The following is an 84,380-nucleotide window of genomic DNA, read 5'->3' as shown; positions in this document are numbered from 1 at the left end:
CGGTGTAGATCACCGCACATTGGCGATAGATTGGAGGCAACGACTGCCACAGCGCACTTGCGGATGCACCACTGCGGTCTCCAATGTACAAGCCGACAATCTCACGAGTAGTTGCATCTAAGGCGATCCAGACCCATTGTGGATTGCCTTTGTCATCGACAAATGACCACAACTCATCCATCTGAACGCTCAGGCGCTTTTTTGGCTTGGCACTCACCTCCACCTGTTGCTTGACTTGATTGGCTTTGCGGTTCACGTAGCGTTGAATGCAGTCTTCTGAACGTTGGAGTACTCGAGCAATTCCAGCTAATGAGATTCGCTCTAGCAGCATTCGCTCAATCAATCCTTGTTGCTCTTCACTCAATGCCTGCCATTGCGGGTCAAGCACAAACTGCCGTCCACAGTCTCGACATTTATAGTTCTGCTTGCCATGTCGAGTATGACCATTGCGGCTGACCGCTTCTGACCCACAGCTTGGGCAAGGATGAAGTGCTTCCATGATTTTGGGTAGTCTGAGCATCTTTTTCATTTTAATTCTCATCCTTTCCTTCAGGGCACTACCGAGTTGCTCCACTAAAAACTCGCTTGGATCGCTTAGCTTGAGCAAGCGGGTTCCGCTTGTCAGACGGTGAATAGGAGTGGGCAGGAGATTGGAAGCGATCGAACTGTTCCTCGTTCTGCATATAAATCTTATTGCCAATCAATCGGCAACTCAAGCATAAGCAACCGTTTACTTATACAAGGCTAAATCGATATTTAGCATTATGGCAACTCAACGCTATCTCTTAAACAATGAGTGCTCACCACCAAACTTAGGCACTAAATTAGCCTTTGAAGCGAAATGGTATTAAATATTTCGCTGAAATAAAGAAGTAGTCCCGCTATTCATACTAATTGGGCACTTACTGTCATCTATCTTAGGCAGTAGTTAATCAAAGGGGGTTGAGATTTCTAGAGGCAAGTACCATTACTACTTGAGCACCATGAATCAATTACAATTACAGAGTTATAAGCTGAACTTAGAACATCGGAAAGTTCAGGTGTTTATCGATCCGATTCAGCAGACGGTTCACTGCCCGGTCTGTGATCAGGTTACTAATCGAGTGCATAACCATTACGAATGAACTAGGGTGACTGATTGATTCGTTATTGACATCGAGAGGTCTGCTTACGACGAGCGATCGCGGCAGTAATCTGTTCAAGTTGCTCCTCCAAAACTTGCAGCGTTTCATCTGGCAGCGCTTCGATCTGCTGAAGCCAATAGTCCAGATCAAGCTGAATAGGCATCGCTACCGAATCTTGCTCTTCGCCAAAAGCAGAACTTTGAGTCTGTGAATCTGATAGTAGATTGGGTGGGATAACAGCAACTTTCGTAGGAGGTCGCTGTGGAATGGGAAGAATTAAAGTTTCACCTGGAAGTTCTGTACGGACAAGTGGAAGGGGATCAGTATTGCTTTCGTGCCGATACTGATTACAACGCAGAGGCATTTCATGAATGCGATCGAAACTCAGTGTATCTCTATAAAATCCGCACCAGGCTCCATATTGATTACCTTCATGTTGAGAGTCGTGCCATCTACAATCTCGGCAAGTTGCTTTTTCGAGATTTAATTGAGTCAGTAACTCTGTGGAAGTTGCTGCGATCGTTCGAGGATTATTTGCAACCAGTCGCTCGGTTTTTGCTCTTCCTTCTTGATCCCACCACCGCATTAAGGAAGCTGGAGACGCGATCGTAAATTGCTTATTCACTCCAGGAATTTGACTATCAACCACAACTCGCTCTGGCCGTTTTCGGGCTGGCGCAAGCTTCACTGACCAATGTGGCTGGAGTAACTCGACCACTTGTTCAAATTGCGATTCAAGCCGATGAGCTTTCCATTCGGTGTATTGTTTATTGATATCACTATAGTTCCGAAACCAGTGCGCTACACCGTCCCGATCAACTAAGAAAAATGGATGTTCTTCCTCTGGATCTTCTAGCCGTTTTAACTCACCCCACGGCTCTATCAAATTCCGCTGAGCCATGAACTTTTCATCCGCTTCAACTGCGATCGCTCTTCGATGCTTGGAGATAATTTCACCAACCGCTTCTTGGGTGAGTTCTTCTCCATTCAGAATCCGCATGACAAATTCTTCGCGAGCAGATTTTGGCGCATTCGTAGAGGAGATTTGATTGAGGATACGGACATCGATCGATTCAAAGAAAATCTTTGAGTTCGTAGATTCAAATGGTTGAAAAGCTTTTGCAGTTGCCATTGCTGCATACAGCGTTGTGCGTTTCAGTCCTGTCTCATTCACTGCCCACTCAATACAGTCTTTCGTTTTCCCACGTCCGTTAAAAAACTCACGAGCCGCAATCAATTCTTTGCCTATCTCGTAAATATCGATTAGCATTCGCCCAACACGATGGCGAATTCTGACAGCAATTTCAGCAAGTTTATCCTGTTCAGGTGTTTCTGGAGTCTCAGGTGTAGGAGGCTTTAGGATTGTCGTGATTCCATCTGACATAGTTCTATGTTTGACTGCTTGAAGTTTGATCAGCAGCCGAATGACTTAATTGCAAGTCCGGGAAGTAACAGATTGAGCAGCACTATCTAAGAAGTCAGGTGACTTTTTAGTAATCATATCAAGTTGAAGAAATTTGACTCTATAAATTTGAAAAAATCTACGCTTTGTTCAGTATCGCCGCTAGAATGAAGGCTAGAACGACTTTTTATCAAACAATTTATAAAAAAATCCGACGGGTTGGACTTTTTTATAAATTGCTCTAAATAGAGTTTTTCTTATCGCTAGGTTCTTCTGCTTCAGCAAAAGTCTATGATTTGCTCAAGAGTAAGCAGGTTTATTGTGATGAGCTAGAGGCAAGCGATCGTAATGATGCGTCAGCAAGTCAGTATAGAACGATATACAGACCAAGAAATTCAGTTCCTGATCAATGCGCTAGAAGTCGTGCTAGACAGGAACTTTGAAGATGCTGAATTTGCTCTGACTAATGCACTATTACATGATTTTAGTCTGGGATATGAGGAGATTGCTCAAGCTCGTGGATATAGTAAAAACTATTTGCGCGGACAAGTTGGCCCTCGACTGTGGCAAGACTTATCCAACGCTTTTCAGAATGTCTTTAGTCAACCTATTAATAAATCCAGCTTTGAAAGGTTTATCAATTATCTTGCCGAACAATTTAACTTATCTGGAGATACTGATGCGAATCAGATTAGAGTGCAGCTTAAGCTTGAATCATCAGATACGATCGCAGTTCAGCACGCAGACACTCTCGCACAGATTTATGGACGCAATACCGAACTTGCAGAGTTATCAGATTTACTTTCAAATTACCAGTGTGTATCGCTAGTTGGAGCGATTGGAGTCGGAAAAACATCGCTCGCGTCCCATTGGGTGCAGTCGTTTGGACAAAATCAGTTTGATGCGGTGATTTGGCGATCGCTTATCCACGCACCAACTCCAGAGTTACTTGTAGATGATCTCATTCGTGCATTTCACCAAACTCCATCAAAACTATTCACATCATTTGCTGAAAAACTTAATTTCCTGATGACGCTACTTCAGCAACAGCGATGCTTAATTGTGCTAGATAGCGCTGAATCTATTATTCAAACGACCGCAATCTCAGCCCTCAATACTTACGGTGATTTGCAAGATTACAATCAATTCATCCGCTACATTGCCGAGCAACATCACCAGAGTTGTTTATTATTGCTCAGTCGGCAACGATTTAACCAGATTGTTCGACTCAGCCATTCTAAGCGCTCTGCACAGGAAATGATGCTCTCAGGGCTTGCATCTGAAGCGGCTGAAAAGATTTTAGCCAGTCACCAACTGAAAGATCAGTCAAGCTGGAATGCATTGATTGAAATGTATCAGGGTAATCCTGGACTATTAATGCAAATTAGTCGGTATATTCAGACTTGTTTTGGAGGCAAAGTCCGTCACTTCCTACGATGCGGCACGATCATTGTCCCAGATGAGGCATCTAGATTGTATTTGGAGCAAATTCACCAATTGAGCGAGAGCGATCGCATTGTGTTGCTTGATCTCGCGACTCAAAATGCGCCTGTTCAACTCTCTGAACTATATGGTGTTGTGAAATCACGATCAACCCTGATTAAGTCTCTAACTCGTCTTGTCGAACTTTGTTTAGTGGAGCGACGAGAGATTGAATCTGATAGTGAAACTGAGTTTGTTTTTAATTTAGCTCCAGTTGTCAGAAAGATTATCTTGGCGCATTCACCCTAAATCAGCTAGTATCACATAGTGCGATTTTATTGCCTTATTTTGTGTGTACTGTATCAACCCTGCTTGTCCGGAGCGCCAACAGTCTGGAGCGATCAGAGATTACTGTCCAGCTTGTGGAACATTATTAATTCTCGAATCAAAATATCAAGTTATTCAACGGATTACCCAAACACCTCAAACCGAGGTGTTCAAGGTCAATGTACTTGATCAAGATGAACAAAAAATTCTAAAAGTTCTTGAAACAACAGACGCAAAACAGCTAGAGCTTTTTGAACGAGAATACGCTGTTCTTTCTTGGCTAGATCATCCAAATATCCCTAAAGTGGATATCAATGATTACTTTGTTGTCAATACACCTGCTGGGCGATCGCTGCATTGCTTAGTACTAGAGAAGATAAAGGGTGAAACACTAGAGCAGTGGGTTGCCCAAAACGGAAGAACTTCTGAATCGATTGCACTAAAATGGATGCGGCAGTTATGCGCGCCTGAAAATTTACAAGACCTTCCAGGCGTTTTGACTTATTTACATTCTCACAATCTAATTCATCGTGATCTTAAGCTTTCAAACCTGATCCTACAACCTAATGGTGAGCTAGCTTTGATCGATTTTGGTGGAGTGCGAGAACTTGGGCAGACAGATGCGATCTCATCTAATCATCCGACGATCATCACTTCGCCAGGTTATTCACCTCCAGAGCAAGTGAATGGACAAGCAACGATGACTTCCGATTTCTATGCTTTGGGGCGAAGTTGGGTGAGTTTGCTTACTGGAAGAAATCCTATCGATCTGATCGATTCACAAACGAATCAATTGCGTTGGCGACATCATGCCCCTCAAGTTTCAAAACCTTTTGCTGATTGGTTAGATGCAATGATGTCAGCGTCACCTTACCAGCGACCGCAATCTACAACTGAAATCTATACTTACCTCACTGAGAAGTTACCTCAACAGATTCGAGTGAGTCGGAGGATTAATTCTTGGTGGTTTAAAGTGTCGATCGCCAGTATTTCTGCTTCGCTGGTGTTTGGAATTGGTTGGGGAGTCAGCCTCTGGATATCGAATGACTATCTCCGAAAAGGAGCCGAAAACCTCCGAACAGAACAGTATCAATCTGCTCGGACTGATTTTGAAATCGCGCTGAAATGGAACGATCGTTCAGCCATTGCCCATAATAATTTGGCGTTGTCTTGCTATTACTTGGGAGATGATGAGTGTGCGATCGCACATTACACTCGTGCGATCGCGCTTTCACCGGACTACTGGGAGGCTTACTACAATTTGGGATCAATTTACGATCGACAAGAACGCTACGATTTAGCATCAGCCCAATACATGAAAGCCGCAAACGGTTCACCAGAAACCAAAGCTCAGGCAATCAATAACCTCGCAAGATTAAAGAATCGACAGCAGCAATATATAGAAGCAGTTTCGCTCGTGCAATCTGTCATTCAACTGACCCAAGCAGAGCAGACTTTATCATCTCTGCACAAAAATCTAGGATGGGCATTATTTAGATTAAATCGTTTTGAAGAAGCACAGACGGCACTAGAGCGTGCTTTATCGCTGGATGGTTCACGAATTGATACTTATTGTTTACTGGCATTCGTGAAACAAGCTAGAAAGCTTGAGTCGGATGCTGAAGTCAAGACATGCCTGTTTTCAGCCACGAAATCCCCACTTCCGGAAGTTAAAGAGTGGCGAATTCAGCTTGCAAAACGAGGCTTCTAACTTCGTGCAGTAATAGTAATCTTTATTCCTTTCTACGCCTCAGAATCGAGAGTATTGATTACTATAGATTTAATCGTGTTCGTATTGCGGTACGGTTCTCGAAAGCATCTGCCACTACTCAGGTTGAAGTCGTTGAATGAAAGAATATCGTGATTCGTTTTGTCAATCTAAAGATTCTGCTGATAGGGTGCTTGGTCAGTAACGCGAGCGCTAGTTTCCTCTCTGCTGCATATTCTGCGCCTCGGCAATGTGTTCCGATCGCTTACGTTCTCACAAAGAGTGATCAACGCTTCAAGCCTGGGGATGTGCTTTGTGTTGGAGACAAAATCGAACTGCGAGAGGCACGATCGCTTCTCGTGCTCTGCTTTGCAACAGGGAAAGTTGTAGAGCTATGGAATGGGCAAATTGCGCCGACTGGATGTGGCATTTCTCAAGAAGACAAACCTCAAGCGTGTGGAAACAATCTAACATTCTGTGTTCGTCCGCGTGGGAGCATTACGGCTCGATTAAAAATCACAGAACCTGACAGCAATATTACTAATCTTCGTCCTGAATTTAGCTGGCAAGAAATTCCTAGCGCGACGAGTTATCAAGTTCGGATACTTGGAAATGTGGCATGGAGCAAGGCAACAACGCGGACCCAACTCAGCTATCCAACAAATCAGCCATCGCTTAAACCTGGAAGCGCCTATCGCGTCATTATCAGTGCATATCGAGGGAACCAGATGATTCTGAGCGGGGAGCAGACCTTGAACGTGCTTTCTCCTAATCAGGCTGCTCCAATTAGTACAAAAGCTGACCAAAAATAAGGATTTGAGTAGGCTGAAGTTTGACGGAGTTTCATCTGAGCTTGCTGAAGTGCGATTTCGGCGGTTTGTCCTGATTTCAGATTTTCATAGAAATGCCGAATGAATATAGCGGTTGCGGTATCATCGATTAGCCATAGGCTTGCCAGCGTTGTTTTTGCACCTGATTGGGCTGCAATTCCAGCCAATCCTAAAGGAGAGCGTTTATCCCCCTGCGCAGTTTGACAAGCACTGAGAACCAGAAGATCAAGACCTGCGTTCGGCTGAAACCTTGATTTGAGTAAACTACTAAACTGCGGTGCAGTAATTAACTGATCCCATCCGATCAGAAATGTTTCATCAGGGGATGAGCTAAACTGTCCGTGAGTTGCAATGTGAACGATGTTATAGGACGACTTGCTGAGATCGGACTGAAACTTTGCTAGAGTAAACCGCTCGTTTAATAGCTTTGTTACTGGCAAAATAGCTTGGATTGCTTGTACTTCGGATTCGACATTAGAGAGAGGAAGTTTTAGCGATCGCACTCGCGGATCTTGAAAGCTAGGGCTAGGTTGGCTGAGTGCTGCAACCAAGGCAGTTAACTTATTGTCTCTATGCGGTGTGGCTCGAAGATGAGAGCCGATCGACAAAGACATTGGATAATGGGCAATTAGATAATCTGTTCCATCATGCAGTAATCCGAGCGGAATTCCCTGAAAAGCAGTGTCCATGATAAAAACTAACGAAGACTTCTCATCGACCAATTTTGCTTGCTCAGCAGGTGCGATCAATTGCCGATATAGAGGCTCACTGTAGCTTCTGAGAACTGATTCACTTGGCAGTTTGAGTTCAGTATCTTGCACCGCATTTTGCAGATTGAAGATAAGCCCATCTACGCTGTTTCTAACAGTTTCCGCATTTGCAGTATAGTACTTCATCTGATTTTCGGTTTGAACAATCACACCAACGGTTTGATCGAGATCGAGAATATAGAACAACGTTGATTTTGATGTTGGAGATTTTTGAGAAAGAGGCATAAGTTCAAGTTTGCCACACTGTAAGAAATTCTCAAGTTCCGCTAACTTCAAGCGCTCATAGGTTTGAATGACACGCCGCAAGTTTGGATTGGGTTGGCTGACCAACAACGCCATGAAATCACGATAAATTGGTTCTACCTGATCCTGAAAGGAAAATTGCAGATCTGGAGTAATCGACAGTAAATTTCCCCGTACTTGATCTAGGCTGTCGATCGCAGCACCATAGTATTTCAGCGCAGATTGAATATTGTCTTGCTGCTTGGCAATGAGAGCCAACTCTTTCTGCCATTGATACGCTACATCCCAGGCTGAGATTGATTGTGCGATCGCCATTGCTTCTATCAGTTGAGTTTGTGCTGTACTAAAGTTCTTAGATTTAGCTGATATCCGTCCCAAAGCACCCAGACTAAAAGAGATTGCACGTTGATTTTGTAGGTATTGAGATGCCTGAAGGGCTGCGGTCGCTTCGCTCCATATAGCGTTCGCAAATGATTGTGCAGTTTTTTCCTCTGAAAATTCAAGCAAGCTATTGACTAAATTTAGTCGGGCATAGATTCGATCAATTTCTGAAAGCTCTGTAAAGTCAGATTGTAATACGATCGGCAAAAGTACCTTACGCCGTTCTGTAACTGTTTGAGCAAGTTTCTGCAATTCTGGTAAGTCATGGCTCTGTTGGGTTTGAAGCCATTTTGTTAAATTGGCAAGAAAGCTTAATTCGTTCAGTTGTGCAATCTCGCGAGTTACATCAGTACGAGCAGCCAATTGATAGTACTGAAGCGCTTTTTCTACTTGATTGCAAAGTTGAATCAAAATAGTGCCAAATTCATCAAAGGCAGCAGAGCGAGCTAATTTAGCGCGAAGTTGAAGAAAAGAAGCACATTCAAGATTCCCAAAGCTGAGATAGATTTCTTGAATCGATGGTTGCTTTGAAGTTTGTTTGAGTAAGGTTTCAAGCGCGACCTTTGCATTGGGAAAGTCACCAATGAGCCGGAGCATTTCACTCAGATGATAGAGGGCTAACTGACTGATTGGAGTGAACTGAAGTTGCGTAATTACGGTAGTAAATTCTTGTGCTGAGGTATTGGAGCGATAAAGCTGTTTGAAGCAAAGCGAATCAGACAATTTCAGCACATCTCTTGCGAGGACTTGACAGGCTTGTGGGAATTGACCGAGCGATCGCATTGCCAAACTTTGATTCACTAAGTTTCCAAGTTGCCCATCTTGAGAACCTTGCTGATGATATAGTTCAGCGGCTCTCTTCCAAGTCTTCAGGGCTGTAGCAGCATCTCCAGCATTGAAGTGAGCAAAGCCTTCATTTGTCAGCACAGACGGATCAATCGGTTGATTGACTTGAGCGCGGGCAAAATTACCGATCTGAGGCAACCATGAAAGCCCAACAACTAAGCATAGCCCCATGAAAAGAGAAATCAGAATACGATGAATCCGACTCACGGTGAAGAACTCCTAAATAAGCAGCGTTAAAAAGAGAAATTGTATTGAACTGAGAAGTCAAATTGATTCGCTTGGGGGCTTTGATTCTCCAGGGTCGTCAATGGAAAGGCGTAGTTTGCTCGAACTTGTAGATCGTTCTGAGTCCACTGCAACCCCAATCCTAGAGATGCAAGCGTGTTGGAATCATTTCCATTCCTGTTCCATGCTCTACCCATATCAACAAAAGGAATCAGGAGCAGGCTTGTCGAATCGTTGCGAAGTAATCCGATTCTAAATTCAGCTGATCCGAAAATTCCGTTATCATTTAGAGCCGCGTTCTGCGCATAACCCCGCACAGTAGATGAGCCACCTAAACTAAATTGCTCTGTGGGAACTAAAGCATGGTCACCACCTGGAGCGAAGCTAGCGCTAAATTGCAACTGCGATCGCAAGAAAATATCAAGCTGAGAATTAACCCGTTGTAACCACAAAAACTGCCCTCGCCAACTCAGAAATCGGCTATCTGGAGCATCGCGATTGATCGTTGAGTTCAAGGCATTGATTCCGAAACTGAAGTGCGATCGCGCAGCGAAAACAGAAGAATCGCTACGTTGTGTCCACTCTTGGAAAAGCCGAATCGCTGAGATCCGAGTTCGTCCCTGATCATCTGCACCTGGAGACAATGGAAAGGGAACACCTAAGATTGAGGAACGGCTTTCACTATGAGAAGCTGTAATGCCAAGCGCAAGTTCTTGGATTGATTCTTCTGTCGCTCGTTGAACAATTGGCTGACGGAAGGTTAGATCGTAAAATGTTGAACTTGAGCGGATATCTGCTTCATCAAAGGGTTCCTCAATAATTCGGCTATTTAGCCACGTTGCACTTAGCTGCACAGTTCCGTTTTGAACATTGACAGGAATCGTGTAGGTTGTGCCTATCGTATTGCTGCCATTAGTGTTGGCGTAGAAGAGACTGAGATCATCACCCAATCCTAGTAAGTTGACTTGTTTTAGATCAATTCGTCTTTCTAATCTTCCAACAAGTTGCGATCGTTGATTATTCAGTTCCACAGAGCCGCTAAACGTTGAATTCGTTGCGATTTGAACCTCTAAAATCCTTGTATTCGGTTCAGTGCCGGGATTGAGAACGGCTGAAATGGTTTGGATGCGCGGGTCAGCCTGTAGAAGTCGAAGCACTTCAATTAAACGCTGCTCCTGCAAAATTGGACGAGTTGCTCGTTCGAGGCGAGATTGAACATATTCGGCAAAACGATCGTCGCCAGTCACTTTGATTTGCTCAACCGTACCTTCGACAACTCGAATCGTGACGATAGCAGCCTGCGGATCAAGTGCCTCATTTCCTACCTCTGGAATGAATGCACCTGCAACAAGATAGCCACGATCCGTATAGAATTTTCGGATTGCTGCACTCGTTTGAAGTAGTTCAGCAATGCTGATGTCACGCCCAATAAAACTAGCAACAACTTCGCTCAGTTGTTGTTGCGTGAAAACCGTATTTCCCTGAAACCTAAACTCTTTGACTCGAATTGTCCGGGGGGAAGAAGTTTGCGACTCCGGCTGAGAACTAGGAGAATTGATAATCTCAGGAGGACTGACACGGGGCAAAAGCGGTGGTGGAGTCGCTGGAGTCGCTGGAGGTAGATTTAAGCTAGGAATTGGTTGTAGTGGAAGGGCTTGAGCTTGTAACGCAGTTAGCAACACAGTACTCTCAACAAGTAGAGGTGATCTTGAAGTGGTGATGCGCCATCTCTAGCTTAAGTTCGTAATTCAGAATATGCAAGTTAGCAAGGCGAAGTGCTTGTTGCGTATGGAGTGCCCCGTCCTGCAACGATGAGCCTCACTGTTTTTTGATCGGGGTTGAGTACCCAATCTTGAATTTCAGTTGAAGGATTTGATCGAAAGATTGGCTGCGATCGGGTTGTAGAAGCTGGAGCTTTTGGCAGCCATCCTTGACGGCTACTGAGTGAATCAGTTGGATTGCTTTGAATTCCGCCTGTTCCGTTATCGATCAGCGTACTAGCACGAGGATCGGCTTGTGAGGGGCAAATTGTCGCAATTTTAGAACCTTCGGGTGTGGGTAAAACTCTTAAGCTCGATCGCTGAAGTTGGGATTCAAGTGCATTAATTTGAACCGTTCCATCGAATTCAGGTCCACGATCGGAGGTTGCGCTAATTAAGCTACTGCGGTCATTAAACACGCCTTGAGCCGTGATTTGAACATTGCCACCTCGTCCGCGCTCCGCGTTGGCGCTAATGCGACTATTGTTTAATACAGCCAAGACACCCGAAGTTAATCCAATACTGCCTCCGTTTCCGCCTGCCCCTGCATTCGTCGTAATCTCACTTCTATCCCTTATCCATAGCTGATCTGCATTTACTACAACGTTTCCGCCGTTACCACTGAAGGTAGAAGCTGTGATTGCGCCTCCTCGATTGAGTTGAATTTGATTCGCATTCAGCGTCAGTTCACCAGCATCCCCGATTCCTGCATTTTGAACCGTGATTCGGGCATCCTTGACCTGAATTTTGGGACTATCAATCGTTACACTTCCAGCCCGACTCATTGAAGTCAGAGAGAAATTTGTAACTTGCTCAGTAAATAGATTTCTTAGTCCGCCGCCTGAGCCAATAATGCTGGAAACAGGACGATCGACCTTAACACTAGAGGGATCAATTTGAAATCGAAGCAGCCCCTGTCGCACTTCAGGTGTTAGTCGCGGATCTAAATCGAACTGAGTAGGGCGAGCCGTTCCTTCTACAGTCACAGATTCCGAAGCATTAATGGTTACCGTTCCTGCTTGACCAGAAACTAAGGATACTGTTCCAAATTGAGCGCCATTCGTTACTCTAAGCTGTTGAGTTTGAACAAAAATATTGCCGCTATTCGCTGAACTCACTGAATTCGAGCCTAAACTTGTGGGGAGAAATGTTAATGCAGCCGATGGAAACGTATTCGCGACAACAGCAATCCGTAGGTCGCCACCATCTAGCGATAAGCTTTGGGAGTTGATAGAAATATTACCTGCTTGACCCAGGTTATAGGTCGTTGTGTAAATCAATCCACTTCTGGAGACTTCAACCTGATTCGCATTGATATCAATGCTTCCGCCCCGTCCAATTCCGTAAGTTGAAGTTGTCATGCTACTTGCGATCGCTGCCGCTTCGGTCTCCGCAATTCCCTGAATATCAAGGCGATTCGCTTGAACTTGGATATTACCAGCATTGCCATTTCCTAATGTAAGCGCAGAAATATAAGCAGAGTCAGTTAAGCGGATATTAGGACTGCTCAGTAAAATATTTGCGCCAGTGCCAGAGGTTGTGAGGCTGGTAATCGATCTCGAAATCTTCTGGACGAGAGGCAGCTGATCTTGACGATTGAAGGAAGTTAGTCCAATGACATTGATTTGCTGGTCAGCTTGTAGCTCAATGTCGCCAACAGTCCCGATTCCGGTATTTTCAATGACGAGCAACGAAGCATCGTTGAGATTGATTGTGCTTCCCCGAAGTCGAATATTGCTAAATCGATCTCCTGTGGTGTCGATCGCGGATTGTTTCAACAAAGAAATACTTCCAAGTTGAGAGCTTTGAGTATAGTCAAACCTGAATCCAGATGCAGTGTTACTCAGTCCAACAATTCCAGTTTTCACACTTCCAATTTCAACTTGCCCCGCAGGTGCAGTCAGTAGACCGCCATTTAGCACGACATCTCCACCAATTAGCGCAAGAGTTTGATTAGGTTGAACTCTCAGACCAGATGTTGCTTGTCCTTGCCCAGTAAAGGCAAGACGACTCGCGAAGCCACCTTGTAAGGAAGTGACAAGCTGCTGATGTCCTACTCCATCGACTTGAATTAGAGCAGGGTTCGTAAAGGTTAATCCAACAGGAGCGCGGTTTGAAAAGAGAGGTGTCGGAGATTTGGCATTGAATTGAGTACGATTGTCAAACTGTACTGCGTCTGCTGTCGTTGCAAGAAAGGAGCCTCCGATATTCAACTGAGCATTTACCCCAAACTGAATCCCATTGGGATTGATCAAAAACAGATTGGCGATTCCATTTGCTCGCAGAATGCCATCAATGATTGAAGGCTGACTGCCAGTAACACGAGAGAAAATATTCTGAACATCTAGCCCATTATTAAACAGGACTTGTCCACCTGTTGGAATTGAAAATTCTTGAAAACTGTGAAATAGATTGCCACCTCGCTGAATTCCCCCATTGATAATACAGTTTGTACAACCTGGAGTCACTTCAGATGGGGTTGGAAGAGTTTTGTCCGGAGTCACTTGGCTGATTCCAGCATTTGCTGAGACTAGCCCCATTCCAAGGCTTAGAATGAAGGCAGAACTAAGATTCCGCAGCATAATTGTTGAAAGATTATTTGTTCAGGAATAAGGAGATGGTTGATGCCTGATTTACCGATCGGACCCGAAGTGCCTACCCTGTTTTGGCAGCTTCAAGGCATCCTCAATCCTCTATCGTTGCTTCGAGAAGCTCACGATCGCTATGGTGACGTGTTTCGGTTGCCTTACACAAAATTTACTGCAATTTGTGTAAGTAGTCCAACGGGATTGCAATCAATCTTTTCAGCATCTCCGGAAGTTTTGTCCTCTCATCAACGCGGCGGAATTTTCGATCTCATTCTGGGACAAAATGCTTTGGTATTCCTTGAAGGGCGTGAACATCAGCGTCATCGTCGTTTGATTGTGCCATCATTTCATGGTGAAGCACTGAATCAGTGGGGGCGAGACATCTGCTCAACAACAAAGTATGTATTCGATCAACCTCAGTATCAAACAGTGCTACCGCTTCGACAACCTTTGAAAGAAATCGCTCTGCGTGTGATTTTACAGGTATTGTTTGGCGGACTAAGAACTCCGTTACTTCGAGAGCTATATCATCTTCTGTATAGTTTCTTTCAGGATGTAGAATCGCCACTGAGTGCTGTTGGAATGTTATTTCCAGCACTTCGCGTTGATCTAGGAAGTTGGAGTCCTTGGGGACGATTTCTTCAACAAAAGCAGCAGATCAATCAATTAATTCAACAGCAGATCGATCGTCAAAGAACCTCGACTTTGCTAGAAGCACATCCAAGTGTGTTAGCAATGTTACTACAAGTCCGAGATGAATTTGATCAGCCGCTGAGTGATGATGAGATTCGAGATGAGCTACTGATGCTCGTTTTAGCAGGATATGAAACGACGACTTCTGCGATCGCTTGGGCGTTGTACTGGATACATCATGATTTAACGGTGCAAGAAAAGCTAAGGCAGGAACTAGAAGGAATTGATGATCCAATGGAAATTGCTCGATTGCCTTATTTGAGCGCGGTTTGTCATGAAGCTTTGAGAATCTATCCAGTGGCGATCGGGTGTTTTGCGCGTCAGGTATTGCAGCCTTTCTCGATCGATGGCTATGAATTACCAATTGGGACAGTGATTTCTCCCTCGATCTATCTTGCTCATCATCGTACAACAGTCTATCCAGATCCCGATACATTCCGCCCAGAACGCTTTCTGTCTCAACAGTTTTCGGCTTATGAGTACTTACCTTTTGGTGGAGGATCAAGACGATGTGTGGGTGGAGAATTTACCAAATTTGAGATCAAGTTGATCGTGGCAACCACGTTGAAGCAGATTCGACTTCAGGCATTTGATTCAAAACCTGTCCTTCCTATTCGATACGGCATTACAATGGCTCCCCCAGTCGATCTGAAACTTAAGGTTCTGCCCCGTTAACTTATTGAATCTGTGTGACAGAACATAGATGAAAAAATTTGATTGCAGAAGTACATTACTTTCGCTAGAATCCCGATTAAAGTCAGGTGACTTTGTTTCTCTACTAGGATTACTTTGACAAATCGGGCAAATCTACCTTCTACCTCAACGCGCAAAACCTGAGTTTTGGCGTGAGTGAGCAACTTACGTTTCACTGCAATCTGACGCAGTGAAATGATGGTATCGAGAACGCAACGACAAAGAACGACTTTTGTAAGATTTTCAATGATGATCAGTATTGTTGAGGCAAGCGATGGTGCGTTTGTCTATGTTCAGGCTGAGTTTACACATTTGTTTGGATTCTCACTAGAGGGAATCAATAAGCTAGGTGGATTTGAAGCACTGTTTTGTAACCAGACAGTTGCTGAAGAAATTCGATCGATTCTAATGAATGGCTATCCGTGGACGGGCATTGCAGATCTACAGGCAGCAGATGGCACCTCGATCGAGGCTTCATTGCAGATTACGCCGATCGCGGAAGAAGTGAGTGAACAAGTCGTTGGCTTTGTCCTGTTTCACACGCCTTTAATGGCAGCAAAGACCTTTAGTGTTCATCAAACCTTGTCGATCGAACATGAAATTACTCAAATACTGCAAGCGTCACAGATGAGCTTGTGGCGGCTGAATGTACAAGGTCAGGCGAGTTGGGCACTCAATCTTGACTCAGTGCTAGGCGAGACAGAGTTACCCTTGTATTCTGAATTTCTCAATGCTGTTCACCCAGAAGATCGCGCCCAATTCGAGGAGGTGCTGACGCGATCGCAGATCATGACTGCTTATGAGTTTGCATTCCGCTACTTTCGCCGCGATGGTCAACTTGTGTGGATTAAAAGTCGAGGCGAAGTTGCGTTTGATGAGGATGGGCAACCGCTTTACCTATCGGGAACTCTCACCGATATCACCTGGCGCAAACATGCTCAACACCTTCGACAACTCAATCATCGACGAACTAACACACTGTTGAAGTCGTTGCCTGAGCATGTCATTTGTGTGGGCAGAGATGGCATTTACCGCAGGATTATTTCGAGCAATCCTGATTTCGCGATCGTATTTCCCAAAGAGCAAGTTGGGGCAAGCATCTATGATGTTTTGCGGTTAGAAACTGCCGATCGACGCATGGTTTACCTTCAGCGATCGTTTGTCTTACACAAACCTCAAACCTATGAATATCAGACCGTGAGTGCGGATGGACAACGCTACTACCTCGAAGAAAGTGTGGTCGCCATTGACGCAAAGCCGAATGGAGCAGCGACAGCAGGAGATGAGGCGCTAATTCTGGTTCGGGACATTACTCGGCACAAGCAATTAGAGGTGGCGCTTTTAGCAAGTCAAATTGAGCTTCAAGAAAAATGGGTTGTCGATCGCTTACTCAAGAACATTGGTGCAGAGTCTCGATACGCAACCTTTCTCAAGCGAAGAGGCGGAGACTACGTGAGCTGCAATCAAGCATTTGCTCGGTTGGTGGGACGATCAATTCAAGAAATCTGCGGCAAATCCGACTTCGAGCTTTTTCCACCTAAAATTGCTGAAACACTAATGCAGCATGATTTAGCGGTTTTGAATTCGGGGAAGATGCTTGATTTTGATGAAATCTTTGAACGGGACGGTCTGCCTCGCTGGTGCTTAGTCGATCGCGCTCCTCTATATAACGAAGTAGGTCAACTGTTCGGAATTTGTGGAACGGCGGTTGAGATGAGATCGTTCTGATAATAAAGTTCAATTGCATTGCAAAAGCTAGTTAAGCGATGCAGCAATGCGTTGTAGTAGAGATAGGCATCCTCTCGCTCATTCTGAAGATGGGCATATAGGGTAAGTTCTGGCTCTACGGCTAGACGCTCTTTCGGAATATCTAAGCCCGCTTCGGCTAGGCGAGTTGCAGCGATCGCGACAAGCAATGAGCCAACAGTATTGGACTTCCCATTTTGCAGATCATCCAACCCAGATAAAATTAGCTCCGCGCCTGGTAACTCATTCAAACTGATCATTGTCCCTCCGTTGAATTTCCTTCAGACCGTTCGATAAAGTTATCAACTCTGCTTCTAAGCACATCAGGATTCAGAGCGGGGAATCGGATTAATTCGGGTGCAATTGCTTCAAAGCTAGCACGTAGTTCTTCTAGGGAAAATAATTTCTGTTCATACATGGCTTGAACATCGTTCAGGTCACGATCGAATCCTCTGGAGAGTTTGGAAAGTGCTTGGGCGGTGAAATCGTAGTGATAAAACGAGATTTGACCATGTTTGCCAATGAAGAGACTGCGATCGCGCCAACCTGGAAGCGGGGGTAAGAAGTCTTGCGGAGAAGCCAGTTCGATATTAATGTTCAGTTCTTGCTTGATTTTGGCGATCTCTTGAAAGATGCCTGGGGGTTCAGGATCGAGACGAATATCGATATCAACCGTGGAACTGCGCCAACCGATCAGTAATGCACTCGCACCACCTGTAAAATAAATGCAGCCTGAACCCTGAGCCTCTCTACCCAAGACTTGCATCAGTCGTTCTATCTTCTGAGGGTCAATGTTCGGACGCATACCTTGTACAACTGTTTAGACAGTAACGGACTTCTCCAAACTCTACATTAACCTGCCTCAAGTCTTCAAATTCCAGTTTGGTCGATCGCGCTCCTTTGTATGACGAAGCGGGGCAACTGTTTGGAATTTGTGGAACGGCGGTTGAGATGGGTGAGGTGCGATCGTCTTCACGACGACCAAAATAATTTTTGACGAGTAAGCCGGAACAAAGTGTAGAGCCTTTAAATTGCCGCTTAATCAATTTGTGAGCTAGGTTCGCTAAAATTTCTAAAATATGACCGTAGTGTTATAAATTTGCAGACCTGCTCCAGGATCAGCGAAGTAGAACATATAGGACTAAAGCTATGTAAAATCCGGCAAAAATGAGTGGAATGTATGTTTCAACGTGGGTGAATGGAGTATATTTAGAGCCATCTCCACGTTTAAGTGCTTCCCATTCAGCAGCAAATAATCTAGCAGGCATTTTCTCTTCAAGCAGATGAATTATCTTGAATTTCCCAGTGTTTAGTTGGCTGTATGAGCGAATTAGTCTCCACCAAGTAAGGCAGAAGATTACACCTGCTACCCCTGCCATAGCTATAGAAACGTTCTGAGTCTTGTCTTTGTAGAATAGAGTTATAAAGCCAGCTAGAGCCGTCACTAAAGTAGTGTTGACAGACAAGAAGAAAGCATTGGCTTGGTGGCGGCGCTCGCTAATCTTATCCATCATTCCCACATAGAGCTTGTATTGCTCCAAAAGCAACTCTGACTCACGCTCAGACATATCAGAGTAGTTTTTGTTGAAGAGCTTACTTTCTAAGTCATCTAGTTTATCCATAAACAAGTTAAAGGCTTAAAATTTTAATTAACTTTCTCGACTCGCCATACAGGGCGCTCAATCAAAGGTTTTGTATTGCCAACTGATGCTTTGCTCACCCAAATATAGCGAGAGTTATCTGGTGTAAGTCTATAAATCGAGCTACACATTGGGCAACTTATTTTTCCGCCTTGCTGTAAAAGCTGTTGAGATAAAGTATCCTCTACTAAGTTCTCTTCTGACAGTCCATGCAGTCCAGGAACATCTACTTTAAGAAATTTATCTATGTCAATGTGCTTAGGTGCATCTTTTGATTTGCAAGTTACACAAGGTAACAGTGGCTGAAACCAAAATTCCCGGCTCCAAACCTCGTCGTTGATGTACCTATTGATGAATGGGATTTTCTGAAAGAAGGATCTTTTAGCTGCATCAAAAGTAAAGAGAGCTTCTGGTGACATTGTAGATGGATCAGTTTGAGCGTATAAACGCTCCATTTTTCGCCACTGCGGTTTATTCATAACAGGCAGTAGGCTATTAGGAGCATCTACAACTGATTCATCAATCTTTCTTGGATTAAAAGTTTTTTTAGGATTTAAGAGGCGTACTTTAGGAACAGGCTTTCGCTGATAAAAGTTATACGCAATGGTAACTAACTCAGCTTGTGTCCACCAAGAATTCAAATAATCTTCCGTGTTATAAATCCAAAGTTCTTGGGCAGCTTTAACTCTTTCATCGATCAAAGTACTTAAAAGCCAATGCTGCATCTTTGTTAATAGCTCATTTTCATAAACTAGTTCTCCTGGAGGAAGCAGAAAAACCGTTTTTCCTTGCTTTCTAACTTGTTCGGCAATGTGCTGCACCGCGTTGAAATAACGGCTGCGGTAGCTAATAAAAATCTGTCCTTCCTCTCTAAATTTAGACCGCATAACTTCAAGTCCTCCATCACCAATGGAAAGAATCTTAGTAGCGCTCCGCAGTCCGCTCGTTGGTTGCTTTGCGACCCAATTAGGAGAAGACAACGTTTCTTTTATCTGATTAAAAAGCCATTCAATAATAGATTGATTTGATTTGATTTCAAAGTATTTAGGTACTCCACCTTGACGAACACCAAAATAATTTATAGGTAAAGGAGTTCGACTAACTATCAGTAGATTGTCTTGATATACAAGTGGAGTTGCGATTGCATAATTGTTTTCTTCCTCAATACTGCTGTCAACAATTATAAAATCGCTAGATGTTAAAGCATTCCAAAAATCAGATGGAGAAGCGTCTTTTGAAAGAAAGGGTTTCACTTCAAGATTAAGTCTACTTGCCACGTCTTGATCAAACAGCCGTTTCAATTCTCTCCCATACCCATTATCAAGTTGGAAAAAGGAGACAACTGGTTTATTCATTATGAACTCCCAAATTTGATGAAATTATTAGACGAACCATCAATAAAGTTGAATTCCAGAACTATCTCGAAATACTACTTCGCCATGAGTGAATACAAGGCGCGTTCGGTTGAACAGCGATGAACTCGACCGCTAGATGCAGAGACTTTACTTACTACTAGGCTATTATGCGGTTGGATTACTAGATTTAAGCCTTACTCTGACCTCCAAAAAAAAGCTCTGAAACTGGCAAAACGCTAGCAGCATTCATGCCTATCCTGCAAAAATTCTGCCATGCACTTTCATTCGCATCCCATGCAAGTGGCTCCTGCATTTGTTTCAGAATGTGGCTCTGCTCCTTAACAATCATGCTGATTTCCTGAACATAATTATTTTGAAAATTTTGAGCAGACTGAATGCTAGAAAGTTGACTCAATACTAGTTCATTCGATTTCGCCAGATCTTGTCTTATTTGCTTTAGTTGATTTTCTATATTTTCTATCTCTTTAGACAATTCAGCATCTCTCAATAAGCTAAATTTTGTGTTTGAGCTATTAAACAGACTGCATTTTAGGATCGTATTATAATCTTCTGAAAATGAAACATTATCTCCCTTGTCTTTATTAGAGATTGCTTCTTCATAGATACGCCGACCTATCTTGTCTACTGTGAACTCTCGGAAAACTTCTACGGTGAAATCTCGAAGAGTTTCATCATTCTGCTTTTGGCTGATAGATTTTTGATACTCTTGACTCAATTCCTGACACTTCAACGAAACAGCATTATTAAGCGCTGTTTCTCTTAAATCATTTGGGGCAGCCGTGAAGGTTGATAAAAACGTTGTGTACGCGGGGAGTGTATTTTTCTTCTCTGCAATCTTGTAAACGACTTCATAGAGCCGATGATTTGCCTCTTTTGCTTGAGGAGCATTGGGATATCGCTTTAGAAAGTACTGGTAGCCTTCTATTAAATCAGCTTTCCTAGTTAGATCATAGATATAGCTGACTGCTTTAGTTTTAAAATCGGGAAGACTATATCCATTCTGTAAAAACAATTCATAAGCATTTATACTGTTGTACTGCTTCGCCATGCTATACAACTGTTCAGATTGTTTTCTTAAAGCTTCTTCTTTTGCAGCAATTTTTTGTTCCAGGTCAGTTTTTTGGCTTCTAAGGTAGTAAATCTGAGATTGAAGATCACTTATATCCTCGCTGTCACAAGACGCGCACCCAATCGCCAGAACAATCAATAGGCAAATGGACAACACTTTCTTCAAAATCGGGTTATTCCAGAAGAATCTACAGCTATTTAGCTGTAATCGTTGATGTCCGTAGAAAATTTTAGTTATTTGTCTAAGCATCTTCTTCTCCAAGATCTACTTGTGTATAAGTTCAACCAAATAACTGTCATTAAAACCTTGTAGTCATTTCAGGAGTTAAAGTTACTCCTATAAATCCATCTGATGTGAGTTTTCCAAGTTCCACTCGGTAGTTGTAACTGCCTACAGTTGAAACAAAGCCAGTAGCACAACCTCCCAAAGTAAACAACGCGACTGTTCGTTTCTCACACTTACTAAAATCTGTCTTCCCATTAGTTAAAAGCTCCACCCCTCCACAAGTTGCTGCTCCAATAGCTGCTCCTAACCCACAGCCTAATGCTGAATAAGCAAAGGTTTCCAATGGTTTAGGATTAAGAGTTGCTGGAATGGAATGTTCGGCAATCTTTGCTACTGATGACGGATCTGCTCTGAAGACCTCTTGTAAACGAAGTGGAAAATCAAAGTAGTTATCATAACTAGTAGCAACATTAAAAGATTTTCCATCTTTCAATGCTGAACTCAATTTCTTGTAAAACTCATCACTATCTGAAAAAAGGAGGTTCTGCCCACTGTAGTCAGGATCGCCAGTAATATCTAAAGGCATAGAATTTAATGAGGAAGCTAGAACTGGCTTCCCCGCAATGCTTACAGTCAATAGAAAAGCAATTATCAAGAACAATGCAATCAACCGATTGAGCATAAATGGAGACATCTGGTAAACTCCAGGCACATTTTATGCTGTCAGGATTTTTTAGTCTAAATTCTTTAGAATCTTTTAGTGAAGTCCTAAGACGCGGCTGACTAAGAGTATCAAATAGAACATAAAAGCTCAAGACTTTCAGCTAACCGCTCTAGCATCTTGCTTTGTCTATGTCAACCTCAAGAGCCAGATGGAGATAGGAAATTTTTGTTCGTTATTAGAACATAACTGAAACCTTATGGACTTAGCGATCGCACTCTCTCAAGCTAATCACCCTCAGAAATATTTTGCTTGTAGTGCTGAATTGTCTTGTCAAGTTGCAGGAGTTGAGCAGATGTTAATTTTGGAACATTGCTAAGCATAACGGCAAATTCCCGATCGCTGATCCCCACTTCCTCAATCTCAGCCGCGACCGTAACCACTTCTTCCCTCTTCTCAATCCCTTGAAAACTCACCTTTCCATTCCCTAACTGAAGCGTGTGCCGAAACGGATAAGCATCGATATCAGCCGAATGCCACTTCCGGCACTGCTCCGGCATGACATCCGCTTTATCTCGCCCCACCGTATCCCGGTAATACCCGCACCAAAGCTCATGCGGCTGCAACCCATAATAATTTGGGTCGTTCCATCCACAAGTCAGGCAACTTATCGCTCCAATAGATTCAGTGCTGGCAGTGTCTTGAACAATCTCCGCAGGCAGTCCCAACGAATCCTGACGATCGATCCCCGCTGCCTGCCGCTCCAAAAATCGTTGGGTTGCGGCTTGTCCCTGCTTGTTCCACCAGTCATGCGCCGATCGCGGATTCTTCGCCGTTAACAACTGATGCGTATTCGGGATCAAGCACTCTAGCTCCAGGCGATACGGCTCTTGTCGGCTCGGACGATGTCGCACCTTCCAATGCGGAGCCATCAAAGTTTTGACCTCATTCAGCGAAGCCTCAAACGCTTCAGTCTGCCAAGTCTTAAACGATTTTTTTAGATCCCGGTAATTCTGAAAAGTATAGCTCCTTCCCGCCTGGTCAATCAACTGAAGCGGTGTGTCCTTGGCTGGCGGCAGGAGCGTTCCCCAAGCCTGCACCAACGCTTGATGCTCCTGAAAGCGATCGGGCTGATATTTCTCAATTAATTCTTTCCCTAAGGTATAGCTGATCGATTTTCCTTGCCGAATCAGCGCGATCGCTTCGGTTCGAGCCGCTTCTGGCACACTGGATGCCGCCAGCAAAATCAACGCACTCGAATCGATCTGTACCGATTGCGAACAGGCTTTCAGCACCTCGCCAAACACCTTAAACGCATTCAAATATCCATAGACTGCCGATTTTTCCAGTCCCGTTTCTTGCTTCGCCCACTCCAAAAACGCTTGATTTTGCCCGCGTGGAAACATCTCCTTCGCTTCCATCAGACAAGTCCCAATCCGATAAATGTCCTCAGCAAATTTGTGCAGTCGTCGTCGAATCTCGATCGCAAGCTCACTCAATCGCGATCTGTCCGCAGGTTCCAGCGGCAAGTTCAAAGGTTCTAATGCAACCTCATTAGAGGATGAATTCGGTAGAGGCAGTTTTTCAGTCACCTTTGATGACACGGGGGCAACTCCAGAACATTTGCAAAAGGCGTGTAAAATCGGGGAGACAGAAAATCGTCTAACGAAAGGGTTATTCCAAATCGCGAGTTCTGTAAGGAAGCCTTGCAAGTTAACTTACAAAGTCCGGTTTCAATCGTACCATAATGGGCGCATCGTTTAGAGTGGAAAGGAGATTTCGTGATACCTTGTAGAAAGGCTTGCTGGGGGCTAGGACAGTATGATCGAGTCAAAATCGGTAATTATTGATGCGCCTACCAAACGCGGCTGTTTAGTGCTGGGCAACTTACTGAAGCGCGATCGTGAGGCGCTGAACTGGTCGCAGGACGAGGTTGTGCTACAGATTTTTGCGACGGTGCGAGTGCGCGGTGAAGACGGGCAACTGTGTCCGTACCGAGTGACTCGTGCCACCATTTCTGACCTAGAACGTGGTCGAAACTTAGAACCGAAGACGACACTATTGGAAGCGATCGCGGCAGTCGGCTACGTCATGCACCCAAGCGGACGTGCTTTCACCGGACAAGAACTTCGTGCCATCACTCAAGAACGTCTTGATCCCCTCACTGGAACGCGAATCGAATCGTTTGATAATCTGTCTCATAGCTCAAAATTAAGTGTCGAGTGGGCAGAAGCAGCGACCTCAGCCGCGTAGAGACTGTTGCCAAATTTCCGGATATCGAACGCTAGACGGTTCCAATTCAACCCACGCAGTTTCTGGAAGCAATGGCTGGAGCGTCACCTGAAAGACATTTCCGGTCTGAAGCCGACGTAACGTTTTTAGAACGCTGATCGATCGATGACACAGCATCCCGATCGTTTTTCCATCAACCTTGGCGTACCAAAGCAGCTTGGACTTATTCTGCTCCGACGGTTGAGCCACAATCTCTAGCGAAATTAAAGATTCAGATTCTAGAAATTGTGCAGTCTGGGAGCGAATTCGTAAGGGAATTCCGTCGCTCGTCGTCGCGGCTGTGATCGAATTCGGTAAGAGATCAATTGTTGCGATCGCAGTTGTGCCCAGTGGCAACCGTGGCGATTGAGCCGTCAACCGTCCCAGCATTTCACCTTCTACTAGAACAACAGATTTCCCATAATCTGGGCTGTTCACGATACTGTTTTGGCTGATCGTAATTGGAACCGATTGCGATCTCCAGTCTCGCCCCAAATGCTTGTTCGTGAAATACTGTAGTCCAGTCACCTTTAACCGCTTGAATTGCAACGCTTTCAGCCGGCCTAGAATAGACTGCGGAAAGCGCAAGAAAATCAGTTTCGCCAATTCCAACTCTTCGGTCTGGAGTTGCATTGCTACATCAGAGCCTTTTCGACGATGAAACCATTGCCAAAACTGCGTGGCTATGATTAATGGCTCCGGAACAGCCCAGCATTGAGAGAGCATTTCTACCGCATTGTTTAACTCAGCCTGATACATCTTAGTTGCAGGAGTTGTCAGCAAAGTAGCACGAAGACCATACAAAGCTTTCGCCACTTCTATACAGTCAGAAAAATGTTTTGCCACCTCAGAAATCTCCGTAGGAGCCGACGGAAATAATTGACTAAATTGAACTAATGGACGTATTTGCAAAGGTGGAGCCGTTGCCCAAATCTGATTGGTTTGCTGAATCACAGTATCGATAGTTCCGCTACAAGAGTAAGTATTCTCACTTGGCATCGGACGATCCAAATAGATACCAGTTGGCAAATCATCCAACCAAGCAACAGGCCTATAACGACTCAAAGCACAACAGACTTCAATTTCAGCCTGATTCAAAGCAGCGTGTCCATTGATTGCAAACCGCAAGACCGAAGAGAGATAGCCAATCACAACTCTTAGAATCTGTTTCAACTGATCAAAAAACGGTTGTAGCAAAGCTGGCTGCGCGGTTACATCAAGAGAACTGAAGTCGATACAGAACGATCGTACCTGAGTTTGAAGGCGAACAATGGTAGGACTAAGTTGATCATCCCAATTTATCTGCTGAAAGGAATTGCAAGCCTCTTGAAAGTAAGCAAATCTCTGTTCTGGTGTTAGTCGCTGCATTTCCGTTAGCAGTGCGATCGCATGTTTTACCTGTCGGCGTAGCTGAACCATTAGCGTTGGCTGATAGCTTGAAATGAATTGCTCAAAAGTTGGCACAGATTCACTCTGCTCGATTGTAGGGTAACGGTTGTGAGGATATTGAAGATCAGTAACTTCAGCCGAAAAAGTCGGATAATCGACTGCTGAAAGGAAAGCTAACCGATCTCCTCCAAAATTGATTTGAAGGTCAGCAGCCGTATCTGGATGGAGATAGATACAGTTTTCTACACGATTTGGCAAATGATGATTTCGCAGTACCCAGGCATCATTCGAGTTGATAAATGGAAGCTTTAGAACAATCGTTTCTGCACCGTCCGGTAGTTCTGGAACTGAGACTTGATCGGGTTGAAGAGTTAGATCGGCTTGCGCGATCGCGCTTCGAGCCGTCAGCGTCTCACCTGTTGCGATCGCGCTCCACCAAGACTGTCCAAATTCAACCAATCGAGCCGCGATATACGGATGCTCCAGCATCTGAAGATAATGATCGAGGTCGGTTTGAAGAAAAAGATCGAACAATCCAGCTTCTTCAGGCGTAAGAGAAGGTAAGCACCAATCAGAATCCATTTGACGCTGGTTCAAATACTGCCGAGCCAGACGACGAGGATCATGCTGAAGTTGAGCAAGATTTTCTGCTTGTGCGCGAAGCTGTGGCAAGAATTCAGTTTCAAGGGTGTGGGGATAGTTCACTAGAACGGCTGTGCCGAGTGAAACCTCTTTCACTGTAGCAAATTCAAAAATCCCAAAGCCGATCGTCAAGCAGTAATCGCCGACTGCCAATGCCTCACCTCGGAAGCAGGAACGCGGCAACATCAGATCATAGGGAGCAATACTGGAAGTTGATGTCACTGTTGCAATCGCGAATTGCCCTTCCGCCTGATTATTTTGGGGCCTAATACCAAAACCAACCTGAAAAACAGGAGGAGCTAACCCTGCAAGATTTTGTGCTAGAGAATCACTAATTTTACCGTGACCTAATCCAATAAAAATATTATCACCAATCACAGTGCCATCTTCCACGACCTTCAATCGAACAGTCAGTTCTTGTACTGGAGTTCGACAAGAGCGGAATAGATGACTAGCAGCTAAAAAATCTGATGCTGTATTCAAGCGGAGTCGCTGCCGAATTGGCTCATTTGAATAGTAACCACGATCGCAATCAACGCATTGTAAATGCATAGACTGGAAAGGCGAGAGATCATACTCCACAGAGGAATCGAACCAACCGATCGCAAAATGCGCCTCTGGGAAAAGATATTCAGCAAGAGTGTTTTCAAGAGAAAAACAGTAAGGCAAAGGCTGTTTCAAGGCAACAACAAACTGCTCCAAAAGCAGAGTCATGGTTAAACGCGAGAAGAATTTAGATTGGCGAAAATCGAGGTTGTGACTTTCACCAAAGTTATAGCCAATTCCAAAAATATCTTCAACTTATGGTGAAAAGTAATTCTGTATATTTCACCAAAAATTAGAAAACTGCTTGAAAAATCCAATCAGTCACGATAGAACATAAACATTGAGCCAAATCTAATAATTAGGGTTCAGATCCTCCTTTAGGAAGGATGTTCGCCCTTCTAAGTTGAATAAGCTAAGAAGCAATCAGTTGTATTTCACTCTTGCACCCACTTTCACCCCTATACGCTAGGTTAAAAACCATTGGTTGACGACTCAGCGGTGCTCTGCGTCGGATACCCTAGCTCGATTGCAGTTTCTTTATCGAATTCAGCATCATTTTACCGTTAGAGTATTATTGAGGAACACATTAGGATGAGCGCTTCAGAACATTCAATCGATCGAAATTCTCATCACAGTAACGAGTCTGGTGCAGTAATTAATGGCACTGTATCATCGAATCATACAAGTAATAGATCGCAAGGAACTTCCATCGAGAGTGATCGTGTGGAAGCATCACTTAGTCAAGCAGTATCAACAGATTCCAATACATCTCGCTCACACAGGACCTCCAGCCCTCAAACCTCAGAGAGTGAGATATTCAATCACATTTCTCCCGACCAGTTAAAGGACACGAAAGCCGTTAATTCAAGTCGCATTCAAACAGAGGCGAACTTGAGCGATCGACTTGGAACCAATGGTGATTTGCTCGCTCCGGGTGGCGGAACGAATACCATCATCTCAAGCCAAGGCAATGACATCATTCTGGGCAACGCAGGCGGCTTCAACACCATTACCACAGGCGAAGGGAGCGATTTGCTCGTGCTAGGTCGAGAAACAACAAACCGAGTCTTCGATTTCAATCCTGAGCAAGACCAATTTGGAATTAATGATAGTTTGAGCAAAGACATTGTGATTGGACAAGGACAAAACCCAACTAAAGGCGGAATCGACCAACCTTTAGATAGCGAAAACAATACGGTCATTATTGATCGCTCAACTGATCACATTTTGGCATCGCTTACCTTTACAAACACTGGTGACATTAGCGATCGCAACTTTGTCCGTGTTGAGAACAGGGATCTGCAATCCCTACAGAACAGATCTACTACCAGCAAAGAAGCTTGACCGCAAAATTATTACCCTACTCAGGAGCAAAACTTATTATGGCAACTGGCTCAACCCACTCATTTGATCACCATTCGCAGCAAGAATCTGTCGGAGCCGCAATCTCAGTAACATCTGCCTCAAATGCTTCCTCAAATTTAGGCTCAACAGGCTCATCAATTCAAAACGACGATGTAAACCAAGCTCTGATTCAAGTCACTAGCACGGACTACGATCATAATCACGCCAAGCCTGCTGGCACAATCGACTTACAGCAAACTGACCATGAGGAGTTTCGGCAGCAGAACGGAACGGATCAGAGCGATCGCATTACAGGCAGCGACGGAAATGACTTCTTGATGGCGGGAAGCCAGTTGATTCAAGGAACCGCAAGCGGTAACGGACCCGGTGAATTTCCATTCGCAAATGACAGTCCAGCAACCACCTCTGTGAATTTTGAACTAAAAGATGGTCAGCTTAAAATTGACGGGGTTGCCAATAATCTGGATGGCGCTCCCCTGTTTTCTCAAGACGAAACCGTGATCGACCGAGCAGCAAAAATTCTGAATGGGTCAGACCCAGAGACATTAATCGAGGGATTTCTCAAAGTCCCGCAAGATAGTGAAGGCAATACTTTAACTGGAACTCATCTTCACTTCAGCCCAACCGAGGATTCACGCGGCAATTTTGCGGATGCAACAGTTATTCGGTACGTCGAGAATACGTCAACAGGTAATCGGTCTGCTCAATTAACAGGAGAATTTGACCTCAACCCAGAAGAGCAGGCTGCTTTTGCAGCTGGAAATCTCTATCTCAATCTGCACACGAATGTAGATGTTGATCAAGACGGTCGAGCCGGATTTCCAACTGGAGAAAATCGCGTCAATTTTAATCAAACCGTTGTCAAAGCCTAAACCTTAAAGCTTGAGCAATCTGAATCGTGCTGCCTTCTACCTACCATGATTGGCAAACTTTTAATTGGACGTTACTTGGTGCTTGAGCAGATCGGTGCTGGAAGTTTTAGCAAAACCTTTCTCACTCTCGATAAATATCTACCACAGTCACCGCTCTGTGTGGTCAAATCGCTCAATATTGATCCTGAGCAAGATTTGTCGATCGAGCAAATCCGTCCCTTATTTGAGCGAGAAGCCCAAATCCTGCAAAACCTTGGACAAAAAAGCGATCGCGTTCCACGTCTGTTAGCCTACGTCGAAGAAGACTCACAGCTATACCTCGTTGAAGAGTACATTAATGGAACTGCGATCGATCAAACATTGGTACAGAAACAAATTCTAACATCGAACGAAGTGGCTGCCATCATACATGAGGGTCTGGAAATTCTTCAGGTCATTCATGCACAAGGACTAATCTATCAAGATCTTAAACTGAATCATTTGATTCGCCGTCATCGGGATGGAAAACTAGTTCTAATTGATTTTGGAGCAGCGATTCATGTTGAAGATCTCGATCGCGAAAACATTACGTTTGGTACGCTCGAATACAGCCCGATCGAGCAGCAGAACGGCTATCCAACTTTTAGCAGTGACCTGTACGCTTTGGGCGTTTGCGCCATTCAACTTCTAACTGGAGTACCACCGGATCAGCTACAACTTCATCCTAAATTTGGAGCGTTGTCGTGGAAACCCGCTCTTAATGCCAACTCAGTTGATCCGAGTCTTGTCGCAATCCTCGATCGATTAGTAGCTCCAAGGGTTAGCGATCGCTACTCCAACACGCGCGAAGTTCTAGCCGCTTTGCAGTCGCTTCCTCTGACACCCAAACCAGCTTGGAGCGATCAAAATAGGATTTCGTGGGAAGCTCTCAAAAACAACATTCGCTATTCACAATTGTTGGATAAATGGCACAGGGCTGCACACCCTTCTTGGGGAGCTACTGCACTGCTAGCGATTGGAGCAATTGTTTTGGCAAAGCCGTGGCTCTCTACGCCGTCGATGAGCAGTGCGATGGCGGCTCAAATTGCCACGATTCGATCCAATACTCAGCCACTAACACTTCTATCAGAGCAAAACATGTCTGCACCAGCACAATATTTAGCGATGACGGCTAATCAAACAATTTTAGAGAGAGACAGCAATGAGTTGCTTCAACTGCGGGATATTCGCTCTGGAAAAAGTCTTCATTCTTTTCAACTTCCTAGCACAGTGACAACATTGATTTCAGATTCAAAAGGTCAGTGGTTGGTTGGGAAAGCTGATCAAAATCAGGTGTGGGTCTGGAATACTACAACTGGAAAATTAGTTCATCGCTTACAGTCTCGCCAGCCCATTTCAAATCTCATTCTGAGTTCAGATGAGCGAACTTTGATAGCTACCAGTCCTAATCAGATTCAGATGTGGAACCTTGCGATTGGGAAATTAACTCATGCGATCACCACTACCGACACAGAAGAAATCAGAACGCCCCTATTGCACACACCCGTAAATGAACTGGTTTGCGTGAATAGCCAGCAACATCTACAGGTGATTGATTCTCAAACGGGCGAAACGAAAAGAGTTCTAGCAGGACATACAGACACAATCCGCCAGGTATTGCTAAGCCCAGATCAGCGATTCTTGTATAGCGTGGGTCGAGATCGCATACTGATGTGGAACCTCACCACTGGAGAATTGATAAAAGCCTTTCCTTCTCAATCTGCCCAAGTTGAGATCGCTGCCGTTCACGAAAATCGTATGGTGACCCTCCACACCAACGGCGCATTGAGAATCTGGAATCGAGAGACAGGAACACTTCAGCGCACAATTAGTTCTCTCGACGGGCAAACGCTCCTGAGTCCCGACGGTCGATATGTATTAAATTACGCAAAGGATCAGCATCTAAGAGTTTTACAAATCGCTTTTGATTAATCATGTTTAGCCGCCTTTCAGAAAAAACGTTTCATCGTATCCGATGGGTGTTGACGATCGGATGGTTCCTATTGATCGCATCCTTAATCTACGATCCAATTACGGTGCAATGGACACAGCCTCAAGCGAATTCTTCAGGTCTTCCAAGTCCGTTTCGACTTGATCCAAACATTTACTTGAACCCCCAGAATTGCGTCAAAATTCGATCTAACTGCATCTCAGAACAACCGTTTGCGCTTGGGACGTTGATCTGGTGGTCGATGATTGTCCCCAGTGCTATTTTTATTTTGCTGGTTTTCGGGCACGAGTTCTGGCGGCGCATTTGTCCATTATCATTTATGTCCCAATTGCCGCGTGCTTTGGGGATTCAGCGAAAGCGTACAGTCATTGATCCAGTTACAGGTCATCCTCGTCAAGAGGTTGCCACGATCGAACAGAACTCATGGTTAGGGCGAAATCATCTCTACGTGCAGTTTGGATTGTTTGTTTTGGGATTAGCAGCTCGTTTGCTATGGGTGAATGGTGATCGCATTCTACTCGCAGGTTTCCTAATCGCCACGATCGCTTGCGCGATTTTCGTTGGCTATCTCTATAACGGTAAAAGTTGGTGTCATTACTTCTGCCCGATGAGTCCTGTCCAACTTGTCTACACAGGTCCACGATCGCTGCTCGGTTCTCAGGCACATCGCTTGCATCCTGGTACATTGACTCAGTCGATGTGCAGAACAGCCAATCCACAAACACAACAGGAGCAGGGCGCTTGCGTTGCGTGTAAGACCGCCTGTTTCGATATTGATGCCGAAAACGCCTACTGGCAAGAACTGAAAAAACCAGGGCGGCGGTTGGTGCAGTACGGGTATTTGGGCATGGTCATTGCTTTTTATCTGTATTTCTTTCTCTACAGCGGGAATTGGGACTATTACTTTACAGGGTCTTGGGCACACGAAGAGGACGTTCGGGGCAAAATTGCTGATGTAGGCTTTTACATCCTCGGTTCCGCAATTCCAATCCCTAAATGGATAGCAATATTTCTGACGTTTGCAGTTTTGATTGCTGCTTTTGTTGTCTTGGGATGTTGGCTAGAGAAGCAGTATCGTTCATATCAAGTGCGACGAGGACAGAAAGTTTCAGCAGAACAGGCACAGCATATTGTCTTCACTGCCTTTACGATAGTGTCATTTTGGGCATTCTTCTCGTGGGGAGCGCGTCCAACTTTAAATCGGCTTCCATCCATGCTTCTCCTTGGAATCAATGCTCTGATTGTTCTGGTCGGGACACTTTGGGCAGTTCGTACCTTTGGGCGATCTCAATCTCAGTACAAGCGCGAAAAAGTGTGTCTCAGCCTGCGTCAGCAATTAGAGCACGTCGAAATTCCAAATGAGATTTTGGCTGGACGATCGCTAGATGAACTGAGCGTTGACGAGATCTATACACTTGCCAAAACACTGCCAAACTGGTCACATGAATCCCGACTTAGAGCTTACGCAGACATTCTGGCTGATGTCATTACTCATCATAAAATCAATATCGCCGATAGCTTCAGCTTCCTAGATTCGCTGAGGCAAACCATGCAGCTATCTGATTCAGACCATTTCATTGCAATTCAATTTCTCGCTGAAAAGCGCTCTGGATTATTTACCTCTCATACTCAGAGTTTCGCCCAAGCAGGTGATCAAAACAGCATCCCGACCGTTTCCTTCTCACGACAAACGGCTAAAACAATTCCCTACCGACCAAAACCTCGTTAACTCCAGCAATCGCGTCTCATGATTAAGTTCCAATCGATCACCCTCAACCAGCAAGAACACGGGCAACATACGTTAGCTCAAAATGATCCCGACCAAACAGAATGGCTGATCGGCAGAGCAACCCTATGTGATTTAGTTCTTGTTAGTCCAGGAATTAGCCGTGTCCATGCCAAGATTAAATTTATAGATGGAGTTTACTATCTTGTGGATGCAGGCAGCTTAGACGGTTCGTTTGTAAATGGCAAAACGATATCTCAACCGCATCCGCTACAAGTTGGAGATCGCATTCAAATTGGTGAAACGTTCCTGTATGTTGAGGAAATGCTTTCCCAAACAACGATCGCACAGGCAAGCACTAAAGAAAATGCTGCAAGGTATTGGACGAATGAAGATATTACAGTCTTTTGTTTCCGAATTGTTGACGAAACACCTGATACCAAAACCTTTTGGTTTACGAGTAATCCTGCCGAACCAACGATACTGTTCTACTATCAGCCAGGACAGTTTGTAATGATAGCAGTTGAGATCGGCGGAAAACCTGTTTCTCGCCCCTACTCAATTTCTTCTAGTCCATCGCGCCCTTACGCGATAGCGCTCACGGTAAAGCGAGTTCCAGCCCAATCGCCCGATACGCCTCCAGGAACCGTTTCAAATTGGCTGCATGATCATTTGCGTGTCAGTGACTCGATCAAACTGCTTGGAGGGGCATCTGGGCAGTTTACGTTTCTTCCAAATCTGCCACCCAAACTCCTGCTAATTTCCGCAGGCAGTGGGATCACCCCCATGATGTCAATGGCTCGATGGCTCTACGACACTGCCTCGGATACAGATGTCGTGTTTTTGCATGCCGCTCGCACTTCCACAGACATTATTTTTCGCGATGAACTCGCATGGATAACAGCACAACTGCCAAATTTTCATTTGAGAGTAACAGTAACTCAGCAACCTCTCAAAAGTGCGTGGATGGGACTAGCTGGAAGGATTTCGCGATCGATGCTGGAACTTCCTGATTTATGCGATCGCACCGTCTTTGTCTGCGGCTCTGATGGATTTAGACAAAGCATTCGTGCTTTACTTGAGGAATTACAGTTTCCAATGCAGCAGTACCACGAAGAAAGCTTTGGGCAGCGAACGCCTGTTCAAGAGGTAATCGTTCCTGCACTAGAATCCGCTTCCTTGATGAATGGTAAACAGCCGTCATGCTCGGTTCAATTTACGCGATCGCAGCAAGAAGTAACAGCATCTCCCAATACATCAATTTTGGAAGTTGCTGAACAGGCAGGAGTGGCAACCATTCGGTATGCCTGCCGAGCAGGTGTATGCGGCGCGTGTAAGGTCAAAGTGCCAGCAGGGGAAGTGAAATATCAACACGCTCCGACCGCTCTCACCAGCGAGGAGCAAACGGCTGGATATGCGTTAGCTTGCATTGCTCATCCTGTGGGTCAAGTTACCGTCGAAGCCTAAACCGATTGAGCTTCAAATCGCGTCGGTTCATCTGGGTAGAGAAGTTGCACGACGCTAAAAACGTTGATATCGAGAATTAGATTCTCCATGGCTAAGGAATAGCAGCGATCGCGTGAGTCATATTCGCCGATCGCTTTAAGCTGCCGATGGGTCGTGTATCCCCAAAGCTGAAGCCACGAATCATCCGGTTCGACTTGCATTGCAAAATAATAATCTCCAGCGTGGTCTGTATCATCTACCCAAAATTGCGGTACTCGAATTTCGCTTCTATCAATGCTGAGATCAGGGATCAGAACAAGGCTCTTTTGACCTAGCTGAACTGAACTACCGTTAATGCGTGCCCAATCTTCAAATAGCAGTGCTGCTTGAGAATTGATTTCTGATCGAAGCCACGGAAGCACAGTTTGTAAGCTGATCTGATTTATGTAACTGTTCCACTGTGCCCACTGGGAGGAATGAGTTCGGTTACTCATCCAAGCTTGCTCTTGAAGATGAGATGAGATCGCAAATGAAGGCTGTTGAATTGAAAAGTTTGGAAGCATTTTTCGTTAGACCTATGGCGAAGCAACATAAATGAGCGAAAGTCACAGACGCGAACCTTTGATCATTCAAAGAAATGGACTGGTTAAATTTCCATGCCTACGTTACAAAATCATTAGCTGATAGTTGTGAATTATCAATTAGTGCTGCGAACTGATTCCCATTACCAAATCCAGCCTCCGCTCCATTTGAGTTATAATTTTCTCAACGTACCGATCTCATCGCATCAAATGCCTTAAGAATTGGTTCAGCGACGTAGCTAATTGGAGTGCGGGATTGGGTTTTCATGTTTGCTGTTAATGTCATTCCAGGCGCGATGGTAAAACGTCTCCCTTGGCGCTCTAGAAAGGGCTGATCGAGCCGAATTTCAACTGGGAAAACAGTTTGCCCATTACGCTGATTTGGATCAGCAGGGACAGCTTCGCTGCTAATTTTAGTGACGATTCCAGAGATTGAGCCGTGTTCAGTAAATGGATAAGCATCAAGCCGAACTTCAACAGGAATCTCGTTGCTTAAGCTTCCTACATCAGCATTAGCAACCTGTATCCGTGCGATCAATGCTTCGTTCGGAGTGACCTTCACTAGCGCCTGACCTGGCTGCGCGAAAAGTCCAGGGATTCTTGTTGCTAGATCAAACACAACACCGCTTGTTGGAGCTTTGACTTCTTGCGCTTGCAAATCAAGTTTGGCTTGTTTGAGTTGGGCATCAAGTTGGGTTAATTGGCTTTGATTAGTTTGCAGCGTGTTATCAATTTGGGCATCAAGTTGGCTTAGTTCAGCTTGAGTTGCCCGCGACTGATCCGCGATCGTTTTCTGCCCATCGATCTGAGTTTGCAGGCGATTTACATCGAGTAAGCGCCGCTGAACTTGATTCTGATTAAATTGATTCTGCAAGGCGTTTACCTCAGTTACTCGGCGCAGATACTCAGTTCGCGAAATTCCTCCAGATTGCCTTAGTGCCGTCAAATTAGAGAGTTGCTGTCGCTCTGCGCGTAGTCTTGCTTGATTCTCCACAAGCTGGGCATCTGCTCCGGTTGTCTGAGTTTCTAGCGCACTCACTTGAAGTTGACTTAGCGATCGGAGATCATTCAATCCCTGCACAAATAAAGTGTACTGCTGTAATTGTTCAGGAGTAAGATTTTGAGGCTTTCCGGTCAACTTCGCAATCAAGAGATTTCGGCGTTGCACCTGACTCAACAGCTCTTGTGGAATCTTTAGTTTAGGATCTGTCAGATTCACACTGCGTCCTTGTCGAGCTAGCCTGAGCAGAGAAACTTGTTTTGAAATCGGCTCGCGCTGCCGCATCAACGCTTCAAAACGGTTGAGAAGCTCAGTTTTATCAAGCTGCATCAAGGTCTGTCCCTGCTCTACAGTCTGTCCATTCTGCACTAACACTGCTGTTACGACTCCACCAGCGCGGGATTGAACGGACTGAGATGAGGACAACGGTTCAAGCTTGCCACGGGCGGTCACAACCACATCAATCCGAGCGAGAATCGACCAACCTAAAAGCCCTGCGCCTAACCCTAAAATAAGCAGCTGCGATCGCCGTACCCACACTTCAGCACGAGGCAAATCAAATTCGGGGCGATCAAGCTGCACATCCACTTGCTCTGCTGCCGCTTGTATCCGTTGACGCAGGGCGTGAGCAACTCGAAAGAATAAGCGAGGTTTTTGCGAAGTCATAGTTTCAACTAGATTCTTGAACTTGTCTTGTGTATAGGCAGTAATACAACTGGCGTTTTGCCATGAGTTCGACATGAGTGCCCTGCTCCATCAACACACCAGATTGAAGGTACAAGATTAAATCCGCGTGGCGTAAATTTGCGAGGCGATGCGTGATGAAGAAGACAGTTGTATTCCGAAATCGATTCATCAAATTCTCGACGACGCGCCGCTCTGTTTCATAATCGAGGGCGCTGGTTGCCTCGTCGAGAATAACCAGACGGGGATTGCTCAGAACCATTCGAGCGATCGTAATTCGCTGCCGTTGTCCACCTGATAAAGATGCGCCACGCTCCTCAACTCGCGCGCTGTAACCATCCGGCAGTTCCATAATAAAATCATGCGCTTCTGCCACCTTTGCAGCTTCAACAACAGCTCGATCGTCCGCATCCGAAAATAGAGTAATGTTGTCACGAATGGTTCCTTCAAATAAACCGGGTTCTTGCGGGACAGTTCCAATCTGCCGACGTAGCGAGGCAAGACTGATTTTACTAATGTCGATTCCATCAATGTAAATCAAGCCTTGAGTCGGAGAATACAGACGTGTCAAGAGCTTAACCAAAGTACTTTTACCTGAGCCACTCTGACCAACAATGCCGACAAACGCCCCTGGCGCAACATCAAAGTTAATATTGACTAATTGCTGTTGCTGACTATTAAATCCAAACCCTATCGTTTGATACTGCACCCGTCCAATGATCTCAGGAAGTGCAACTCTTTCAGCATCTTCAGGCGAAAATTCCGCCGCTGTATTTTTGATATCTGACAGTAGCTCGATCGATAAATTTGCTTCTTGCACTCGCTGTCCCAAATGCGACAGTCGAATGAGGGGACTCGTCACATATCCACTGATAATCCGAAAAGCAATCAGCCCACCTAACGTCAATTCACCATTCAAAACCAGGCTACCGCCAATCCACAAGACCACTAAACTACTAAGATTATTGATGAACGCACTCATCGCTTGAAATACAGATCCTGCGATCGTCGTCCGAAGACTGCTGCCCAAATATTGCAGATAGCGATCGCGCCAATGTGCTTGCGCTAAAGACTCGATATACTGTGCTTTCACGGTAAAAATACTATTTAGCACCTCAATCAAATAAGACTGCATTCGAGCGTGCTGATCTGATCTCTTCCGAATCAACCTATCGAGAATCGGAGATGCAAATAATGTAAGTAGCGCAATCAACGGCACAAACCCCAACACACAGAGCGTGAGAAAAGGGCTATAGAGCCACATCACTCCCACATACAGTAGCGAAAAGATAACATCCAAGGCAACGGTAATCGAAGTGCCTGTAAGAAACTGCCGAATCGTTTCCAGTTCTGAAATTCTCACTGCCAGTTCTCCCACAGGACGCTTCTGAAAGAAGGGGAGCGGCAAATTGAGCAGATGTCGGACAATTTCAGTTCCGACAACCAAATCAACTCGGTTGGTGGTGCTATTGAGTAAGTACGTCCGCAAAACAGTCAAGACGGATTCTGCTGCTGTCACCACCACTAGCAACCCACCGAAGACAGGTAATGCTCTGGGATTAGAATTAATGATGACTTTATCGATAATCTGCTGAGTCATCAGAGGATTCGCAAGTCCCAAAAGCTGCACTACCATTGAGGCAAATAAAACTTGCAGCAGAATGCCTTGGTGCGGCTTGAAGTATGGCAAAAACCAGCGCCACCCGAACTGCTGCATTGGGCTATCTGCATGACGACGAGCAATCAGCGCATAACTGAGTTGAATACCAGAGCTATTTTCTGCGATCGCAAGTTGCTCAGTCACCTGCTCCGGCTCTAAATGCAGTAAGCCGTCAATAGGAGAAGCGATCGTAACCGATGTAGAAGTCGCCTCATACAGAACGCACGGAATTCCATTCAGAACAAGTAACGCTGGCATTTGCAGCCGGAGTAGCCCCTTAGCAGTTGGAGAGAATCGAGTGACCTGAGCTTGCAGTCCAAATGCTTCTGCTATCCGAACATAGCGCAGCATCCGCTGATCACTGAGCTTTTCTAGCCGAGTATACCAACACCTGAGAATGTCTGGACGGTAAGGAATTTGCAGAGATTCGCACAAATTCCAGAACGTCATAACCCAATATTCGGAAAGCTTTGAGGACTGCGATCGATGAGCAGGATAAGATTTACGCTCTAACAGGAGTGGTGTCGGTAACGATTGAGAAGGAGTTAGAAGCCGCTCTAGTCGGTCAATGACGGTTGAAGTAGATGTGTGACTTAGGGGATCTGCCTCTAATATCGAGTTGAGAAAAGCACGATCGATGCCAATCAAGCGAGTAGGAGACAGATTCGTGTAGATCGCTGAGAAATCTTCAGTTGTTTGAATTAAAGTACCAATCGGCTGCAAATTACCACTACTCACGAACCATACATAGCCCGATGACAGGGTTTCAAGCATTTGAGGTTGATAGGTAATTGCAAAATTCTGCTCAATGATTGTCTGAATAACGCGGCTCAAGTCAGGTCGATTGACTTGAACTGGCAACGCTGCAAAGAAACGAGATAGAACATCATAAAGCTCGATCGCACTAACACACTCGTTCACTACGGGCATTAATTCCGCGCTCAGTAATTGCTCAAATTCATCCGCAGAAAGCGATAGGGTTAGCGTTTCATCCAGCCCTGCCGATCGCACTGATCCAACCCTGACGCGCCGCAAGAGTCCTTCCCATCCAAACGTTTGCCCAGTTTCTAATCGAGCGATCGTAACTTGCTGTGGCTGAGTTGAACTAACGATACGAATTTGCCCTTGGACAACGCAATGAACTGCGATCGGAAGCTCACCTTCGGCAAAAATGACCTGTCCTGGCTGAAAGTCATTGAGCGTAAGTTTTGAGGCGATGTGCCGACAAGCTTCAGGAGAGAGTCGATTAAATGGAAAGGAACTGAAAAAGATGGGTAGGAACGATCGCACTTCTAGATTAGTCATACGATCGCCTCCGCAGGTGTTTGATTAGCGTTGAGCTGAAGTTGTCCAGGTTCAGCAATGCTAGAGTGGAGTGTAGAGCGCAGCCACCGATTGAATCGCTGATTGCGGAGGTCAACGCGAACCCATTCCGTCAATCGCGCCGCGAAAAACTGCTCAATCCGAATGATCCAAGCTTGATCCTCAAGTACGATAGGTCCATAAATTTGTCCAACTTGTCCTTGGTAAACGATTTGAGCAACAGGCATCGGCAAGTTAGACAGACGCACTAATCCAATCCATCCTTGCGAATCGCGTTCTGTCCCCTCTGAGTACTGGGTAGCAAGCGATTCAAACGATACCTGATCATCCCGAAGCTGAAATAGCAATTCTTCGGCAAGCTGGTGATTTGAGGTGCGAATCAGGGACAACACAACCTGATCAAACTCTGACTTCCGTTGCAGAAACTCGGCATTGATTTGGCGATCGAACTGTGTTTGCTTCAGCTTCTGAATTCGTAGCTGTCGAACTGCTTTTTCCAGATCTGCTTGCGTTAGCTGCCGTTGACTTGCCCAGTCTCTCAGAAACACCTGGAAATCGTCGGGCGCAATTGCACGATCGCGCCCTGTCAAATGCTCAAACACTTCGCCTTCGCTAATCGAAACTGAGGTGAGTATTGAGTCCAGCAAGATTTGCTCTAGAAGCGATTCTAGAAGTTGATGACGAATCAAAGCTGCTACCACTTGTTCGCCAGTCAGCTTTAAAGTTCCAAACGTTAAACAGACTGTCATTTTAGTTGAGTTGCAATAATCATTTCAAATCAAAGCTGGCTGAACTCGAACGATCGCGAATTCAACTCAGTTAGGGGTTTAGACTAGCTTCCGCACCGTTAGCAATACGCAATCGCGTATATCCTTCAGTAAGTGGAGTCAAAGATACGGTTTCGGTGTTGCGATTTGAATCAATCAGGCTAATGCAGCGATCGCTGCTTCGATTACATAAGGGTTATCACGCTCTGAAATACGATACCTATCCCCATAGAGAGATTTCAAAGCAACAGAATGAGCTGATGGAGACTCTATCGATCGGAAGAAGACATCGCAAATTGAGCGCGATAGTATTTCAGCGTTTGCATTTTAAACACACGAACATCTTTCTGCACAGGTTCGTCCACCAAGCTACACCTCCAGCAAGTACTAGACGTTGAAGTACTCGCTTTGTCAAAATTAAACGTTTTTAGGGGACTGACTGCTATGAGTCGTTGGGTCTTGGGCGGCGGACTATCTATGTCTGTCGTGTCACTTGCTTTGTATGCGATGACAGTAGGGATTCCAGTTCAGAAGAGTGGAATCCCAAACGAGATGGAAACTATCTATGCCAATATGTTGCAGCAGGCAGAATCTTTGGCGAGTCGAGATCGCTTTGCTCAAGCTCTCCAGAAGGTTCAAGGCATTCCTCGGAACAGCCGCCATTTTTTTCAAGCCCAGCAATTTCAGGAAAGCTGGTCGAAAGAAGTTTTACAACAAGCTTTAGAACAATACCGCCAAGGCAGCCTTGATCAAGCCTTAGTTTCGCTCAAACCTATTCCATCTAGCGCAAGCATCACTTCACAAGTCAAAGCATTTCGTACCGCTTGGACGCAGGAAGCCAGATTTTTGAATCAAGCTCTCTCTGCGGCTGCTAATCGGGACTGGTCAAATACACTGCGATCGCTCGAATCTCTGCGCGGAACTGGAACCTATACCACACCACGAGTCCAAACACTGCTCGAACAAGCGATCGCAAATGCTTTTGATCCCTCAGCGACAACTATTCGCCTCGCGACTACGCCAGTCATTCAATCTGTTCCATTTACGCTATCCATTCCCCCGCTGACGCAATTTACACCGCCCAAGTTAACGCCACTAGCAGTCAATACTGAAAAAGCAATCGCGCAATCTGAACCTCACACAGCAGCAACAACTGTTGCGACAAACTCATCTGCTGCACCCAATCGAACGGCTCCTGTTCCAGTTACTCCCCTTCTTCCTGTTCCTTCTCCTCCGCCAGCCCCTTCGACAGTTGCCCGTTCTGAAGCAACTCAAACGCCAGTAGCGATACCTCAAGCGATCACAACTTCGCCCCAAACTCAGTCATCCTCTACTGCATTAACGCCACCACCCACAGTGAGTGGAGAGCGTACCTCTGGAGAAATCGCTCAAAGCGAACTGCTACAGAGAGAGCAAACGGCAACACCTCAGGCACTTCAGCCATCACGCGAACTCACAGTTCCTTCTCAGTCGCCAGCACAGCCACAAGGAGAACCCTCTCAAGCGGAACGCAACGAAGTTCAATCTCCTCAGCAAACCCTCCAGACAGAAACAGCTTCTCCTCAGCCTCCATCTGTACCACGATCACCAATAGAGATCAAAAATCAAGCTCCTCAGATTGAAACGCCTCCTCCTGAACCTCTGAATGCAGATTTAGTTGCTGAATTCTCTTCAGCAGAGAGAATATTGATGCTCAAGCCTCTAGATACCCAAACGCTGCAAAAAGTAACGGATGTTGTGCAAGCTAATGCAGGCACACCTAAATCTTCTCAGCCAGTAGAGAGCAATGCTGCTGTTTCGACAAGATGATTTAATGCGATCGCGCTATCCACTGCAAGGATCGCACCATTCAGTTTCAATTCAAGAGTTAAACTTGTGAGCGAGTGCCTTCAATTCCGCTATATTCAGCTATTTCTGGTCGTTCTAGCTTGTTTTGGAGTGATCAACCGGGCAACTATCAGAGCAGAGGCTCGTCCGGACAGCAGGGCGAGGAACCAAGCCATTTCTTATCCCAATCCTGCTGTCCGCTCCAGGCCAACAGTTCAACCGATTCAATACGGCAGTGTGATTCCTGGAGTATTAGCACCAGGCGGATTTCAATTTCGAGGAAGATTCTTTGATGCCTACCGCTTTCGAGGGCTTCAAGGCGATTACATTCGCGTAAGTGTTGTTGGATCAACAGATTCTCGCTCCAGGAACTCACTCAAGCTCAAACCTGCTTTTGTACTGCTGGATATGAATAACAATGTGATTGGTGAAGGGAAGCAATATATAGAAGCCATTAATCTTCGGCTTCAAACTAAGCTGTCAGCGACTGGAATTTATACGATCGTGGTTACAAGCAGTCAGCCGGGAGACATTGGACGCTACAGTTTGGCACTTCAGCGAACCTACAAAACAATCTATCAAGCAGAACCGCATCAGTCGCGGCAAAATAAATTTTGGTGAAGCTTTTTTATACTCTTTTCACCAAAGTATACATCTATGGCTGAAGCCGTTATCCTATACTCTGGAAATGTTGGTGTTTGTGTTGATACCTAGCTCTTCCAATCACCAAACCCTCAGCCAGGGCTAATGTGCTGATTGGAGAATCGCATTATGAGCGCAAAAGACTTATTCCATGATGCGGTTAAGCAAGCTCTTATTCGCGATGGGTGGACAATTACAGACGATCCCTTAGTCGTGCGTTATGGTCTAACAAACCTCAAAGTGGATTTGGCGCAGAACGAATAATTGCAGCACAGCGAGACGCTGAGAAAATTGCAGTGGAAATTAAAAGCTTTCTTGATCCGAGTGCTGTCAATGATTTTCATGCGGCGGTCGGGCAGTATCTCCACTACCAACTTGCTTTCAACTACAATCGGTGGAACCGGAAGCTTTTTCTGGCTGTTCCGAAGGAACTTTACGATACTCAGTTTGAGAAACCCCTTTTCCAGGACAGTATTCGGACGTATGGAATTAGGATTTTAGTGTACAGCACCGAAAACCAAGAGATTGTCACATGGATCGAGTAGAGCAGTACCGAAACATTGTTAAACAAGTTCTTCAGCGCTATTACGATCTGTATCAGCGAATGCAAGATGCAGAGACAGCACTGTTATGTGATCCTGCAGCTGATCAATATCAGGTGATTCAGACTGGGTGGGATGCTCAACAGCGAAGAATTTACACAACACTGCACCTTTCGTTGAAAAACGGAAAAATTTACATTCATAGCGACCCAACGGAAGAGGGAATCGCAAACGTTCTGATTGAGGAAGGTATTCCTAAAGCGGATATCATCTTAGAGTACCAAGCTCCAACCCTGAGAAAGTATTCGGGGTTTGCTCAGGCTTAGGAGACAAAGCACGACGCTCATAAGAAATGCGATCGCAAAAAAAACTACCCGCTAGACATTCTCTCGTTTCTCAGGAAATCGAGTTCAGGTGGTTTTGAAACCAGTAGTAAGGCAAAAAGAGCCTTAATCTGGGTAGGAGAGGGAAGGTGTCGCCATATTTCTACCCATTTCGCGGGTTCGCTCCAACTTAGGAAGACTTCGTGAAGCGTCTCCAAAATTTGAATTGGCGTTTGGCTGTCAGCTAATGCCTGGTCTGCCACTGGAATCAGCATCTCTATCGGAGCGATTTCCTCTGAGGAAGCTTCATGATGAGTGCGATCGATCGGATCTAATAGCGTTTGTAATAATTTTCGGAATTGCCGACTGATGTAACCTTGGCTCACCCCAACTCTTTGAGCGATCGCGTCTTGAGTTGGTTTCTGATCAGTCAATTGCAGGTATTCAACCGCCTGCTTAATTGCCGCAGTCAGCCGTTCTGTTCTAGTTGCAGCTTCTAGCGTGACTTCTGAAGCTTTAAGGGGTTCAGCCGCTAAATCAATTGGAAAATCCGTGATCAGAATGACTTGCAACTGTTCGGTAGGTCGTCGCTGCGATCGCAGTCGTCCAATTTCCTGAATCAGTTCAGCTTGAATCGTTTGGTACAGCCAAGCCTGAAATTCGGGGGTCGCCTCGGTCGCAATGTCACCTATCGAAACCGAATACTCTGCCAGCATCTCTGTCAAATTAGGACAAGGTGCACCCACAATAATCAGAGTTTTAGTTTGCAAGAAAGTATTCACCCCACGGCTATCTCGCCAATGTGCGCCATCCGCATCGAATTTTTTGAAGTCAATGACTTTTGTAGTGGGATCAATCGATCGGTAGTGATCCACCAATGCAGCTAAACGCCGCTCCTGCTGTTTGCCGCGCTGCATTCCCATTCGCCCTAAATCTGTGATGTGAAATAATTTCAAATTATTGGAAACTTTAGTTTGCTCACGACACACAAAAATTTGATCTATCGAGCAGTTCAGCTTTTGAGCAAGTTCCTCTGGAGTTAGTGTGGCATCAAGAAACACCGTTGCTTTGGCAGCCGCCACGATCGAGCGATGGCGAGGATCAGGAAGGGTCATCGTGAGCGACTGACGATGGAAGGAAAGATAGCCGCCAGGAATTTTGCCTTGTAGAATCAGCACGAAGTCTGAAAACCACTGTTTTAGAACTTGCTGTTGAGCTTGTTCGGCTTTGGTGTAATCGCTCTCAAGAAACTGCTTGCGTAAGTTTCTGGGCAAATCTTGTAGGTCAGCACCATACTGAGCCGTTGTGTTGAGAAAACTTAGCGTAGGCTGAAGGGCTTGCTCCAGCAGCATCGGAGCGAGGGTTGGCAATTGTGGAAATTTGGAAATGACCTCATCATGCGTCAAACCGAATTTGCGATCGGATGCTCCAGAAAACAAATCTAGAAGCGCAATAAGAAGCGGAGATAAGACTTCCAAAAGTTGAGGACAATGTTTCAGCAAGTGTGCGAGTAGAGCTTCAACATCGCTAATTGTGACCTGAATTTTCTGTGAAACCTTAAAGTTATGTCCAGGTTCATCCCAGGCTAGTAAAACGGTAGTGTAGTCGTAGTCGATCGCAGGTGCAAGACTATCGGGGTGAGATCGCACTTTTGGCGAGGATAGAGCAATCCGGCGCTGGTTGAGAAATCCATAGCCATTGCCTTGAGCGTGAGTACAGCTTTCTTTTAATGGGCAAGTGCCGCAAATTAAAGCAGCTGTATCTGCACCATGAACATTCTTCGATCTCAGCACATTAATCAATTGATTACGGTTACAGTTAGGCGCGACTGTATAAGCTGCTCCGGCGGAAGCGCGTTGCAGCCTTTCACTTCCATCTGGCTGAGTTTTCGTCACAAGTCCGCCATGCCGCGCCTCTAAGTCAATCCAGCCATTCTGAAGCTGAAGTGTTTCGGTTGTGGGATTGCGGTGGTCATTTGATAAGTAGAAAAGCTGCCGTACTCCAAACTCTTCAGGAGAAAGTTGTCCAGTGGTGTAAGACTTCCCGCTTCCTGTTCCACTTTGATCCAGAATATACCGATACCCTTGATGAACTGCTTGCTGCCAAACTTGTTTGCGATCGCACGACTCATATTCCACGATCGCAGTCGCTTGCAGTGCAGGAGTGGGTTGAAACCCACGAGCAGGCTTTGGTTTCGGAGTGAGGCGACGAAGCAGATGTTTGAGTTCTTGAATTAGGAGATTTTCTTGTTCAGCCGCGATCGCTTCAAAGGCTTCAACACTGATCAATTGAGCCTTATTAAAGCCTACGGAGTCAAGTTCGTCAATATCACAAGCTGCTTTCGTGACTTGTCCCCACCAGCGAATTTGAACGGTATAGCCCCAACCCTGAAGGAGTTCCCAGGTTAAGCGATATTCACGCAGCACATCACGATTCTGAACCGCGCCTGCATCCGCGTTCAAAACAACTACTTGAGTATTAAGTTCAACCGCAGTTTGATCAAGAAACTGCTTGAATAACTGTGGACTTCTTGCCCACTGCCCCCCGGCGGCTCCAATAAATAACAAGCCAAACCGTTGTGCAGCAATTAAGGGTTTAAGAAAGCCTTCGGCTAAGTTAATTTCAGAACTTTGGACAGTTTCTTTCGATCGGTAAACTCCGATCGGTACTTCTCCATTGGGCAGGTTGATGCCTACACCCCCGATTTTCTCAGAACTGACCCAGAAATATTTGCCGTTGTCGGGTTTGATCTGTGCGCCGAGGATTCTGCCGTTGATATCAGGAATCGCGATCGCAATCCCTCGATATCGGCGCAAGTGCCCACAAGAAGTCACACCCGGTAACTCAGCAGTGATCCCAGGAATCTGAGCGTCAGCAGCCCAAGTCCATAAAAGTCCTTGCTGATGTACCCATTCAATTTGCTCCGGCGCTAAACCGCGCTTGCCCAAAGCTTGCTGATGCCGAGTTGATAAATATCCAGAACTTTGACAAATTCTGCGGAACTGTCGATCTCGCTCTTCAATGCTCAGGGTTTGCTTAAGTTGCGATCGCTCAACTCGTCGCGGTTCACGCTGGAACGTTGCAGAATTTTCCGAATCTTCGACCCACATCGAAAATCCGATCGCGTCTTCTCCAATAAATCGGAACCCCATCGGAGTCGCGTTGAGATCTCGACAGTGAATAATGTGCGTTGCTGTATTCTCACGACAGTCTTTGCGATCGCCCTGACAGATGGGGCAATCGCCTTTGAGAGAACGAAAAGATCGGCTCATAGCATCTGCCCTCCTGTGAGGATCCGAGACCAAAGCGCGATTGAGAGGACGGCGAGCGATTGAATGCGCGCTGCTTGGCAGATACCGCAAGGGTCGCTCACGCAAAACTCGCCCTGTCGATCGACAGGGATCAATAAATTAAATTGCATTATTTGCCTCTACTTCGTAGGCGCGAAGTAGGGAGCGTGGCAGTGGCAACTTGCCCGCAAACTTGATACGATGATCGTCAAATGGCGGAATTAGGCGTTCCGTCATCTAGTTCGGGGTAAGGGCTTCGGACACATTTAGATAGATCCAGCGACCAAACTTGAGCTATCTAGACGTGTTGCTCCTCTACTCCGGCGCAATGTACACACACGAACCCAAAACAAATTGAATGCCCCGTCACATGAGGCATTCAGTCGGCGTTTGCTTGACCATCTCTCTAAGAAACGCGCCATTGAGACTTCGGGAGTTTCGCTGTTGCTGGAGGAAATCAGGCTCTTCGACGGTCGGCGGTTTTGAAATGCGAAATTTTCGTACCCAGGCTTGGCACGACACAGTGTTCTGTGGCATAATTTTTCTCATGAAAAAGGGGCGCAATTCAAACATTGCGTTTTCTGAAAACCGTGTTGATAGCACGGATTCATTAAGTCGAGAACCATTTTTTGTGGGGTGATCCTTGGCAGAGGATTGCCCCTCTCGCTTTTTGAAGCGAATGGTTAAGCAGTTTTGAGAATGGGAAGGTTGGTTGAAATTAGGGGACTGGGGCGTTCCTCCTTTGGATGAAAGATCGATTGAATGGATTTCGCTTTACGACGACCGCGTACCGGAACCACTTTTAGGGTTAGTAAGAGATCGACAGTCGGTAAGCTAAGTGCCTGACAGATTTTCTCGATCGAACTGAGTTCAAATCGATTCATCGAGTCAAAGTCACTCACCCAGTTAGAAATGGTGTTCGCGTGCATCCGCGTATCCATTTCTAATCGATATTGACTTTTACCTTGCTGCTTCAGGATTTCTGACACATGACCGATGAGCAGAACCGAATCCGGTCGCATCTCAACGAATTCATTTGGAGTCTCTGGAGCAGTATCAAAATCAATCAGTTGTCCCACCCGTGTCAGACCAAATAAGCGGCAGCAATCGAGGAGTGCTTCCCGACCGAGCCGTTTCGTATGCCCGTAGTACAGCTTGATTAACTGATCTCGGTTCAACGAGGACTCCGGTAGATTCTGCTTAATAATGTCATAGAGCGTATCAGGATCTTTGATCCCGTAATGCTCCATCACTTTTGGCAGTTTACTAACCAGCATTTTGGTGTCCTTCGACAGATGGTTCGCCTTTAAAATTACACCTCGAACAAATTACTGTCAACGCCTAAACGCTCGAAAGATCTGCTATATCGACATTTTTGTAAAAAGTAGGTGGGGGTAATCTTCCGTTTAGCTAGGAAATACCTGCTTAGATAGGTATGGGTATAGCTGGAAAGAACCTGAAGTGACGAAATGATAGGCTATCTGTTGATCGATCGTTAGTTTGGAATTTTCCAAAGCTTGGAAAATCTGAAGATTGACCCTCTCTAAATTTTCCAAAGTTTGGAAAATCGGAGAATTGTAGCGAGTTGTAGAGGATTTACGCTGATCTTACTTCAGGTCGCGAGTTCTGGTGCATCTAACTCTCGAATTTTAAACTTATCAAATCAGCCGTGGCAGAATTAAGAAGCCATTGCTATTGGTGGGGAACGTAATCAGAATCATCAGCTAGAAGTCTGCGAAGGCATTAAAGATGCAGAACGCAACCTTGGATTCCATCCGATTATTTTAGAGGTAGAAATTTGTTGCGATCGTTTTCTTTCAAATCAAGTTGACTTTTCTATAAGTTAAAAGGAATATATGAGCGATCGTGATCCATCCTCAACAACCCTAGATACTCAAGAATTCGCCCGTCTCTCTCAACTCAGCCAGCTTAGGGCGATTTGGCAAGAACAACAAAGTTCTCGTGCAGAAGGTGGTTTACTTGCCATCAGTGGATTTGAGCACCAATTCCTTCTAGCGCTTCTGAAGGTTGTCCGTTGCTGGAAAGAGTTACCTGAAGCTGAACGACAAGATTTGCAACAATCTCAACGGGTTCTTACAGAAGCCTTATCAGACATTGTTGAGATAGGAGTGGTTGTTACGCTGACCCAAGTTAAGCGAACCCTATCAGAAACTATGCTACGTTCGGCACTTGAAGAACTCTGGGAGATTTTCAAGCTTGCTTCTGAGCATATACCTAATTTGCTAGACCATCTCAGATTTGTCATCTCAGGTAAATTTGAGGGTGAGCGGAGCGCTGAAGAAGTTATTCAAGGATGGGGGACAAAATCGCAGAATAAACAGAAACCAGAACTCACTAACTTCAAATCGAAGGTTTCTTGTGAATTGGTTACTGATCCGAGGGCTGAATTGAACAATGAGTTAGAAGAGCTGTGTCGTGATGAAGATGCAGGAACGACGATCGCACGCTGGCTTGGGTATCTTCTCCAGCTTGGTTCAGGATTTCCCCCAGAACGCATCAGCAGTTTTATTTGGCGCGAATTGGCTAATGATCAAGGACTAGCAGCATTTAGCGCAACACTTGCCAGATTACTGAGTCAATCGCAAAAGCGTCTTCATGCTCTGCGAGGTACATTGGGGCAGAGTATCGCTTTATCTAGAACTGAACTCTCCCAGCTACAGGAGTGTGTCTTTTCTCAACACATAACGCTTCTTTCTGGTCCATCTGGTTCAGGCAAGTCAGTGCTTTGCAAGCTGGCAATTCAACAGTGTTTTCAGAATTTTGATTGTTTATTTCTTAACCCAGCCGATATTGTTGCCTTTAGTGAAGCATCAGACGTTATTGCTGGTCGAGGGCTGAGACGGCTTGACGAACTTCTTGCAGCGAGGGTCATCGAAAATCCTATTTTAATCATCGATGATCTTAGCGATGTTGATGAGCAGAGCCTGAACACTGTTTTAGATCTTATTCACACAAGTCTAAACCTTCACACAAATAGTCATATCCGTTTTGTACTCGTTTCACATCCAAGTGGTGCAGATCGTATTCGTGAAAAACTTTCTGCCCAATTTGGCACAGATTTATCGCTTCCAGTCATAGAGTTACCACAACTTCCAATTCAAGTGCTCAAATTAACTGAGAATCTTCCAGTAGGACTTGCTGACTTAATTCAGCGGCACAATGAGTTTGGTCCTGCTCTGAATTTGAAGTTACTGGACTGGCTGATTCGGAGTGTGCAAGAAAAGCAGGTTGATGTCTCTAAGTTCAAGAGTGATCTAGATTTGTTGAACTGGTTTTGGCGTGATCATATTGGAGGCGATCGAAACTTTAACGAATCATGCCGTGCTTTGATAAAGGTAGCCGAAGAATTAGCAAACAGGTTTACACCCGACCTGCCGCTTTACTTTGATTCATCAATTGGGAGCGATGTTCTAAGCACTCTCACACGAAAAGATTGCCTTCGAGTTGTAGATGAAAGAGTCACCGTGTCTCATCGCTTCGTTGGAGACTGTGCAAGATTCCATTCTCTTAGAAGCAACCGTCGGGAGATTGAGACAAACAATCTGGTAGAAAAACTGATGAATCCGCTTTGGTCACAGCCTGTTAGATGGTTTGCTTTACAGGTTGTCCTAGAGTCAGAAAACCATGAAACGTGGCAAGAGACAGTATGTGAGGCACTAGAAGGAGAGTACTTGCAACTGCTAGACTCCTTCTTGGATGGCGCAATTCTGAGTACGCAGCCTGGCGTTGTTCTTGGAGAATGCCCTAGTGAACATCTACCACTGATTATTGAACGGTTTATTATTCGCCTTTTAGCGATCGCAACAACTCCTTTTCACTATGAAGCTGATGATTCTCAACCCACGTCGCTCCGGACAAAGCTTGCAGTACAAGACCAGGTAACAGGCACTCCAAAACCGCAGTTGTGGGAACCTGCTTGGCGTTGGCTTTTATCACAGAATCCAGACGATATTCTGGAAGAATCTTGCATTATTTTTAAGGCAGCACAGGCTTGGTTGAATTGGAGTACAGATGCGAGAAGGTTTCCGCTCCGAACAGAGGTAGCCGAGTTTATTCTTAATCTAGCACAAAGAGTGTTGTTACCTGATCCTGATCCAACAGCACGCACTATCAGTAGTGCAGAATTAGCTGAACTTATCAAGCTTCGACAACAAGGAGTATTACCTGCCCCTGAGCTAAGCAGAAGAAAGAATTACTATTTAGGCGACTTCAAATCAAATGCTTTTGCCTGCATCGTTTTTACTCTTCGGATTATTCCAGAGCGCTCAACCTGGCTTTTAAGAGCTTTAGCAGGTCGAGAAATTATTCCAGCAAATCGATTAGAGTCAACAGAGACTTCCTGCTTTCTGTCTAGGCCCGGTATTGGCGTACTTGAACCTTCACATCCAAAAGGTCCAGCAGGAGAGGTGAATCATGAATTCCGAGAATTTATGCTCAATCGGAATGGTTTTCACCTAACCACTGTGATTCTTGTGAATTCTCAACTTGGAGCAGAGTTACTGCTTGCATTAACTATTCAATCACCACGCTATCGCTATGAGAATGATTGGGATGATGATTGGCGTGACCATGGCCTTGGTACAGAAGGTTCGCATGATCTGGATGTTTGTACATTCGATTTTGCTCCCCTCCTTACTTTATTAGAGTTGTTGGGGAATAAGTTGTAGAGTTGTGAGATTCCTGCTTTTTGCCATCAGATTAAGCAGCCATCAAGTAAAAGTTCCAGAGCCCAGCAGCAGTCAGCATTAAACGGTCATCAAAATCTTTTATACGATTGCGATAGATTGCGCTCACCGCACCATAACGCTTGATGCCTGCAAACGCATTCTCACAGAGAACTCGCGATTGGCTCAAACTGCGATTTTCTTGTTTCTGCTCATCGCTTAACTCACCCCCTCTCGGTTTCTTGTGCGGAATGCGAATGTTCGTGTACTCGGACTGCAAGCCTTGAAACCCCAAATCGACTTCAATGGGAATCTCATCTGGGATATGAAACGCAATCTCTTCTTGGGCTTCAAAGCGCTTGTCGTGGAGCTTTCCTTCGCAGGCTTTGCTCAACACCAACACTCGTTTGGTTTGGTCTACTGCCGCTAGGTGCTTGCGGGTATGACGACGCTTTTTGCCGGAGTAGTTTTGCGTCTGCTGTTCTGCATCTTGAGGGCGTTGAATCGGACGCTCAGTTCCATCAATCATCACCCGTTCCACGCCTGGAAACATCTCCATGAAAGCGTCAATGCTGCGTAACTTGCGTTCGGGTAACACTAACTCATGCCCCAATGCAGTTTCGAGAATCGGTTGCAGTTCATGCATCCATTCATGCGTCTGAGAACGGTCAAGGTCAAACAAAATCCCGGCTAAATCAAAGGTCGGGTAGCATTTAAAGTAGAACAAAATGTAAAACAGCTTCGCTTCTGTGCTGTTCAACCTGGCTTTGCGCCCACCGCCCTTTGCTCGTTTTCGGACTGGCTTTGCCGCACTGCGGCTTGCCTCATACGCTTGCTCAAAACTCGGCAGCAGGGCATCAAAAGCTTTACGATTCAGTCCAGTCAAAGCTCGAAGCAAGCGATCTTGGTTTAGGGCGCGTTCAAGGTTCAACATCAGATGCAATTCACAGGATTTCTGTCTATTATCCTCTATTTCCCAACAACTCTATTGCAAATTGATGAGAAAGCTGCGATCGAGATAGTTGATACACTTTGCCAGGTTGCAACGCAGCGCAATCGTGAAGTCTGCGAAAGTCTTTACCAGCGGAGAGACCAATCAGAGGAGAATCTGGAAACAGAGCGATCACTGGCTCATCTTCAACCGGATACTTATGAACTGAGTTTAATCATTGGCAATACTAATAAACAGTTTCAAGGGGAGCGAAAATCGCTCTACTGGCATCGAAACTTGCCACTCTCTCCTAGAATTGTGAATTGTCTCTTGATGACTCTAGAAGCATGGCTTTACAGCCGCCCTACTAGAACTGACCTAGAGTATTCGATCGCGATTATCTTAGAGCGAAGCAGCACCGTTGCAATGCTTGGTGTATTGGTAACACTCGCTAAACGTGATCCTTCTCTTTTGACTGGCGCACTCCTTCCTCTCGTTTCATCCCTACAACTACTGATATGGCTGGAATTTGAGCTAATTGATAGAGGTCAGGATTATGGTTTTGATAGTGTTAATGCCCGCAGCTTTTCCCAAGCCGATATAGCAAAGCTGCTTGAGTTTCAGCGATTGCCATATCGTAAGATTGATCTTCAACGGTGGATACTCAGCTTATGGATTAATGGAGAGATCCCGTCTGAAGCACAGCTTCGGGTACTGGGAAATTGGGACTCATACCAACTCCCTCAAATTCCAGAAGTCAGTGCTAGTAGAGCTTTGAGGATTCGAGCTTGGTTTGAAAGAAGTAATTGGCAAGAAGGGGAAGACAGCGAAGGAAATCCGTGCCTACAATTTGTTGGGGAGATCCCAAGAGATTCAGAAGCAGATGATTCTCCGTTGTGGAATCTTCAACATCTTCAGGCAACAATAACCTGTCGAAAAATCATTGATGGAGAACAAGAGAAAACGCTAGAACTGCATAACTCATTAGTCAGCTTCTTGACAAACGAGGAGCGAATTAATTGTCTGAAGCAGAAACTTGAGCTTACAGCCTTCGGAAATACAATTTGGGCATCGATCGCGATTGTTCTAGAACCACCTCATCAGGAATTAACTCAAGAATTAGAGGCTGATTTAGAATTGCTAGCAGAGTCACTTGTAGATTTGCCTTTTGCTGTAGACAGTTTCAATCGTTATCAGCGGCATGGACTGGATGCCAATGCATTTATTGCTCATGCTGCTCCTGAAATCATCAAGAGACTTCAGACGAATCGAAAAATTCGCGTCGCTGCTTTTCGCTGTTTGATTGGAATTCGTAATGAAGATACCAGTGTATTTGTGAGATCGTGGCTCAAGGCCTATGGACTCAAACATACGCTCACACAATCGCTCATTAATGTTGCATCTCAAGTTGCTCGGCTTATCACGCTAACCCATATGCTGGCTTACGCTAGATATATCAGAAAAGCGACCAGACCTGATGGAACGCATATTGCTCCTCGTTCTCACGATATCGCTGCTGAAATTTGCCATTCTGAAGATCCTCAAACTGAGGAAGCCTGGCTCAATTTGCAAGATGACTTGGCAAATGAGACACTACAGTCGATATCTATTACTAATGCCTTTGAATGGATTCCGGAAACATTATCATCCGTTATTCAAGAAGTTCCTACTCGGCTACTCCGCCGTAGTGAAGAAGCTTTGGATTGGAAGTTTTTCGGGGCTGTACTGATTCCTGTGTTGACAGTAAAAGTAGAAGATGCTGAAGACGAGACGTTTCTTGACGCACTGGGCAAGCAAGTTATCTCTGCGCTGGTGCGTGATCGCGAAAAACTCTTTTTAGAACGTCAGAGCGACTCAGAAAATCATCGGCGCAGTGATAGGCAAGTTCATCTTTATGAATCTCAAAGTCACCTTCTAGATGCAGTAGTCGAGCCAAACAACCTGAATTTCCTAGCTCAGGTTAATCATCTTGTTTCCACACTCAGAGATTGGAATCTAGTCGATTGCATCATACTGTGTGATGTCATGGATGTTCTAATTTATCGTTTCACCAATGGATCTATTGTCGAAGAGCATGATAGTAAATTAATCAACGGGACAGCTGATATAATTGGAGCCTACCTCTCTGAATTTAGGAATCGGTCACTACCTGATTTACGAATTCTTGGTCGCATTAGCGATGCTTGGGAGAAGTTGGTTGAATTGCTATCACGAGATTCAAGACAAGTGAATGGTGTCGCGTGTGCAGATCAATCGCTTGTACGTTTCTTAAAACGTTTTCAAGAAGTTTTACTGTCTTATTATCAGGCTAGACAAAACCTCTATGATCTAGGCAGAATTAGTCAATACAAACAGCTTAGACGGATACTTCTCAAGATGCTAGTCCAGCGTTCGGATCTTATTCCTACGAGTAGGAACACAGAGAGTGAGCTTCTGGTTCAAATGCTTGCTGAACTTTGGGACTGTGATCGCAATTGGGTTATCGAGAAGCAGGCTCGACTTCAAGATTTAAGAACACTTCTTGGTCAACTACAACAGGCTGATGCATTAGGCTCTGGCGCTTTAGCAGATCAAATCGCCTATTTCCTGGCTCACCTCCATTGATGTGACACAAAACTCTACTAATCAAACAATTTGTCCACCTATAAATTTTCGGCTTATTCAGAGCAAATCATTCCAGATTTTCCAAAGTTTGGAAAATTCAACTGGTTCTTCTAAAAGGAGAGTGATTGAATAGAGTCTTCAGGACACTACTCCGATCGTAGTGATCGGCCCTCCGCATGGGAGCGATCGTCAAACTCAATTTTGCGTCGCTTGCTCGGCGTTCCCATCAAATAATTGAGCAGTTCGTCGGGTTTCTGATGCTTTGCACCTTGCAGTCGAACTTTCAAGCGAGTTGCCATCTGTTGCTGTTCGTCTGTCGCCGCAACGTGACGAAATGCTATTTTGACCAGCTTTTCGAGTAGCTGAAGAAATTCAATGCTGCTGTAAGAGGACTGCAACTGCTGAGTGGTTGGATCAAAGGTGATAATCGCTCGATTCTGCGAGTCAGACAAAAACACTTGAGTCGTGGTTTCGGTCAGTTGCATCGGAGCTTCGGTAAGCTGACTGAGCAAAGCTAGACCTCGCATTGTTGGAGTTGGATCAATGATTTTAGCAGACGATCGAGATGAAGCTGATGTATGAGTTGCGGGCTGCCGTTTTGGAGAGGTAGGAGACTTCGATTTTGAACTATGGTTAGCGCTCTGCGCGACTCCGTAAGAACTGCTTTCTTTTGACTTTTTGGAAGTGCTTCGAGAGAGCAGTTTCGAGGGGGTAGAATCAGAATGAGTCGTGCAATCGAGTGGAGTCAGTGCATCATCTTGATCCTTCAACGCTTGGTGTTCCAGTTGAATATATTCTGCTTTGATTGCTGAAAATTCAGATTCAGACAAAATCTCGATTTGCCAATCGTCTTCACGCAGTTCATTTTGCAAGCAGCCTGGATAGCTGAAGATAAAAGACTGTGAGGTGGGAAGAAGTTGCTTTAGGCGAAGCTCAATTCCCAGCTCTGGTACGTCCGAAGCATATTCTGGTAAAGGCTGTTTGTTCTTCCTCGCTTCGTTTCGCGATCGACGTTTTTGAGCTTCTTCCTGACGGAATTGCTTAATAGCAGGAACCAGTTCAAACAGAGAGCGATCGGTGTACAGCCCTTCACAGAGAACAATCCTACTTTTTCCAGTCGTGCGATGCTGGAGACGGATGATTTGATCTCGCTTAAACGGAATTGTCCCGATGTACTGCCGATGCAATTTCTCTCGATCCCACCAATAGAGCTTCACCGAATAATTGGGGCTATTGGCATAGGGAGAGGTGTACTCAAAACAATCATTGCGAAATCGACTTCCACCCTGCGGATTATCTTCAAACTCAGCCGCAAAATTATGCTCGGTGAATGCGCGAATGATTCGCTTACGCCCTTCTACACCAAGCCGCTCAGAGAGTTTGAGGATGCTTTTTACCAAGTCATCCAAGGATAATTGCCGACCGAGTTCCACGAACTGCCGCTCTTCTGACCCTAGGAGAGTAAGCAGATCATCAGGTGTAGAATTGCTCGATCGCTTCAACGCCATAGTTGTAATGGTGTGGGTTAAATTTCTGAACTGTTCAACAGTAGCGCGATCACTGAATCTGATTCATCGCTCTAAAGAGTTTTGGCGATCGCAAAAGTGACTGTGTTCAACAACACCCTATTCCACGTCCTCTTGCAATACTCAGAATTAGATTCGCGAGAAGCTTAGATTTTTTCATCCTATCAGAAGTTTCGATTTTTGAGATTTCCAAGATACGTCGGCTCTAAAAGCGTTTCCTTGGCACGACCTCCTTCTCGTTCTACTCGATAGGCTTTTGCCGTTGATCGAGAACTAACAATATTCACCAAAGCTCCGTTCACAAAGTGTAATCCAACTCCATCATCCGCAGCATATCCATCTGCTAATTCTCCTGCTGCAATCATTTGGTGATAGACAGGTCTACGATCTCGCTCCCCATCATAATGTGGACAATGGCTGCCCTTGAGAAAGCCAAGGCAGTGTAAAGGCTTGTACATCCCATTTCCGGTGTAATCACTCAAGCCTTCCTCAAACCAGCACATTGACCCTGCACTCAAACCGCAAAGAATGACTCCTTGCTCCCAACCCTCTCTCAAAATTTGATCAATGCCCCAATCTCGCCACAGCGCAACCAAATTCTTTGTATTACCTCCACCCACATAAATAATGTCTTGCTGGAGTAAAAAACCGCGAAGATCCAGTGTGGGTGGGTTGAACAGTGAAAGATGACAGGGCTGACAAGCAAACTTGAGAAACGCTGAATAGAATTTAACAATATAGCGATCGCTATCTCCACTAGCAGTCGGAAGAAAACAGACCTTGGGCTGAGATTTTGTGCTGAGTCCCAAAATGTACTGATCGAGTAAGGGATTTTCTGGCTCCATTGAGAAACCACCTCCCCCGATCGCGACAATATGTGTATCTAGACTAGAACGAATGGTCACTTTTACTAGCTAACTTATGAGTTGTGCTGACAGTTCACGATTTTACGGCGATTCAGTTCCCTACTCATTCGACAGATTGGCACGGAGTCGTTCTAATTCTGCGATCGACAACTCAGACACGCGCGTAATCACCTCGATCGGAACACCCTCACGCAGTAACTTAAGCGCCATCTCTTGTCTAGCTTCCTGTTTTCCTGCTTGTTTTGAGTCTTCGATTCGCTTCAAATAAGCCTCAGACAACTTCATAATCAGTTCCTCCTCTTCAGGTGTAAGATTGCCACGAGTCTCCAAAATCGTGCGATAGTCTGCCAATAAATCTCCAATGCTATTATAAAGCGGGAGTTCGGAAGATATCTGAGCAAACTCCTCGATTGCTCGCTGCTGTTCCCCTTCGCGACTAAGCAACCGCAGCCACAGGGTTTCCTCAGTTTTTTCCAACTGATGCACCACAATCAATTTGATCCGTTGTAGGCTTGGAAATTCGTATACTCCTGCTGTATCAGTCTCCATAACTGAAAACCCCTGTCGAATTTCAGCCGAGGCTGTTGGCATCAAAAGCCACAGATACGGCAATTCTGCCTCAGTCAGACGCTGATCGCGACGCTTCGCTTTTCGGAGTGATTCTCCTTCGGCAGAAATCAACTTCCCTTGGCAGGCACGGATCTCGATCGCGGTTGCCGCATTCCGAAACACCTCGATTAGCCCATTGCGCGTGAGCAATCGCCCCAATAATCCTAACTGAGATCGCTGTGCTTCCAACTGAGGATTCAACTCAAACCACAAATCAGCCGCGCGACTCTCAGCTTTGAGAGGACGATTGGGGACTGCTTTGCCGATCGTGTTGAGTAGCTCAGCTAGATAAGCTTTTGCAAAATCATCATGTGGGAATTTAGACATTTGCCGGATTTCGAGCAGAATTCGTTCAATTGTACTATTGAGTAACGCTTTTCAGAAATTGAATTCGAGTGATTTCTCTCTTAGCTCAAATCAATCAAGCTTTTTAACGTTTCAGCAGTTTCGATTTTAGTCTTGAGGAACTTAGAGTATTGTTATTCATACAGATAGATGTCGATCGCGATTGCAAGAGCCGTGACTGCCTTGAGCGATCGATTAGCTAAGTCGCAAGAGCCGTGATTGCCTTGCCAGCAGATTAAGTTTCTGAATCTCGGTTGATTCAAGCACAGCATTGATAGTGAGATGCTGAGTGGTTTGATTGTCCTGATTCATCAGTATTTGATCATTTGCACTGTGGGGAAAGCCTCATACTTTGGAGTTTTAACAATGGCTCGTATTGTGCAGTCAAAGTCCCGGTTGGGCTTGAAATATCAATTTGTGCAATTTTTTCGGTTTGATAAACGATCGTTTATTCGTGAACATTGGGATTTCTTTTTACCAGCTGGTTTAGGACTGACGTTGTTTCTGGAAGATCGAATTCTAAAAGATTCAACACTCACAGCATTTCTCATTCTGTTTGGTTTGACCTTTCTATTCTCATTGATTCCACAACTTACAAGCCGAATGCAGCACGTTGCTAAACCGATGCAATATGCGTTAGCAGGCATTTGTGTCAGTGGAGTTGTTGTAGTTGCGGCTCCGTTGGTTCTGGCTCAAGCAGCCCCAACTGCTGCTCAGTGTGGAGGTGGATTGTTTGGACCACTCGCACAGTTTTTCAGCACTGCTTTAGGGGCAGCAGGTGGAGGCGGAGGTGATGTCTGTACACTGTTTGGATTGATTCAAGCAGCACTCGTGGTTGTCTTTGTGATTGCGATCGGGGTTGCAGTTTACCAAGTTGGTCAAGGAGCCGAGTTTCGGACTGCGTTTACTCCGGTTGCTTTAGCACTGGTCGTCGTCGTAGCAGCAGGCATCATCATTCGATTGTTTATGGGTACTGGAACAACAGCAGCGCCAACAACAGGTGGTTAAAAATGCAATCCCCCAAACCTCGCGCTGTCAATCGATTGGTAGGGAAACAGCCGAGCATTGGATACCTACCTGCAAATCAATTGCCCTTCTGGGTTGGCTTTATCCTGGTTGCAACCTTGCTGTGGCAGTTATTCACTTTGACTCTGGCGCAATTTCTACTTCTCGCGTTCTTGCCTTGCATTGTGTTTTGGTCATTGACTGGACAGAAAGAATGGAAATTCTTAGAGAAATTTCATGCGCCACGCCGATGGGGAATTGCAAAGGTGCGCTGCCAATGGCGACAACATTCTCCTCTACCACATCGTCCGAAACTGGGCAAACGTCGAGTGAAGCATTCTGGCAAAACACAGTTGTTTCATCCACTCGAAGATGCACTCCATTTGGTTTGCTATGGGCAGATCAATCTACAAAATCTTCAGGTAGGATTCGAGTTATTAGAGCGGCGTAAAGGTAAGCAAGGCAGCGGGCAAGAGTTTCGATTTGTGTTTGCTTTTCAGACGACGGGCATTCATGCAACGCTGTCCGAAGCACAAGCAGAAGCAATTCTACAGCGTCTAGAAACGGCGCTGAAAGAACTGCCGCCCGGTGAACGGTTGACATTTGAATATTGTTCGTTTGCTGACGATCGCGATCGCCAAACCGAACTCGATTCCTTGCTCCACACTCAGAGCAATCATTTAGCTGAACTATTGGTTTTTAGTCAAAAAGTGCGATCGCGGGAGCTATATCAGCGCGGTCTACGCCAAGTCAAACGTATTCGCATTCTGGGAACTTACACAGTGACTACTACTCAGCAATCTCAGAACGATCGCGATTTAACAACTAAATTGTTGCGATCGCTTGCTAACTTCACGGAATGGTTTGCAGGTGAAAAAGAGCAAGCAGACGCGGCTCGACTACAAAAAACGGTGCATCTAGCATTTACAGAAGGATTCTTGCGTTTGGAATCGATCCTAACGACGCTGATGGGACTAAACGTAGAACCTCTGACGGCTGAGGAACTGTGGACAGCAGATTACGCCGAGCTACACACTCAGGCGGCTCCGCCTATTCCACAATTGCTGATCCTGGATGAAAAAGGCTTGAGATGTGAGGTAACGAGCGAGGTTCATGCGACTAGCATTCTGCTACGTGGAGAAAGGGGAGAAAGTTCAGTTCCGATCGCTGCACGAGACTGGATCTACATTCCCCGTAAGCGCAAGTATGCAGGATTTATGCAACTCGGCAAGCCTTCTGCTTTTCCGTCGGCGCGGGGACAGGTGCGATACCTGTGGGAACCGATCGCTCGAAATCGACTGCGAGATCTCAAAGTTGTCACTGAACTCTCGACCTCAAATCGTGGGCTGCAAAAATTTAATCTAGAGCGACTAACGCGCAACTCAAAAGAACTCTCGATGCGGGCGTTGGGAGGCAGAACAGTTGATGTTGCTTCTGATATGAAAGTGAATGAAGCGATCTCAGCACGACAAGCCCTAGAACGCGGCTCTATGGTCGTGACTGTCGCTTCAGGCATCTGGCTTTATCGGAACAATCCAGCCGCCCTAGAGCAGGATTTCAGCTATCTCACAGACTGTTTTGCGACTTCGGACTCCGAGCGAGCCTATGAAATTACAGAAAATCTCTGGCTCCAATCGCTGCCGTATGTGTGGGATGGTTTGTTGACCAAACCTTACGATCGCCAAGACTACTATCTCAGTGATGAAGCCTCTGGACTTTTACCCTTAGTTGCACCACAGACAGGTGATCCGCGAGGGTTGGAATTTCTCACACTCGAAGGTGGAACTCCGGTTCACATTGATCCATTCACAATACTGATGCACCTGGCATTTTACGCGACGACGCGCGGTGGCAAAAGCGTGTTGCTGGCAGAATTGATGATGGGCTTTTACCTGCGTGGAATTCCAGTCGTAGGATTTGATTTTCCGCGCCCGACTGATGGAACCAGTTCATTTTCTGACTTGACTGCAATTTTGCAGCGTTTAGGAGCTAAGGTTGCCTACAACGACACTGGCACTTGCGCGAACAATCTGATCGAGATGCCGGACTTGCGGAATGTTCCGAACGCCAAGGAGCGCCAAGATGCGATCGTAGATTTTCAAATCGATGCGATTGTTGTCATCGTCATGGGCGACACCGATGATTCTTTTATGGAAAAATCCGTGAGAACCTTAGTGGCTCAATCGCTGCAAGATTTCCATACCATTCCTGAAATTAAAACGCGATACGATAACGCGATCGCAGCAGGCTTCGGAACCGCAGCTTGGGAAGAAACTCCTACCCTCTGGGATTATCTGGACTTTGCCAACGATTGGCTCAAAGCTCACTTACAGCAGAATGAACTTACTGTTTCTACTGTGATTCGAGAGGCAGCGGGGCAAATCCTAGAACAGCTACGTGGCTGTCTGAAGAGTGGATTAGGTCGAGCGATCGCCCGTCCAAGTTCTTTTCAATCTGATGTCTCGCTACTCATCTTCGCGCTGCGAGGCTTACGCAGTCGGCAAGATGCAGCAGTGTTAGCATTATCTGGCTACTCTGCTTTACTCAGACGCGCCCTCGAAAGCCCAGCTTCGGCATTCATCATTGATGAGAGTCCCATTCTATTTGAGTTTCCTGCGATCGCTCGAATTGTCGGGCAACTCTGCGCCAATGGTTTGAAGTGGGGCGTTCGCACCATCATCTCAGCCCAAACCGTCTCAACAATTTACCAATCCGCAGCAGGTAAGCAAATTGTTGAAACGATTACGACAACGCTCATTGGCTACATCAAACCGAGTGCTGTTGATTCATTCGTGGACTTGTTGGGCTATGACCGTGAAGTAATTGCTCAGTGCGCGACTTCTAGCTTTGAACCATCATCGCGAGAACTGCGATCGCACTGGATTATTTGCAAGGACGGCATATATACCGAGGTTGGCTTCTACCCCAGTGCAGTATTACTTGCGCTCACCGCCAACAACATGGAAGAACAGGAAGCGCGATCGCGGGTCATGGAGTCCTACAACGACCTATGTGATGGCGTTGCAGCCTTCTCTCAACTTTACACAGCAGCAAGACGTAAAGGCTTGCCCATGAACGAAATTCAGCCACAGTTACTTTTGACTGGAACAGATTGATAAAGGAGCATTCTCATGATTCAACTCAAACTATCTCAGCAGCATCCGATTCGGTCGTGGAAGCGATTTCGCCGAGTCTTAATGATTGGTGTAGGAGGAAGTTTAGGAATTACGATCGCTACGGGTTCAGCGATCGCACTTGATCTAGGGGGCGTTCAGAACACTGTAAATCAAGTTGGTGGAGATTTGGGAGCAGCAGGCGTTCCAGTGCAAGGAACCGTTAATCAAATTAATGGGACGCTCTCAGAAATCAATCAGTATCTTCAGCAGTTGCAGAGCTTATACAGCTTGATTGCTTCTGGCAACCTAAGAGGACTTCTTGGAAGCCTAGATGGTGTTCTAGGAGAATTAGGACTCCCTGATCCTGAAGCGACTCAAGATGCTGTTTGGTCTGAGCGCGTTGGAGATATGCCGGGTAGTACAACTACAGCATCCGGGAGCAATCCAACCTCATCAGGTTCGATTCGCGATCTTGGCAGCATTACTCAATCGGTAAATCGAGGAATTGCTCAAGCAATTACTGCATCGGTATTGAGTAAAGCAGGACAGGAAAAACTGATGGCACAGCAGAGCGCGATCGCACAATACATCCAGCGCAGTGGGCAAATGGCTACTGAAGCACAAAGTAAAACTGTGACCCAGGATGTTCTCAAAAGCGTCTCGCAGCAGCAAGCGATCTCCGCTCAACTCGAAGGACATCTTTCGACTCAGCTCACTCAGCTTGAAATCGGTCAAGCCGCGACAAACTTACAGCTTGGAAGCATTGATTCAGGCGTTGGGCAACTGAATCAAACTCAGCAAAGTGAGCAAGCGCGACAGGCGGCAGTACTAGGTCAGGCTGGATCAATGGTTTACATTCCCGGACTTTACGCAACGACCCCGTAACATGGCGATCTGGACAACTTCGACAACATTTCTAGCGGCTCAAGGCGGTGTTGACAAGCTTCAGGGCAGCCTCAATCAGCTTCAAAACACCGCTCAGTACTGGCAGACTGTTTGGCAGAGCACATTCTCACAGACGAATCCAACGAGTTCATATTACCAAATTAGCTACATTGCAACGGTCATTGCCGTGATTGCTTCAGTGTTTTGGCTCACGCGATGGGCACACGAAATGTCTGGAAGTGGAACAGCTTTAGGAGCATTACCTAAAGTGCTGTGGCTAGTTGCAGTCCTGATTTTTCTCGGAAATCATGGACAGCGCCTAGCAGAGTTCAGCTTGGGCATTCATAACCTGCTTCATTCCTGGCAAAGTAGCATTATGCAAGTTCAAATTGCTGGAGTGCAGGCGCAGACTGTTCTCAACGATCGTTTAGCAACCGATCAAGCCAAAGATGAAGTCAAAACACTTCTCGCCCAGTGCGATAACCTCCGCGCCCCGGATGTTGCCATTCCTTCCCTTGATCCACCAGCCGATCGAAGTCAATTGTCGCAAGATCAAAAACAGGTCTATGCCAAGCTCGACTGTTATCGATCCGTTCAACAACAATTACCCGCCATTCAGCAGAAGTATGAGTCTGCTTACTGTGGTGGCGGGTGTGCTGGACTTGCAAGGCTATTTTCATCAGCAGGAGGAGCCTTTCAACGAGCATTTGATAGCCTTGGCAGGGAGGTTAACCAAAATGGCATCAATGCAGACTTTACCTCCTTCATCAATAACTTGGTGGATTTTGGAGTAGGTACGGTTGTTAACGATAACCTCAAATATATTCTCTACGCGATGCAGTGGATATTCAGCAACCTGATGGAAGCAGGCGAATGGTTGAATGCGCTGATTAGTCCAATTATGTTAGCGACCTCAGTTTTGCCGATCGAGCGCCTCAAACCGATCTGGGTGTGGCTGATCACATTTTTCTCAATTGGATTGATGAAAATCTATTACGCCCTACTACTAGGGGTGATGGCGGCCGTGATCGCAGGAGCGCAATTAACCAGTTTCAGTGATTTGAGTTTTGCTTTTCTTCTTGGCTTTTTCGCGCCTGTGATTGCGTTTTCATTGGCAACAGGTGGAGCCTTAGCTGCGATTCGAGGAATGTCTAGCACAGGAGCACAACTCGCACAGGCTGGCATTCAGATTGGGACCTCTATCGCATCATCGTTTGTGAGTTTAATTGGTCGATTTTTATAAGCTATGCAGTTACCTTTCCACAAAGCTAGATTCCATTCCTCAGCAATCATGCCCTTGTTTGTCTTAGTGACTTTGGGGCTACACCTACTATTGACGTTGCTTGTGTTTTACGGCGGATTTCAAGTGAGTCGTCTTGCCAATCGTCCCATTCCAGCGGCGGTTCAGCTTGAAGGGGGACGAATGATTCAGCAAACAGCAATGCCGCATGATTTTCGGAGTGCGGATGCGATCGAAACAGTGGTTAAAAATTGGGCGATCGCAACCTTAAGTTGGCGATTAAAACCAGACCAAGGTGCGCTAGATGCTGGCAAAGAAATTGGCAATGGACGAAAAGTTCCTTCTGTGACTTGGAAAACATCGTTTTTACTATCTGAACAAGAGAATTTTCGTTTGAAATTCTTGCAGATGCTCTCACAACTCATTCCATTCTCAGTGCTGAATGGACAAGCAACTACGACAGCTGAAATCATCAACTTATCAAAACCGCAATCAGCAGGAACTGGGCGATGGGTCATAGATTTAGTCAGTAATGTTCTACTGTTTGATAACCCAACTGCTCCAGGGAGATTGCTATTCACCTTCAACAAGCGAATTTTCATTAGAGCAATTCCAGTCGTCATCAACCCACTGCCTGAGCAAGCCAATGATGTTCAAAAGTTGATCTTCGACTTGCGGCTGGCTGGCTTAGAGATTGATGAAATACAGGATTTGCCGAGCTAATCGGCTGAAGAGGACTTGAAACATGGATCGTCAGGAAATTGCTAAAGCAGCAGGTTGGGAGCCAGATCCCGTAAAAACAAAAGTCATCTCGTCCGAAGTGACTTCTAGTGCGGACGTTGGATTGCTCGACGCAGAGGATCACATTGCGCCCCAATTCGTCGATCAAGAGCGCCCGTTTTGGTCGCGTCCAATGCCGCGAATTGTGGCAGTATCAATTCCAGCGACATTGGGACTTTGGGGATTAGTCAGCATGGTCGGCGGCAATCGTCCGCAGCAGGTTGCCCAAAACTCCACTCCTACTCCTTCTCTAACCCCAACTCCCACGGCTCCAACTGAAGACGCTGGAAACCTGCGAACCCGTTTGGCGCTTCAGTCTCAAGCAAATCAGCTTCAGCAGCAAGCAAAGAAGACTCCTCAAGCTAGAGCTACCCCACAAGTTGTAAAAGCACCAATTATCCGCTCTGCTTCACCCGCAGTTGTTCAGCCTACTCGCTCTGCTGAAATTGCTCCGCAAGTTCCTGCTAGAAGCTCAACCCGAACTTCTTCTGCACCACAAGTCGTGCGAGTCGTCTCGACTCCAGCAGCCTCTAAGCCTGCGCGAGATCCAATGCAAGCATGGCTGAGTGCCGCAGATATCGGAAACTATGGTTCAGTTTCAGTGAAGAGCAGCACTACAAACGCCAGCATCAGAAGCGTTGATGATGTTTCTGGAGGAGTTGGAACACCACCACCAGACTCAACCACCCCTGCAACTACGCCTCCAGTCACAGCAACGTTTGAATCAACTCCAACTGCCCAAATTGCGATCGGGACTCGCGCCCAAGGAACGCTAGAAACCCCGATCGCTTGGACAGAAGCAATCAATAACCCCGTTCAGAATTTCTTGGTGCGATTGCAGGAACCGATTAAGTCAGCCAATGGAGCGGTCGTGCTACCGAGCGGTGCTGCATTAGTGGTCAAGGTGACTAATGCCACGAATTCGGGATTTGCTCAACTAGAAGCAACTTCAGCGATCGTGCCCGAGAACGGTCGCAATGTCGAAAAATCCCTTCCTGAACACGCCGTTTTAATTCTTGGAAGCGGAGGAAAACCGCTACAGGCATCGCGCGATCGCGCTAGTCATTTCGGCACGGACTTAGGAGCAGCTTTGCTTTCGGGCGCATCACGAGCGGCAGGGCTAATCAATCAGCCCCAAAGTCAAATCGTGACGAGCGGGACAGGTGGTATTCAGTCAACAACAACTAACAGCAATCCAAATTTGGCGGCTGGTGTGATTGAGGGCATTACTCAGTCGTTGCTGAAAAGTCAACTCGATCGCGCTCAACAGTCTCAGCAAGCAGCAAATAATCAACCCTCGATTTTTGTTCTAGGTCAAGGAACCTCAGTTCAAGTGTTTGTGAATCAGTCAATCAGTCTTTAGGCAGTTAGAGGATAGTATGCAACCCATTCAAAAGACGTTGAGCAACGCGCTCATGCTTTGCGTTTCAAGCATCTTTTTAGCTCAAATTGCAAATGCTACCGTTGTTCGGAATGTATCAAGCGACCAAGCACAAGGCATTATTGGAGAAGCAATCAGTTTAGATGTTGCACCAGGAGTTGGACTTAACATCAGTTTTATTCAGACAGGAGAACTCGTCAAAAAAGCTTGGATTGATGACCCCTCCCGCATTACGTTGAGCTTCGATGGAACGCTGTGTCAAACAAATTCTCAAGGGCAAGAATGTGACAGCGACCAAGGTGCAAGTGTCGTTCACTTGCGGCAAATTCGCCCTATTCAGTTTCCTGACCTGCCTCGCAGTAATGCAAATGGAACGTTACTAACGCTGATTACAGAGGGATCTGAGGGGCGAAAACTCTACCAATTTCGAGTACGTCCAGTCACACGAGAACCCAAATACACCACGATCGCAGTGCGCCCGATCGCAAATCAATCGCTATCAATGGCGAACGCTCCAGAGCCTTCGTCGCAATTGTTCGAGTCCTCAGAGACTACTAAATCTACTGTAAAAGCTCCAGTTCCAGTGATCGCGCCTCTTCCGCAAATTGCATCAGTTCGTCAGTCGGCTATTGGGCGCGAACTATCTGAGCCTGAAGAACTGCGATCTCTGCGCGAGCCAGCTGCGATCGTAGAACAGCTATCAACACAAGAATGGGCAGACAGCCTTTCTTCAAGCACTTACTTTCAGGAGCTATCCAAGCTCTGATTTTTCAAACATTCAAATCTTTTTTCATCGCGTTATTAGATACGCACGAAGTTATGTCACTGCGTAGTCTCTACCGATTGCTTGTCGCTTTACTTTTCATCGTCAGCCTTGTGCTGATCATGCTCGGTTCAGTTTCTTGGATGTCCCGCAAATCTGTACAAGCGTTTGAGGCTTCCCCTTCGGTGTCCACTTTGTCCTACACGATGGGCACACAAACCGCGAAGGGACCAGACTGGAACCACATTCAATTTAGGACGTTGCCTGCGATTCAAGAACCAGGCTGGATCAAGATGCCTGCCAATTCAGTGAAGCAGCTAGGTTATGATCCGTCGCGCACTTGGTCAGCAGGTCAGACACCCGATCAGTTTGTCATGTTGGGCGATGTTCAAGATGCGTTTCACTTAGAAAAATTCAATCTACAACAGATTTCTCAACTGAGTCAGAATGCGATCGACACGCTCAATCTCAATGATTTTGGTATGAGTCAATGGCAAACTCCAAAGTCATTAGTCGAAGCGATTCCTGCGATCGCAGAACTTCCACTTAACCAAATCAAACCCCTGCAAGATCTGTGGACTAAGCAAGGTAGTGGAGCATTGGGAACAAACACCTTAGCGCAAATCGTTGAGCATGTTCCTACCTTTGCTGCAACGCCATTAGGTAAAAATCTCGATCTCACTCGATATTCACTCAATTCGATTCCAAACCTGACCTCTACATCGTTGTCACAGTTCAAAGGATGGCAGCGTAGCTTTGTCGAACAAGTACCAGGGCTGAATCAGGTTCCCTTTAGCCAGTTTCCTCAAGCGCCTGCGAGTGGAGTTGGAATCGCAGCGATCGCAGATGTCGTTTGGAGTGCTGCCGAACATGGCGATCCGAAAGTGACCGCCAACTCTTTTGTCACCGGAAGCGCTCTAAAAACCGGGGCAACGGCCCCAGTTGCTTGTGAAGCGGGAAAGCCCTGCTCTTATGTGGAACTCAGTGACCTGACCGGACAAACAGGCGCAATGCATGGAAAACGTTGGGCATCCGGAGCAACCCAGCGCGTAAAAGGTGGCTATGGCTTTTTAGCGAAAGTAAATGGAGGATGGGAACCGACTGGAAGGCTCGTTTACGGTTCTGCTTTCAAGGTGGTGATGACCAAGGCAAATGAAGCAAAAGGACAGGCAGATTTTGGCTTGTATTTGCGAGCTTGTATGCATGGCATTGTCGATTTAGGCTGTACGCCTTACTTCATTGGTCCGGTTCCTTGGATTCCAGTCCAAGAAAAAGGGTTGGTCATCATTGCTGGCAAGAATGCTCCAGCTGTCAAAATTCCGTCTGAGTTTCAGAATCAGGTGAGTACGATCGAAGGTCAGTACAACGCGATCGCAAATCCGGGTGGCGCATTCGATGATTGTGGAGGCGGTACTGTAAGTGGTGAAGCTGTAAATCGTGCGATCGCGGCGGCTCCATCGAGCGATCGTCCTTATGCTCAGAAAGTCATTCCACTGGTACTTGCAGATGCGAAACGTTACGGCGTGACCGACCCAGCGCAAGTGGCTTACATCCTAGCAACCGCACAAGCGGAAGTGAACTTTAATCCTCGCGATGAAGATGACGATTATTCTCGTTCTGGAGCCTGTGGGAACTATTGTGGGCGCGGACTGGTGCAATTAACCCATCTTGAGAACTATGATCGCGCAGGAAAAGCGATCGGAGTGGATTTAGTGAATCAGCCGCAACTCGCAAACCGCCCTGATATTGCATCGAAAGTGATGGTGATTGGAATGCGTGAGGGCTGGTTTACAGGCGTTGGATTAGGCAGCTATATTCGCGGTGGTTCGACAAACTTCTCTGGAGCGCGACAAATCGTGAATGATGGCGATCGCGCTGGCGAAATTGCTCAATACGCTCAACGCTACTATGAGGCAATTCGTGGAACCAATATTTCAGCACTAGCAGAGAAACCAGGACAAAGCTGTGCGCCCAAAGCAAAAGGTGCAACGGCTCAAAAGATTGCTCAAGCTGCGAGTCGTTCAGTTGGAGAAAGTACAGCAGCTGGACCAGGAGGCGGTAATGTTGCTTGTGCCTGGGAAGTCAATCGAGTTTTAGCAAAAGCAGGAATTCCCTCGATCGATGGCGATTCTGTACCCAACATGGTTGCAGTATTGGAGTCAGGGCGAGGGCAGCGTGTCAATCCTGCCCAGGCAGGACCCGGAGATATTGTCATTGCCCACGATATGCAACACGTCGGGATTTGTATGAATCAAGGCTGCAATCGGGTGATGTCGAATTCGAGCAGCCGAAAACAGTTTAGTTGGCAGTCCGATCGAAACTTTGATGGATTTTATGGAGGTGCAAGTGAAGGCATTTACCGCGTTAAATAAACTGCATTTCCACCCGTGGAGTGCAACTTTTTGGGCAACTCTCATCGCCTGGAGTATTCTTGTGACTCCTGTTTTTGCTCAAACTCAGTCCACGATCGCATCACCCGTTGTGCAGGCAGTTCAACAAGCCTTACAAAAGAATATGGACTATCCGAGTAAAGCAAGGTCACAGTTCGGAGTCGGACAAGTCACAAAAGTAGCTGTTCTTCCACCCTATGCGATGGCGACTTGGACTTGGGGACCGACGGGAGGATGGGCAATTTTGATTGAACGGAATCGCAAATGGCAAGTAGTAACGCGGCGCGACGACTGGATCGGATTACGAGGAGTGATCAAGTTCGGTGTGCCAGAATCCGTTGCGATTCAGTTGCTTGATCAGATTATTCCCGATTGGAAAACATTACCATCAGAGTAAAGAACTAGCCATGCAATTACTTCACACCTATCAACGAACTCGAAAACAGATTTGGAGATCGATCAGTTGTACAATTTTGATACTTCTAATTTGGGCAGTATCCTCTGAAGCTGTTCAGGCAAGCCCCTTGCTGTTCCCGGCTCAAATTCCGCTTGAGATTGCACAACTGCAATCAACCTCATCCATTTTTGAATCTATACTGAACGCATTACGCCAAACTGGAGTGCCGCTCCGTTTACCGCCCCGAATTCCCCTTAAATCTCCCATTTATACTGTCTTATGGAATGCTTCCAAGCAAGGCTATCAAGTGGCATTCACGACAAGTCCCGACTGTCGTGCAAACTACTGCCGTAATGGATTCATCAGTGCCGAAAAGCTGCTGCCGAATACGCCTGCTGTCAAGTCAGAATATGCATTTTTGAATGATCCAGCCTTTCGTCCAATTGCGCGATCTCCAGATGCCTTCGGAGCAGTCCAACTTGAAAAAGGCATTCAAGGCTTCTTTGTTCCTTGGGTACTGGGTGCAAATTACAGCGATGCCAAAGTCATTTGGGAGCAATCTGGCTACCGCTACACGGTCAGCTTGAAAAAGGGCGATCGCCAAGCCTTGATCGAAATGGCAAACTCTGCCATCAACTCATCACCTTGATTTGACCTTATGCCAACTCAACCAAGTCCCAAAACTAATGATTCAACACCTTCACAAGCGACTACAGCACAGCCACGATCGCTGACTCAAGATGCTCTGAATGGGTTAGCTCCCCTACTTCGATGGGACAGTGGAGGGCTACTATTTGGGTGTCTTGTTCTGGCACTTCTAATGGCGATCGGTGGACGGAAAAAGCACCTTGTCTTCGGACGTAAAGCAGGAGTATGGGAAAAACTAGCTGCCACACGACGCGCAGAACAACAAATGTGGAAACGCCAGCATAATCGCGTGACACTTTATGTAGGCACACCTCGCAATCGTGGACTCGCAGCACAACTAACAACTCTAATGGGACAACTTCCAACGCTGTATGTTCCTAATGCGAATGAAGGAATTACCGTTTGCGGTGGACCCGGAAAGGGGAAAAGCTATGCGTCGATCGATCCATTAATCCGATCGTCTTTGGATCAAGGCTTTCCGACGATGATCTACGACTACAAAGGTGAACAACTCCGGCGGCACGTTGCTTATGCCGTTACCAAAGGCTACGAAGTCGCAGTCTTTGCGCCAGGATTTGACTATAGCTCAGTTTGCAACCCGCTTGACTTTTTAGAAGATGAAGTGGACTCCACGATGGCAAAACAGTTCGCGATTACGATGAATCGTAACTCAAAAGCTGGAGAAGCTTCTGGTAAGCAAGATGAGTATTTCAAGCAGGCTGGAGATTTACTGGTACAGGCAGTGTTAATGCTGGCAAAAGGAACACCTTACCAAGATTTGACAATGGTATGGGCGATTCTAAGCTGTCCTGATTTAGCTCGTCGAATGTTAGATGCTCAAACTCATGGAGAACTAGATGTTTGGGCATCGATCAGTGCAACAGCATTGACCTCAGTTGCACATGCAGAACAAACAGGCGGCGGAATTATCAGTACAGCCGTCGCGACCTTTGCGCCTTTAATTGATAAGAAGTTTCTGACTTGCCTTTGTGGGAAAACAACGCTACCGCTCGATCTGGTTGGGAAACGATTGATTGTCTTTCAGTTGGATCAACGCACTCGTGATGTCATTGCACCGATCGTCGCGACGATTCTCAATCTATTAGTTGTTCGCAATCTTTCTGAGCGCCGTAAGGAGCCGCTAATTCTGGCAATGGATGAATTTCCAACGCTGTATCTGCAAGCGATCGTGCAGTGGGCAAACGAATACCGCGAAAACGGACTTGCGCTGATTTTGGGCTATCAGAACTATGCACAGTTGGAGAATAAATACGGCAAAGAAATGACTCAAAGCATTCTCGCAGCTTGTGCCACGCAGTTTATCTTCAATCCACAGCATGAGGAAAGCGCTCAACGCTACTCCAAGTACTTTGGCGAAGAAGAAGTGATCATTCGAGCGAGAAGCCGCAATCAGGGCAAAAGCTCAGGTACATCTCAATCCGAGCAGTATCATAAGCGTCCTTTGTTTGAGGCACGATTCCTGCTCACTCTGCCACGCGGAAAATGTGTGTTTGTGAATCCAGCGTATCAAGGTTCCGGTGAAGCGGCGATTCCCTTTTGCCTAGACGTGAAAATTCCAAAATGCGATGATGCAGCTCAACAGTGGAGCGAAGAAAAGTGGGACACGAAAGTACGGCAACGACTGGTTGATCGCGTTACTCGCACTCAGACGAACTGGACACCTGAAGCAATGAAATCACAGCTAAGAGAGCGATTTGAATTTGTGGATCAAATTTTGCTGCCAATGCTAGAGAGCGATTCGTCAGTTGATCCAATCGAAAAGTTTGAAAGCACGACGTTTGAAGAACTTGCTAACAATTGGTAGCCGGAGGATTTATGCCATTATCATCCGATGATTTATCTTCCATTCACAGCGACGCTCAAAACGTTGGGGTTGAGATGGCGCAAGCGGGAACACAACTTCTCCGCGATGGAGTTGAGGCGTATGCAAGACTGCGGAATCAACCGCTATCTCTGAAAATTGAGACTACTGCTCCTGATCGCACCGTTGCCTTACCCTATGAATATTATCAACGGGGACTCCAAGGATCTCGAATTCAAATTGATTTAGGCGCTTCACAACGCGCCCTAAATCATCATTCTCCTGCGATCGTGCAACGAATGCTGACTAATTCTCCGCAAGTTCAAGCGATCGCACAAAATCAAGGCTCTGCGGCGGCTCAAACCTACATTTCGCTGGTTATTCAGCGAGCCGAAGCAAATCAGTATCGGCAACATTCGGGACTGTCACCTGCTGAACGAACAATACAACGGCAACCGTCTCAAAAACCTCCACAAAGGTAATCATGGTTCATACCCTCACTCCAACTCAACATCAATTTATCGAGCAAACGCTTCCAGCAGAAATTGCTGTGATGTGCGATCGCTACCCCAACACAATCTATGAAGTTGCATCTGCTTGGCATTACCCTGAACTTCCAGTCGGCTATCTCCCAAATGTGATCGAAGTGTACTACAGCAATGATGACGGCACAGATACTCCTGATCTAACGATCGAGCAAGGACATCTTACGGGAGTTCGACTGCCAACCGATGACGCGACCTGTGATGTCATTCAAATTGAAGTTGATGGGCAATGGGCGTTTATTCAAATCGGCTCTCAGATTGTTCTCGATCGCTTATCAGGGCGAGTCATTCTGCCAGAGGTGCTGCTAGATGCGGCGCAGTTGGCAGCATCTTCTATTCATACGGTTGCATAGTTCTAGAAAAATCATCATGTCTGAAAACTCCAATTCTGCCACGCCAATCACAGTTCTTGAACATCCAGTTCAACCCGTTCCTACAACTGAAGTTCCTCGTCTTACGCCTGACCAGCAGACAAGTTTCACCCAACTATTGCAACGGATTCGCCACTCAGCAGTGATTGCTGGCTATCTTGATACTTACGCGCCAATCGTTATCCGACATGGGAATCAGCGCCTATTTGAGGCAGTAACCGGAGAAGCGCCTCGTGTTGATCGCATGGAACCAGAACACCTTGCACTCTTGCAGGCAGCATTAGAACGTCCAGAGAGCATTCGAGGAACCGTCAAAATTCTGATTGGCGATCGCGAAGTTTACCGTATTCAAGCTGGAGAAGTTAAGACTGATTTGTTGGGATTGGCAGCACAAGAGCAATCAACATCTCCCAATCCTCACGCTGCTGAAGCAACGAAGGCAACAAATAACACCGAAAACAAGGCTAAGGCAGGTTCAGCAGCTCAAATACCCTCTACTCTGTTGCCAAACTCGCAAACAAATGGTCATCTTTCTCGATCACTCGCCACTTCAGAACAGTCTCAACCAACTTCGAGGAATGGTTCAAATCATCACACACAAGAAGTGAGTCAGCCAGCCACTTCGATCTCTCATTCTGCTTCTCAAACTGACCTTGAACGATTGCGATCGCAAATCGAGCAGCTAGAAAACCGTATTCAACAGTTGAACCGTCAATTGCAGTCGGTTCAATCGACTCCAGCACGATGGGTTGCAACAACAGAACAGAATTTGCAGTCCTGGACGCAAGCGGTTAAACGAGCGATCGCAGAGCCAATGGTTCGATCGATGGAAGGCGGTTTGCGACAAGCAGTAAAGTTATTTGGAGAGGTACAAGCAGATGGCTCGATTTCCTACGATTCAAAGCGAGATCAACGATATGTGATCGACGGAAATCATATTGCTGTGTCAGGACGAGAAACTGGGCAAGATTCCACTCCTACTCAAACGGCGGCAGTGACTCAGACTCCTGCTGATCTTTGGAATCAATATACGCAGGGACTTCAGGGATCACCTAGCCAGATTGCGATGCAGGCGGCTCGGCAGGCATTGAGCGATCACATTCCAGCAAAGGACGTAATGCAAATGCTACGCTCTGATCCTCAATGCCAGAGAACTGAAGTACAGCAGGGATCTCAAGCAGCACAGCGATACGCAGAACTAGTGGTCAGTCGGGCAAGCTATCAGGTTCTTCAGCCTCTCCAGACAAAGAAGAATCTACAGACGGTACGACAGGTTCAATCTTTTCGACAACTGTAAATCTGGACTGATAAATTATGAGCCTATTAAGAATGTGAAGCTCACTAGGTACAAATTCTACCCAGAATGCTGACTTATTGAAGTATGTGCTTGCCAAAAATTTCTTAGAAGGAGCTAATATTATGTCTCAGGCATATTGATGATGCAGTTGGAGCGCAAAATGCAAGATGAACAATTTGACGCAACGCTGGAGCAAGATTCAAAGCAGAATATAGAATCACCTAGCACGAACTTATCTCAAGAGAATGCATATACTACTTCAGAGGCAGTTTATGGCAAGGAATTTAAACAACACCTGCTTGAGCAGTATAAGATGTACGTTGAGATGGCAGATAGAATTAGCTCAAGAAGAGTTCAGATAGGTAGTTTTTACACCTCAATTTTATCTGCGCTTCTAGCATTACTTTCCATAACAGGTAATAAAGAACTTTTTCAAGGTCCACAAAGTTTTGTCCTTCTCACAGTATCAATTCTGGGGCTATGCCTTTGTTTAGCTTGGATTGCAAACATTAATTCATACAAGCAATTAAACTCCTTAAAATTTAGGGTAATTCACGAGATGGAAGCTTATCTACCGTTTGCATGTTATGATAGAGAGTGGCAAATCCTCAAAGAGGATAAGAATCGAAGGAAGTATATTCGTTTAACTGCGATTGAGCAGTATATTCCTATAATTATTGCCGTTCCTTACTTTTTCTTATTAATCTACTCATTCATGAAAATGTTAGGTCAGTAGCGAAAGGTTTCGCCTGTTATTATAGTGAAAGAGCAAAGGTATGTTATGTCTCAGACTGATCAATTAGGTCGAGCAGGGGAACAAGAGCGTTGTGGATTTTATAGCGATTTGAGTTTACTCTTCTCGACTTAGCATTAATCAGATCTTTACTATCGAATGCGTACTCGAACTCAAACTGATTTTCAGCCACTTCTTTGCCAACAATAGAAAGAGTTGCTAAATGCTCAATTAAATTGTCTAGAAACTCTTCAGAATCAGGCAAGTTCGCATCGCACATAGCTGCAAACAAAGTCGTTTTGTCAACAATCTGATGTTGTCCTACTAAGTGATAAAGAAATTCTTTGAGTTGAGCTATATTGACTCCATTTTCAACCATCATTGAGGTAAAAACCCAAGATGAGTAGTTGTTATAAGCTAACTTCAAATCTTCTTCAGTAATGATTGAGTGTCCTCTAGATATAGCATTCTCGTGCGCGTTTTTGAAGAAATAAATAATATCTCTAGGTCGAGGTATTATTCTTTCATAAATATAGTCTTTAGTAGACGTTGAATCTACACTTTCAACAATATATTTATTCCACAAGCTCTCCGGAAGCATCTCATTGCTGCTCAACTCAACAAATCTTTCCTCTATAATTCTAAATAAAACATCCTTATCACCAAGCTTGAGCAGATTAGAGTATTCAATTTTATCTGGTTCTCTAGCCTTACCTAGAATATATTTGAAGATGTCGCTTCTCAAGAAAACAGTTAGATGAAAATCTATCTTTTTCTGTTGACCCCTGACTCTGAAAGAAGATAGCTCTCTAACAATTCTCCCTGTAACTCCAAGCAATCCTAAAATCCACTCGCTTTGAAGAGCAAGCTTATTATCTTTCTTCCAAGACTTATCTAGGTTATCTATCAATACAAAAATCTTTCTATCTTTGTCAAACAAGTTTGACAACAAGTTTCTTATGCTGGCTAAAGTTTCTTCATGCATAATCTCTGCCAACTTTATCTTAAATTCTGAGAATTTCTCATCTTTATTCATCATCTTAGATTGACGAATATTTTCTAGCTCTTCTTCCAGTCTTTCGGAAAAATCTTTTAGGAATAGCTCAGAATTCTTATCAATGAAGCTTTTAAATTCTGATTCAGCAGAGGAAAGAGCATAGAGTGGCTTCAAGATAGTTTTGAGATATATAGATTTTGCTACTTCAGTATAAATCAGAAGCTTCCAAGCACTTTCTACCAAGTAGCTTCTTTCATACTCTTCTGAGGAAACTTGCAGTATTTTGACCAACGCGTCTATCTCAAAATTGACTGGCTTGATTAAACAAATATGATTTCTATTGTCGTTTTCCAAAAAACTTTTTAGATAATATAATGTTGCCGTTTTTCCTGTTCCCTTCCTCCCAATTACAATGTTGTAGTCATTTTTGATTAAAGTAGATAGATTAAATGTTTCAACATAGTAATCTGCTAGTTCTTCACTCTCGTGTTCCGCTAAAAATTCACCGAAACTGATTTTCTGAAGCTCTGTCACCTTCTTCTTGATCTTCCGACTTGTATCCTGCTGTGAATAGTAATCTAAAAGTTTTAGCTTCAAAGGAGCCAGAAATTCAGTGACTACTTCTTCACATCTTTGTTTATTGTCGTATGTAATAAGAAGATCTCTGTAATCAATTGGTACTTCATAAGGCTCCTCCGCTATCATTAAAAGATCTAGACCATATCCAAAAGCTAACCCTCCAACGAGTGAGCATTTTGAGTTCTGAAGTTCATACCCTCTACGAGATGTTGCAGAAAATTCTATTAAAGCGGCATTGTTCAACTGATGTAAGTACCACTCGATAGGCTGTACTTGATTCTCCGATGCGTCATCTACAATGTAAGGAATTCTAGACTCTACAATTTTGTTAGTTATAGCCCGACTATAGGGGGTATCAAATTGATTTTTAACAAAAACTAAGGGCTTATTTGAAACAGATGACTGCTTTCTTTTTACTCGATTTTGAGCTTGAAAATCAGATGCGAAGGAAGCAAAGGCTGCCAAAATTTCAGCACTGTTTACATACTTTTGATAACCGATCGTCGTTAGGGATGAAAGTTCTCTATATCGCCTTATCGATTCAATGTGCGAATAGTCTAGAATCAAAAATATGGGTTTACTCTTCGCTATTGCATATCCAAGTTCAAAGAGAACATTATCACTAAATCCGGTTAAATCAGCACAAAAGCAGTCAGCTTCATCAATAGCTCTCGATACCTCATCAATAATGAGTTTGCCATTAACTACATAATTTCTCCAGGATTTTAACGCGGCGACGCCAGAACCATTAATGAGATTTATTGCTTCTTCAATTGATTCCCCTACTGACCTAGGTTGACCACTATAAGCAAAAAAACCAGTTTTCATGCTACCAGCACCTCAAAAACCGCCGTCTCTTAATCTTGGCAAGAATTAGATTTGCTAGACATCGTAGCGCAATTGAGTGATTTTGGGTATCAATGCTAACCAGACTAATTCAAAACTGTTACGAGGAGAGTAAGATATGACCACTGAAGAATTTCTTTAATTTAGCGTTTGCCTAAAGATACGCCGCCTAGATACTTCACCCACACTTAAACGACTTTAGCGAAAAGGTATTTGTAGATCGTGCAGTTGCTTTTCGAGTTGGCGTGTGAAGTTCATTCCATCTGTATTAGATAGGTCAAATCGACAACCTTGGAAGCAAGAGAATTACCTTGTCTGCTTCTCCTGAGTAGTATAAATTGCAAATGCCGTTTTACCATATGAGCCTGCTTCCAAGCCCAATTTTGTCAGTTAGTAAATATGCACTATGTCTACAATTGCTGCACTTTAAGCTTCCGAATCGGCTGAATTATAGAATTCTGTTGCTCTGAAGCGTTTTTGTAGGCGCGATCGACAATTGCCTGAACATATTGCTCCGCCTGCTGAAGCTGCCGCATCGTTTCCACTCGTTCAGCCGTTATCAGCATCGATCGCACTAATTCCATAGGTTGACCTAGCCGTAATGCTCGTTTTGCCGATTCTAGAAGAATTGCGGTGGGTTCGCCCGTGAGTCCTTGACGATAGTGGTGCAAAAGTTGAGCAGGATTTTGATGTCCCATCTGAAGCAATTTTTGCCAGGTAAAACCATCGGGCACAAGTAATGATTGAGATTGTCCAATCTCCTTCTGAACCCGTCGAATAAATTCTGGATCGCCCGCCGCGATCGCAGTTCTCCCTGGCATTGCCGCCCACTCCTGAAGCGCTTTTGGCACAGAATCAGTCATGGCTAGGTACAGCGATCGTCCAGGGTGTTCGAGCCGAGTGATATCGAGTTGAGCAAGTGCAGTAGCATCTTCTGGTGTTTCTACTAGCACCACACGATTTAGCGCTCCCTGTCCTGTTATCCAACCAAACCCTGAAAAATCGTTAGACTGGGAAGAGACAGGAATTAAAGCTGAATTTTCCAAAGTTTGGAAAATTGGAGTCGCTGATTCTAGAGAAGATTTTTCCAAACTTTGGAAAATTACTCGTTCGGAAGCGATTCGCTGACACTCTGCCACTGCTCGATCGACTGTGTCAGCGAGGCGATCGATTGCGCGTGAGTGTTCAATTGCTCTTGTAAGTTCTGCAATACACTCGTGAGCGTCTCTAACGACTGCTGTAAGGTGGCATCGGGCGTTTGTAAGGTGGTCTGTAACTGCTGCGTTTGCTCGACCAATGCCTGCTGCAAAATCTGTAATGCCTGCTGCAAGGTGGGATCGGGTTGCTGTAATTGCTGCAACAGTTCCAGATAGACCTGAGTGTTGGTTTGAATCATTCGTCGTAAGTTGGTCAGCGAGTCCTGCAAGCTCTGTGCAGGTCGCTTCGGTCGTTTCATCCGCGTGAAGCGCCTCAACTCGACGAGGAAACTGCGCGAATAGGTCACGCACTGATTCATGCCATCGTGTAAGGTCGAGAGCGAGGCGGGCAATGGGTTGAGTTGGGTAGTCAGTGCGTTGAGATGCTGCTCGATAGTCGGATCGGCTTGAAGGATCTGATTTTCTAGAACGGTGAGTCGATCGCTGAAACTGGCTTGTTGATCGCATAAAGTGTTGAGTAAATTCGCGATCGCGACTTGCCGCTCGTTCAGCGTGGTCAGCAAGGTTAATAAGGCGTTCTGTGAAGTCGGATTGAATGGGCAGTCGGACATGATGCAATAAATGAGAATTTTCTGATTTCTGAACAACAAAATTTTGGATGTGGGAAACGCTGTGGATAACTCCCGTGATGAGTTGCTGCTGGTGGCTTAGGAATTGAGCTAGATTCGCTTGACTTTGAGAAACTGGGATTGCAAGTGCAGCATTAATCCAGTGGTGTAAGTGCATCAGAACTGGATTGAGTGTGATCGAGGCGTTCGTGATTACTTGCTGCTCTCGCCAATCACAAAGTTGAGGCAAAAGCTGTGTCAGTTGAGCGGAGAGTGTTGCTGAAGTTGCTGAAGACGCTCCCGAAGGCGTTTTTCCTGCTGTTGAAGCAACGTTTGTACGGTCTTGGGTGAAGGCAGATTTGTTGGGAGATTCAGGTCTTTTGGAGTTGGGCTTTGTATCGATCTCTGAATCAGCAAGCGGTGAATGAGATGTCGTAGCTGAGACAACTCTTGCTGGTTCATTCGAGAACTCGTGTCGAGGCTGTTCTGAAGCTGTTGAAGGCGGTTTTCCAAATGAGCCAGGCTTTGTTGTAGGTGATTTGAGTTCATAGAATGCAATCGTATTTATTGAGGAGGTTCGAGGTGCATGGATAATTGCTGCTGCAAGGCATTCAGTTGTTCTAATTGCTTGCCTAATGAGGCTTGTGAGATCAACAATGTCTCGAACTGCTGACTCAAATGCTGCTGTCCTTCGGTGTTGATTTCCAAATGTTCGCTCAGTCTGGTCAAGCTTTGCTGCAAGGCTTGTAATTGCTCGACTAAGGGGTTCGGTGGCGAATTCGATGGCTTGCTGCTCAGAATATTGCTTAATTCCGCTAAGAAGGTTTCGAGCGTACTCCTCAAGTCGGCTTGGTCGATTTTCAGGTGTTGTAGAGCGTTCTGATTGGTTTCTTGCCAGGAGTGAATGCTTTGAGTTAAGTTTTGAAACTCGTTTTGCTGCTGGCTGAGAATTTGCAGCAGATTGTTCAAGTTGGGTAGGTCTGGAGGTTGAGTCATAGTTGGGATAAGAATAAACTCGCGATGAGGCATTCCGTAACCGATCAAATAAGGCAGGAATGCGATCGCTATATACAACGAGATTGTCGGGAAGAGCAGGTAGAGTTTGAATCCATCGTGTGAGAGAAATCGCAACAGGTTCAACCACAAGAAGTTGCTTAAGATTTGAGGGTGGGACATCAGTTGTAGTAAAAATTCGAGCATCTTGGAGAAAGTAGCTTTGATGAGGATCAAGCTGTTCAATCTGCCCGTTTGAGTATTGAATTGACGCAGTGGTATCGGTAATTGCTGCGATCGTAAAGTGAGAACCATCCTGATGCGGTGTTGTCCACTGCAAGCGATCGCCTAAACTAACCGTAATTGGCTGTGGTCGGTAAAGGTGCTTGCGAAATTGTCGAGGCTCGATCGTCAATTCAGCCTGAGAAGAATCCCGTAGCGTAAAAGTTTTAGCCTGAAGCGCCACGATTGTATAAGGTTCCCCTTTGCTCAAGCCCAAAACAGGATAGTGGTAACGAGGAATCACAACATCATTGATCTGAAATGACTGAACCCTTAACGCTTGAGAAACTGTGAGAGGTTGCGGCTGAAGTTGCCAAAGCGTGAAGGTTGATTCGTGAGCCTGGTGAGCTTGAGCAAGATCTTGCTCAAGTCGATTTCGGCTATCTTCATCAGCAACAATCAAAGCAGTGTGGGCGCGATCGCTAGGCTTCAAAGCAAGATAGGCATCGATTGCTGCTTGAAACGGATTCGCAGATTCAAATACACGATCGCATTCCAAAAGTTGAGCAAATCCATTCAGCGCATTCCCTTTTGAAATCGCACGAATCGCTGGAGCAACATCAACAGAGAAGGAATGCCGATCTGGAATTGTCCAATACTGATTTCCTAGTGCAATCAGCTTTCCGGCTTGCTGCAATGCTTGAAGTGTTTCCAAAAAATCGCCATAGCTAAACGGCTGAACTCGATCAAAGATCCGACGTTCTAATTCTGTCTGCGAAAAGAGCGATCGCGTTTGGGTGCAGGTTGCGATCGCATCCATTAAAACTGCATCGATCGAACGACTAAACCTAGATTGCTCGATTGGAGCAGGATGGCGAATATCAAGCTGAAGTGCAGAATTTTGGGTTTGCCACCACTCATTCAATTCAGCAGTATCAATGTTCAAAATCTTGCGAGGACGAGTTGCGAGACACGCCCATTGTTTCATTGCTGGCGTTGCTGATTCTCCCACCAGATTTAGAATCTGCTGACGACGTTTACTAAAATGCTGAAGCTGTTCCAGCGCGTATCCAGCCAGTTCAAAATGCGAATCGGGACGCAATGTAATCTCATAACCGAGCTGGCGAATCTGGTCGGCAAGTGCATTCGTGTAAAGCGCACTGAGGAAACTACGATCGCGATAGATCCCCGTCGTCTCGATCGTCCGCCACTCCCCATTTGCAATTTGAGTCAGATTTGCAACCACACAATGCGTATGCAAATGAGGGTCATGAGCGCGAGAAGTTTCGTGCTGAAACGCCGCGATTACTAAGTTCTGAGTGGGCACAAGTTGGCGCTGTCCTTGCTCACAAAGCCGCGTGTAGGCATAGCGCTGCTCAACAATCTGTAGAGTGTGTGCGATCGCTTGAGTATGAGCCGCAATCAGCACATCTTGCTCTCCCATCAGCGCCGCCAAGCTAACTGATTTTGGAGCATTGAACGTTAAATCAATTCCGGCTTGATGCTGAGGATGAATTTGCCGCCCCGGAAGCGATTCGCCCGTAGGAGCAAGCCCGGAAAGAATGTTTGAGAAGGCGATTTCATTGACTACTTCTGGGCAAGAAAGTGCGATCGCACCTTGCCCATACCATCGACTGAAATCTGCCGCATCCGAGCCAGGTCGATGATTGTCCTGCATAAAATAGTGAACGCTGTTCTGTGAATGAACACGACCCAGAGTGAGCATAAAGCGTTTCAAAAATTAAATGCCAATACTAGAAAATGCACTCAGATTAGAGCAGTGCAGGCGCGCTGGAGATAGATGAAAAACTCTTACAGATGCTTGGTTGTTCAAGCAGTAAATTTGCCAGTTCTGTAGCTATGGTTAATGTATGCTGAAAGTACAGATATAGCAATAGTTTTGATGCGATTTTACAGATTTTTGTGCATTAGGTGTGAGGCTAAGGGAGAAGGGCAGTAAAGGCCTTCAAACGGCCACTGTGCTGATTTTCAGTCAGCAGTATCATTGCTCTAAATTGCTCTAAATTGCTCTGATGCTTAACAAGATATTCCTTCTTGCTGAAGGAATGACACTAAAGTGCTAAAAAGTGCGCTATCTCACCGTTTTGTGTAGACAAGTAACAATGCTGCCAATAGATCGCGCGATGTTGGCAGAATGAGGGACAGATAGCTTCACCTGAGTTCGCTGATTTCAGTTCTCTAGCAGAATTGTCATCCCACTTTTTTGATCTGATATGTATCGATTGAGTAATGCAGTAACCCTTACTAAGGGCCGTACATTGCAGTGCGGTATTGTTGAACGATCGTTTATTGAATGAATAGAGCCAATGATCCAAACTCTGATTGACCTGGGGCAGTCCTTGACCAAAGTTGTGTTTAGCGATCGCGGTCGATTGGACTACCTCTTAATGAGTCCTGAAGTCACCAGTCCCCTGACCAAAGAACATTTGCAGCTATTACAGATGCACAATGCAACCGCCGCTCCTGAAAACGCAGCTTGGTTAGAGGTAGGTGATGAACTACGAGTCGTCGGCAGCGCGGCTGAAAACTTTGGCGGCGATACTGGAGCCGATGAACGTAAAGAACGACGAGCCGTGTTGAAAACGCTGGCAGTCCTCGGTGCGATTCGAGAGCGATCGCAGTTGCCGAATCAACTCACTGTCCAAGTCGCGTTATTGCTCCCGATGACAGAGTTCACCGATGCTTTAAAGGTTTGCACAAAGATTCAAGAAGCTGCTACCGATTTCTCTTTTCGAGGACAACCTGTAAATCTATCGATGCCGCTGTGTAAACCTTATCCAGAGGGATTTGGATTATTCTTGGGGCGGCGCAGTGAACTAAGCTTGAGAAACATTGCTCCAGACTCGCGCACGTTTTTAGTGTTGATGTTGGGACATCGAAACGCATCAATCCTAGTGTTTCAGAACGGACAACCTCAGCCAGGGAAATCTACCAGTAATGGACCTGGATTCAAAGAAGCGATCGAGAGCAGTGCTGCCGTCCAAGGCATCCTGGTAAGAGACTATGGAAAACTGCTGAATGCCTTCGTGAGCAAAAATCCTAAAGTCGTCTTCGCTGGAGAAAGTCAAGTGCGAGACGTAAGCGAAGCCTTACGAGTTGGACGAGCAACTTACTGGGGACAGCTTGAGAGCTTTTTGATTAACAACTTCGTTCGTCATGTCGATGCTACCTGCGAGGTCATTATCGGAGGTGGCGCATCAATGCTTATCGAGTCAGAGCTAATCGAATTTCTCAATCAACTTGGAATTGAGGAAGCACGACGGAGTTTTGGTGAAGGGGTACGGCGCGGAATTGCCGATCGCTTTGGACACGATAAATTTGCGCTAGAAAATTCTTTAAGCATTCGGATGGTCGATGCGTTCGCTGCATTTCAACATTTTCAACGGCAGCAAGTCCCGATCTAAATACATCCAGTGAAATGACA

At 45.6% G+C, this 84,380-nt stretch carries 61 protein-coding genes and 1 pseudogene (1 of these 62 only partly in view); 35 read left to right on the top strand and 27 right to left on the bottom strand.

All coding sequences use genetic code 11. From position 1 onward, the window contains the following. A partial coding sequence (locus LEPBO_RS39215; protein WP_017291900.1) for an IS1 family transposase occupies positions 1 to 529 on the bottom strand: 529 nt, incomplete at its 3' end. A 28-nt stretch (positions 530 to 557) separates the two neighbouring features. Further along, a complete protein-coding gene (locus LEPBO_RS44685) occupies positions 558 to 683 on the bottom strand; it encodes a hypothetical protein (protein WP_263970854.1) in 126 nt (41 codons plus the stop codon). Between the two features lie 300 nt (positions 684 to 983). Between LEPBO_RS44685 and LEPBO_RS43155 the strand changes: the two genes are divergently transcribed. Further along, positions 984 to 1,124, top strand: coding sequence for a hypothetical protein (locus LEPBO_RS43155; RefSeq protein ID WP_017291899.1), 141 nt, complete (start codon positions 984 to 986; stop codon positions 1,122 to 1,124). A gap of 22 nt (positions 1,125 to 1,146) precedes the next feature. Here LEPBO_RS43155 and LEPBO_RS0133125 read toward each other — a convergent pair whose 3' ends face one another. Then, a complete protein-coding gene (locus LEPBO_RS0133125; protein WP_017291898.1) occupies positions 1,147 to 2,508 on the bottom strand; it encodes a hypothetical protein in 1,362 nt (453 codons plus the stop codon). 366 nt (positions 2,509 to 2,874) lie between these two features. On the opposite strand from LEPBO_RS0133125, the gene LEPBO_RS0133120 reads away from it, so the two are divergent. The 3 genes from LEPBO_RS0133120 (at position 2,875) to LEPBO_RS0133110 (ending at position 6,795) form a co-directional block, all read left to right on the top strand. Next, complete coding sequence (locus tag LEPBO_RS0133120) at positions 2,875 to 4,257, top strand: NB-ARC domain-containing protein (RefSeq protein WP_026149106.1); 1,383 nt, start codon at positions 2,875 to 2,877, stop codon at positions 4,255 to 4,257. Positions 4,258 to 4,300: 43 nt separating this feature from the next. Continuing rightward, positions 4,301 to 5,986, top strand: a complete 1,686-nt coding sequence (locus tag LEPBO_RS0133115; RefSeq protein WP_017291896.1) for a protein kinase domain-containing protein — start codon at positions 4,301 to 4,303, stop codon at positions 5,984 to 5,986. Between the two features lie 149 nt (positions 5,987 to 6,135). Continuing rightward, complete coding sequence (locus LEPBO_RS0133110; RefSeq protein WP_017291895.1) at positions 6,136 to 6,795, top strand: hypothetical protein; 660 nt, start codon at positions 6,136 to 6,138, stop codon at positions 6,793 to 6,795. Here the strand turns inward: LEPBO_RS0133110 and LEPBO_RS0133105 are convergent. The 3 genes from LEPBO_RS0133105 to LEPBO_RS0133095 form a co-directional block, all read right to left on the bottom strand. Then, positions 6,756 to 9,260, bottom strand: coding sequence for a CHAT domain-containing protein (locus LEPBO_RS0133105; protein ID WP_017291894.1), 2,505 nt, complete (start codon positions 9,258 to 9,260; stop codon positions 6,756 to 6,758). The genes LEPBO_RS0133110 and LEPBO_RS0133105 overlap by 40 nt on opposite strands. A 26-nt stretch (positions 9,261 to 9,286) precedes the next feature. Further along, positions 9,287 to 10,960 (bottom strand): ShlB/FhaC/HecB family hemolysin secretion/activation protein, encoded by a 1,674-nt coding sequence (locus tag LEPBO_RS39210; RefSeq protein ID WP_017291893.1) that lies wholly within the window; start codon positions 10,958 to 10,960, stop codon positions 9,287 to 9,289. An 80-nt stretch (positions 10,961 to 11,040) separates the two neighbouring features. Next, positions 11,041 to 13,620 (bottom strand): two-partner secretion domain-containing protein, encoded by a 2,580-nt coding sequence (locus LEPBO_RS0133095; protein WP_081614830.1) that lies wholly within the window; start codon positions 13,618 to 13,620, stop codon positions 11,041 to 11,043. A gap of 42 nt (positions 13,621 to 13,662) precedes the next feature. On the opposite strand from LEPBO_RS0133095, the gene LEPBO_RS0133090 reads away from it, so the two are divergent. Together LEPBO_RS0133090 and LEPBO_RS0133085 are read left to right on the top strand one after the other, a co-directional pair. Continuing rightward, positions 13,663 to 14,994: a cytochrome P450 gene (locus LEPBO_RS0133090; protein WP_017291891.1), complete on the top strand. Its 1,332-nt coding sequence runs from the start codon at positions 13,663 to 13,665 to the stop codon at positions 14,992 to 14,994. Positions 14,995 to 15,258: 264 nt separating this feature from the next. After that, positions 15,259 to 16,740, top strand: a complete 1,482-nt coding sequence (locus LEPBO_RS0133085) for a PAS domain S-box protein (RefSeq protein WP_017291890.1) — start codon at positions 15,259 to 15,261, stop codon at positions 16,738 to 16,740. Here the strand turns inward: LEPBO_RS0133085 and LEPBO_RS39205 are convergent. The 7 genes from LEPBO_RS39205 to LEPBO_RS0133050 form a co-directional block, all read right to left on the bottom strand. Next, on the bottom strand, positions 16,692 to 17,018 hold the full coding sequence (locus LEPBO_RS39205) for a hypothetical protein (RefSeq protein WP_017291889.1): 327 nt from the start codon (positions 17,016 to 17,018) through the stop codon (positions 16,692 to 16,694). The two genes, LEPBO_RS0133085 and LEPBO_RS39205, sit on opposite strands and share 49 nt — an antisense overlap. Then, on the bottom strand, positions 17,015 to 17,563 hold the full coding sequence (locus LEPBO_RS0133075; RefSeq protein WP_017291888.1) for a DUF6036 family nucleotidyltransferase: 549 nt from the start codon (positions 17,561 to 17,563) through the stop codon (positions 17,015 to 17,017). The genes LEPBO_RS39205 and LEPBO_RS0133075 overlap by 4 nt, the downstream gene beginning before the upstream one ends. Positions 17,564 to 17,876: 313 nt before the next feature. Next, on the bottom strand, positions 17,877 to 18,380 hold the full coding sequence (locus LEPBO_RS39200) for a RipA family octameric membrane protein (protein ID WP_017291887.1): 504 nt from the start codon (positions 18,378 to 18,380) through the stop codon (positions 17,877 to 17,879). Positions 18,381 to 18,403: 23 nt separating this feature from the next. After that, entirely contained in the window at positions 18,404 to 19,753 is a 1,350-nt protein-coding gene (locus tag LEPBO_RS0133065; protein WP_017291886.1) for a hypothetical protein, read from the bottom strand. A gap of 187 nt (positions 19,754 to 19,940) precedes the next feature. After that, positions 19,941 to 21,092, bottom strand: a complete 1,152-nt coding sequence (locus LEPBO_RS0133060) for an outer membrane protein assembly factor BamD (RefSeq protein ID WP_017291885.1) — start codon at positions 21,090 to 21,092, stop codon at positions 19,941 to 19,943. A gap of 49 nt (positions 21,093 to 21,141) precedes the next feature. Beyond that, a complete protein-coding gene (locus LEPBO_RS0133055) occupies positions 21,142 to 21,762 on the bottom strand; it encodes a hypothetical protein (RefSeq protein ID WP_026149101.1) in 621 nt (206 codons plus the stop codon). A 254-nt stretch (positions 21,763 to 22,016) separates the two neighbouring features. Then, positions 22,017 to 23,333 carry a hypothetical protein gene (locus tag LEPBO_RS0133050; protein ID WP_144056435.1) on the bottom strand — a complete coding sequence of 439 codons (1,317 nt, stop codon included), beginning with the start codon at positions 23,331 to 23,333 and terminating at the stop codon, positions 22,017 to 22,019. Positions 23,334 to 23,550: 217 nt separating this feature from the next. Here LEPBO_RS0133050 and LEPBO_RS0133045 point away from each other — a divergent pair, with 217 nt between their 5' ends. After that, entirely contained in the window at positions 23,551 to 23,982 is a 432-nt protein-coding gene (locus LEPBO_RS0133045) for a helix-turn-helix domain-containing protein (protein ID WP_017291882.1), read from the top strand. Here LEPBO_RS0133045 and LEPBO_RS0133040 read toward each other — a convergent pair. Then, positions 23,971 to 26,745, bottom strand: coding sequence for a hypothetical protein (locus tag LEPBO_RS0133040; RefSeq protein ID WP_017291881.1), 2,775 nt, complete (start codon positions 26,743 to 26,745; stop codon positions 23,971 to 23,973). The two genes, LEPBO_RS0133045 and LEPBO_RS0133040, sit on opposite strands and share 12 nt — an antisense overlap. A 723-nt stretch (positions 26,746 to 27,468) precedes the next feature. Here LEPBO_RS0133040 and LEPBO_RS42680 point away from each other — a divergent pair. Genes LEPBO_RS42680 through LEPBO_RS0133010 form a run of 5 tightly spaced genes read left to right on the top strand, consistent with a single transcriptional unit; the run spans position 27,469 to position 33,976 of the window. Next, positions 27,469 to 27,921: a hypothetical protein gene (locus LEPBO_RS42680; protein WP_144056434.1), complete on the top strand. Its 453-nt coding sequence runs from the start codon at positions 27,469 to 27,471 to the stop codon at positions 27,919 to 27,921. A gap of 38 nt (positions 27,922 to 27,959) precedes the next feature. Further along, positions 27,960 to 28,814 carry a CHRD domain-containing protein gene (locus LEPBO_RS0133025; protein WP_017291879.1) on the top strand — a complete coding sequence of 285 codons (855 nt, stop codon included), beginning with the start codon at positions 27,960 to 27,962 and terminating at the stop codon, positions 28,812 to 28,814. A 45-nt stretch (positions 28,815 to 28,859) separates the two neighbouring features. Continuing rightward, complete coding sequence (locus tag LEPBO_RS40600) at positions 28,860 to 30,764, top strand: serine/threonine-protein kinase (RefSeq protein ID WP_017291878.1); 1,905 nt, start codon at positions 28,860 to 28,862, stop codon at positions 30,762 to 30,764. A gap of 2 nt (positions 30,765 to 30,766) precedes the next feature. After that, positions 30,767 to 32,512, top strand: a complete 1,746-nt coding sequence (locus tag LEPBO_RS0133015) for a hypothetical protein (protein ID WP_017291877.1) — start codon at positions 30,767 to 30,769, stop codon at positions 32,510 to 32,512. Positions 32,513 to 32,530: 18 nt separating this feature from the next. Next, positions 32,531 to 33,976 (top strand): FHA domain-containing protein, encoded by a 1,446-nt coding sequence (locus LEPBO_RS0133010; protein ID WP_017291876.1) that lies wholly within the window; start codon positions 32,531 to 32,533, stop codon positions 33,974 to 33,976. Here LEPBO_RS0133010 and LEPBO_RS39190 read toward each other — a convergent pair. From LEPBO_RS39190 to LEPBO_RS0132990, 4 genes are all read right to left on the bottom strand, one after another. After that, complete coding sequence (locus LEPBO_RS39190; protein ID WP_017291875.1) at positions 33,973 to 34,518, bottom strand: DUF1822 family protein; 546 nt, start codon at positions 34,516 to 34,518, stop codon at positions 33,973 to 33,975. The two genes, LEPBO_RS0133010 and LEPBO_RS39190, sit on opposite strands and share 4 nt — an antisense overlap. Positions 34,519 to 34,720: 202 nt before the next feature. Further along, entirely contained in the window at positions 34,721 to 36,202 is a 1,482-nt protein-coding gene (locus LEPBO_RS0133000) for an HlyD family type I secretion periplasmic adaptor subunit (RefSeq protein WP_017291874.1), read from the bottom strand. Positions 36,203 to 36,206: 4 nt separating this feature from the next. Continuing rightward, positions 36,207 to 39,185, bottom strand: a complete 2,979-nt coding sequence (locus tag LEPBO_RS0132995) for a peptidase domain-containing ABC transporter (RefSeq protein WP_017291873.1) — start codon at positions 39,183 to 39,185, stop codon at positions 36,207 to 36,209. After that, on the bottom strand, positions 39,182 to 39,952 hold the full coding sequence (locus LEPBO_RS0132990; protein ID WP_017291872.1) for a peptidylprolyl isomerase: 771 nt from the start codon (positions 39,950 to 39,952) through the stop codon (positions 39,182 to 39,184). Before LEPBO_RS0132990 ends, LEPBO_RS0132995 begins: the two co-directional genes overlap by 4 nt. Before the next feature lie 462 nt (positions 39,953 to 40,414). On the opposite strand from LEPBO_RS0132990, the gene LEPBO_RS0132980 reads away from it, so the two are divergent. The 4 genes and pseudogenes from LEPBO_RS0132980 to LEPBO_RS0132960 all read left to right on the top strand — a co-directional run bounded on the left by LEPBO_RS0132980 (position 40,415) and on the right by LEPBO_RS0132960 (position 43,307). After that, the gene (locus tag LEPBO_RS0132980) at positions 40,415 to 41,779 is read left to right on the top strand and encodes a hypothetical protein (protein ID WP_017291871.1); all 1,365 of its coding nucleotides are present in this window, start codon (positions 40,415 to 40,417) and stop codon (positions 41,777 to 41,779) included. A gap of 66 nt (positions 41,780 to 41,845) precedes the next feature. Further along, positions 41,846 to 42,418 (top strand): hypothetical protein, encoded by a 573-nt coding sequence (locus LEPBO_RS0132970; RefSeq protein WP_017291869.1) that lies wholly within the window; start codon positions 41,846 to 41,848, stop codon positions 42,416 to 42,418. A gap of 150 nt (positions 42,419 to 42,568) precedes the next feature. Then, positions 42,569 to 42,984: pseudogene (locus LEPBO_RS45515) on the top strand (element excision factor XisH family protein). Then, positions 42,972 to 43,307, top strand: coding sequence for a XisI protein (locus LEPBO_RS0132960; protein ID WP_017291868.1), 336 nt, complete (start codon positions 42,972 to 42,974; stop codon positions 43,305 to 43,307). The pseudogene LEPBO_RS45515 and the gene LEPBO_RS0132960 overlap by 13 nt, the downstream one beginning before the upstream one ends. A gap of 44 nt (positions 43,308 to 43,351) precedes the next feature. On the opposite strand, the gene LEPBO_RS0132955 is transcribed toward LEPBO_RS0132960, so the two are convergent. The 3 genes from LEPBO_RS0132955 to LEPBO_RS0132940 all read right to left on the bottom strand — a co-directional run bounded on the left by LEPBO_RS0132955 (position 43,352) and on the right by LEPBO_RS0132940 (position 47,871). Then, positions 43,352 to 46,576, bottom strand: a complete 3,225-nt coding sequence (locus LEPBO_RS0132955; protein ID WP_017291867.1) for a hypothetical protein — start codon at positions 46,574 to 46,576, stop codon at positions 43,352 to 43,354. Between the two features lie 384 nt (positions 46,577 to 46,960). Continuing rightward, a complete protein-coding gene (locus LEPBO_RS43150) occupies positions 46,961 to 47,131 on the bottom strand; it encodes a hypothetical protein (protein WP_154660849.1) in 171 nt (56 codons plus the stop codon). A gap of 146 nt (positions 47,132 to 47,277) precedes the next feature. Next, positions 47,278 to 47,871 carry a helix-turn-helix domain-containing protein gene (locus LEPBO_RS0132940; RefSeq protein ID WP_017291864.1) on the bottom strand — a complete coding sequence of 198 codons (594 nt, stop codon included), beginning with the start codon at positions 47,869 to 47,871 and terminating at the stop codon, positions 47,278 to 47,280. A gap of 579 nt (positions 47,872 to 48,450) precedes the next feature. Here LEPBO_RS0132940 and LEPBO_RS0132935 point away from each other — a divergent pair. Further along, positions 48,451 to 51,282, top strand: coding sequence for an ATP-binding protein (locus LEPBO_RS0132935; protein ID WP_017291863.1), 2,832 nt, complete (start codon positions 48,451 to 48,453; stop codon positions 51,280 to 51,282). 31 nt (positions 51,283 to 51,313) lie between these two features. On the opposite strand, the gene LEPBO_RS0132930 is transcribed toward LEPBO_RS0132935, so the two are convergent. Further along, positions 51,314 to 52,213: a transposase family protein gene (locus LEPBO_RS0132930; RefSeq protein ID WP_017291676.1), complete on the bottom strand. Its 900-nt coding sequence runs from the start codon at positions 52,211 to 52,213 to the stop codon at positions 51,314 to 51,316. A gap of 3 nt (positions 52,214 to 52,216) precedes the next feature. On the opposite strand from LEPBO_RS0132930, the gene LEPBO_RS0132925 reads away from it, so the two are divergent. Next, entirely contained in the window at positions 52,217 to 54,814 is a 2,598-nt protein-coding gene (locus LEPBO_RS0132925; protein ID WP_017291862.1) for a hypothetical protein, read from the top strand. 146 nt (positions 54,815 to 54,960) lie between these two features. On the opposite strand, the gene LEPBO_RS0132920 is transcribed toward LEPBO_RS0132925, so the two are convergent. The 3 genes from LEPBO_RS0132920 to LEPBO_RS0132910 all read right to left on the bottom strand — a co-directional run bounded on the left by LEPBO_RS0132920 (position 54,961) and on the right by LEPBO_RS0132910 (position 58,142). Continuing rightward, entirely contained in the window at positions 54,961 to 56,322 is a 1,362-nt protein-coding gene (locus LEPBO_RS0132920; RefSeq protein WP_017291861.1) for a hypothetical protein, read from the bottom strand. Positions 56,323 to 56,504: 182 nt separating this feature from the next. Then, complete coding sequence (locus LEPBO_RS0132915; protein ID WP_199323861.1) at positions 56,505 to 57,245, bottom strand: Type 1 glutamine amidotransferase-like domain-containing protein; 741 nt, start codon at positions 57,243 to 57,245, stop codon at positions 56,505 to 56,507. A gap of 60 nt (positions 57,246 to 57,305) precedes the next feature. After that, positions 57,306 to 58,142: an RpnC/YadD family protein gene (locus tag LEPBO_RS0132910; protein ID WP_017291859.1), complete on the bottom strand. Its 837-nt coding sequence runs from the start codon at positions 58,140 to 58,142 to the stop codon at positions 57,306 to 57,308. Between the two features lie 384 nt (positions 58,143 to 58,526). Here LEPBO_RS0132910 and LEPBO_RS0132900 point away from each other — a divergent pair, with 384 nt between their 5' ends. From LEPBO_RS0132900 to LEPBO_RS39155, 15 genes are all read left to right on the top strand, one after another. Then, entirely contained in the window at positions 58,527 to 59,168 is a 642-nt protein-coding gene (locus LEPBO_RS0132900; protein WP_144056433.1) for a hypothetical protein, read from the top strand. Between the two features lie 2 nt (positions 59,169 to 59,170). Then, the gene (locus tag LEPBO_RS39180; RefSeq protein WP_017291856.1) at positions 59,171 to 62,281 is read left to right on the top strand and encodes a P-loop NTPase family protein; all 3,111 of its coding nucleotides are present in this window, start codon (positions 59,171 to 59,173) and stop codon (positions 62,279 to 62,281) included. 15 nt (positions 62,282 to 62,296) lie between these two features. Continuing rightward, positions 62,297 to 63,166, top strand: coding sequence for a hypothetical protein (locus LEPBO_RS0132890; RefSeq protein WP_017291855.1), 870 nt, complete (start codon positions 62,297 to 62,299; stop codon positions 63,164 to 63,166). 1 nt (position 63,167) lies between these two features. Further along, on the top strand, positions 63,168 to 64,409 hold the full coding sequence (locus LEPBO_RS0132885) for a hypothetical protein (RefSeq protein WP_017291854.1): 1,242 nt from the start codon (positions 63,168 to 63,170) through the stop codon (positions 64,407 to 64,409). Between the two features lie 48 nt (positions 64,410 to 64,457). Continuing rightward, positions 64,458 to 65,129, top strand: coding sequence for a hypothetical protein (locus LEPBO_RS0132880; protein WP_017291853.1), 672 nt, complete (start codon positions 64,458 to 64,460; stop codon positions 65,127 to 65,129). A 22-nt stretch (positions 65,130 to 65,151) separates the two neighbouring features. Continuing rightward, a complete protein-coding gene (locus tag LEPBO_RS0132875; RefSeq protein WP_017291852.1) occupies positions 65,152 to 66,549 on the top strand; it encodes a TrbI/VirB10 family protein in 1,398 nt (465 codons plus the stop codon). A gap of 16 nt (positions 66,550 to 66,565) precedes the next feature. Next, a complete protein-coding gene (locus tag LEPBO_RS40595; RefSeq protein WP_017291851.1) occupies positions 66,566 to 67,333 on the top strand; it encodes a hypothetical protein in 768 nt (255 codons plus the stop codon). A gap of 53 nt (positions 67,334 to 67,386) precedes the next feature. Beyond that, on the top strand, positions 67,387 to 69,702 hold the full coding sequence (locus LEPBO_RS40590; RefSeq protein ID WP_172410512.1) for a glycoside hydrolase family 19 protein: 2,316 nt from the start codon (positions 67,387 to 67,389) through the stop codon (positions 69,700 to 69,702). Positions 69,703 to 69,763: 61 nt separating this feature from the next. After that, complete coding sequence (locus LEPBO_RS0132855; protein ID WP_144056432.1) at positions 69,764 to 70,117, top strand: hypothetical protein; 354 nt, start codon at positions 69,764 to 69,766, stop codon at positions 70,115 to 70,117. Positions 70,118 to 70,127: 10 nt separating this feature from the next. Beyond that, positions 70,128 to 70,766: a hypothetical protein gene (locus tag LEPBO_RS39160; RefSeq protein ID WP_017291848.1), complete on the top strand. Its 639-nt coding sequence runs from the start codon at positions 70,128 to 70,130 to the stop codon at positions 70,764 to 70,766. Positions 70,767 to 70,775: 9 nt separating this feature from the next. Beyond that, the gene (locus LEPBO_RS0132845; protein WP_017291847.1) at positions 70,776 to 72,590 is read left to right on the top strand and encodes a type IV secretory system conjugative DNA transfer family protein; all 1,815 of its coding nucleotides are present in this window, start codon (positions 70,776 to 70,778) and stop codon (positions 72,588 to 72,590) included. A gap of 11 nt (positions 72,591 to 72,601) precedes the next feature. Then, positions 72,602 to 73,069: a hypothetical protein gene (locus LEPBO_RS0132840; RefSeq protein WP_017291846.1), complete on the top strand. Its 468-nt coding sequence runs from the start codon at positions 72,602 to 72,604 to the stop codon at positions 73,067 to 73,069. 2 nt (positions 73,070 to 73,071) lie between these two features. Next, positions 73,072 to 73,485, top strand: coding sequence for a hypothetical protein (locus tag LEPBO_RS0132835; protein WP_017291845.1), 414 nt, complete (start codon positions 73,072 to 73,074; stop codon positions 73,483 to 73,485). A gap of 16 nt (positions 73,486 to 73,501) precedes the next feature. Continuing rightward, on the top strand, positions 73,502 to 74,800 hold the full coding sequence (locus LEPBO_RS0132830; protein ID WP_017291844.1) for a hypothetical protein: 1,299 nt from the start codon (positions 73,502 to 73,504) through the stop codon (positions 74,798 to 74,800). 160 nt (positions 74,801 to 74,960) lie between these two features. Further along, positions 74,961 to 75,536 (top strand): RipA family octameric membrane protein, encoded by a 576-nt coding sequence (locus LEPBO_RS39155; protein WP_144056431.1) that lies wholly within the window; start codon positions 74,961 to 74,963, stop codon positions 75,534 to 75,536. A 43-nt stretch (positions 75,537 to 75,579) separates the two neighbouring features. Here the strand turns inward: LEPBO_RS39155 and LEPBO_RS0132820 are convergent, their stop codons facing one another. Together LEPBO_RS0132820 and mobF are read right to left on the bottom strand one after the other, a co-directional pair. Next, a complete protein-coding gene (locus LEPBO_RS0132820; RefSeq protein ID WP_017291842.1) occupies positions 75,580 to 77,937 on the bottom strand; it encodes a P-loop ATPase, Sll1717 family in 2,358 nt (785 codons plus the stop codon). Positions 77,938 to 78,365: 428 nt separating this feature from the next. Then, entirely contained in the window at positions 78,366 to 82,661 is a 4,296-nt protein-coding gene (mobF, locus tag LEPBO_RS0132815; protein ID WP_026149096.1) for a MobF family relaxase, read from the bottom strand. 601 nt (positions 82,662 to 83,262) lie between these two features. On the opposite strand from mobF, the gene LEPBO_RS0132810 reads away from it, so the two are divergent. Then, entirely contained in the window at positions 83,263 to 84,360 is a 1,098-nt protein-coding gene (locus LEPBO_RS0132810; protein ID WP_017291841.1) for a ParM/StbA family protein, read from the top strand. Between the two features lie 14 nt (positions 84,361 to 84,374). Next, positions 84,375 to 84,380, top strand: partial view of a hypothetical protein gene (locus LEPBO_RS0132805; protein ID WP_017291840.1) — the 5' portion only. 435 nt of this gene lie beyond the right edge of the window; 6 of the gene's 441 nt are visible here — the first part of the coding sequence; its start codon is at positions 84,375 to 84,377; its stop codon lies off the right edge, out of view.

The sequence above is a fragment of the Leptolyngbya boryana PCC 6306 genome (assembly GCF_000353285.1).
Classification (GTDB): domain Bacteria; phylum Cyanobacteriota; class Cyanobacteriia; order Leptolyngbyales; family Leptolyngbyaceae; genus Leptolyngbya; species Leptolyngbya boryana.
The sequence above is the reverse complement of the archived record's forward strand: the minus strand, read 5'-3'. Positions and strand labels throughout refer to the sequence as shown.

What these genes read in the sequence shown, in the direction of transcription:
- LEPBO_RS0132940 (WP_017291864.1), bottom strand. Translation starts at nt 47,871, where the DNA reads ATGCTGGTTAGTAAACTGCCAAAAGTGATGGAGCATTACGGGATCAAA.
- LEPBO_RS39205 (WP_017291889.1), bottom strand. Translation starts at nt 17,018, where the DNA reads ATGATCAGTTTGAATGAGTTACCAGGCGCGGAGCTAATTTTATCTGGG.
- LEPBO_RS39190 (WP_017291875.1), bottom strand. Translation starts at nt 34,518, where the DNA reads ATGCTTCCAAACTTTTCAATTCAACAGCCTTCATTTGCGATCTCATCT.
- LEPBO_RS0132820 (WP_017291842.1), bottom strand. Translation starts at nt 77,937, where the DNA reads ATGAAAACTGGTTTTTTTGCTTATAGTGGTCAACCTAGGTCAGTAGGG.
- LEPBO_RS0132880 (WP_017291853.1), top strand. Translation starts at nt 64,458, where the DNA reads ATGCCCTTGTTTGTCTTAGTGACTTTGGGGCTACACCTACTATTGACG.
- LEPBO_RS0132990 (WP_017291872.1), bottom strand. Translation starts at nt 39,952, where the DNA reads ATGACAGTCTGTTTAACGTTTGGAACTTTAAAGCTGACTGGCGAACAA.
- LEPBO_RS0133060 (WP_017291885.1), bottom strand. Translation starts at nt 21,092, where the DNA reads ATGCTTAGACAAATAACTAAAATTTTCTACGGACATCAACGATTACAG.
- LEPBO_RS0132900 (WP_144056433.1), top strand. Translation starts at nt 58,527, where the DNA reads ATGGCTCGTATTGTGCAGTCAAAGTCCCGGTTGGGCTTGAAATATCAA.
- LEPBO_RS0133120 (WP_026149106.1), top strand. Translation starts at nt 2,875, where the DNA reads ATGATGCGTCAGCAAGTCAGTATAGAACGATATACAGACCAAGAAATT.
- LEPBO_RS39155 (WP_144056431.1), top strand. Translation starts at nt 74,961, where the DNA reads ATGCAAGATGAACAATTTGACGCAACGCTGGAGCAAGATTCAAAGCAG.
- LEPBO_RS0133040 (WP_017291881.1), bottom strand. Translation starts at nt 26,745, where the DNA reads ATGACTCTGCTTTTGGAGCAGTTTGTTGTTGCCTTGAAACAGCCTTTG.
- LEPBO_RS0132845 (WP_017291847.1), top strand. Translation starts at nt 70,776, where the DNA reads ATGCCAACTCAACCAAGTCCCAAAACTAATGATTCAACACCTTCACAA.
- LEPBO_RS40600 (WP_017291878.1), top strand. Translation starts at nt 28,860, where the DNA reads ATGATTGGCAAACTTTTAATTGGACGTTACTTGGTGCTTGAGCAGATC.
- LEPBO_RS39180 (WP_017291856.1), top strand. Translation starts at nt 59,171, where the DNA reads ATGCAATCCCCCAAACCTCGCGCTGTCAATCGATTGGTAGGGAAACAG.
- LEPBO_RS0132810 (WP_017291841.1), top strand. Translation starts at nt 83,263, where the DNA reads ATGATCCAAACTCTGATTGACCTGGGGCAGTCCTTGACCAAAGTTGTG.
- LEPBO_RS0133125 (WP_017291898.1), bottom strand. Translation starts at nt 2,508, where the DNA reads ATGTCAGATGGAATCACGACAATCCTAAAGCCTCCTACACCTGAGACT.
- LEPBO_RS0133075 (WP_017291888.1), bottom strand. Translation starts at nt 17,563, where the DNA reads ATGCGTCCGAACATTGACCCTCAGAAGATAGAACGACTGATGCAAGTC.
- LEPBO_RS0132995 (WP_017291873.1), bottom strand. Translation starts at nt 39,185, where the DNA reads ATGACTAATCTAGAAGTGCGATCGTTCCTACCCATCTTTTTCAGTTCC.
- mobF (WP_026149096.1), bottom strand. Translation starts at nt 82,661, where the DNA reads ATGCTCACTCTGGGTCGTGTTCATTCACAGAACAGCGTTCACTATTTT.
- LEPBO_RS0132980 (WP_017291871.1), top strand. Translation starts at nt 40,415, where the DNA reads ATGAGTCGTTGGGTCTTGGGCGGCGGACTATCTATGTCTGTCGTGTCA.
- LEPBO_RS0133025 (WP_017291879.1), top strand. Translation starts at nt 27,960, where the DNA reads ATGGCAACTGGCTCAACCCACTCATTTGATCACCATTCGCAGCAAGAA.
- LEPBO_RS39200 (WP_017291887.1), bottom strand. Translation starts at nt 18,380, where the DNA reads ATGGATAAACTAGATGACTTAGAAAGTAAGCTCTTCAACAAAAACTAC.
- LEPBO_RS0132960 (WP_017291868.1), top strand. Translation starts at nt 42,972, where the DNA reads ATGGATCGAGTAGAGCAGTACCGAAACATTGTTAAACAAGTTCTTCAG.
- LEPBO_RS44685 (WP_263970854.1), bottom strand. Translation starts at nt 683, where the DNA reads ATGCAGAACGAGGAACAGTTCGATCGCTTCCAATCTCCTGCCCACTCC.
- LEPBO_RS43150 (WP_154660849.1), bottom strand. Translation starts at nt 47,131, where the DNA reads ATGCCACAGAACACTGTGTCGTGCCAAGCCTGGGTACGAAAATTTCGC.
- LEPBO_RS40590 (WP_172410512.1), top strand. Translation starts at nt 67,387, where the DNA reads ATGTCACTGCGTAGTCTCTACCGATTGCTTGTCGCTTTACTTTTCATC.
- LEPBO_RS0132930 (WP_017291676.1), bottom strand. Translation starts at nt 52,213, where the DNA reads ATGTTGAACCTTGAACGCGCCCTAAACCAAGATCGCTTGCTTCGAGCT.
- LEPBO_RS0133015 (WP_017291877.1), top strand. Translation starts at nt 30,767, where the DNA reads ATGTTTAGCCGCCTTTCAGAAAAAACGTTTCATCGTATCCGATGGGTG.
- LEPBO_RS0133045 (WP_017291882.1), top strand. Translation starts at nt 23,551, where the DNA reads ATGATCGAGTCAAAATCGGTAATTATTGATGCGCCTACCAAACGCGGC.
- LEPBO_RS43155 (WP_017291899.1), top strand. Translation starts at nt 984, where the DNA reads ATGAATCAATTACAATTACAGAGTTATAAGCTGAACTTAGAACATCGG.
- LEPBO_RS0133090 (WP_017291891.1), top strand. Translation starts at nt 13,663, where the DNA reads ATGCCTGATTTACCGATCGGACCCGAAGTGCCTACCCTGTTTTGGCAG.
- LEPBO_RS0133055 (WP_026149101.1), bottom strand. Translation starts at nt 21,762, where the DNA reads ATGTCTCCATTTATGCTCAATCGGTTGATTGCATTGTTCTTGATAATT.
- LEPBO_RS0132890 (WP_017291855.1), top strand. Translation starts at nt 62,297, where the DNA reads ATGATTCAACTCAAACTATCTCAGCAGCATCCGATTCGGTCGTGGAAG.
- LEPBO_RS0133000 (WP_017291874.1), bottom strand. Translation starts at nt 36,202, where the DNA reads ATGACTTCGCAAAAACCTCGCTTATTCTTTCGAGTTGCTCACGCCCTG.
- LEPBO_RS0132910 (WP_017291859.1), bottom strand. Translation starts at nt 58,142, where the DNA reads ATGTCTAAATTCCCACATGATGATTTTGCAAAAGCTTATCTAGCTGAG.
- LEPBO_RS0132955 (WP_017291867.1), bottom strand. Translation starts at nt 46,576, where the DNA reads ATGAGCCGATCTTTTCGTTCTCTCAAAGGCGATTGCCCCATCTGTCAG.
- LEPBO_RS0133010 (WP_017291876.1), top strand. Translation starts at nt 32,531, where the DNA reads ATGATTAAGTTCCAATCGATCACCCTCAACCAGCAAGAACACGGGCAA.
- LEPBO_RS0132920 (WP_017291861.1), bottom strand. Translation starts at nt 56,322, where the DNA reads ATGGCGTTGAAGCGATCGAGCAATTCTACACCTGATGATCTGCTTACT.
- LEPBO_RS40595 (WP_017291851.1), top strand. Translation starts at nt 66,566, where the DNA reads ATGCAACCCATTCAAAAGACGTTGAGCAACGCGCTCATGCTTTGCGTT.
- LEPBO_RS0132935 (WP_017291863.1), top strand. Translation starts at nt 48,451, where the DNA reads ATGAGCGATCGTGATCCATCCTCAACAACCCTAGATACTCAAGAATTC.
- LEPBO_RS39160 (WP_017291848.1), top strand. Translation starts at nt 70,128, where the DNA reads ATGCAATTACTTCACACCTATCAACGAACTCGAAAACAGATTTGGAGA.
- LEPBO_RS0132830 (WP_017291844.1), top strand. Translation starts at nt 73,502, where the DNA reads ATGTCTGAAAACTCCAATTCTGCCACGCCAATCACAGTTCTTGAACAT.
- LEPBO_RS0132840 (WP_017291846.1), top strand. Translation starts at nt 72,602, where the DNA reads ATGCCATTATCATCCGATGATTTATCTTCCATTCACAGCGACGCTCAA.
- LEPBO_RS0132885 (WP_017291854.1), top strand. Translation starts at nt 63,168, where the DNA reads ATGGCGATCTGGACAACTTCGACAACATTTCTAGCGGCTCAAGGCGGT.
- LEPBO_RS0133065 (WP_017291886.1), bottom strand. Translation starts at nt 19,753, where the DNA reads ATGAATAAACCAGTTGTCTCCTTTTTCCAACTTGATAATGGGTATGGG.
- LEPBO_RS0133085 (WP_017291890.1), top strand. Translation starts at nt 15,259, where the DNA reads ATGATGATCAGTATTGTTGAGGCAAGCGATGGTGCGTTTGTCTATGTT.
- LEPBO_RS0132835 (WP_017291845.1), top strand. Translation starts at nt 73,072, where the DNA reads ATGGTTCATACCCTCACTCCAACTCAACATCAATTTATCGAGCAAACG.
- LEPBO_RS0133095 (WP_081614830.1), bottom strand. Translation starts at nt 13,620, where the DNA reads ATGCTGCGGAATCTTAGTTCTGCCTTCATTCTAAGCCTTGGAATGGGG.
- LEPBO_RS0132875 (WP_017291852.1), top strand. Translation starts at nt 65,152, where the DNA reads ATGGATCGTCAGGAAATTGCTAAAGCAGCAGGTTGGGAGCCAGATCCC.
- LEPBO_RS0132925 (WP_017291862.1), top strand. Translation starts at nt 52,217, where the DNA reads ATGCAATTCACAGGATTTCTGTCTATTATCCTCTATTTCCCAACAACT.